Origin of the sequence: Actinoplanes sp. G11-F43 (assembly GCF_050589265.1) — a bacterium.
In the GTDB taxonomy this organism is placed as follows: Bacteria; Actinomycetota; Actinomycetes; order Mycobacteriales; family Micromonosporaceae; genus Actinoplanes.
The window spans coordinates 91,762-206,177 of the sequence record NZ_JBNZCE010000010.1; the positions used below are offsets into that span (position 1 = coordinate 91,762).

Here is a 114,416-nt window from a genome sequence, read left to right on the forward strand (position 1 = left end):
CCGCGGCACACGGTCTGACCTTGACCTAGCGGGGCAGGTCGAACTCGCCCGCTGTGACGCCAGCGAGGAAACTCGCAAAGGTGGTGCGGTCGAAAGTGAGGATCGGACCGTCGGGGTCTTTCGAGTCCCGGACCAGGATGTGGCCGGGCTGCGGGGCGACCTCGACGCATGCTCCGTTGGTGCTGCGAGAGCTTTTGCGCCACCGCGGCGCGGTCTCTCGTTCTTCCACGGTTGTTCACCACCTAACGTGACCGGCCGGGCACCGTTGCCCGGACGGAAAAATTATGCCGCGTTATGTCCGGTTTGTGAGGACTCTCCGGGAAAACCTCACGGAGCCTACCGCAAATCCCCGTCTGCAAAGTGCAGACGGGTTAAGGTTAATCAGGACGTAAAAGGGGAGGCTCGTGACCGATCCGAATCCCGGCCCGGCCATCGCCCGGGCGCTGCTCTCCAAAGACCTGCGGACCCTGCGCGACGAGAGCCCGGCCGCCGCCGTGGCCAAGGCCATGCACTGGTCGCTGTCCAAGCTGAACCGGATCGAGAACGGCAAGGTCACCATCCAGCCGGTCGAGGTGGAGGCCCTGGCCCGGCACTACGGGGTCGCCGACGACGGCGAGCTGCGCCGCCTGATCCAGCTCTCGGTGGCCTCCCGGCAGCGCATGTGGTGGCGTGACGAGCACTTCGACGAGGACTTCACCAACTACATCGCCTTCCAGCACGACGCCTCGCACCTCTACAGCTATCAGGCGACGTTCGTGCCCGCGCTGCTGCAGACCCCGGAGTACGCGTTCGCCGTCACCTCGTCGGTGCTGCGCCGGCCGGCCCGGGACCGGCAGGTGCGCAACGTCGTCGACGTGCGGCTGAAGCGCCAGGAGACCGTGCTGGAGCGGATGCGGGGCGAATTCCCGCCACAGTTGAGTTTCGCCATCGACGAGGCGGTCCTGTTGCGCCCGGTCGGCGGCGACGACGTGATGGCCGCCCAGCTCGACCACCTCGCCGAGATGGCGACCCGGGCGCATGTCCGCATCGTGGTGCTGCCGCTGCGGCTCGGTGTCCATCCGGGTCTGGGTGGGCCGTTCGAGCTGCTCACCTTCTCCGAGGACGCGGACCTGGACGTGGTGTTCATCGAGACGCCGGCCAGTGACTTCCTGCTCACCGACACGGAGGACACCGCTACCTTCCGGGACATCATGGACGAGTTGCTGGCCACCGATCCGGCCGGGGACAGTCTGCACCGGGCGCTGACCGCGGCGAAGGCCGCTCTGCGGCAGTGACGTTCGCCGTTACCGATGGGTATCGTTGACCTTTCCCCTCCTGATTGGAGTCCGGTCACCCACCACAGGACGACGCCGTAGTCGGACCTCCGGAACTGAGAGGCTCGCCATGACTGAATCCCCTGAACCGGCGATCGCCCGCGAGAGAGTCCGCGCACTGCTGCGGGAGCATCGCGAAACCCTCGGACTGTCCGCGGCCGAGCTGGAGAGACTTCCGCACGCCTGGCCCGGCGACTGGTGGGCGCGGCACGGCCTGACCGATGAGCACCACACCTATCTGCTCGGTGAGGCGCGGGCCACCGGCATCACCGTCTACCAGTCGATGCTGATCCCGGGGCTGCTGCAGACCCCACGCTACGCCCGGGCCGCGACGGCGGCGGTTCTGCGGACGGCTGAGGACGACCCGGGCGTCACGGTTCGCGTCGGGGTCAGAGCCGACCGGTTGAGTACGATCCAGGCCCGCACCGCCGCCGGGGACGCGCCGATGATCACGGCCATCGTGGACGAGGTGGTGTTGCGGCGGGCCGTCGGTGGGGCCGGGGTGCTGCGGGAGCAGCTGGATCATCTGGTCGAGGTGGCCGGCCACCCGCACGTCACGCTGGTGGTGCTGCCGACCACCCTCGGTGGGCATGCCGGGCTGGGTGGGGTGTTCGAGCTGCTGGAGTTCGGCGCCGATCCGGGGCCGGCGCTGGTGTTCATCGAGTCGGCGGCGGCCGACCACATCGTCCGGGACGCCGCGGCGGTCACCCGCTACCGCGAGATCGCCGCCGAGCTGGCGCGGGTGGGATCGTCCGGAGCGGAAGCAGTCGATTTCGTCCGGTCGGTTCGCTCCGGGCTGGAGTAGCGTGGGACCTCTCGCGGAGGTGAGGCGATGGGTTCCGTGGTGGCCCGTGACCGGCTGCGCTCCCGCCTGCTGGAGTTGCGCCGGGCCAGCGGGCTGACCCCGGGCGCGGTCACCGCCCGCACCCACTGGTCGCTGTCGAAACTGAGCCGGATCGAGGCGGGGGCGGTCACCGTGGCGCCGCTGGACGCGCAGGCGCTGGCCCGGATCTACGGGGTCGCCGATCAGCGGGAGATCCTGGAGCTGACCGAGATGGCCGTGGCGGCCCGGCGGCGGCACTGGTGGAGCGGCTTCCAGATCGAGCCCGAGCTGCGTGACCTGGTGGCCTACGAGAGTGCCGCCGACCGGATCACCGTGTTCGGGGCGCTGCTCGTGCCGGACCTGGTGCAGACCGAGGCCTACGCGACGGCGGCGCTGACCGTGGCGTGTGGCCGGAAGCCGGACGCGGTGGGCGTACCGCAATCGGTTGATCTGATTCTGCGGCGGCAGTCGGAACTCGCGGCGCGGTTGCGGGAGGCCCGGCCGCCTCGCGTTCAGGTGGTGCTCGACGGGGCGGTGCTGCAGCGGCGGATCGGTGGCGGCCGGGTGATGCGGGAGCAGCTCGGCCGGCTGGAGGAGCTGGCCGGTGACGGACGGATGCGGATCGTCGTGGTGCCGTTGCGGCACGGCGTGATGCCCGGTCCGGCCGGGGCGTTCGAGCTGCTGGAGTTCGCCGGGGTGACCGATCCGGACGTGGTCTTCGTCGACGGTCCGGGGCGTGGGCGGCTGCTGCGTGAGCGGGAGGAGACCGCCGCGTTCCACGAGATGGCCGGTCTGCTGGCCGAGTCGGGCCTGACCGGTGACGCGGCGATCCGGGAGATGCGCCGCTAGCCGTCGTCGCGGTGGTGTTCGACGGCGCGGATCAGGGCCCGCCAGACCCGGCCGAACTCGCGATGGTCGGTGGTGCTGTAGAGGACGGTCCACTGCCCGTCGATGGTCGCGTGGATCTCCATGCGGCGGGGGGTGCGCTGGAACGGGCGCCGGTAGGTGAGGCAGCGCTCCATCGGGAGCAGCCGGCCGATCGGGATGCGGATGCCGTCGACGGTGACGTGCCGGTGCGTGATGGTGATCTGGGGACTGCGGTAGAGGACGGGTTTCCGCTCGGTACTCATGTCAGCAGACATTCGTCGTGACCCTTTCGTGACCCCTGTCCTCCCATTGAACGGCCATCTGCAAGTTGCAGGTAGCTGATGGCACTTCAGCGAGCGCCATATGCGAAATCCCGTCTGCACTTTGCAGGTGGCCGGATGCGAGGTGTGAGCAGCCGCGTCCACGGGAACCGGAGTCGTCGACGTACGGGTCTCCACTTCGTGTGCCGTTTTACGGCTCGAATCGAGCCGTAAAACGGCACACGAACTGACCGGAGAGATCTGCTGCGGAACAAGTCGTTTCAAAAGTAGGCGGACCGGGCAACACCTGGGACGTACGCAACTCGAAGGAGGGCTGGCCCATGAGCATCACCGACAAGGTCAAGAACAAGGCCGAGGAGCTGGCCGGCAAGGCCAAGCAGGGGATCGGCCAGGCGACCGACAACGAGCGGCTCGTCGCCGAGGGCCGTGCCCAGGAGACCCAGGCGCACGCCAAGCAGGCCGGCGAGCACGTCAAGGACGCCGGCAAGGACGTCCGCGACGCCTTCAGCTAGACGGTCTGGCGTCGCCGGAGGATCTCAGCGGCCGTAAGGGCGGCCGAGGGCATCGGGTTCACGGCGACGACACCACGGAAGGGNNGGGGTGCCGCCCTTCCGTCGTGTCCGGGGCTGCGCTCAGGAGACCGACAGCAGCGCCTGCGCGCGCCACCACGCCTGACCGGACTCCGGCAGCGTGTCGATCGGGTCGTAGTAGGCGAACTGCTTGGCCAGCGCCTCGCTGTCGTCCGCCTCGATCGACGTGCGGTAGTTCTTGGTCCAGTAGGAGATGCCGTGCTCGCGGTCGTACCCGGCGACCATGTGCACCCAGCGCTTGCCGACGAACGGGACGTCACAGACGATCCGGGGCGTCGCGTAACCGGGGAGATAGCCCATCAGATCGTGCTGCAGCTGCTGGGCGTGCCAGACCGGAACCCGCCAGTGCTCCGCGTTCGGGATCATGTCGCACATGTAGAAGTAGTACGGCAGGATCCCGGCCTCACCCTGCAGCGCGAAACACAGGTCGAGCAGCTCGGTGACGCCGGCGTTCACCCCGCGCATCAGGACACCCTGATTGCGGACATCCCGGACACCCACCTCCAGCAACGTACGCACCGCGCGCGCCACCGTCGGCGTCAGCGAGTTCACATGGTTGACGTGGGTGTGCACGGCCAGGTTGACCCCGCGCCGCTCGGCGGTCACCGCCACCCGGTGCATGCCCTCCACCACGTCGTCCTGCAGCCAGTGCTGCGGCAGGCCCATCAGCGCCTTGGTGGCCAGCCGGATGTCACGCACCGTCGGCACCGCGAGCAGGCCCATCAGATACTGCTCCAGCTGTTTCCAGGGCACGTTCGCGACGTCACCGCCGGACACCACCACATCGCGTACGCCCGGGTGGGTCTTGAGGTAGTCGAGGTGCGCCTGATAGCGGTCCACCGGTTTCTGGGCCAGTTTCAGCTTGGCGACCGTGGCGGTGCTGTTGCCGACCAGGTCCATCCGGGTGCAGTGCCCGCAATACTGCGGGCAGGTGGAGAGCAGCTCGGCCAGCACCTTCGTCGGGTAGCGGTGGGTCAGCCCCTCGGCCACCCACATGTCGTGCTCGTGCAGGCTGTCCCGGCTGGCGTGCGGATGCGACGGCCAGTCCAGGTGACGGTCGGTGGCGACCGGCAGCATGTAGCGGCGGATCGGATCGGCGTAGAAAGCGGCCGTGTCCGGCACCTGGTCGGGGACCATGGTGTTGAGCATCTGCGGCGGCAGCAGCATCGACATGGTGGCCAGGCGCTGCTGATCGGTCTCCAGGTCGGCGTAGAACGCCTCGTCGACCAGGTCGCCGAGGACGGCGCGGAGCTGGCGGACGTTCTTCACACAGTTGACCCGCTGCCACTGGGCGGACTGCCACTGGGCCGCGGTGACGTCACGCCAGCCGGGGAACCGGGTCCAGTCCGGCTCGGTCAGCTCACGCCGCCGGTACTCGTACGGCTGGCCTGCCTCGATCTCTGCCACCGGGCCCTCCTGATGTTGGGATGCCGATCAACGTACCGGAGATTATCCGGTCTAGAAACCGGATGGACGTAGGATTTACGGTAAAGAGGCTCTTGTTCACGATAGTTTTATGCGAGCGGCAGTTCTTTGCGAGGGGGTTCGGCGATGACTGTGGGTCTGCGACGGGTGCTGGAACCGGCCGGAGTGCTGCCCCAGGCGGCCTGGCGGCTGGACGCCTCGCCGGAGATCGCACCCGACGAGACACGGATCCGGGTGCAGCGGCTCAACCTCGACGCCGCCAGTTATCGGCAGCTCGCGGAGAAACATGCGGGGGACGGGGCGGCGATCCGGGCCGAGGTGTGCGCGATCGTGGCCGACCGCGGCAAGATGCACAATCCGGTCACCGGGTCGGGCGGGATGCTGATCGGGGTGGTCGAGGAGGTCGGGCCGGAGTCGACACTGCCGGTCAAGGTGGGGGATCGGGTGGCCACGCTGGTGTCGCTCACCCTGACCCCGCTGTTGATCACCGATGGCCTCGCCCGATGGGACGGATCGTCCGAGCAGGTGCCGGCCGACGGGACGGCGATTCTGTTCGGGCGGTCGATCGTGGGGGTGCTGCCCGATGATCTGCCGCCGGAGCTGGCCCTCGCGGTGTACGACGTGTGCGGGGCGCCGGCGTTGACCGACCGTATGATCCGCACTTATCGCGATAAATCCGGACAAAAGGAGGGTCGGGGCGAGGCGGCGGCAAACGGCCAGGCGGGTGGCGATGGGCAGGCGGTCACCGTGACGGTGCTGGGTGGGGCCGGGAAGAGTGGCTCGCTGACGCTGGCTGCCGCGCGGCGTGCCGGTGCCCGTACCCAAGCCGTGGTTGTCAATGAAGCGGAGCGGGACGCGCTGCGCCGGGCCGGACTGGCGGACCACATCGCGATCGCCGACGCGCGGGACCCGGTCGCGGTGGCGAACGTGCTTCCTCACAGATCAGACATCACCGTGGTCTGTGTGGACGTGCCGGGATGTGAGCACGGCGCGATCATGGCGACCGCCGACGGCGGCACGGTGATCTTCTTCTCGATGGCGACCAGTTTCTCCGCCGCCGCACTGGGTGCCGAAGGGCTGGCCGCGGACGTGACGATGCTGGTCGGCAACGGTTTCGTGCCGGGGCACGCGGAGTTCGCGGTCGATCTGCTGCGGCAGGTTCCCGCGGTGCGCGCGTTGTTCGAGGCACGCCTGGCGGCAGACTGACCGGCATGACGAAGACTCCCTCGGTCCGCTACCTGAACGGCCGCTTCTACTCGGCCGCGGAACCCCGCGCCACCGCCATGGTGACCAGCGGCGACACCATCGCCTGGCTCGGTGACGGCGCCGACGCGCCCACCGCGGACGTCACCGTCGACCTGGCCGGCGCGCTGGTCACCCCGGCGTTCGTGGACGCGCATCTGCACGCCACCGACACCGGCCTGGCGTTCGACGGCCTGGACCTGTCGGCGACACGCTCGCCGGGGGAACTGCTGGACCGGGTGGCCGAGTTCGCGGCGACCCGCCCGGCCGACGGCGTGGTGCACGGGCACGGCTGGGACGAGTCGACGTGGGTGGATCAGACGCCGCCGTCGGCGGAGCAGCTGGACCGGGCCGCCGCCGGCCGCCGGGTGTACCTGTCGCAGGCCTCGGTGCACTCGGCGCTGGCGTCGTCGGCGCTGCTGCCGGCCGCGCGCGGGGTGCACGGCTACGACGAGTCCGGGTGGGTGCGGGAGGCGGCCCACCACGCGGTCCGCGAGATCGCGCTGGGTTCGCTGACATCGGCCCAGAGGGAGTCGGCGCAGCGGACCGCGCTGTCCCGGGCGGCGTCGCTGGGGATCGCGGCGGTGCACGAGTGCGGCGGGCCGGGCACCTCCAGCGAGGAGGACTTCACCTCGGTGCTGGCCTTGTCCGGGCAGGGACTGCCGCAGGTGTTCGGCTACTGGGGTGAACTGGGCGGCGCTGAGCGGGCCCGGGACCTGCGGGCGCACGGGGCGGCCGGCGACCTGTACGCGGACGGCGCCCTCGGTTCCCGGACGGCATCGGTCCGTTCGCCGTACCTGGACGGCGACCACGGCTGCGGTGAGGCGTTCCTGACCGCCGAGCAGGCCGCCGGCCACCTGCTGGACTGTGTGCGGGTGGGCTTCCAGGGCGGTTTCCACGCGATCGGCGACGCCGCGATCGCCACCGTGCTGGAGGGTTTCGCGCTGGCCGCCCAGCAGGTCGGCGTGGACCGGATCCGGGAGGGACACCACCGGATCGAGCACGTCGAGCTGATCGACAAGGCGATGATCGCGAAGATGGTGGAGTTCGGGGTGATCGCCTCGGTGCAGCCGGTGTTCGACGCGCTGTGGGGCGGGACCGACCGGATGTACGCGCAGCGCCTCGGCGTCGAGCGGGCCCTGGCCAGCAACCCGATCGGGGCGATGCACGCGACCGGGGTGACCCTGGCGTTCGGCTCGGACTCGCCGGTGACCGCCCTGGACCCGTGGGCGATGGTGGTGGCCGCGGCGGCCCCGCGCAACCCGAAGTTCCGGATGGGTGTGCGGTCGGCGTTCGCGGCGAGCAGCGCGGGCGGCTGGCGGGCCGCCGGGATCGGCACGGCGGGCGTGCTCAAGCCGGGCGCCTCGGCCACGTTCGCGGCCTGGGAGACCCCGTCCGGGCTGGCCCAGGGGCTGCCGGCGCTGCTGCCGGACATCGACGGCTCGGTGCCGCAGCGGCCGGTCGCGGTCCGCACCGTGCTGCACGGCGAGACGATTTTCCAGAGGTAAGAAGGAGGCGGGTTCTTGGCCGGGAAGCTGGATCTGGACGCGGCCGTGGTCGCGCGGGCCCGGGAGCTGGCCGCGCGGGCCGGGCAGCCGGTGGTCGACCTGGCACGGTCGCACACCACCGTGTCGGTGGAGCGGGCGGTGCTGCGGCTGGCCGGGGTGACCGGGGCCGACCCGGACGGCATCCCGTGGGTGAACCGCCTGGTCGACGCGGTCCGGGCGGACGTCGGGCTGGGGCACGGGGTGGCGGTGCCGGTGTTCCACGCGATGGCGACGGCCGGGATCGAGGACGTGACAGTGCTGGCCCAGAAGGCGGCGGCCGGGTCGGTGCGGTTCACCATGCCCGCCTCTCCCGGCGCGGTGAAGAGGCGTGCCAGGCGCGCGGTCGCCGCCGGTCTCAAGGTCGTCGACCGGCGGCGGGCCGAGCGGGAGCGACTGATCCGGCGGTACGGGGATCCGAAGCAGCGACCGTGGATCTACCTGATCGTCGCCACCGGTGACATCTACGAGGACATCCCGCAGGCGCAGGCGGCGGCCCGGGCCGGTGCGGACGTGATCGCGGTGATCCGGTCGACCGGGCAGTCGCTGCTGGACTACGTGCCGGAGGGGCCGACCCGGGAGGGGTTCGCCGGGACGTACGCCACGCAGGAGAACTTCCGGCTGATGCGGGCCGCGCTGGACGAGACGTCGAAGGAGGTGGGCAGGTATGTGCGGCTGACGAACTACGCGTCGGGGCTGTGCATGCCGGAGATGGCCACCCTGGCCGGGCTGGAACGCCTGGACATGATGTTGAACGACTCGATGTACGGGATCCTCTTCCGGGACATCAACCCCATCCGCACCTTCGTCGACCAGCGGTTCTCCCGGCAGATCCACGCCCGGGCCGGGATCATCATCAACACCGGTGAGGACAACTACCTCACCACCGCTGACGCCGTGGACGCCGCGCACACGGTGACCGTTTCGCAGTTGCTGAACGAGTTCTTCGCCCATGAGGCCGGGCTGGCGGACTGGCAGCTCGGGCTCGGGCACGCGTTCGAGATAAACCCGGACGTCCCGGAATCGTTCCGGCTGGAGCTCGCGCACGCGCTGCTCGCCCGGGAGATCTTCCCGGACGCGCCGCTGAAGTGGATGCCGCCGACCAAGCACATGACCGGGGACGTCTTCCGGGGCAACCTCCTGGACGGCTTCTTCAACCTGGCCGGGGCACTCACCGGCCAGGGGATCCTGCTCGTCGGGATGATGACCGAGGCGGTGGTCACCCCGTGGCTGTCGGACCGGGACATCGCGCTGCAGAACGTCCGGTACGTCCTGAACGGCGCCGGGAACCTGCACGAGGACTTCACCCCGGGCGAGTTCATCCGCGGGCGCGCCCGGCAGGTCCTCGGCGAGGCCATCGACCTGCTGGAGCGGATCGAGGACGACACCCTGATGGAGGCCATCGCGGACGGGACGTTCGGTCTGATGAAACGCCCCGCCGACCGCGGCAAGGGCCTGGACGGTGTCGCGAAGCACGAGGACGACTACTACAACCCGGCGGTGGACTCGTGATCATCCGGCCCTACGGCGACACCACCGGCGACGGCATGGTCCAGGTGTCCTTCACCCTGCCGATCCCGCACGACAAACGGGCCGAGGGCGCGGCGATCCAGCTGGCGAACAAGATGGGCATGGACCCGGCGATGCTGGTGCACGCCAAGGAGATGGGCGACGGCTACACGTTCTTCGTCGTCTACGGCAAGGTCGCGCACCTGGTCGACACCGACAAGGTGCAGGTGGTCGAACGCGACTACCCGCTGCTCAGCGCCAAAGAGGTGAACGCGGTCATCAAACGGCGGCTGCGGCGCCGGCTCAACGTGGTCGGCGCGTGCATCGGCACCGACGCGCACACCGTCGGCATCGACGCCATCCTCAACCTCAAAGGCATCGCCGGGGAGAAGGGCCTGGAGTACTACTCCGAACTGTCGGTCACCAATATGGGCGCCCAGGTGTCGGTCCCCGACCTGGTGGAGACCGCCCGCGAACGGAGGGCCGACGCGGTGCTGGTCTCCCAGGTGGTCACCCAGCGCGACGCACACCTGCAGAACACCCGGGCCATGTCGGCGGCGTTCCGGGAGGCGCTGCCGGCCGGCCGGCGCCCGCTGCTGATCGTCGGCGGGCCCCGCTTCGACGAGCTGATGGCCGCCGAGCTGGGCGTCGACCGGATCTTCAGCCGCGGCACCACCCCACGGGAGGTGGCGTCCTATCTCGTCCACGCGCTCGCCGGAGGTGCCCAGTGATCACCGTGACCCATCGACGTTACGTGCCGTACTCGCACGCCCACTACGCCGGGAACCTGGTCGACGGGGCGTACTCACTCGGGCTCTTCGGTGACGTGGCCACCGAGATCTGCATCCGCCTGGACGGCGACGAGGGGCTGTTCGCCTCCTACGACGACGTGCAGTTCCGCGCACCGGTCCGGGCCGGGGACATGCTGGAGATCTCCGGGACGGTCACCGCCGTGGGCACCCGGTCCCGGAAGATCGCCTTCGAGGTCCGGGTGGTGTGCCGGGGGACCGGGGGCTCGGCCGCCGCGGTCCTCGACGAGCCGATCGTGGCCACCACCGCCGTCGGGACCGTCGTGGTGCCACCGAAGCCGTGAGCGCGACAGCGGTCTGTGTGGACGTCGGGTCCACGTACACCAAAGCCGCCAAGATCGATCTGGACGGCGCGCGACTGGTCCGCCGGGCCGAGGTACCGACCACCTCCGCCACGGACGTCCTGGCGGGCCTGGACGCCGCCGTCGAGGCCGTCGGCGGCGGCGACCGGCTCTACGTCTGCTCGTCGGCCGGTGGCGGCCTGCGCCTCGCTGTCATCGGCTACGAGGAACTGGTCACCGCCGAAGCCGGCCACCGGGTCGGCCTGTCCGCCGGCGCCCAGGTGGTGCACGTCGCCGCCGGGCCGATGACCGGCCCCGATCTGACCCGGCTGCGTGCCGCCCGGCCGGACGTGATCCTGCTGGTCGGCGGCACCGACGGAGGCGACGGCGACACCCTGCTGCACAACGCGCGGCGGCTGGCGGCGGCCCGGTCCCGGTTGCCGGTGGTCCTGGCCGGCAACCATTCGGTACGCGGGGAAGCGCTCGACATCCTGCACAGCCGGGGCGTGCCGGTCACGCCGACTGCCAACGTGCTGCCCCGGATCGGCGTGCTCGACCCGCTGCCGGCCCGCGCCGCGATCCGGGACGTCTTCCTGCGCCACGTGATCGGCGGCAAACGCCTGTCCCGGGGCCGCCGGTTCGCCTCGCTCGTGCGGGCCGCCACCCCCGACGCGGTGCTCGCCGGAGTGGAGCTCCTCGCCGACCTGACCGGAACCGGCGTCCTCGTCGTCGACGTGGGCGGGGCCACCACCGACGTCTACTCGGCGCTGGTCCCGGACGCCGAGGCGGAGACCGGGCCGCGGCGGGACGTGGCCGGCACCCTGTGGCGCTCACGCACCGTCGAGGGCGATCTCGGGGTGGCCGCCGGCGCCGACGGCACGCGTTGCGCCGCCGCGGCGGAGAAGCTGCCGGTCGTCTCCTCCGGCGGCGACCGGGCGCTCGCGGCGGCGGCCGCGGTGGTCGCCATGCGGCGCCACGCGCGGGGCCGGCCGGGACTGCGTGACGTACGCCTCGTCGTCGGATCCGGCGGGGTGCTCCGGCACGGTGGGGGAACAGCGGTCCTCGATGCGGTCCTCGCCGACGTCGGGGGCGGCTGGGCGCCCCCCGAACACGCCCGTGCCGTGGTCGACACCGATTATGTATTGGCGGCCGCCGGTCTCCTGGCCGCCGACCACCCCACCGTCGCCGGGTGTCTGCTCCGTGACCGTCTGGGGTACGGGACATGACACGCCCGTGGATGCGACACGCCGTGACACGGGGGACCCGGTTGACAATCAGGCGGGGGATCGACGTACCGTCGTCGGGTCCTGATTTCACTTCTCGTTCTCCCACTCACTGGCCGCAGTCCTCGCAGGGGTCGCGCGTTCAGCCAGGTCCAGGGGGAGGGAATGAGCGGGACCGGTGCGGGAGGGCTGTCCGGCGGCCCCTCCGGAGATCGGATCGTGGCCAGTAGACAACGGCTCGGCGCGGGCACCCGGCACGCGGTGGGTCGGTCCGAAGGTCACGGCGAAGTCTGACGGATTGCACCGGTCGTGGACAGGGGTGGAGCACCCGAGGGGCGTGGTCGAACCGTGACCGCGCCCCTCCGTCGTCGCAGCTCGCGGGCGGGTAGCCTGCCACGCGTGGAAATGACTCTGCCCCCGCCGGCACTGGCCGAACCGGGGGCCGCCCCCGCGCAGCCGGGCCGGCCCCTGCGGCTACCGGTGGCCGTGGCGCTCGCCGTCGCCGCGGGTGCCGCACTGCTGCTCGCCCTGCCGCCGTTCGACCTGTGGTGGCTCTCCCCGGCCGGGGTGGCGCTGCTCGCCGCGGCCGTGCACCGGCGGCGCCTGCGGGCCGGGTTCGGGCTCGGTGTGCTCGCCGGGCTGACACTGTTCGTGCCGCTGCTGGAGTGGACCACCATCGGCGCCGGGTGGCTGCCGTGGATCATGCTGTCGGTGCTCCAGTCGCTGTACATCGGGCTGGCCGGGCTGGCCGGGGCATGGCTGTCGCCGCTGGTGGACCGGTGGCGGTGGCTGTGGCCGCTGGTGGCCGGGCTGATCTGGACCACCCAGGAGTTCCTGCGCGACCGCACGCCGTTCGGGGGGTTCCCGTGGGGGCGGATCGCGTTCAGTCAGGGGGACTCGCCGACGCTGCGGCTGGCGGCGTACGGCGGGGCGCCGCTGGTGACCTTTGTCGTCACGGTGGCCGGGGGTGCCCTGGTAGCCATGTGCTGGCGACGTTTCCGACTTTTGGGTTTTGGGCTTTATGCGGCTTTTGTCGGACTTTTACTGTTTGCGCCGGCATTGCTGCCACTCGGCGCCACCAGCGGGCCGTCCACCACCGTCGCCATCGTGCAGGGCAACGTGCCCCGCCTCGGCCTGGACTTCAACGCCCAGCGCCGCGCGGTCCTCGACAACCACGTGCGGGCCACCGTGCAACTCGCCGCCGACGTGGCCGCCGGCCGGCAGAAACAGCCCGGCCTGGTGGTGTGGCCGGAGAACTCCAGCGACATCGACCCGCTGCGCAACGAGGACGCCGCCGAGCAGATCCAGTACGCCGCCGACACCGTCAAGGCCCCGATCCTGGTCGGCACCCTGCAGCGCACCGACGTCCCCGGCAACAACTACAACGTCAGCATCCTGTGGAACCCCGGCACCGGCCCGGACCACTCCCAGCAGTACGCCAAACGCCACCCCGTCCCGTTCGCCGAATACATGCCGCTGCGCTCCATCGCCCGGCACGTCAGCGACAAGGTAGACCTGGTCAGCAACATGCTCGCCGGAGACCGGCCCGGAGTCATCGACACCGGCGCCGCGGTGGTCGGCAACGTGATCTGCTTCGAGGTGGCCTACGACGGCCTGGTCAAGGACGTCGTCGACGGCGGCGCGCAGATCCTCACCGTGCAGACCAACAACGCCACCTTCAACGAGGCCGAAGCCCGCCAGCAGCTGTCCATGGTCCAGCTGCGGGCGGTCGAACACGGCCGCGAGGCGCTGATGGTGTCCACCGTCGGAGTGTCCGCTTTCGTGGACGTCACTGGCACTGTGTACGGTTCGACGGGTTTCAACACCGCCGCGGTGGTGGTGCGTGACATGAATCTGGACGGACCGACTACGCTGGCGACTCGTTCGGGCAACTGGCCCGAGGTGGTGATCGTCTTTGCTACGGTCGTCGCCCTCATCGGTGTGCTGCCCCTGCGCCGCCGGAGAGACACTAGAGACGGGGATGTCGTGAAGGTTTCGGAGGAACGGTGAGCGAGGCCGAAGGGTACCCGGGCGTGGGACGGGTCCTCGTGATCATTCCCACCTACAACGAGTCGGACAACATCCGGCTCATCACCGGCCGGACACGGGAGGCCGTCCCGTCCGTGGACATCCTCGTCGCCGACGACAACTCCCCGGACGGCACCGGCGCCATCGCCGACGAGCTCGCCGAGGCCGACGACCACATCTTCGTCCTGCACCGGGCCGGCAAGGAAGGCCTCGGCGCCGCCTACAAGGCCGGCTTCCAGTGGGCCAAGGACAAGGGCTACGACGCGGTCGTCGAGATGGACGCCGACGGCTCCCACGCCCCCGAAGAGCTGCACCTGCTGCTCGACGCGCTCGCCGACAACGACGCCGTCATCGGGACCCGCTACATCCCCGGCGGCAGCGTGCACAACTGGCCGCTACGGCGCCTGCTGCTGTCCCGCGGCGGCAACCTGTACATCCGGATGGCCCTCGGCATGCCCTTCAAGGACGCCACCGCCGGCTACCGGGCCTACCGCATCGGCATCCTCGACAAGATCGACGTGGCGACCATCGCCTCCACCGGCTACTCGTTCCAGGTCGAGATGACCTGGCGCGCCCACCGGCAGGGCTTCCGCATGGTCGAGGTGCCGATCACGTTCACCGAGCGCGAAATCGGCGTCTCCAAGATGAGCGGCAACATTTTCAAGGAACAACTGCTCAGGGTCACTACCTGGGGCGTGCAGGCCCGCAAGGAGAGCCTGCTCGGCCTGCTCAACCGCAAACCGCGGCAGGGCAGTACCTGGCCGTGAGGTGTCATGCTTGATGTCAGCCCGCCGTCGTGAGGCGGGCTGGCGACACCCCTCGGAGGTACTTTCGATGCGCCGGAGCAGACTGGCCTTTCTCCCGTTCGTGTTCCCGCTGCTGGCGTTCGCGGAGTTCCTGACCTTCGTGTCGGTGGCCCATGCCATCGGCTTCGGCTGGGCCATCCTGCTCGCCGCCGTGTGCAGCCTCGCCGGCCTGGCCCTGCTCCGCCGCGAAGGCATTCGCGGCTGGCGGGCCTTCCAGGAGGCGGCCCGGGCCGGCCGCCCACCCGGTGCCGAGGTCAGCAACTCGCTGATCGGCCTGTTCGGCGCCCTGCTGCTGGCCCTGCCCGGCTTCGTCACCGGCGTCGCGGGCCTGCTCCTGCTGGTCCCGCCGGGCCGCACGCTGGCTCGCCGGGGCGCGGAGAGGCTGGCCGAGCGCCGCTTGGGCGGAGCCGCCACCAGCGACCTGTTCGGCCCCCGCAAGGTCCGGGTCCACCAGTCCGACCCGGTGACGGTCGTGGTCGTCGACGAGGAGCCGGCGGCTCCCCGCCCAGCAGCGGGTGCCATCGAGGGCGAAATCGTCCGCTGACGACCCGTCCGGCCGCCGCCCACCCGCGTGGCGAGTTCAGGCGCGTACCGCGCCATTACTCGCCACGCCTCTCGCAGCGGTCTCGCCCTGCGTTCGTGGCGTCTCGCGGCGGTCTAGCCCCGTGCGTCCGTGGGGTGTCGCGGCGGTCTCGCCCTGGCATCCGCAGAGTCTCACCGCGTCTCACCCCGCGTCCGTAGCGTCTGGCAGCGGTCTCACCATGCGTCCGTAGTGTCTGGCAGTGGTCTCGCCAGGCGTTCTACGCCCGATTTCACTGTTTTGCCGTGAATGGGAAAGTCGTCATCGGCCGTTTGCGCTCCGCCATCTGCTGTCCGCTTGCGCTTGCTGCTTGCGCTATCTGCCTGTCGATGTCGATGTCGGTTGTCTGATTTCCGCCGACGGTTAACTTGTGCTTTTGCCGGACCGATGCCCCGGGCTGCCCGTCTTACCTATTTTATTCAGAAATACGTGTTGTGCGAGTTCGGAACGCCTTCGTATTGCTCGCGCTCGCGGGTGCCCGCGAGCGGGCGGCCCCCTCCTGTCGAGCTCGGGCGGCCCTCTCCTGTCGAGCTCGGGCGGCCCTCTCCTGTCGAGATCTTGGAGGATTTTCCACCCCGAATTGAGTCTTGTTCGTGGCTGCCTGATCACTTGCGGTCAATTCCTTGTGAGGGCAACCCGTCCAGCTAAAATCTTGGCGGATTTACCACCTTATTCGGTGGAAAATCCGTCAAGATCGGCCAGGGGGGCCGGAAGGTGGACACTCGCGCGGGAATTGACCACGGACTGGCCGGCAGCCCAGAGGAAGTCTCAAAACGGTGGTGAATCTTCCAAGATCGCCTGGGGTCAGGCCAGGAAGTGGACACTCGCGCGGGGAATTTACGGCGGGCGGACCAGTCGCCAAGGATAAGGCTCAAATCGGCGGAAAGTTACCGATAATGCGGATTTGGGCCGTATTCGCGAGGTTTGCTTCTTCTGGTGCCGGAGGGGTCCGCGAAAGGCCTGAAAGGCAACAAGTTGAGGTTGGGTAAATAGGTGATTGCTGGTCGGCCTGCTCGGGGCGTGACCCCTGCCCGGGATGTGACCCCTGGTAGGACGTGACCTCAGCCTGGGCTGGACCTCTCCTTGGGCTGGGACATCTCCTTGCTGGGACATCTGCTTGGGCTGCGACGCCTGTTGGGTTGCGACGCCTGCTTGGGTTGCGACGCCTGCTTGGGCTGGGACGCCTGCTTGGGCTTGTTTGACCTCGCTGCTCGCTGGGGTTGTCGTGGTTGGCCGTGGGAGGGCTGATCTGGCTGCCAGAGGTTTTGGCTGTGGACTTTTTCGGTGGAGAGGGCGTCGGCGGGGGAGAATGTGTCAATGTTTGATGAGGTATTTCCGATTCTTGCTACGCCGGATCTTGAGCGATCGCTGGCTTTTTACCGCGACCTGCTCGGTGGTGAGGTTACGTATCGGTTCCCCGAGGAGGGTGAATCCGTCTATGTCGGCATACGTTTGGGGAGCTCTCACCTCGGCATCGGCCGACAGGACGAACCCGGCGATCTCGCCAACGATCGCGTGACTTTGTGGATCTACGCCGAGGACTGTGATGCAGGTGTTGCGCGGCTTCGTGACGGTGGGGTCGTGGTGTTGCAGGAGCCGGCCGATCAACCGTGGGGAGAGCGGATGGCCATGGTGGCGGACCCTGACGGCAACCGGGTGATCATCGCTTCGCGTGGGCCGGCCTGATCGTCGTTGATCGGTTCCCGGTCGATGTAGCACTCCGGCCCGACGATCACTGTTGTTTTCCGCCGATGGTGAGATGCCGGAAAAGGTGGGCGAGGCATCGGAAACTGAGGGCGAGGCGTCGCATCTACCGGGCGGTGAGGCAAGGATCTGCTGGGCGGTGAGGTGAGGGTCTGCCGGGCGGTGAGGCAAGGGTCTGCTGGGCGGCGAGGTGAGGGGCGATGGCCTGGGGGCGTGGTCGGGCGTCGCATCCGCTTAGGTGGGGCCTGATGCCCCGCACCGCGAAGGATGTAGCCAGTCCTTTAAACGCATCTGCTCAGGTGGGAGCCCGGTCTCTCGCCCGCGTAGCTGCGGCCAGGCCTGTTGCAGGTTGGGTGGGGACGAAAAAGGGGCGCCCTGCCCGAGATGACGAAATGGCTGTCCTGTCCGGGGCGAGCGGAGAGGCCGTCCTGCTTGGGACGACGGAATGGCCGCCCTGCCCGGGGTGAGCGAAATGGCTGTCCTGTCCGGGGCGAGCGGAGAGGCCGTCCCGCCTCGGATGACGAAAAGGCCGCCCCGGGTGGGGCGGCCTCTCTGTGATTCGGGTGTCAGCGGCCGCGGCGGGTGCGGACCTCCTGCAACCGCTCGTTGAGAATGTCCTCGAGTTCGGCGATCGAACGCCGCTCGAGCAGCATGTCCCAGTGGGTACGCGGCGGCTTCGCCTTCTTCTGCTCCGGCTCGCTCCCGTCAACCAGTCGGGCGACGCTGCCGTCGAACTTGCACTCCCAGGTGGTGGGCACCTCGGCGTCGACGGCGAACGGCACCTCGAACTGGTGACCCTTCGCGCACAGGAACTCGCGGGTCTGCCGGGGCGCCAGCTCAGTGTTACGGTCGGACTCGTAGCTGACTGCGCCAAGACGGCTGCCGCGCAGCATGCGTTCGCCCATGATCGGCTTTCCCCTCGCTCGTGGTGCTGCTCTCGTTGGTATAACGAAAGGGGCGGCCGCTGGATTCCTCCGCCGGGATCCCCGACGGCCGCCAAAGTCTGTCCGTGCCTGTTTCCGCTAAAACCGCCGTTGTCGACGGTGTTAACGCTATGAGCGTAACCGGCCACTCACCCCACCCCGCAAACCGAGATGGCGTACGAGTGGACCTTGGTCCACTTTATGGCCCTTCGCGGCTTCTGCGTGTGGTGCGATGTCGGTCACTGAGCAGATTCACTCGTAATTTACGGAACCTTGGGTCACCTGACTATCCGCGTACTGTAGTGATCGGCCGCCACCAGGCTTCCTGAAGTGTTACCAGAACATCGCGAGACGGCCGTTGAACGTGAGAATGGTCACCAGTCAACCCCCGGGGCCTCGAAAACCGCCCGCACCAGCCTGCCTCGCACCCCGGTCACCCCCGTTTCTCCCGCCACCGTCTCCGGATCACGGTGCGCCGGCGACCGCACCACCCCGTGGTAGAAGTCGCCGGAACCGACGGCCGCACCCCCATCACTACCCCGAACCTCGGCACGCACACCAGTCAATTCCGGAACATCAACCCCATGCGCCGGTACGCCTGTCACCCGCTCGGCGTCGGCCGGCCGGTCGAACCGATCGCCCCAGGGGAACAGTCCGGCGCCACCGAAGCCCATCGCGTACTCCCACTCGTCCGGGGTCGGCAGTCGCCGTCCGTGATCGGCGAGCCCGGTGACCACGTCGGCATAGGTGACATAGGAGTCGGCCCAGGCCCGGACCACCCGCCGGGAACCGGGTGCGAACCGGCCGGCCGCGTACGTCTCCCGGTCCTCGTCCGGCACCCGGCCCGGACCCCAGTGGGTGCACCGGCAACCCTGATCGGGCCGGTTGTGCTCCCGCTCGAAGGCCGCCACCGCCACGGTCACCTGTGGATCGTCGACGGCCAGCGGAGTCCGCCCGGCGACGGCGACCGGTGCGGAGACCAGAAGAGACGACACCGTTGCGGTACGGGGTGAGGTGACGCGTTCCCGCAAGTAGGCACGCAACCGATCGAGATCAGCGGGGTCAGCCCGCCACGGGCCGGGACCGGCCGCTGGGGCCCGGTGCGGCGCTGCCGGGATCCAGTCGAACAACGGTTCCTGGCCGGGCAGGACCGGCACCGGCTGATACCAGGGATCCCGCGCGGGCTCCGGGTCGTCGTCCCAGCCGGGTTCCCACAGGTCACTGGCCACACCGAGGAACGATTCCAGCTCCGCCCGGGTCGGCAGGAAACGGCTCGCGTCGTAGCCCAGGGTGGCGGTACCGCCCGGCACCAGGACGAACTCGTGCCCACCGATCATGAACCGGGCCACCCGAACCGGCTGGAACACCGCATCCGGCAGCCGGACCCGCACCGACTCGGCGCCGAGAGCCTCGGCCAGGGCCGCCACATACCGCTGCTCGTCGCGCCGGCCGAGCCCGCGCCATTGATCCAGGGTGATCATCGCCCGGAGGCTACCGCCCGGCCGGGCCACGAGACAGAACGTTCTGGCGCGGGCGCGGGCGAGGGCACGGGCGAGGGCGACGGTGACGGGCGAGGGCGACGGTGACGGGTGGCGGTGACGGCAGGGCGGCAGTGATGGCGGTGACGGCGACGGTGGCGGGGGGTAACGGGGCGACGGTGACGTATGGCGGTGACGGCGGCGATGTGTGGCGGTGACGGCGGCGATGTGTGGCGGTGACGGCGGCGATGTGTGGCGGTGACGGCGGCGACGTGTGGCGGTGACGGCGGTGACGTGTGGCGGTGACGGCGGGGGCGGCGGTGACGTGTGGCGGTGACGTGTCAGCTGTTGCCCGAGGCGGTGGGCTGAGCGGGGGCGGGCGGGGGCGCGGCCGCGGGCGCTGCCGGACGGGCCGCGCCCAGGCTGGCCAGGGCCGCCGCCAGGTCGCTGACCTGGGAGGTCAGCTGGGCGACACGGCTGTGGGCGGTGTCGGCGTCGGCGCGGGCGGACGCGAGGCGGCGTTCCAGGTCGGCGTGTTCGCGCGCGGCGCGCTCGGCGGCGCGTTCCAGATCTTCGGTGGTACGGCGGAGCCCGTCCCGTTCCGCGGCGGCCGCGGTCAGGGCCTGCTGGGCGGCCGTCGCCTGTTCGGCCAGCCGGTCCCGGTCGGCTTCGGCGGAGTCGGCACGCTGCCGATCGCGGGCGGCCTCCGCGGACAGCCGCTCCGACTCGGCGCGGGCGGCGGTCAGCTCCTCGGCGGACCGTTCGCGCTGTTCGTCGGCCGTACGGCGTAATTGTTTGAGGTCTTCCAGGGCCGTCTTCAGATCGCGGTCGGAGGCGTCACGCTGGGCGCGGACCTCGGAGAGCTCCTTGCGGGCCGCGCCCAGACTCTCACCCGCGGCGTCCCGCTCGGCCTCGGCCCGCTCCCGCAGCGCGGCGGCCGCGGTGGCGGCCCGGACCGCCTCGTCCCGTGCCGCCGCCGCCTCCTGGGCCCGCTTCCCGGACTCCTCGGCGTTGCGCTGCGCGTCCTGCGCCCGGTGCTGGGCCTCGTCGCGTTCGGCGGTGGCCGCCGACGCCAGCTGCTGTGCCGCGGCCGCCGCCTTGGCCGCCTGATCGGCGTCGCGGCGGGCGTCGTCACGTTCCGCGTGGGCGGCCGCCACCTGCCCGGACGTCTCCGCCCGGACCTCGGCGACCTGGCGTTCCACCCCGGCCGGGGACATCTCCGAATGCAGGGCCTCGCTCAGCGACCCGACCAGCTGATCGAGCCGGTCGACGGCCTCCCAGGTGCGGGCCACCTGCCCGGCCAGGCCCGGCGACGAACGATGCCGCATCCGGACGTTGCGGGAGGCGCGCTGGCATTCGCCGTCGTTGTCCCGGCAGTAGCGGAACGGGCGCCCGGCGGACGCGCGCTGCGGCACCGGGCGGCCACAGTGGGCGCACGGGCGGGTCTCGGTGTCATTGTCCGGCACAGTCATAACAACCTAAGCGTAGGCATGTCGCGGCCCGCATCCCGGCAACCACACCGGCGATGATCAGAAGACCGGGATCAGGCGTGGTGACGACGCCGGATCGAACTCCGGGATCAGATCCTCGCGCAGCGCGGCGGCCCGCCCGGCGGCGGTGGCCACCTCGCGGCGCAGACTGTCCCGGGTGGCGTCGGCCAGCTCGGCGTCGTGCCGGATCCGCTCCTCGGAGGCGGCGGCCTGGTGGTACAGGTGGTAGCGGACCGCGGCGATCGCCCGGTGCAGCACCAGTTCCTGCTCGACCGGGTGGAGCTTCGGGTTCCAGCCGCCGGCGCCGGCGGCCAGATCGGCCAGCACGGTGGCGGGCAGGTCACCGCGATCGACGGCGTCGGCCACCGCGCGGTGCAGGAATCTCTCCCGGGAGGCGTACTCGGAGGTGGTGCGGAGGGTGTCCGGGGTGCGGAAGGCGGCGGCCGCCCGGGTCCGGTTCAGCCGCTGCTCGGCGTCCTGCCAGGTGTGCCAGGCGTCGTCGGCGTGCTCGTCGGTCTGCCGCCAGTAGCTCTGCCAGCGCTGGGCGGCCTCCTCGGCGCGCTCGGCGGCCACCGCCACCTCGTCGGCCCAGCGCTGCGCCTCGACCGCCGCCCGGTGCCGCTGGAGGCGCTGCTCGTGCCGGCGGCGCAGGGCCGGGATCAGCAGCAGGGCGTGGTGGACGAGCGACGCCAGCCGGTGCCCGGCCAGCAGCAGCAGCGCGGTGAGGCGTGCCCCCACGGCGGCCGACGTCAACGGCGCGGTACTCACGATCGGTGAACCCCTCCTGGGAAGCGGAGAATCCGACCGTACCCGCGGAAAGGTGCGAACCCGCCGGCCGCGGACCGTGATGTGCGGCATCTTGCCTGGTCGGCGCCGGTGTGCCGGGCCCCGGTCGAAGTCATCGCCGCCGGTGGGCCCGCCCGGGCAGGGGCGGGCCCGGGGCGCGGCTCAGTGCCAGGGCCGGTAGTTCGGGTTGCTCTGACAGTCGCTCATGATCTCGGTCTTGGTGGTCTTGTCGACCGGGCAGACGCCGATCACGTACTCGCGGCGGATTCCTCCGGGGAACGCGACCTCGGCCTGGTCGGCGTACTTGTGGTCGGAGCCGATGGTCTTGTTGACGTCGATGCCGCCGGGCGCGTCGATGTAGTAGTTCCAGCCGGACTTGTACCAGGACTTGTAGAGGTCGTGGTCGTAGGTGGTGGAGACGTACGGCGACGGCTGGTTGACCAGGACGTATTGCTTCACGTCGTACTGCCCGCCGGTGACGTCCTTGGCGGAGAAACCCTCGGCGAAGATGACCTCGGGCTTGCGGCCGTCGCTGCGGTAGAGGGTTCCGCAGCTCTGCCGCCACACCGGCGCCGGGGTGATCCGGTCGAGCTTGACGTTCGCCCTGTCGGTGGCCGCCTGGATCTTGTCCTCGACGATCGGGCAGGACGGGGCGGCGGCCGCCGCGACGGGTGTGGAGAGGGCTGCGCCGAGGGAGAGCACGGCGGCGAGCACGTAGTTGATCATGAACTGCACGATGTCGGCCCACCCGCGCCACGCGGCGGATCATCACACGATCGTCGGCGTGTCCTAATCTTCATGAATGGATCGCACCGCACTCGTCACCGGGGCGTCGTCGGGCATCGGCCACGCGACCGCGTCCGCGCTCGCCGCCCGCGGCTACCGGGTGATCGGCACCAGCCGTGACCCGGACGCGCTGAAGCCGGAGCAGCGGCCGGCCGGAGTCGAGTTCATCGCCCTCGACCTCGCCGACGAGGCCTCCATCGAGCGCCTCGCCCCCGCGCTGGCCGGGGTGGACGTGCTGGTCAACAACGCCGGCGAGAGCCAGAACGGGCCGCTGGAGGACCTGCCCGGCGACGCGCTGCGGCGGCTGTTCCAGATCAATGTGTTCGGGCCGGTGCGGCTCACCCAGCTGGCCCTGCCGGGGATGCGGCAGCGCCGCTACGGGCGGGTGGTGATGATCGGGTCGATGCTGGCGTCGTTCCCCCTGGCGTACCGGTCGTCATATGTCGCCTCGAAAGCCGCGATCAAGGGCTTCAGCAACGGGGCCCGGCACGAGCTGAGCCCGTTCGGGGTGTGGCTGACCACCGTGGAACCGGGGTCGATCGCCACCGGCATCAGCGAGCGGCGTACCAAATACATCGCCGGCGACTCGGCCTACCGCGACGACTTCGCCACCATGCTGAACGCCCTGGACCGCAACGAGCGGGCCGGGATCGGCGCCGACCGGGTCGCCGCGACCGTCCTCACCGCGATCGGGGCGGGCCGGCCCCGGGCGCACTACGCGGTGGGCAGCAACGCGCCGCTGGTGTTCCCGCTGCGGCGGCTGCTGCCCGCCGGGCTCATGGCGAAACTGACCCACGGCCGGCACGATCTGCGCCGCTGAACCGTCGCCGCAGGGTGCCGACCGCCTGGGTGACGGCCAGCGCCCACACCACCAGCAGCGGCTGGAAGAACAACCGGACGAATCGCTTGGTGTCGGTGTCCAGCCCGAACCCGTCCTTGTGCTCCAGCCACTGCGCGACGTTCCCCGGGAAGATCACCACGAAGAACGCCGCGGTCAGCGCGCCGACCACGGCCCGTGACGGCTGCCGCCACACGGTCAGCAACGCCAGCCCCAGCCCGATCTCGACGACGCCGGACGCGACCACCACCAGATCGGCGCCGATCGGGAACCAGTCCGGCACCTGCGCCTGGAACTCCCGCCGCGCCACCGTCAGATGCGAGATGCCGGCGAAAGCCAGCGCCGCGCCGAGCAGGACCTGTCCAGCCGCCCGAAGATATCCACCCATGTCAGTCAGTGAACCAGGTGAGGTCGGCGGCGTCCGCGATGGCCCGCAGACCCGCCGGCGAGGGGTGCAGGTGATCACCCGAATCGAACTCGGCCCGGAACCGGGTCGGCGCGGCCGGATCGTGGGTGGCGGTGTCCTGATCCAGCACCGCGTCACAGCCGCTGTCCGGGGAACGCACGAAGGCGTTGATCTCGGCGCGGCCCGACTCGCCCAGCGGAGTCCAGTAGCCGGCACCCCGGTAGGGGGTCAGGGTCGAGCAGATCACGCGTACCCCGGAGGCATGGGCCCGGTCCACCAGCTGCCGCAACGTGTCGATCAGCCGGGACGCCGAAGGCGGGTCGGCCGCGCCCAGATCGTTGATCGCGTCGTCCGAGATGATCACCCAGCGCACACCCGGCTGGCGCAGCACGTCCCGGTCGAACCGGCGCACCCCACTTTCGCCCCGGTCGTCGGCGGTGAACCGGTTGCCGCTGATCCCCGCGTTGAGCACACCCACCGTCCGGCCCGCAGCGCGCAGCCGGGCGGCCAGCAGATCCGGCCAGCGCTGGTCGGCGCCGAACCGGGAGCCCAGCCCGTCGGTGATCGACGCGCCGAACGCCACCACCGCCGCCCCGTCGCTGCGGACATCCAGCCCGGACAGGAAGAACCAGCTGCTCTCGGTACGGGCCCGGGACAGTTTCGCGGCCGGCACCTGATCCCCGGCGGCCACGTAGTTGTGCCGCGCCGCGATCCCGTGCCGACTGCTCGGGCCGGTCGCCGACGGCAGATAGGCGGTCACCGCGACGTTCCCGCCGGCCGGCACCGGGAACGCGACCTCGTCACTGACCGCTATCCCGCCGACCGGGATGGTCACCGTGGGTTGCCCGCCGAACGTCACCGGGCGATCGGTGGACGGATCGATCACACCGTCCTTGACCGGGCGGGCCAGGTGCACCGCGCCGACGGTCAGCGGCCGGGTCCCGAACTCGTTGGTCAACCGGATCCGGGCCGCGTCGCCGCCGATGCTGGTGTGCACGATCTGGCGCAGGGTGTGCCGTTCGAAGGTGCGGCCGCCACTCTCCATCGCGGTCGCCCAGGTGCCGACCCAGGGGAGGGGTTCGTGTCGCTCCATCATGGGCGACTTCTCCAACACTTCGGTTTTATCGGGAATGTCGGGTGCGCCACAACCTGCTGTGAGCAGCACGGAGAGTAATGCCGCCCGCCGCATGATTCCCCTGTCTGTCGCGATTCGCAGATACTGTCATCGCCTGTGGTTGACGGCCTCACCCACAGCCGGTCGTGTGGTCAACATGACTGCGATCGTGGGCCTGACCCGGGGAAAATCCGTCTACATCGGGGGCGACAGTGCCGGAGTGTCCGGCTTGAGCCTGTCCGTCCGCGCCGACACCAAGGTATTCCGCAACAAGCGGTATCTCTTCGGATTCACCAGTTCGTTCCGGATGGGCCAATTGATCCGCTATTCACTCAGCCTGCCGAAACCGGAAGGCGACCTGGACCGGTTCATGGTCACCCGATTCATCGACGGCTTACGGGACTGCCTCAAATCCGGCGGCTACGCCCGCAAGGAGGAGGAACAGGAACTCGGCGGCACCTTCCTGGTCGGCGTCGAAGGCCGCCTCTACACCATTTACGACGACTATCAGGTGGCCCGGGCCGCCGACGGATTCGCGGCGGTCGGCTGCGGAAACGACATCGCCCTCGGCGCCCTCTACGCCACCGCCGGCCGCGGAATGCGCCCGAAAGCCCGAGTCCGGCTGGCCCTGAGCGCCGCGGAACGGTTCAGCGCCGGCGTCCGAGGACCATTCGACTGCAAAAAGATCTGATTGCGTACGGGCATGCGAAGCTCGATATCGACCCCGCGCGGAAGGCGGCCCGTCCGGACCGTGCCGCGACCGCCGGGCGTGAGCGGTCCGTCACCGAAGTGTGGTCATTTCCGGTGCGAATCGCACCGGAAATGACCACACGAATCAGTCACTGACCGCTACCCGCGTGGGGGATCGTCGCCTCCACCCGCCAGCCGGACGGGTCGGCCGGGCCGAAGACCAGGGTTCCGCCGACGGTGTGCAGGTCGGCGGCCAGACTCCGCAGACCGAACCCGGGGCCGCCGCCGGCCCGTGCGGGGGCCGATCCGCCGGGCTCGGTGCGCGCGGTCAGGGTCACCGCGCCTACCGCCATGGTCGCGGTGACCGTCAGCAGGGTGCCGGGGCCGTCGTGACGCAGCGCGTTCGTCGCCGCCTCGCCGATCAGGCGCTCGGCGACGCCCCGGGCCCGCGGCGGCAGCACGTCGCCGAGGTCCGGCACGACCAGTCGCAGCCCCGCCGCCCGCAGGTTCTCCAGCCGCTCGGCCGGCGATGGCGTCTGCTCGTGCCCGGCCGGTATGGCCCGGGGCCCGGCCGGCGACGGCGCCCGATCGTGCCTGGCCGGCGTGGCCCGGGGCACGGTCAGCGACGGCGCCCGATCGTGCCCGGTCGGCGTGGGCTTGCGTTCGTGTTCGGCGGGCGCCGGTGGGCGTTCGTGCCCGGTCTGTGGCGGCGCCTGCTCGTGCCCGGTCTGAGGCGGCGTCTGCTCGTGTTCGGTCAGTGCGGCCCGGATCTCGGTCAGGGCCCGCCGCCCGGCGTGCAGCACGTTGTCCAGGCGGCGCTCGGCGGCCGGGTCGAGAGCCGCCGTCGCCCGGACCGCCTCGGTCTGCACCAGCATCACGGTCACGGTGTGCGCCACGGTGTCGTGGACCCGGCGGGCGAGCCGCTCCCGGTCCTCGGCGACGGCCCGTTCCCGGTCGGCCACCTCGCGCTCGCGGCGCAGCCGGTCGGCCTCGGCTCGCTGGCGCAGATGGTCGCCGCGTTCCACCCCGGCCAGCCAGGCCACGGTGACCGTGACCACGGCCATCAGCGCGCCCTCCACCACACCGTGCCGCAGCGCGCTCGCCGCCGCCATCGCCGTCCCGGCCGCCGGGCACAGCACCCACCGCAGCCACGGCGACCGGTGCGCGGCCGCCGAGTAGAGCGCGATGGTGGCCGGGAAGAACCCGATCGCCCGGGCCATCCCGAGCGTGGTGTGCGCGGCCGTCGCACCGGCGACCACGATCAGCACCACGGCCGGCCAGCGCCGCCGCCACAGCAGCGGCAGCAGCTGTGTCACCGCGAGCGGCACCGACACGGCGGTCCCGGAGAACAGGAACAGCACAGCGGTCGCGCCCGCCGGCCCGAGGTCCACCAGGATCCGTCGCGCGACGGAAGCTGGCCGCGCGATGGAAGCCCGCCGCGCGATGGAACCCGGCTGCGCGTCGGAGCCCGGCCGGGCGGTGAGATCCGGATGCGTGTCGGAAGTCCGCCGCGGGCCGTGCGCCGCCCTGTCCCGGAGATGGCCGAATAGCATGCAGGCATGATCCGGCTTGTCGTGGTGGACGACCAGGCCCTGGTCCGGGAAGGGCTGGGCCTGATCCTCGGCGCGCAGCCCGACCTGGAGGTGGTGGCCGAGCTGCCGGACGGCCCGGCGCTGCTCGGTTTTCTGGCCGGGGAGCCGGGCGCGGCCGACGTGATCCTGCTCGACCTCTACCTGCCCGGTGCGGACGGGGTGGAGGTCCTGGGCCGGGTCCGGGCGCTCGGCCCGGTGAAGGTGCTGATGCTCACCACCGTCGGCCGGGCCGCGGACGTGCAGCGGGCGCTGGCCGCGGGCGCCGACGGGTTCGTGCTCAAGGATGCCGGGGGAGCCGAGCTGGCCGCCGCGGTCCGGAGTGTGCACGCCGGGGTGACCGCGTTGAGCGGGTCGGCGGCCGAGCTGCTCTGGCCCGCGCCGGTGGCCGCCGCCCCGGAACACGCCGGCGCCCGGCTGGCCACGTTGACCGGCCGGGAGCGTGAGGTGCTGGGGCTGCTCGGCCGGGGGATGACGAACCAGGGCATCGCCCGGGAGCTCGCGCTCGCCGAACGTACCGTCAAATCGCACGTCAGCAACCTGCTGGCGAAACTCGCGGTGACCAGCCGCACCCAGGCGGCCCTCCTCGCGCGGCACCTGTCCTAAGGACGCGGGCCGGCTCGGTCCAAAGACGGTTCCCGGCCCCGGCGGCGGCTGGCAGGCTGCCCTGGTGTCTCGAAGGAAACGACTGCTCAGCATCGTGATCGTTCTCGGCGTCGGGGTGGCCGGCCTGGCCGTCGCCAACAGTTCCGCCCTGTGGGGTGACGGCGCCGGTGAGCCGCGGCTGCTCGCCCACCGGGGGATCGCCCAGACCTTCCCGCTGGACGGTGTGGAGAGCGACACCTGCACGGCCACCCGGATCCACCCGCCGGACCACGCGTACCTGGAGAACACGCTGCCGTCGATGCGTGCCGGGTTCGCGGCCGGCGCCGACATGCTGGAGATCGACGTGCAGTCGACCGCGGACGGCGAGCTGGCGGTCTTCCACGACGCGACTCTCGACTGCCGCACCGACGGCACCGGCGCGGTCCGCGAGCACACCCTCGAGGCGCTGCGCCGGCTCGATCTCGGCCACGGTTACACGGCGGACGGGGGCGCGACCCACCCGCTGCGCGGGACCGGAAAGGGACTGCTGGTGACGGTTCCGGAGGTGGTCGCCGCGTTCCCGGACCGGGAACTGCTGCTGGATCTCAAGCACGACGACCCGGCGGAGGGTGAGCGGCTGGCCGCCTACCTGGCCACCCTGCCGCCGGAGCGGCTGGCGACGATCGCGGTGTACGGCGGGGACGCGCCGGTCGACGCGGTCCGGCGGGCTCTGCCCGGGGTGCGGGCCGCGTCGAAGAAGACCATGCGGGACTGTCTCGTCGAGTATCTGGCCACCGGCTGGTCCGGCCATGTCCCCCAACCGTGCCGGGACACCGAGCTGCACCTGCCCGAGCGCTACGGCAAGTGGCTGTGGGGCTGGCCGAACCTCTTCGACGACCGGATGACAGCGGCCGGCACCCGGGTGGTGCTGGTCGCCGGGGAGGGCCCGTGGTCGGCGGGTTTCGATCGGCCCGAGGACCTGGCGTCGGTGCCCGACGGCTGGTCCGGCTGGGTCTGGAGCAACCGTGCCGACGTGGTGGCGCCACTGCTGCGCCCCGGCCGGTGAGGGCCGGTCAGCCGATCGCCAGTGGGGAGACGGCCTTGGTCGAGGTGGGCAGGGCGGGGCCGGCCGAACACGGCAGGGACAGCACGAAGACCGCGCCGCGCGGCTTGTTGGCCTGGTAGCTGATGGTGGCGCCGGACGCCTCGGCCAGCCGGGCCACCAGGTAGAGGCCCAGCCCGGTGCCGGGTTTGGTGGTGGCGACCCCGGTCTCGGCGCGGGTGAAGCGTTCGAACAGGTGCGGGACGAACGCCGCCGGTACGCCCTCGCCGTGGTCGCTGATCTTCACCTGGACCCGGTCCCGGTCGTGTTTGACCGAGATCTGGATCGGCGGGGCACCGTATTTGACGGCGTTCGCCAGCAGGTTGCCCAGCAGCAGTGCCAGGTGGACCGGGTCGGCGTAGGCGATCACCTGGTCCGGGCCGGTCACCGTGGCGGCCTGTTCGGTGGAGCCCTGTGCGGCCACCGCCTGCCGGGCCGCGTGGGCCACGTCGAGCCGGACCGGCCGGGCGGTGAGCGCGCCGGCGTCCAGCTGGGCGAGCGTGAGGATCTCGCTGACCAGCTGTTCGGCGCGGTGCCCGGCGCTGGTCATCCGGCGCAGGTAGTGCCGGCGGGTCTCGTCCTCCATGTCGGTCCAGTCCTCGACGAGCATCTCGCCGGCCGACACGATGGTGGTGAGCGGCTGGCGGACGTCGTGGCTGAGCATCGCCATGAAGTCGCCCATCTGCTCGTTGGCGTGTTCCAGGCGGGCGGCGTGTTCCTCGAGTGCGGCGGCGTCCCGGCGGCGGGCGCGTTCCAGGGTGCGGGGTTCGGTGACGTCGACGATCTGGGTGGCGAAGTAGTGCGGCCGGCCGGTCTGGTCGTGCAGCAGGCTGGCGGTGACGACGACCTCGACCGGGTGGCCGTCGGCGTGTATGTACCGCTTCTCCATGTCGAACCCGTCCACCCGGCCGGACAGGCAGTCCTGGACGTGGCGCAGGCAGCCGGGCAGGTCGTCGGGGTGGGTGAGGTCGCCGAAGTTGGTGCCGACCAGTTCGCATTCGGGCCGGCCGAGCATGTCGCAGAGCGCCGGGTTGACGCGGGTGAACCGGCCGTCCAGGTCGGCCATCGCCATGCCGATCCGGGAGTTGTCGAACAGTTTGCGGAACCGCTGTTCGCTGGAGCTGAGTTCACGCCGGTTGCGGCGGGCCCGCGCGGTGGCGGCGACCACGAGCAGGCCGACCAGGGCGGCGGTGACCAGCGCGGCCCGGCCGGCGGCGCGCATCCCGGCGGTGTTGGCGTACAGCACGTTCTCGGACACCGCGGCGGACAGCCGCCACGGAGTGCCGGGGATGGCCTGCGAGGTGTAGCGCCACCACTTGCCACCGTCGCGGTAGCGGCCCTCGCCGGTCCGGGACAGCGCGGTGGACAGGGCGGGCTCGTCGTTGCCGAGGAGGGTCACTCCCGTCTGGTGGGCGTGGTTGGCCGCGACGATCGCCCCGGCGTCGTCGACCAGGTGCACCTTCACACCGTCGAGCTGGATGGCGGTGGCCAGGTAGGAGGAGAGCGGGCTCTTCTCCGAGACCGCCACCGCGCCGGAGAAGACCCGCAGGCCGTACGGGGTGCTGAACGGCACCGCGAACCCGACCACCGGCTGGCTCTCGGCGGCCGACGGCACCACCGGGGAGACCGCGGGCCGACCGTCCCGGACCGCGGTGGTCAGGTGCGGGTACCGGTCGGCGATCGGCTGCCCGTCCAGTGCCGGGTTCGCCGGGATGACCCGCAGCACCCGGCCCTCGGCGTTCAGCAGGACGGCCGCCGGGTAGCCGAATCCGCCGACCGAGCGGGTGAAGTCACGGACCGCGACGGTCCGGTCGGTGAGGAAGGCCTCGGCCTGGGTGCGCTGCCGGACGATCAGGTCGTCGACGATGGCGGCGACGAACTTGGCGGCGAGGTCGGTGCGGTCCTGATAGCGCTTGATGACGCCCTGTCTGGTGGAGTGTTCGACCCAGGCCAGGATGCCGGTCCCGGCACAGGTGAGGACGAGCCACACCGCGAGCGGCGCGGCCAGGAAACGCCATCCCGTCCGCATATTTCCGACTATCGCATGACTTGAGGCAGTACACGTCCGGACCGTCGAAGGCGAGCTGCCGTACGCTGCCAGACTGACCCCGCCGGGCAGCGGGACGAAAACCGGCCGCTGATCAGGTCCGTTACCCTTCCGCCGTGTCTTCCGTGCCCACCCCGTACGTCTCGCTCGGCCTGCTCGGCGACATCGCCGTCGGGTGGTCGCTGGCCATCCGGCACGCGCGCCGGCTGCTCGCCGTCCTGCTGCCCCTGCTCGCCGTCGCGCTGCTCGGGCTCCTCACCCTGGACCTGCTGCTCGGCCGCGACCAGCTGGTGATCCTCGACGGCGCCCTGGTCGTCGGCGACCCCGGCGAGCTGGGCTGGGCGCCGGCCGCGGTGATCGTGGGGTGCTGGGTGGTGGGCCTGACCGCCGGCACCGCGACCATCGCCGCCGCCGAGCGGGGCCGGCCGCTGGGAACGCTCGCCGCGCTGGTCGTGGGGATCACCCGGATCCCGGTGCTGGCGATCGCGGCGGCTCTGGCGTTCGGTGCGTTCACGGTGGCCGGCGGGGCGTTCCTGCTGCTCGGCGTGGCGGCCGGCGACGGCGGGGCGACACCGGGGCTGTTTTTGATCCTGGCGGTGGGTGCGGTGCTCGCGGTGGCCGGCGCCCGGCTGCTGATCGGCCTGATCGCCTCGGGCGGCAGCGCCTGGACCCCGACCCGCGGCCGGGTGGCGGCCACCGCCGGCGCCGTCCTGCTGGGTGGCGCCGGCGTGCCGCTGGTCGGTGCGTTCCTGCTGGACGCCGGCCTGTCGGCGATCCCACCGGTGGCCCGCGCCCCGATCGCCACGATCCTGCTCACCGGGGTCCTGATGTCCCAGGCCGGCATCCTGGCCCTGACCGGCCTCCTCCAGCCCGCCGTCCCCGACCCCGCCGCGCCGGCGCCCGTCGATCCCGGGGCCGTTCCCGAGCCCGCCGCGCCGGCGCCCGTCGATCCTGGAGCCGGCCTCGCGCCCACCCCGCCCGGCGACGCCGTGCTCTCGGGGGAGGACGGGATTTCGGCCGGCACCGGGGACGAGGAATCCGGCGTGGGCGACGGGCGTGGCGGGGGAGACGGATCCGGCGTGGGTCAGGGGCCGGGCGTGGTCCGAGGGCGGCGGCCGTGGCCGGCCGGGGTCGCGGCGCTGGTCGCGCTGGGTGCGCCGGCGGTGATCGCGGTCACCAATCCGCTCGGGGTGCCGACCGTGCGGTCGCACGGGGACGCGCCCGGTGACGTCGCCGCGATCGGCTGGCCGGCCGGAAAGCACCCGGTGATGGCGACCGTGTCCGGGGCCCGGTTCTGCGACAACGACCTCTGTGACCGGTATGTCAGCCACAACGGCGGGCCGACCGTCTGGGACGGTTACGGTACGGCCGCCGTCAGCCCCGACGGGGAGTCGGTGCTCAAGGCCGCGCTCACCGGCGGGCCGGAGTCCGGTGGGCCGTTCATCAACTTCGCGTTGTGCACCCGGCGGGGATGCCCCAACGAGTGGTTCCCGGTCCGGGCGTCGGCGAAGGAACCGGCTGGCTGGTCGGATCTGGCGGTCGCGGTCGCGCCGGACCAGGCGCTCTGGTTCGGCCTGGCGACGGTCGCCGAGAAGGACGAGTCCCGTTTCGACATCACCCTCATCCGCTGCGCCGACGCGGACTGCGCCGAACCGGAACGGCACCGGGCCGGCAGCGCCGGGCGTGATCCGGAGGACGCCCTGGCCGGCCGGCGGCGGAACGTGCTGTCGATCGGCGCCGACGGCCGCCCGGCCCTGGTCATCCGGGCCGGCGCCGAAGCCACCACGGTCACCTGCGACCCGGTCACCTGCGCGAACCCGGGGACCTCGGCGGCCTTCGCGGGGGACGGCGCCATCGCCTGGTCGGCGGACGGCGAGCAGCCGGGCCGGGTGCTGTCCTTCGAGCCGGGGCGGATCCGGATCGGCGAGCGGATGATGCCGGTGCAGAGCGGGGCGATCGCGTACGGGTCGGGTGCGGTGACCGCGGCCGGCCCGGTGGTCTACGCGACGGCGGCGGAGGCGGCCACCCCGCCGGGGCTGCACGTCTCGATCGGGCCGTCGGACGAGCCCACGTACTGGCGGCAGGTGCTGTGGCGGTGTGACGTGAACGGCTGTGACCGCCGGGTTCTGGACTCGATGGCGGAGGCGTACGGCCGGGAGGCGATCGTGGTGGCCGCGGACGGCCGGGTCCTGATCGTGCGGCAGAGCCGGATGCTGCTTCTCAGCGGATCAGCTGATGGCCGGGACGTGACGGCATGACGATTATGGATGCGACGCACTTCGATGCCGTGCGTACGGCGTACCGGGAAATTGATTGACGCACCTCGATTTTTGACCGTTTGGCCCATGCTGTGAACCGGCCGTGGTGTTGTCGGATGCGAGGAGACCGGTAACGACCGTCCTTTAAGGAGGTACCGTGCGCACACCATCCCGTGCGTTGGCGGGCACCACCACTGCGCTAGTCGCAGCCGTGCTCGTCCTCGCCCCCGGATCAGGTGGCAGCGCGGCGCCACGCGATTCGGCGCCAGCCGGACCCGCAGAGGTGCAGGGCGACCACGACCACGCAGACACCATCGACAACCGCAAGGGCCGGATCGCGCCCAGTTCGGCACAACGGACCCGCGCCGCCGACCGGAGCGCCTCGGCCCGGTGGAACATCTTCGGCACCCCGGCCAGCCTCACCGCGACCGCCGAGCCGCTCGCCTCCGGACTGCCGGCCGAGCCGCTGGCCGCCGCCCGGGCCTATGTCTCCGGCAACCGTGACGTGCTCGGCATCACCGCCGCCGCGGCCGACTCGCTGGAACACCTCACCACCCAGAAGACCGGCGAGGGCGCCATCGTCCTGCTCCGGCAGAAGTTCGGCGACCTGGAAGCCGGCCGGGACGGCCTGCTCTCGGTGGGCGTCCGCGACGGCAAGGTCTGGTACGTGAGCTCCTCGCTCGCCCGGGACGCCGCCGCGCCGCAGCCCGCCACCCTGAGCGCCGCCGACGCCGAGCGCATCGCCGCCGCCAACGCCCAGATCACCGCGCCGACCCTGCTCGGCACCAAACTCGTCGCCGTGCCGACCCCCGACCAGGGCGCCCGCGCGGCGTACCAGGTGGCCCTCGGCACCGGCCTGAACAGCGCCGACCCGGTGGCGTACACCACCTGGGTGGACGCCCGCGACGGTGGCGTCCTGGTCCGCGAGAACATCGTCGACCACGACTCCGACAACCCCGAATGGGACGTCTTCCCGAACTCGCCGCGCACCGACTACTCGTCCCGGGACACCCGCCGGACCTGGTGCTGGACCCCGAAACGGCTCTGTGACGAGGCCGTCTCCGGCCCGGCGTCACCGTCCGCGTGGGACGTCGACCCGGCCACCGGCGCGCCCAGCAACACCACCAAGGGCAACAACGCGTTCGCCGTGCACAACTGGTCGTCCAACGACCCGTTCACGGTCGGCACCGAGCTGGCCACGCCCAGCCCGACCCGCGACTACACCTACCCCTGGACCAATCAGTGGTACAAGGAGCAGTGCTCGCCGACGGTCTTCGAGTCGCCGGCCCGCAACGACATCGACGCGGCCCGCGCCAACCTGTTCGTGCAGCACAACCGGATGCACGACTGGTCCTATCTGCTCGGCTTCACCGAGGCCACCTGGAACATGGAGGGTGAGGACGGCGACCCGGAACAGGGCAACGCGCAGGCCGGTGGCATCACCGGCGGCCCGCCGGACTTCGCCGCCCGCAACAACGCCAACCAGATCACCCCGCCGGACGGGCAGGCACCGATCACCAACATGTACCTGTGGCAGCCGGTCGCCGCGGCCTTCTACGGCCAGTGCGTCGACGGTGACTACGACATGTCGGTCATCGGCCACGAGTACACCCACGCCATCACCAACCGGATGATCGCCGGACCGGAGGCCGGGCTCAGCTCCCCGCAGGGCATGAGCGAGAGCTGGTCCGACCTGCTCGCCGTGGAGTATCTCGCCGAGCACGGTTACGCCCCGAAGGGGCGGGCCGGGTTCACCGTCGGCGGCTACGTCACCGGCGACCAGAACGCCGGCATCCGCAACCACAACATGAGCGACAACCGGCTCAACTACAGCTCGGTCGACTACGACTTCGTCGGGCTCCAGGTGCACGCCTCCGGTGAGGTGTGGAGCGCCACCAACTACGACATCCGGTCCGCGTTCATCAAGCGGTACGGGGCCGGCACGGCCAGCCTGCAGAAGGCCTGCGCCACCGGCAAGAAGGCGGTCACCTCCTGCCCCGGCAACCGGCGCTGGATCCAGCTGGTCTTCGACTCGTTCCTGCTGATGGCCAACAGCGCCAACAGCCAGGTGGACGCCCGGGACGCGCTGCTCGGCGCCGACCTGGTCCGCTTCGGCGGCGCCAACCAGGACATCCTGTGGAACGCGTTCGCCAAGCGCGGACTCGGCGAGGGCGCGGCCAGCAACGGGGCCGCCGACGCCAACCCGACGCCCAGCTTCAGCTCGCCGCACGCCAAGGAGGCCACCGTCACCTTCCGGCCGGTCGACGAGAACGGCAAGGCGGTCACCGGAGCGAAGCTGTACGTCGGTGACTACCAGGCCCGTGCCGTCGCGGTCGCCGACACCGACCCGGCCACCACCCTGCCGGACACGGTCAGCCTGGTCCCCGGCTCGTACACGTTCGTCGCCCACGCGCCCGGCTACGGCCACGCTCGGGTGCCGGCGAAGTCCGTCAAGTCCGGCAAGTCCTCGAAACTGACCGTCAAGCTGCCGCGCAACGTGGCCTCCGGCGCCAGTGGGGCCGTCGCCACCGGTGACGGCGTCAACCAGGCCCGGCTGATCGACGACGACGAGGCCACCAACTGGGCCTCGCTCGGCAGCGCGGTCGCCGGCAAGGGAGTCACCGTCGACCTCGCCGGTGACCGGCAGAAGGTCCGCCGGGTCCAGGTCAGCGCCCTGCTCCGGCCGGCGATCACCGGCGACGCCGACCCGCTGGCACAGAACCGCTACACGGCCGTACGCCAATTCAAGGTTCTTGCCTGTACGTCTTCGGCGACCGTCACCTGCGCGGCTCCGGCCGACTTCCGGACGGTCTACACCAGCCGGCGGGACGCGTTCCCGTCGGTGGCGCCGCGGCCGAGGGCGCCCGAGCTGCTGGTGAAGTCCTTCGACATCCCGGACACCACGGCCACCCACCTGCGCATCGAGGCGGTGACCAGCCAGTGCACCGGCGGTCCCGACTTCGCCGGTGAGCAGGACCGGGACCCGCGCGCCAACACCGATTGCGCCACGGCCAGCCCGCAGGCCCTGAACGTCCGCATCGCGGAGTTCCAGGCCTTCACCCGCTGACCTCGATCACCACTGCCGGTGGGCAGGCCTTCGGGTCTGCCCACCGGTGTCTTGTCACAACGCCCAGCGGTCGACCAGGGCCTCGTGGGCTTCCAAACGCTGCTGGGTGCGCTGCGGGTCGCGGGCGGCGATCGCGTCGAGCAGGCTGATCGCCAGGACCACCACCGCGGCGTGCGAGTCGAACAGCAGGCCGGTGCCGACCGGGGCCACCAGCAGCACGTCGACGTCGGCGTGGAACGGGAGCAGGGCGGTGTCGGCGACCACCACGGTGGCCATGCCCAGCTCGCGGGCCAGCCGGATGGCGCCGACGGTGGCAGCCGGGTAGCGGGGCATGGTGAAGAAGAGTGCCGCGGTTGCCCCACGGTGGTGGAGTTGGAGGATCGAGTCGTCCACTGCGGAGGCATCGGTGCGGACATCGACGTCCGGCAGCACTCTTCTCGCGAAATATCCGAAATATTGGGCTAAGGGGGCGGAAGCCCGCAGCCCGATCACGCCCAACGGTGACGTCGCCGCCAGCAGATCCACCGCCGGCTCCATCGTGGTGTGCCGCAGACTCGCCAGATTCGCCCGCTCCAACTCCACCGCGTCCGGCTGCCGTGGCGTCGGCGGCGACGCCAGGATCGCCGTCCGCATCGCCGCCCGGAACTCCGGAAAACCCGCGAACCCCAGCGCGGTCGCCAGCCGGGTCACCGTCGGCTGGCTGACCCCGGTCCGCTCGGCGATCTCCACCGTCGACAGGAAGGCCACACCGGGGAACATGCCCAGCATCCGCTGCACGATCTGCCGCTGGGTGGGGGAGAGCCGATGCCGTTGGGCCAGGTCCAGGAGCCAGTCCTCGGCGCGGCCGTTTCCGAGCTGCGTCATCGGCGAACAGCCTATTACACCGTCTCGCCACCGGCCCCGAGGCGGGAAAAGCACTGTATCCCGTCCATCCCGCACGTTACGGTCGGCAGCCCGACACCACATGCGGAGGCAGCGCCCGTGATCGACAAGTTCAACCCGCCGACAGTGCACGAACCGTCCGGCTACAGCCATGTCACGATCTCCTCCGCCGGGCGGCTCGCCCACCTGGCCGGCCAGTGCCCGCTCGACCTGGCCGGCGAGGTCGTCGGCGCGCCCGGCGACCACCACGCGCAGACCGCCCAGGTGATCACCAACTGCCTGGCCGTGCTGGCGGCGGCCGGTGCCGAGCCGGACGACGTGGTGCGCTCGATCGTCTACGTGGTCAGCCCGGACAGCACAGTGCTGGCCGCCGTCTGGGACCAGCTGATGGAGTCACCGCTGGCCGGGGCCTTCACCAGCGCCAGCACCCTGCTCGGCGTCGCGTCCCTGGGCTACCGGGGCCAGCTGATCGAGATCGACCTGACCGCCGCGCTGTCCTGAATCCCTCGCCGGCGGCGATGAGTTCGCGAGACTGCGATGGTCTACCCCGTCGCAGACACCGATCCGAAGGGAACACCACCATGGCCAAGGTCGTCTCCACACTGTTCACCGCCGCCGACGGAGTCGCTGAGATCGACCCGTCCTGGCACTTCCCCTACTTCGACGAGAACATGGGACGCTCCGTCGCCGAGGACTACGACACCGCCGACGTGCTGCTGATCGGGCGGGAGACGTACGACAGTTTCGCGGGAGCCTGGCCGGACCGGGAAGCCGCCGGCGGCGACGACGCGCCGTTCGCCAAACAGATCGGCGACCTGCGCAAGGTCGTCGTCACCCGGCAGCGGCCGGAGTTCACCTGGCGCAACAGTGAGACCATCGACGGCGACCTGATCCCGGCGGTGACCGCACTCAAAGCCGACCCCACGATCAAGGGCATCCTGATCCCCGGCTCGGTCTCCGTCGTCCAGCAGCTGCTCGCCGCCGGCCTGATCGACGAGCTGCGCCTGCTGATCCACCCGGTCGCCGCCCGCAAGGGCACCCGGCTGTTCGACGAGGGCGACACCCCGTACCACCTGACGGTGACCGCCACCGAGGTCTTCCCGACCGGGGTGCTCCGGGTGATCTACGCCCCGGCCGCGGCCGTGCCCGCCGGCGGGTACCAGGAGGCCATGGAACACGTCAACGACGCGCTGTAGGTCACCTATCCTCGACGGGTGCGGGGGAGCGCGGCACTGGCCGCCGTGGTGACGCTGGCGGCGGGCTGCGGCACCGCGCCGACGGAACCGGTGGTCCGCGCCAGCACCGGGTGGGAGATCACCGTCTACTACACGGCGGTGGAGGCATTCCACGGTCCGGCGGACACCCCGGTCACCGGATGCCTGGTCCTGGACTGCGAGCACGGCGACGACGACCTCGGCAGCTACCCGGCGAGCTTCGTCCGGGCGGTCCACGACGAAGGCACCGGGCTGACCGTGTCGGGGCGGTACCTGAACTGGTCGTACGACGTGGGCTACTGGCTCGACACGGTGGCCCGGGCCAGCGACGGAGGCGCCCTGGAACCGTTCGTCACGGCCGCCGCCGACACGGATGTGCTGGCGCCGGGCACCGACTTCCGGATCGCCGACTGCGGCCGGCAGGAGGACGGGTCGGCACCACCACCGGCGGTCTGCGCCCGGCTGGCCGCGGCGGCCTGGCACATCGACGACGAGTTCACGCCGGGGCTCGGCGGGGCCCGGCACATCGACGCCTACATCGGGCCGGAGACCGGACCCGGGTTCACCGATTCGGAGTGGTATCTGACTCTGATCGGCGCGACGCTGGGTATCCACGGCTCATGAACAGGACGGTGGTGCTCGGGCAACTGGCCCGGGATCTGGTGCTGATGACCGGTGAACTCCCCGAACCGGGCACGTCGGCGGACGTGTCCCGGCGGATCGAGACGCTGGGCGGCAAAGGCGCCAACCAGGCGGTGGCGGTGGCCCGGCTGGGTGCCCCGGTGAGCCTGGTGGCGGTGGCCGGTGACGACGTGGTCGGTGATCAGCTGCTGGCGCAGGCCAGGGCCGACGGTGTCGACGTCACCGCGGTACGGCGCCGGCGCGGGGCGCTGACCGGGCTGATCGTGGAGATCCTGGAACCGGACGGCCGCTGGCGATATCTTCAGCATCTGCCCTCCGAGGTGCTGCTGACCCCCGCGGACGTGGCGGCGGCGGGGGCCGTGTTCGACGGTGCGGGGGCCGTACTGCTGCAGTTGCAGCAACCAGCGGAGACCGTGCGCGCGGCGGCCCGGCTGGCCGCGGCGAACCGGGCGCTGATCGTCCTCGACGGCGCGGCGGAGGAGCCGGGGGAGTTGCTGGCCCTGGCCGACGTGGTCCGGGCCGACGAGCATGAGGCGAAACTGCTGCTCGGCGGCGATGTGACCGTGGACAGGGCCCGCAAGCTGCTCGACCGGAAGCCGCGCCTGGTGGCGTTCGGGGTTCCGGACGGGAACCTGTTCGTCTGGGACGGCGGTGACCTGCTGCTGCCGCACGGGGACGGGCCGGTCGTGGACTCGACCGGCGCGGGGGACGCGTTCACCGCGGCGCTGACCGTGGCACTGCTGGACGGCGCGGGGCCTCAGGACGCGGCCCGGCGGGCGGTGAAGGCGTCCGGGAAGGCGGTCGGCCGCCCGGGTGGGCGCCCCTGACGTCGGCGAAAAGGGCCGCCCCGAGGGGCGGCCCTTCGGGACGGCTCAGCGGTCCCGGTCGGTGGAGATGTCCTCCTGGTAGGTGGCGCCTCCGTCGGACTCCTTCGTCAACGGGCGGGCGCCGCCCTCCGGAGGGCCGGCCAGGGACTGTTCGCCGGCGGCCAGGTGGGGGAACTTCAGGTCGAAGGCGGGGCGCTCGGAGCGGATCCGCGGCATCCGGTCGAAGTTGCGCAGTGGTGGCGGGCTGGTGGTGGCCCACTCCAGGGAGTTGCCGTGGCCCCACGGGTCGTCGGCGTTCGCGACCTTGCCGACCTTGTACGACTTCCACACGTTGTACAGGAACGGCAGGGTGGCGATGCCGAGGATGAACGAGCCGATGGTGGAGAACGTGTTCAGGAAGGTGAAGCCGTCGCTCGGCAGGTAGTCGACGTAGCGCCGGGGCATGCCCTTGGTGCCCAGCCAGTGCTGGACCAGGAAGGTGCCGTGGAAGCCGATCATGGTGAGCCAGAAGTGCACCTTGGCCAGTCTCTCGTCGAGCATCCGGCCGAACATCTTCGGGAACCAGAAGTAGATGCCGGAGAACACCGCGAACACGATGGTGCCGAAGAGCACGTAGTGGAAGTGCGCGATCACGAAGTACGAGTCGGAGACGTGGAAGTCGATCGGCGGGGAGGCCAGCAGCACGCCGGACAGACCACCGAAGAGGAACGTCACCATGAATCCGACAGCCCACAGCATGGGGGACTCGAAGCTGATCTGGCCGCGCCACATGGTGCCGATCCAGACGAAGAACTTCATCCCGGTCGGGACCGCGATCAGGAAGCTGAGCAGGCTGAAGAACGGCAGCAGCACCTGGCCGGTGGCGAACATGTGGTGCGCCCACACGCTCATCGACAACGCACCGATCAGCAGGGTCGCGGCGACCAGGCCCTTGTAACCGAAGACCGGCTTGCGGCTGAACACCGGGACGACCTCGGTGATGATGCCGAAGAACGGCAGCGCGATGACGTACACCTCGGGATGGCCGAAGAACCAGAACAGGTGCTGCCACAGCATCGCGCCGCCGGTCTCCACGTTGAAGACGTGCGCGCCGAGGACGCGGTCGGCGGCCAGGGCGAACAGCGCGGCCGCCAGGAACGGGAAGATCAGGATCACCAGGAGGCTGGTGACCAGCATGTTCCAGGTGAGGATCGGCATCCGGAACATGGTCATGCCGGGGGCGCGCAGGGTCAGGATGGTGGTGATCAGGTTGACCGCGCCGAGGATCGAGCCGAGACCACCGATGGCCAGGCCGACCACCCAGGCGTTGCCGCCCATGCCCGGCGAGTGCAGGCTGTTGCTGAGCGGGGTGTAGGCGAACCAGCCGAAGTCGGCGGCACCGCCGGGCATGAGGAAGCCGCTCATCGCGGTGAGGGTGCCGAACAGGTAGAGCCAGTAGGCGAACGCGTTCAGCCGGGGGAACGCCACGTCCGGCGCCCCGATCTGGATCGGGATGATGTAGTTGGCGAACGCGAACACGATCGGTGTCGCGAAGAACAGCAGCATCGCCGTGCCGTGCATGGTGAACAGCTGGTTGAACTGCTCCGGCGACAGGATCTGCATGCCGGGCCGGGCCAGTTCGGCGCGCATCAGCAGCGCCATGATGCCACCGACGATGTAGAAGACGATCGACGTGATCATGTACATGATCCCGATCTGCTTCGCATCAGTGGTCCGCAGGATCCGGGCCAGTGCCGACCCTTTCACCTGCCGGCGGACCGGGTGGGGCCGGATCGGGACCGGCCTCGGTGCGGTGGTGGTCATGCGCTCAGCACCTCTGCTTCACATATGGAGAACTCTTTCTCACTCTCCGTTATAGGCTGCTAGCGCAGTAATTCGTGTCAGATCCGCATTTATCGTGAATTTCGGGTATGGGGGAGGTATCGCATGCTCGACGAACGAGACCGCCGCGTGCTGGAGGACATCGAGCAGCGACTGACCGAGGACGACCCCGATTTCGTACGCCGGATGAGCGGCGGTCTCCGGCTCCCGATCATCCCGGTCCTGTGCATGACAGTGTTCCTGACCCTGCCGTTCGTGGCGTTGTTCCTCGGCCCGACCGCCGCCCTGATCACCGTGGACGCCACGGCCCTGCTGGTGCTGCTGATCCTGGCGATCCGCCGGGCCCGCCGGACCTGGTGACGGCGGCTGCCCGGCTGAACAGCACCGAACCGGCGCTCACCGCCCGCCGCTCGTCCGGGGACATCTCGGCGTACGCCTCCGCCAGCACCCGCTGCACCGACAGATCACCGGCGGTCAGGTTGGCCAGCCGCCGGTCCTCGTCGGCCAGCCGCACCGCCAGGTCACCGACGGTCCAGCCGGGCCGGGTGACGAGACGGTTCCCGGCGGCCCGCAGCGCGAGCGGCAGATGTTCGCAGTACCCGGCGACCCGCCGCAGATCCGGATCCCCGGCCGGCACCCCGGTGATCGCGGCGAGCAGCCGCACCGACTCGGCCGGGGGCAGCGGCCCGACCGGCACCCGGCGGACCGGGCCGAGCCCGCGGAGCGCACGGCGGCTGGTGACCACCACCGCGTGCCCGGTCCCCGGCAACAACCCCGCCACCTGGTCTTCAGCCGTCACGTCGTCGAGGACGAGCAACGCGCACCCGGCCCGGCCGGCCCGGGCCGCCACCTGATCCGCGTCCAGACCCCGGCAATCGACCAGGCCCGCCCGGCCGGTGAAGAGCCCGGCGGCGTGCACCGCGACAGCGGTCTTGCCGGTGCCGGGCGGGCCGTGCACGAGGGTGACCGCACCCGGACGGCAGGCCCCAGCCAGCAGGTCCAGCTCGTCGTGGCGGCCGGTGAAGCTCGTCGTGGCGGCCGGTGAAGTCGGGCAGATCGCGGGGGAGCACCCCGGTGCCGCCGGCCGGCTGACGGGAGGCCCGGGCGGCGGCCGCGAGCCGGTCGCGCCGGTCCGGGGCCAGGCCGAGGGCGTCGGCCAGGGCGTCGAGGGTCCGGGCCTGGGGTGCCGAGCTGAACCCGCGTTCCATGTCGCTGATCGCCCGCACGCTGACCCCCGATGTCACGGCCAGCTCCCGCTGGGTCATCCGGGCCTCGCGACGGTGGGCGTGCAGCAGATCGGCGAACTGTCCAGCGGTCACGACGGACGGCATGCAGGCGTGTCACCGCCCTCGGATCGAGTCGAACGACGGGCGTCGCGGCGCCGGAGCGCCGCTACGCACCACAACGGATTCTAGGCGTGCCGCTGCGCCCACGCGACGGCGTAGTCGGCGACCGCCTCCCAGCCCGGCTCGCCGCAGGTCCAGTGCGACCGCTCGGGGAACTCGTGGTACTCGGTGATCGTGCCCGGCGCCTTGTAGTGCGCGGCGTTGGACTTGTTCACCGACGGCGGCATGATGTGGTCCTTGCCGCCGCCGATGAACAGCAGCGGCGCCCGATCCTGATTGTGGAAGTCGACCCAGGTCTCCTGCTTGCCCGGCTTGAAGTTCGCGATCAGCCCGTACGCCCAGATCCACGAGCCCGGCGCCGGGATCGCGTACCGCTGGTACACCTCGCGGGCCTGGTCCTCGGGCAGCGTGTTGGTGAACGCGTAGTGGAACTGCTCCTCGGTGAACCCGGCCGGCGCGTGCCGGGTGGACGGCTTGCCCAGGATCGGGAACAGCGACTTCAGCTGGGACGGCGGCGTCACCCGGATGCCCTCCGGCGGCGCCGAGTCGATCACCACACCGGCCGCGCCGTGCCCCCGGTCCAGCAGCAGCTGGGTGAGGGTGCCGCCGAACGAGTGCCCGATGATGATCGGCTTCTCCGGCAGTGCGGTGATGATCTTCTCCAGGTGGGCGACCGTCTCCGGCACGGTCAGCTCGGCGATCACCGTGGGATCGGCCCGCAGCGCCTCCACCTCCACCTCGAAACCGGGGTACGCGGGGGCGATCACGGTGTGCCCCTGCGCCCTCAGGTACGGGATCCACTGCTCCCAGCTGCGCGGGGTGACCCACAGGCCGTGGACAAGGACGATCGTGCTCATGCTGTGCTCCTCAGTTGCGGCTGACGCCCAGTCGACCAGCGGCCGCGCCCGGAGACCATGCAGAACGTCAGGCAGAACCGCCGAGCAGCCCGCTCGCCTCCCGCAGCAGCGCCTGGCCGCGCTCGGTGTCGCCGGTGGCCGCGCACGCCCAGCCGAGCACCATCGCCGCCTGGCCCCGGAACCGCGCCTCGCCGAACTCCTCCGCCAGCGGCCGGGCCGCCTCCGCCGCCACCAGGGCCTCCGCCCACCGGCCGGCGTCACACAGCGCCTGGGCGAGGTAGATCGACGCGGTGAGCCGGGCGGCCCGCCGCGGGCTGGGCGACAGTGGGCGCCGCTCCACCTCGTAGAGGGTCCGGCGGTACTGCGCGACCGCCTCCGCGCTGCGGCCCCGGTTCTCCTCGATCGTCCCGAGCAGCACCATGGTGTTCACATACCCGTCGTGGTCACCGCACGCCTCGGCCAGCGCGAGCGACTGACGGCAGAGCCGGCCGGCCGTTTCGAGATCGCCGAGCAAGCGGACCGCGTTCGCCGCGTAGAAGAGGGATTCCGCCTGGGCCCGCGCATCCCCGACCTGCTTGGCCAGCCGGTGTGCCTCCAGAGCCAGATCACGGCCTTCGGCGTACCGGTTCTCGCACGACACGTACGCCCAGGAGAGGAAGTTGCAGTGGTCGGCCTCCTGCCGCCGGTCCGGCAGCCGGGCGGCGGCCGCCCGGGACAGGCCGAAGACGACGGTCCACGGCTCGGTGCTGAGCGTGCGGTCGGAGTACCAGTGCAGCGCCCCGGCCACGTCCACCACCCGCTGGTGCTCACCGGACTCGGCGGCTGTCCGCAGCGCCGCGTGCCAGCCCTCCAGTTCGCTCTGCAGCCAGTACCGGGCCTGCTCGGCGGTGTCCAGCGGCACCGGGTTGTCCCAGCCGTCCGGGGCGTGCCCGAACTCCGGCTCGAACCACCGCCCGGCCGCGATCGTGGTGTCCAGATACCACCGGTGCAGCCGCCTCCGGACCGCCGCCCGCACCTCGGCGGGCTCCTCGGCGCGCAGCCGGTCCCCGGCGAACAGGCGCAGCAGGTCGTGCAGCCGGTACCGGGCGTACCCCTCCGGCCGGGCCAGCCCGCGTTCCACCAGATCTTCCAGCACGTCCTCGGCGTCGTAGGGGTCGCACTCGGCCAGCACCGCCACGGTGGTGGCCGAGAACGATCCGGGCACCAGGTGCGCGAGCCGGCGGAACAGCAGCCGGGCCGGCTCCGGCAGCCGCCGGTAGGAGACCGTGAAGGCGGTCTCCACACCCAGCGTGCTCAGCCTGCGATCGGCGTCGGCGAGCCGGGTGGCCAGGCTCGCCATCGAGCCGCCCGGCCGCCCGGCGATGCGCAGGGCCAACGGCAGATGACCGCAGAGGTACGCCACCCGGGCCACGTCCTCGTCGGAGCCCGCGCCCGGACCGGCCACCTCCCGCAGCAGCTCCGCCGACTCGGCCGGGGAGAACGGCTCCAGCGCCACCCGCAGCACCGCCTCCAGACCGCCGAGCGACTGCCGGCTGGTGATCAGGGCCAGGCTCGGCCCGGCGGCCGGCAGCAGTGGCCGTACCTGCGCCTCGCCGGCCGCGTCGTCCAGGATGATCAGGCAGCGGCGCTGCCGCAGCACGTCGCGCAGCTGCCCGGTCCGCTCCTCCGGGTCCGCGGAGATCTGCCGCGGGCTGATCGACAGCGCCCGCAGCAGGACGCCCTGCAGATCGGCCGGCTCCGCGTCGCCGCCGCGCAGGTCCAGGTGGAACCGGCCGTCCGGGAACAGCCCGGCGTGCCTGTCGGCGAGCCGCAACGCGAGGGCGCTCTTGCCGACCCCGGGCGGCCCGTGCACGACCGCGACCGGGGTGCTGCTCGCGGCGTGGTCGGCGATCCGGGCGATCGGCTCGTCACGGCCGATGAACAGGCCGTCGGCGCGAGGCAGGCCGGCCGGTCGCCGTCGCGGCGCGGGTGACGCGTCGCGGCCCTGGCGGGCCAGGGCGGTCAGCGATCCGGCGTCCGGGTGGGCGAGGGCCGAGACCAGCGCATTGACGGTACGCGGCCAGGGTGCTCGGCTCAGCCCGCGCTCCATGTCACTGATCGCCCGGGCACTGACCCCCGACGACTCGGCCAGGCCCTCCAAGGTGAGTCCCGACGCGAGGCGCAGTTCCCGAAGCCGTTGCCCGAACACCGGCATACGGTAACGGGGCCGTGACCATGATGGTCACGACCCCGGGTGCATTGTGGATCACATGCGGTGGATCAGGCGTTCGCGCGGTGCAGCAGGTGGATCTCCTCCGGCTCCTCCGGCACGTCGGTGACCCCGGCCGCGACCGCCTGCTCGTGCCGTTTGTGCGCGGACGGCAGGGCCAGCGCGGCCAGCACCGCCAGCACGGCCACCCCGGCGCACACCCAGAAGCCGTAGGTGAAGGCGTCGTCGGTGGGCAGGCCCTGCGGTGTGGTGTTGGAGGTGATCACCGCGGCCACCACGGCCGTGCCGATGCTGCTGCCGATGGTCCGGGCGATCGCGTTGACGCTCGTCGCCTCACCGGTCTGGGCCGGCGGGACGGCCTCGATGATGGCGTTGGACATCGCGGCGAACGCGAAGCCGATGCCCGCGCCGGTCAGCACGCCGGACGCCAGGACCTGCCACATCGCGCCGTGCCCGATGGCCGGCAGGGCGAACGCGGCCACCACCAGGACGGCGCCGAGGAACATCGGCAGCTTCGGGCCGAACCTGCGGTTCAGCATGCCGGAGAGCGGGCCGAACAGCACCATCATGACCACGGTGGGCAGCAGGAACAGGCCGGCCTGGGAGACCGTCTTGCCGAACCCGTACCCGGTCGCCTCGGGAAGTTGAAGCAGTGTCGGGACCAGCAGGAACGTGCCGAACATGGCGAAGCCGAGAATCAGCGCCACCAGATCGGTGGCCCACACGCCGCGGATCCGCATCAGCCGCATGTCGATCAGCGGCTCCTTGACCCGCAGCTCGACCAGGACGAACACGACCAGTCCGACGACTCCGAGGGCGATCAGGCCGATCGTCTCCGGAGCGGTCCAGCCCCAGGCCTGGCCCTTGCTGATCGCCATCAGCAGGGCGACCAGGGAGACCGACAGGATCGTCGCGCCGACCACGTCCAGCTTGCCGGGGGTGCGGACCGGCGACTCCTTCATCCCGAAGATCGCGCCGAACAGGGCGATCACCACCAGCATCAGCGGCAGCCAGAACAGCCAGTGCCAGGACAGGTTCTCCACGATCGGGCCGGCCGCCACGATGCCGATGCCGGCGCCGATGCCGAAGATCGCCGAGACCAGGCCGACCGTGGTGGCCACCCGCTCGCGGGGCAGCTCGTCGCGGATCATGCCGATCGACAGCGGCATCATCGCACCGCCGGCGCCCTGCAGGATCCGGCCGATGATCAGCACGGTCAGGTTGGTGGCCAGCGCGGAGACGATCGCGCCGGCGGCCAGGATGCTGAGCACGATGATCAGCATCCGGCGCTTGCCGACCATGTCGCCGAGCCGGCCGAGGATCGGTGTCATCACCGAGGCGGACAGCAGGTACGCGGTGACGATCCAGCTGACGTCGCTCGTCGACACGTTCAGCTCGTGGCCGATGGTGGCCAGCGCGGGGGAGACCAGGGACTGCAGCACCGCGAACGCCAGGCCGCCCAGTGCCAGGTAGAGCACGAGCAGGCCGCCGCCCCGGGGCTTGTCAGTGGTTGTCGCGGTCATGTCGTCCTCGGGTCGAAGTAAACGCTTGCTGACTTATTATGGTCGCCCGCCCCGGCAAGTAAACGGTTGTTTACGTCACACCGGATCGGGTGACGGCTCATGCGGTACGGGAGGATGCTGACGTGACAACGCCCAAGCGGCGCCGGGACGCCGCGCAGACCCGGCAGGATCTGATCGACGTGGCCCGGCAGCGGTTCGCCCACGACGGCTACGCGGCCACCACCGTGCGCGACATCGCCGACCAGGCCGGCGTCAACGTCGCCCTGATCAGCCGCTACTTCAACTCCAAGGAAGGCCTCTTCGAGGCCTGCCTGAACGGGGCGTTCACCGACGTACGCCAGGGCGCCGAGGTGCGGACCGACGAGGACTTCGCGACCCGGCTGGCCCGGCGGCTCGGCGCCCCGGCCGCCGACGACCGGATGCGCACCGGGCTGCTGCTGCTCATCCGCAGCTCCGGCGACGAGCGCATCGACGAGATGCGCGGCTCGTTCCTGCGGACGATGAGCGAGAAGATGGCGGTCAGCGCCGGGCGGGCGGTCACCGGCGAGGACGATCTGCTGCGCGCCCAGATGCTGCTGGCCGCCATCGTCGGCATCGTCATGATGCGCGACATCACCGGGCTGGAACCGCTGGCCACGGCCGGTGCCGACGACCTGATGGGGCCGGTCGCCGACCTGGTCGCCGCGCTTATGACCTAAGTGGTATGACCCTCCGGGGACCGGGTGGCCCACACTGAAACCTGTCTATACAGGCAGGCGAACGGAGCCACCCATGCCCGGTCCCACCCGACGTCATCGGCGCGCCGTCGCGCTGACCATCCCCGCGCTCGCCGGCCTGCTCGCCGGACTCGTCGCCGTCCTCACCACCCCCACCGCGGCCTCCGCCGCCGCCCTCACGGTGGCCCAGGCGATCAGCAGCCAGAACGGGGCGAGCGGCCAGGTCACCGGCTACATCGTCGGCGAGCCGACCGCGGCGGGCACCGTCAGATTCAGCGGATTCACCGGCGACACCGCCCTCGCCATTGCCGACAGCGCGGCCACCACCAGCACCGGCAGCATGCTGTACGTGCAGATCACCAGCGCCTACCGGTCGTCGTTCGGGCTGCTCGGCAACCCGTCCCTGATCGGCCGGCAGCTGACCGTGACCGGGACGCTCACCCCGTACTTCACGCCGCACGCCGGGCTCAAGTCACCGACCGCGATGACCCTCGGCACCGCGTCGACGGGCTCACCCACCCCGACCGTCACCACCGGCTCCTACTACGCCAACGCCGCCGGCAAGACCGGCGCCAGCCTGAAATCGGCGCTGCACACGATCACCTCCACCGGCGTGACCCGGCTGTCGTACGACGCGGTCTGGAACGCCCTGAAGGTCACCGACCAGGACCCCTCCAACGCCTCCAACGTACGGCTGTTCTACTCCAACATCAGCCGCTCCAAGACCCTCAACGGCGGTGACAGCGGCAACTGGAACCGCGAGCACGTGTGGGCGCAGTCGCACGGCGGCTTCGGCACCGGCGCCGGCCCCGGCACCGACCTGCACCACCTGCGCCCCGAGGACGTCGCGGTCAACGCCCTGCGCGGCAACCTCGACTTCGACAACGGCGGCAGCGCGGCGTCCGGCGCCTCCGGCAACTACTACGACTCCGACTCGTGGGAACCGCGCGCCGCGATCAAGGGCGACGTCGCCCGGATGCTGTTCTACATGGCCGTCCGCTACTCCGGCGACGACGGATTCGCCGACCTGGAACTCAACAACGTGACAGGCAACGGCAGCGTCCCGTACATGGGCAGACTCTCCACCCTGAAGGCCTGGCACAACGCCGACCCGCCGGACGCCACCGAGAAGGCCCGCAACCAGACCATCTACGCCAGTTACCAGCGCAACCGCAACCCGTTCATCGACCACCCCGAGTGGGTCGCCTCGATCTGGGGCTGACCGGGATCTCCGCGGCCACCGCCCCTCCCCCCGGGGCGGTGGCCGCGGCGTGCCGCCAGGAGGTGAGAGAGTGACCGGATGTGACGGATTTCGCTATCGCTGCATGTCGTAGATCCGGCTGGGTAGCTTGGCTGGGGTGACTGACGGCCAGGCCTCCTCCGAAAAACCTCGGACCACCACCCTGCGGGGCGCTTCGGTGCTGCTCATGTGTGGTCTCTTCGCCGCTCTGACGGTTGCCGCCGCCGCGTTTCCCGCGGTGGCGATCGCCGGGCTGGCCGCCAAGGCCGGTGCCGAGGAGCTGGGCGAGATGCCGTCCGAGCTGACCGCGCAGTCGTCGCCACAGGTGTCCCGGATCTTCGCGTCCGACGGCAAGACCCAGATCGCCATCATGTACGACGAGTTCCGCAGTGACGTGCCACTGGCGAAGATCTCGCAGAACATGCAGGACGCGATCGTGGCCGCCGAGGACCACAAGTTCTTCGAGCACAACGGCGTCGACCTGAAAGGTGTCGCCCGCGCGTTCGTCAACAACAACCAGGGCGGCGGCAAGCAGGGCGCGTCCACCCTGACCATGCAGTACGTGCGGATGGCCCTCGCCTACAACGCGACCGATCCGCAGGAGGTGGTGGACGCCACCAAGGACACCGTGGAGCGCAAGGTGTCCGAGATGAAGTATGCGGTGCAGGTCGAGAAGGACCTGACCAAGCAGCAGATCCTGGAGCGCTACCTGAACATGGCGCCGTTCGGCAACGGCGCCTACGGCATCAACGCGGCCAGCCAGGTCTATTTCGGCAAGCGCCCGGCCGATCTGACCGTGGCCGAGTCGGCGCTGCTGGCCGGCATGGTCAAGGCGCCGACCGCGTTCGACCCGACCACCGAGAGCGGCTACCCGCAGGCGCTGGACCGGCGCGACTACATCATCGGCAACATGCGGGACCTCGGCATGATCACCGAGGACGAGGCGGCGACCGCGGAGAAGACCAAGGTCAAGCGGACCACCGAGCGCCCGACCAGCGGCTGCGCCTCGGTGTCGAAGAACCACTGGGGTTTCTTCTGCGACTACTTCTACCGGTGGTGGCTGAGCCAGGACGACTTCGGAGCGACGTCGTACGACCGGGAGAGGCTCCTCAAGGAGGGTGGCTATCGGATCGTCACCACTCTGGACGTCAAGGCCCAGTCGGACGCCCGCAAGGAGGTCACCTCGCGGCAGAGCGACAGCAACCCGAACGCGCTGATGCTGGCCGCCGTCGAGCCGAACACCGGGGCGGTCCGGGCGCTCGCCACGAACCGCAAGTTCAAGATCGATAACGCCGACGATCCGCAGAACAAGCTGTCCTCCAACCCGGCGCAGGCCGCCGAGGGCATCCGCGGCACCTTCCCGAACACCACGAACCCGATCATCACCGGCAGCACCGGCGTCCCCGGGTACCAAGCGGGCTCGGTGTTCAAGATGTTCACCATGGTCGCCGCGCTGGAAGCCGGCATGGGCCTGGACACCACGATCAACTCGCCCAACAAGTACAAATCCCAGTACCTCGACTCGTCCTCGGAGTCGTGCGACGGCTACTACTGCCCGAGCAACGCCTCGGCCAGCGAGGCCGGCAGCTTCAACATGTGGACCGGGTTCGGGCGTTCGGTCAACACGTACTTCATCCCGCTGCAGGAACGCGTCGGCGCCGAGAAGGTGGTCGACGTGGCCAAGCGGTTCGGCATCCACTTCCGCTCGTCCGAGGACGCCCGCCGGGCGAACGACAAGGACTCCGCGCACGAGTGGGGCGCCTTCTCGCTCGGGGTCTCGGCGTCCACGCCGCTCGACATCGCCAGCGCGTACGCGACGCTGGCCGCCGACGGCAAGTACTGCGCGCCCACCCCGATCCAGCAGATCACCACCGCGGACGGCACCAAGATCGATACCGGCAAGTCTGACTGCGTGCAGGCCACCAGCAAGGACGTGGCGCGCAAGGCCCTCGACGCGGCCCGCTGCCCGGTCGGTGACCGCGCCCAGCTCGGCTCCTGCGGCGGATCGACCGCGCCGCAGGTGCGCGACGTGGTCGGGCATCCGGTCTTCGGCAAGACCGGCACCACCGACAACGACAAGACCGCCGCGCTGGTGGCCGGCACCCGGTCGCTGGTGGTGGCCGGCTACCTGGCCAACCCGGACTGGGCCGGCCACACCGACCGGATGTCGCACGGCATCGTGAACCCGGCGGTCTACGAAACCCTCGCCGACTACATGGAGGGCAAGGACGTCGAGGAGTTCCCCACCCCGTGACGCGTGCCGCACAACGGCGCGATCCACACCGCAACGCGGCACACATCAGGGGCACCCGTGCCCCGCGTGCCGCGTTGCGGCGCGTTCCAGGCCGTTATGCGACACGCTGAGATCGTCGGTTTCCCGTGTGCCGCGCTGTGGCGCGAATCGGGCCGTTGTGCGGCACGTTGGGGTCGTCGGTTTTCCATGTGCCGCGTTGTGGCGTGTTTCGGCCCGTTGTGCGGCACGTTGGGGTTGTCGGTTTCCTGTGTGCCGCAGTGCGGTGCGGATCGCGCCGCGACGCGGCACACGGGGTCAGTGTGGGACGGGGGCCGGCTTGCGCGGGACCACGACGGCGATCACGAACGCCGTGGCCAGCAGGGCGGCCGACGCGGTGAAGGCCAGGCGGTAGCCGCCGGTCAGGGCTACCTCGACGGGCTCGCCGAGCGCCAGCAGACCGTCGGCGCGGGTGGCGGCCAGGGTGGCCAGCACCGCGACGCCGATCGCCATGCCCACCTGCTGGGTGGTGTTGAACAGGCCGGAGGCCAGGCCGGCGTCCCGGTCTGAGGCGCCGGACATGCCCAGGTTCGCCAAAGCGGGCAGCACCAGTCCGGCCCCGGAGATCAGCAGCATCGACGGCAGTAGATCGGTGAGGTAGTCGGCCCGTACCGGGATCCGGGCCAGCCACACCATCGCGGCGGCCAGCATCGCCAGCCCGGCCGGCAGGATCAGCCGGGCGCCGAACCGTTCGGTGAGCGGCGCCGACAGCAACAGCGAGACGACGCCGATGCCGACCGCGGCCGGGAGCATCGCCAGGCCGGTCTCCAGGGCGCCGTACCCGAGCACCCGCTGCATGTACAGCGCCACCATCACCTGGAAGCCGAACATCCCGGCGACGGTCAGCATCTGGGCCAGGTTGGCGCCGGAGACGTTGCGCGACCGCAGGATCCGCGGCGGCATCAGCGGTGCGGTGGCGGTCGCCTGGCGGACGGCGAAGAGCGCCAGCAGCAGCACCGACACGCCGCCGAGCAGGGGGCCGCCGGACTCGGTGACGATCGTGTAGATGCCCAGCATCAGACCCGCGGTGACCAGCAGGGCGCCGAGCACGTCGGCGCCGGCGGACAGTCCGGCGCCCCGGTCGCGGGGGAGTGCCACCAGCGCGAGCGCCACCGTGGCGGCGCCGATCGGCACGTTGATGAAGAAGATCCACGGCCAGCTCAGGGTGTCGGTGAGCACCCCGCCGAGGACCTGGCCGAGGGACGCGCCGGCGGCGCCGGTGAAGCTGAAGATCCCGATGGCCCGGGCCCGTTCGCCCGGTTCGGTGTAGATCGTGACGAGGATGCCGAGGACGACCGCCGAGGCCAGCGCGCTGCCGACGCCTTGGAGGAAGCGGGCGGCGATCAGGGTGGCCGGGCTGCCGGCCAGTCCGGCGAGCAGTGAGGCGGCGGTGAAGACGGCGTTCCCGGTGAGGAACAGGGCGCGTCTGCCGACCAGGTCGCCGAGCCTCCCGGCGAGCAGGAGAAGACCGCCGAAGGGGATCAGGTACGCGTTCACCGTCCAGCTCAGTTCGGCCGCGGTGAAGCCCAGATCGTGCTGGATCGCGGGCATCGCCACGGTGACGATGCTGCCGTCGAGGATGGTCATCAGCCCGGCGGTGGACAGCACCGCGAGGGCGAGCAGGCGTGGCATGGTTCCTCCCTGGGTCGCAGGAAGGAACGTAGCAGATAGTTTTGTTGTAGACGATCCTTGTCGGAACTACTTGGCGCGCTCCCGGGCCCGGCGGGCCGGCCGGTCACCCTCCACCGGCGCGGCCAGGTGGCCGGTGGCCAGGGCGTTCAGCGCCTGCACGAGCACCGCACCCTGCTCCGCCGAAAGCGAACCCAGCGCCTCCCGGTGCACCCGGTCGACGATCTCCTGACTGCGCCGGGCGATCTCCGCCCCCGACTCGGTCACCGCGATGATCCGGGCGCGCCGATCGGTGCTGGACGGACGGCGTACCGCAAAAGCGGCCTTCTCCAAGGCGTCCACGGTGACCACCATGGTCGTCTTGTCCATGTCGCCCAGCTCGGCCAGCTGAATCTGGGTCCGCTCCTCCGCCAGCGCGTGCACCAGCACGCAGTGCATCCGCGCGGTCAGCCCGATCTCGGCCAGCGCCGCCGCGATCCGGGTCCGCAGCACATGGCTGGTGTGGTCCAGCAGGAACGACAGGTCGGTCTCGGTGCGGGTGGGCGCCATCGCGGTCATGCCGTCCAGGGTAGTTTCCCGCCGGATCATCCGCGAAGGAACCAAAACCGGTGCCAGCGGGCGTCGATACGCTGAGCCGGTGACCCCCGGCCTCGTCCTGCTGTCCCGGGTGGCCTGCCGGGGGCGCGACATTCCCGGCGCACGGCTCCAGGGCCTGATCGCGCCGCTCGCCGCCGATCCACACGCCGGATGCGGCACCGGGCGGCTCATCGACGGGATCTGAACCGGCGCCGCCCAGCCGGAGAACCCGCGCAAAGCCCTGCGGATCCTGGTCACCCGGGCGCGAGCGGTGCTCGGCCGAGCAGGGCGATCCGGTCGGCCTCCTCCAGGTACCGGGTGGTCAGGAGGACGGTGACCCGGTCGGCGGCCAGGTCGCGGACCAGCTGCCACATGTCGCGGCGGCCGCCCGGGTCGAGGCCGGTGGTCGGCTCGTCCAGGAAGATCACCCGCGGGTCGCCGATCAGGCTCATCGCCAGGTCGAGGCGGCTGCGCATCCCGACACCGTCCAGGAGGTGGGGGAGCGGATGTCCAGAACGGCTCATCGCCAGGTCGAGGCGGCGGCGCATCCCGATCAGCTTGCGGACCCGGTCGGGTTCGGCTGCCACGTCGTGGCCGCCGACGCCGATCTCGCCGGAGTCCGCGTCGATCACTGTGGACAGGATCCGGACCATGGTGGTCTTGCCGGCGGCGTTCGGGCCGAGCAGGGCGGACACGGTGCCTTCGGCGACCCGCAGATCGATGCCGTCGAGCACCGTCTGTTCGCCGTACGACCGGCGCAGCCCGGTCCCCGTGACGGAGTCGGTTGTCATGCCGGAGACGGTGCCCGGCGCCGGGATCACCGTGGTTTCATGACGGCTTCAGCCGACGTGCACGTGCGGGCGCCGGCGCCGGTCGGGTTCGGCCTGGCGGATCATCTCGCGGGTCACCGGGGCCACCTCACCCTGCCCGAAGATCAGGTAGCGGGCGAAGTTGGCGACCGGGCTGCCCTCGGTCCACTCGAAGTAGATGTGCGGCCGCCGGTGGGTGGTGTCCCGGATCCACAGGGTCAGGGCGGCGAGGGCGCTCGGCACCGACGAACTCTCCAGCGTCAGGACGCGGTACCGGTGGTGGAGCAGCTCCCCGCGTACCAGCAGGTCGGTTTCGAAGTCGGAGGCGTCGCGGACGGTGACCTCGACGAACAACACGTCGCGTTGATCGGTCATGTCGTTGTCCGCGATGATCTGGGCGAGCTTGTCGGAGTACTCCCGGGTGTCGCGGGCCTCCGGCTCGTTGGCGATCAGCCGGATCTGCCGGTTGCCGATCTCCTCCAGCCAGCCGCGGGCCACCGGGTCGGCGTCGATCCGGGCGACCCGCAACTCGAACGCCCGGAAGATCCGGGACAGCAGCGACACCACGATGATCGCGGCGATGAAACAGGCGGCGATCTTCACCCCGTCCGGGCGTTCCACGATGTTGACGATCGTGGTGTAGACGAAGACCGCGGTGATCGCGCCGAAACCCCAGGTGCGGGCACGTTGCCCGGTGCGGTGGGCGGAGAGGGTCACCGCCACCGCGGCCGAGGTGATCAAGACCAGGACCCCGGTCGCGTACGCCCCACCCTGCGCGTCCACATCCGCGTCGAAGATCCAGGTGATCAGGAAGGCGGTGCCGGTGAAGACCAGGACCAGCGGCCGTACGGCTCGGGCCCAGGCGGGTGCCATGCCGAACTTCGGGAGATAGCGGGGCACCAGGTTGAGCAGCCCGGCCATCGCGGACGCCCCGGCGAACCAGAGGATGGCGATGGTGGCGATGTCGTAGACGCTGCCGAACACGGTGCCGAGATTCCGGTGCGCCAGGTAGGCCAGCGCCCGCCCGTTGGCCTCGCCGCCGGGCTGGAACTCCTCGGCCGGGATCAGCACGGTGGTGGCGACACTGCTGGTCAGCAGGAACACGCTCATGATCACCGCGGCGGTGGTGAGCAGCCGCTTCCCGCCCCGGACGCGTTCTCGCAGGTCGCCCTTGATGTGCGGCATCACCGCCACCCCGGTCTCGAAGCCGGACAGGCCGAGCGCCAGTTTCGGGAAGACCAGCAGGGCGATGCCGACCATGGCGAGTGGGCTGCCGTGCGAGGTGGTCAGCGCGGTGGTCCAGTCGGTGACCACGGTCGGATGGGTGAACACCTGCCACAGCGCGTCGCCGAGCACGATCACGTTCAGTCCGAGGTAGACACCGACCAGAACCACCGCGATGCCGATGGCCTCGGTGAAACCCTTCAGGAAGACCGCGCCGAGCGCCGCGATCAACAGCAGCGTGACAAGCACCTCCTGCCCGTGCCAGGTGTCCGGCCAGTACGGGTTCTCGTCGATGTGCGCGGTCGCGTCGGCCGCCGACAGGGTGATCGTGATGACGAAGTCGGTGGCCGCGAACCCGAGCAGGACCAGGACGAACAGCTTGCCCTTCCAGAACGACAGCAACTTCACCAGCATCGCGATCGAGCCCTCGCCGTTCGGGCTGTCCGCGGCCACCCGGCGGTACACCGGCAGCGCCCCGAGCAGGGTGACCAGGATGAGGACCAGGGTGGCCAGCGGGGACAGCACCCCGGCGGCGAGCGCGGCGATACCGGGCTGGTAGCCGAGTGTGGAGAAGTAGTCGACACCGGTCAGGCACATGACCTTCCACCAGCTGTGCGGTTTCTCGCCGGACTGTTCCTGTCCGCGCAGCATCCAGTCGCTCATGGTGGTCACCCCGGAAGCCTGGCACCGGACACCCGGCGACCGCCCGTGCCCGGGCGTCAAAAGAGCGTTAATGGGCGTCAATAACGCGTTAACGGCTGCGGATCGGGGCTTGACCCTGACGCTGCGTCAGGGCTCCATGATGGCCGGCATGAGTACCTCAGTGCGGGCCGAGCAGGCGATACGTGTGGTAGGCGTACATAAATCGTTCAAGGATCTCGAAGTTCTCCGTGGGGTTGATCTCGCGGTGGAGCGGGGCAGCATCGTCGCCCTGCTCGGGTCCAACGGGGCCGGCAAGACCACCCTGGTCCGGATCATGTCGACGCTGCTGCGGGCCGACGCCGGCGAGGTGACGGTCAACGGGTTCGACGTGCTGCGGGAAGCCGCCGGGGTACGCCGTTCGATCAGCCTGACCGGGCAGTTCGCGGCGGTCGACGAGATACTCACCGGCCGGGAGAACCTGATCATGGTGGCCCGGCTCCGGCGTCTCCCGCGGCCCGGCGAGATCGCCGACGAACTGCTGCGGCGGCTCTCGCTGACCGAGGCGGGCGGACGGCGGGCCGGCACCTACTCGGGCGGCATGCGGCGGCGGCTGGACATCGCGATGAGCCTGGCCGGGAACCCGCCGGTGATCTTCCTCGACGAGCCGACCACCGGGCTGGACCCGGAGGGCCGGATCGAGGTGTGGGACGCCGTCCAGGAACTCGCCCGGGGCGGCACCACCGTGCTGCTGACCACCCAGTACCTCAACGAGGCGGAACACCTCGCCGACCGGATCGCGATCCTGCACGAGGGCCGGATCATCGTCGACGGAACCCTCGCCGAACTGACCAGGCTGCTGCCCGCGGCCACCGTCGAATACGTGGAGAAACAGCCCACCCTCGAGGAGATCTTCCTCGCCGTCGTCCGGGGGACGAAGTGACCGACACCATCATCCTGCTGGGCCGCTCGCTGAAGCACATCGCGCGCAGCCCCGACACCATCATCACCACCGCCGTCATGCCGATCGCGATGATGCTGCTGTTCGTCTTCGTGTTCGGCGGGGCGATCGAGACCGGGGCCGGCACCGGCGACTACGTCGACTACCTGCTGCCCGGAATCCTGCTGATCACGATCGCGTCGGGGATCACGTACACCGCGTACCGGCTCTTCCAGGATCTTCAAGGTGGCATCTTCGAGCGTTTCCAGTCGATGCCGATCGCCCGGTCCGCGGTGCTCTGGGCACACGTGCTGACCTCGGTGGTGGCCAACCTGATCTCGCTGGTGGTGGTGATCCTGGTGGCGCTGCTGCTCGGGTTCCGCACCGGGGCCGGGGTGCCCGAGTGGCTGGCGGTGGCCGGCATCCTGATCCTGTTCACCCTGGCGCTGACCTGGGTCGCGGTGGTCCCCGGGCTGACCGCCAAGACGGTCGACGGGGCGAGCGCGTTCGCCTACCCGATCATCTTCCTGCCGTTCGTCAGCTCGGCGTTCGTGCCGACCGCGACGATGCCCGGCCCGGTCCGGGCGTTCGCCGAGAACCAGCCGGCGACCGCGATCGTCGACACCGTGCGCGACCTGTTCGCCGGGCGCCCGGCCGGCGACGGCATCTGGCCGGCACTGGGCTGGTGCGCGGTCATCATGGTGGTCGCCTACGTCTTCGCCACCGTGACGTACCGGCGCAGAATCCAGTAATGCTGACGATCGGGCAACTGGCCTCCTACACCGGCGTCACGGTGCGGACGGTGCGGCACTACCATCAGGTCGGCCTGCTGCCGGAGCCGGAGCGGGACGCCTCCGGCTACCGGCGGTACGGCGCCACCGCCGTCGTCGCCCTCCTCAAGATCCGTACGCTGGCCGACGCCGGGGTGCCACTGTCCGAGATCGACGGTCTGCTGCACGCCGGCCCGGACGCCTTCGCCACGGCGATCCAGCGCATCGACGACCGGCTGGCCGACGAGATCGCCCGGCGGCAGACCAGCCGCGAGCAGATCGCGCGGCTGGCCGCCGGGGACGTGGCGGCGCTCCCGCCGGAGGTGGTCGCCTATCTCCACCGGTTGCGGGAGATAGGCGCCTCCGAGCGGATCCTGGAAGGCGAGCGGGACGGCTGGATCATCATGGCGGCCCGCTGGCCGGACCAGGTCGCCGGCTGGATCCCGTCGAAGCTCCAGCAGCTGGAGGACCCCCGGCTGGTCCGCCTCTACCGTCTGCTGTCCGAGATGCTCGACATCGACGACGTCGGCGACGAGCGGATCGAGGAGGCCGCCGACATCATGGCCGCACTGGCCGAGGAGGCGTCCGCCGCCGGATACACCACCGAGGACGACGACACCTCGCTCGACCTGCTGGACGCCCTCGCCGACGAGAGCGATCCGCGCGCCGAACGGATGCGGGAACTGCTGCGCGAACGCGGCTGGGACGGCTGGATCAGGCACCGGCGGGTGCCCCCACGCCGGCGACCGGGTGCGGCATGATCATCGGATGCGCCCCCACCCCCGCGCCGACCTCGCCGTCGTCGGTGCAGCGGTCCTCGTCTTCCTGCTGACCCTCTTCACCATCCCGGACCTTCGCTGCTCGACCGCGGCACCCTGCGACGCCGAACCCGTCACGTCGCTCGGCATCGGCCTGCTGGCGGCGGTAGCCGTGACCACCTTCCTGCACCGGTGGGCGGCGGCCGCCCTGGCGGTGGCGTGCCTGGGACTGTGGGCGGCCGCCGACCGGGCCGACGACGCCGGACTGGAATGGCGGGCCGCCCTGCCGGTCCTGCTGGTGGTGACCACCGTCGTGGTGGCCCGGCTGCGGCACCGGATCGAACCCGACGACGCGCCCCGGCGCCGGCCGCCGCGCCCGCTGCGGATACCGGTCCGCACCGGTGCCCTGGTCGGCGGGCTCCTGCTGCTGGCCGTCTCGCTCGCCGGGATCACCGCCACCCTGCGCCAGCAGCAGCGGGTCACCGCCCAGGAAGCGGGCGCCCGGTCGGTCACCGCCGTCGTCCACGGCTACCGCGACGAGGACACCGTCCTGACCGTCCAGACCCCGGACGGCCGGCTCGACATCGACGTGCTGGCCGCCACCGACTACCCGATCGGCACCCCGGTCGAACTGCTCGTCGACGACGACGGGTTACGCCAGCTGCGCAGCGAGCCCTACGACATCACCTGGCTGCTGCTGCCGCTCACCGTCGGAGCCGGCGCCGGGCTGGCCCTCATCGCCCGCGCCGGCACCCGGCACCGCGCCCTGCGGCGGCTCTTCGACCACGACCGTCCCTTTCGTCCGGTCCGGGCCATGGAGACCGACCAGGACGACGTGTTCGTGCTGATCCCCGGCCCGGACGGGCGCGCCCGCCAGTTCTGCGTCGACTACTTCGACGGACCGGAGAACGGCCCTCTCGACGACCACCCCGGCGACACCCGGATCAGCACCCGGCCGGCCACCCTCTACGGCAGCCCCCAGACCGGATCGTGGTGCGTGGTCGAACTCGACGGCCACGTCTACGTGCCCCGGCTGCCCGTCGACGAGGTGGAGGAGGTGGCGTACGACGGGGCCAGGGGTCTGCCCACCGGGATCGACGACGACGGTGAGCCGGCCGCCGGCCAGGAGGATCTTCGCCCGGTGGACCGGGACCTGACCATCGTCCACGAGTTCTCCCCGGTCTCCGCCGGCGCCTGGGGCAAGGTGCTGCTCACCGGGCTGGCCGGCGTCTTCACCGTCCCGGCCGCGGTCCACTGGATCGCCCCCGGCCTCCCGGACCCGGTGATGATCGCGTCCATTGTGGTGAGCGCGCTCGGCGGCCTCGAAATCGGCTGGCGGCACCGCATCCGGCCGCGGCTGCGCTGGAACCTCGGCGGGGTGACCGCGGTGACCCCGTGGACCATCCACCGGCTGGCCTGGACACCGCAGTCCGGTGTCTCGGCCGGCGGCACCGATGCGGTCGTCGTGCGCGGCGACCGCATCGAGGTCGAGATCGAGGTGCCCGGCGGCGCCAGCCACGACGTGGACCGGCTGGTGGCGGCTCTGCGCTACGCCCGGCGGGCCGCGCTGGACTCCGGCGCCACGGTGCAGCCACCCGCCCCGCCGGTGCCGAGCCGGCTGAAATGGGCGTACCAAAGTCGTTAACAACGCTTGTCAGGTGATCACCGCGGCGGTCCACTGAGGGGATGAACAGCCCTCTCCCCGGCCGGGTCGTGGTAGGGGCGTCCACATCGCTGCCCGGCCTGGCCGCCCTGCGCTACGCCGTCGCCGAGGGCCGTCGCCGAGGCCTCACCGCGATCACCGTGGTCCGCACCTGGCCGGACGCCGACCACGGCCGCAAACCGGCGCCACCCTGGGCGGCCGAACTCGCCCGGGCCAGCGGCCGGCTCATCGAGGAGGCGGTGGACGCCGCGTTCGGCCGGGCGCCGGCCCGGATCGCCCTCGTGCACTGCACACCCGGCGGCCGGCCCGGCCCGGCACTCGTCGACCAGGTCGACGACGATGACGACCTGATCGTGCTGGGCAGCCGGCGGCGACGCTGGCTGGGCGCCGGCGTCGCCCGGCATTGCATCCGGCTGGCCCCCTGCCCGGTGATCGTGGTCCCCCCACCATCCCTGGCTGACCTGCGCTGGAGCAGCAGCCTCGACACCGAACTACGCCGCCTGACCGGCCGGTGAGGCGGCGGCATCCCGTCGCCGGATCCGGACGTCCGGATCACCGGCCAGGAGCCCCGGTCCGGGGCCGTCGCCGCCGTCGAGCGGGCGACGGGTCTGGCCGTCCCACCGCGTGATCCGACCGGGTGATCGGGTGCAATCCAGGTGCAACCCGTCCGGGAGCCGCTGACCTGCGGTACGAAGAATCGTGATCCCGTCCACCGTCTTCGAACAGCTGTTGGACGCGGCACCCGACGCCATGGTCGGCTCGGACGCGTCCGGGCGGATCGTCTTCGTCAACGCGCAGGCCGAACGGCTCTTCGGGTACGACCGCGAGGAACTGATCGGCAGGCTGATCGAGTGTCTGGTGCCGGACGACATCCGCGGCGGGCACCGGGCGCTGCGCAACCGGTACACCGGCGACCCGGTGCACCGGGCGATGGGCAGCGGCCAGCCGCTGCGGGCCCGCCGCAAGGACGGCACGGTCTTCCCGGCCGAGATCAGCCTCAGCGGCCTGCAGACTGACACCGGCCTGTTCGTGTCCGCCGCCGTCCGCGACATCAGCGACCGCTTGGAGGCCGAGGCCGAGCGGGCCCGGCTGCGGCAGGAGGCGGACCGGGCCCGGCTGCAGGACCAGTTGCAGCGCACCCAGCGGATCGAGAGTCTCGGGCAGCTGGCCGGCGGGGTCGCCCATGACTTCAACAACCTGCTCGCGGTGATCAGCAACTACGCGGCGTTCATCGCCGAGAACGCCGGCGACCGGACGGCGAGCCCGTGCGACTGCGGTGAGGCGTGGGCCGAGGTGCACCGCGACACCGAGCAGATCCTGCGGGCCTCCCGCCGGGGCAGCGACCTCACCCGGCAGATGCTGGCGTTCGCCCGCAAGGAGGTGACCCGTCCGCAGGTGGTGCACCTGGGCACGGTGGTGCAGAACGTGGAGGAGATGCTGCGGCGGCTGATCGGCGAGCACATCACGCTGCGGGTGGTGCACGACGGCGGTTGCGGGCCGGTTCAGGCCGACCCCAGCCACCTGGAACAGGTGCTGGTCAACCTGGCGGTCAACGGGCGGGACGCGATGCCCGGCGGCGGAACCCTCACCATCGAGACCGGCGGTGTGGTGGTCGGAGACGACTTCGAGGTGCAGGGGCCGCCGATCCCGCCCGGTGAGTACGTGCGGCTGCGGGTCACCGACACCGGCACCGGCATGCCCCCGGACATCATCGACCGGATCTTCGAGCCGTTCTTCACCACCAAACCCACCGGCAAAGGTACGGGTCTCGGCCTGGCCATGGTGTACGGCATCATCACCGGCGCCGGCGGCGGGGTCCGGATCGACTCCGAGGAGGGCTCCGGCACCACCGTGTCGGTGCTGCTGCCGGTCACCGACCGCCGGCCCACCGAGGTCGGCGCCCGGTCCGCGCCGGTTGAGGCGTTCAACGGCGCCGGGGAGACGGTGCTGCTCGTCGAGGACGAGCCGTCGCTGCGCCTGGTGTGCGAGCGGATGCTGGTCAGCAGCGGTTACCAGGTGCTGGCGCCGGCCGACGTGACCGCCGCCGTCCGGATCGCCGAGGACCATCCCGGGCAGATCCACCTGCTGCTCACCGATGTGGTGATGCCGACCATGCTGGGTACCGCGCTGGCCGAGAAGGTGGTGCGGTACCGGCCGCTGACCCGGGTGCTCTACATGTCCGGGTACGCGGCCGGTGTCCTGTCCAGCACCCACGGCGTTCTCGACCCGGACATCGCCCTGATCGAGAAGCCGTTCACCCGTGCCGAACTGCTGAACGCGGTCCGGTCCGCCCTCACCACGCGCTTCTGAGGAGGGCCGGCCTCACCGCGCGCTTCTGAGCGGGGCCGCCCTCACCGCGCGCTTCTGAGCGAGGCCGTTCTCATCGCACGCTTTTGAGCAGGGTCGCGAACGCCGCCGGGTCGCGCAGGTGCGGGAAACAGTCGCCCAGATCCACCTGCCCGGGTGTCGTCGTCTGCCGGGGCAGCCGCTGCCGGTACGCCCCGGCCAGCTCCGGATCCGGCCGGGCCACCGCGAACTGCCGGTACGCCTCCGGCACCTCGTCCAGCCGGGCGCCGGCCACCGCGATCACCGCGTGGGTGGCGTACTTCTCGGCGAACCGCTCCGCCACCCGGGCCGCCTCGCCGTGCCCGACCAGGATCGGCGCCCGCCGCAGGTCGAGCCGGCTGATCAGCATCGCCAGGTCGTGGGTGAGCCGGTCGGTGCAGTAGTCGTCGCGGGGCGCCGAGTCCCCGTGACCGGGCAGGTCCACGGCGATGGCGGTGCACGCGTCGGCCAGGTCGGCGGCGACCGGCCACCACATGGTCCGGTCGTACTGCAGGCCGTGCAGCAGCACCACCGGGCGTCCGGCGGTGCCCCACCGGTCGTACACCAGCAGGTATTTGGGGGATCCGTAGGCGTGGGTGGTCCGGCGATTCGGTTGTGGGTGCACGTGTCTCGTCTCTCTGGTCCGCGGGGAGGTGGGGGAGGCGGAGCCGCGCTCCTATACCCGCAACACGCCCAGAAGACTCAGATCGACGGAGGTGCCGGTGTGCCGTGCCGTGATGATCGCCGCGATGACGACGGTGGTGGCGGTGACGGCCGTGGTGTCCGGGCCGGGGAGACGCCCGCGCGCGGCGACCGGGGAGTCGTCGCGCTGCTCGTGGGCGGGGAACGTGTCGTGCTCCGCGCACACCGACAGTGCGGCCGGCACGTCGTGGTGCTGGTGGGGAACCATCACCACGACGGCCGCGAGCATCAGGACCAGGAGCAGGAGGGACCGTCGCATCCGGTACGGGTACGCAGTCACGCCTCCACTTTATCCAGCCGGTGACGCCGGTGATGGGACAGCTCGCCGTGACACGAATCGCCGGGGTGGCCGGCCGGGTCGACGTGCACGATCGCACCGGACAGCCGGGGCACCCCGTGGCCGAGCCGATGCTCGGCGTCGGCGGCGATCTCGTGCGCGGCCACCAGGCTCAGCCCGGAGTCGACGACGATCCCGGCTTCGGCGTGCAGCCGGTGCCCGATCCAGCGCAGCCGCAGCACCGGCACGTCCCGCACACCGGGCACCGCCCGCAACGCCGCCTCGGCCCGGTCGACCAGCTCCGGATCGACCCGGTCCATCAGCCGGTGGTAGACCTCGCGGGCCGCGTCCTTCAGCACGAAGGCGATCGCCACCGTGATCGCCAGCCCGACCACCGGGTCGGCCCAGCCCCAGCCCAGCCAGGCCCCACCGGCGGCCAGCACCACGGCCAGCGAGGTGAATCCGTCGGTCCGGGCGTGCAGCCCGTCGGCGACCAGCGCCGCCGACCCGATCCGCCGGCCCACCGTGATCCGGTAGCGGGCCACCAGTTCGTTGCCGGCGAACCCGACCAGCCCGGCGGCGAACACCCACGGCAGATGGGTCATGGTCCGGGGGTCCAGCAGCCGGTCCACCGCGAACCAGCCGGCCGCCACCGCCGACCCGGCGATCACCAGCACGATGAACACCCCGGCGAGATCCTCGGCCCGGCCGAACCCGTAGGTGTACGCCCGGGTCGCGGCCCGCCGCCCGATCCAGAACGCGATGCCCAGCGGCACGGCGGTGAGCGCGTCGGCCACGTTGTGCAGGGTGTCGCCGAGCAGCGCCACCGAGCCGGAGAAGGCGACGATCGCCGCCTGCGCGGCAGCCGTCACCCCGAGCACGGCGAGCGAGATCCAGAGCGCCCGCATCCCCTCCCGGGACGCTTCGAGCGCGTCGTCGACCTTGTCGGCGCTGTCGTGTGAATGTGGGGTGAGCGCATGCCGCAGTCCGTGCCCGTGGTTGCCCATGGTGTCCCTCCGGTAGGCCCTCGATGACTAGGTTCTGTGTGGTGGATCGCGCCTCGCTCCCACACGGTCCGCCACACAGAACCTAGCCCCGGCAGTAGTCGTGCGACAATGCTGCAAGCGCCATTGAGCTGCAGGAACAAAGGTTGTGCTTTCGTGAGGACGGGACCTTCGGCCGTGTCCGTGCCGGTGCGCGGTGTGTCAGATTTCCTGGCGGTCGCCGGAACTTCCCGGCGCCCCGGGGCGACCAACCGGCGACATCGTGATCAGGGAGAAGCCGAGGCGTCGTGATCCGTTCCTGCCGGGCGTCCGGCCTGCTCGACACCGGAGCCACCCAGCGCCGGTACGCCATCCGCCACCGAGGCGCGGCGGTGACGCTCCACTACGACGGGGCCAGACTCGCGGGCCGCCCCCGGCTGGCCCGTCACCCCGATCGTCTCGTGCTGATCGCCGGCACTCCCGGCCCCCGGGGACCGCGCCGCCGCCTGGCCGTGGCCGCGTCATCGACGCTGGCTGCGGTGATCAGCGTGGTCCTGGTGCTGGCCGGAGGCGCGATCGCCCCGGTCGAGGCGGTAGCGGCCTGCCCGGACAGTGGGGCCCAGGCCCGGTCCGCCGACGGCTACACGATCCGCATCCACCCGGAACGCAACCCGTCCGGCCACCTGCTCCTGCACCTGTGCACCGACCCGGCCGCCGAGGCGATCCGCCGCTGGCGCCTGACCGCCCCGGTGGCCGGCAACCCGTCCCGGGAACTCCCGGTGATCGCCACCGGGTCCCGGGCGGCGCTCTCCGCCGAGACGAACGGCACCCCCCTGAACCTGTCGATCACAGTCGTCACCGAATCCGGCCGCGAACGCCACCTGACCACCGTCGGCGCCCTCGGCTGAACCCGGCGTGGCGCGGCCCTCGCGGGGTCACGCCGGGGCCGCCGCGCAGGCCTAGGACGGCCCGGGGCGCCATGCGGAGTCGCGGAGCAGGCGGAGGCCGTTCAGGGCGACCAGGATGGTGGAGCCCTCGTGGCCGGCCACGCCCAGGGGGAGCGGCAGGTGGCCGACGACGTCCCAGGTGACCAGGACGACGATGAAGGTTCCGGCGATCGCCAGGTTGGCCAGGACCAGGCGGCGGGCCCGGCGGGACAGCGCGATCACGGCGGGGACGGTGGTCAGGTCGTCGCGGACGATCACCGCGTCGGCGGTGGCGATGGTGAGATCGGCTCCGGCGCGGCCCATCGCGATGCCGGTGTGCGCGGCGGCCAGGGCGGGGGCGTCGTTCACCCCGTCGCCGATCACCAGCAGGCGCCGGCCGGCGGCGGTCTCCCGGCGTACCTCGGCGACCTTGTCCCGCGGCAGCAGGCCGGCCCGGACCTCGCGGATGCCCGCGGCCTCCGCGGCCCGCGCGGCGGCTCGGGGGTTGTCGCCGGTCAGCAGCAGCGGCTCGGTCCCGGTCAGCGCGCGCAGGGCGGTGACGGTGCCGGCGGCGGCCGGGCGTGGGCGGTCGGTGAGACCCAGGATCCCGGCGGGCCGGGAGTCGATCGTCACCTGTACGGCCGTCTCGCCCCGATCCTCCTCCGGGGTTCCGCCGGCCGTTCCGACCTCGACGAGCCGCCCGCCGACGATCGCCGACACCCCTTTGCCGGGGATCGACGTGAACGACGCGGCCGGCTCGACGGTGAGGCCACGGTCCCGGGCCGCGGCGACGACGGCCCGGCCCAGCGGATGTTCGGACCCGGCCTCGGCAGCCGCCGCGACCGACAACAGTTCGTCCTCGGTGACGGGATGGCACGGGCGGATCGTGGTGACGTACGGGAATCCGGTGGTGATGGTCCCGGTCTTGTCGAAGGCGACACGGGTGGTCCGGCCGAGGCGTTCCATCACGACCGCCGATTTGACCAGGACGCCGTGCCGGCCGGCGGTGGCGATCGCGGACAGCAGCGGCGGCATGGTGGCCAGCACCACCGCGCACGGGGACGCCACGATCATGAAGGTCATCGCGCGCAGCAGGGTCGGCTCGAACGCGGCCCCGAACAGCAGCGGCACGGTGAACAGGGCGAGCGTCGCGGCGACCATGCCGATCGAGTAGCGCTGTTCGATCCGCTCGATGAACAGCTGGGTGCGCGCCTTGGTGGCACTGGCCTGCTCGACCATGGCGCCGATCCGGGCGACCACACTGTCGGCGGCGGCCCGTTCGACCCGGATCCGCAGCAGGCCGGTGCCGTTGACGGTTCCGGCCCAGACCTCGTCGCCGGGTCCCCGGCCGGCCGGTAGTGGTTCGCCGGTGATGGACGCCTGGTCCACCTCGCTGTGCCCGGCGGTGACCCGGCCGTCGGCGCCGATCCGCTCACCCGGGCGGACCAGGATCAGATCGCCGGCGGCCAGATCCGCGGTGTCGACCACCCTCTCGGTGTCGCCGGTGAGCATGGTGGCCTTCTCCGGGGCGAGATCGAGCAGGCTCCGGACCGAGTCCTCGGTGCGCCGGGTGGCGATCGCCTCCAGGGCTCCGGAGGTGGCGAAGATGACGATCAGCAGGGCGCCGTCCAGCACCTGGCCGATCGAGGCGGCGCCGATGGCGGCGGCGACCATCAGCAGGTCGACGTCGAGCCGCCGCTCGCGCAGCGCCCGTAGTCCGGCCCGGCCCGGCTCCCAGCCGCCGGTGACGTAACAGGCCAGGTAGAGCGCCCACCACAGGCCGTCCGGCGCGCCGCCGAGCTGGGCCGCGAGGCCCGCCGCGAACAGGGCGGTGGCGGCGACGGCCCACCGGGCCTCGGAGACGGACCACACGATCTTCATGTGCGGCAGCATATATGCGCAAGCACGAAGATACGCAACTACGCAATCAGCGAAGGGGCACTATGCTGCGGAGATGCACGATTCGCTGCCCGATTTCGACATGCCCAGCGATGCGCAGGTGGATCTGGCCGCCGAGACGTTCCGGCTGCTCTCCGACCCGACCCGGATCAAGGTGCTCTGGGCGCTGCTCCAGGGCGAGACGTCGGTCGCCTGCCTGGCCGAGCTGGCCGGCACCACGCCGACCGCGGCCAGTCAGCATCTGGCCAAGCTGCGGATGTCCCGGCTGGTCACGGCCCGGCGGCAGGGCACGTTCATCTACTACTCGGTGGCCGATGATCATGTGCGCGCGCTGCTCGCCCAGGCGCTGGGACAGGTGGACCGCACTGACGGATAGCCAAACTGACCGATGTGTGGTTAGCCTGACCTAACTAGACGGACGTCAAGGGAACGGACTATCCATAATGCGTGCGTGGCGTGCGGTTCTGACCGTCGCGGTCCTCAGTGTCGCGATGGCGGGCTGTGGGGGCGGGGAGACGCCCGAGTCCGGGGCGAGTGCGGCGCCGGCCGGGCCGTGGTCGTTCACCGACGGGTCGGGCAAGGAGGTCAAGGCGGACACCACGCCGACCCGGATCATCGCGCACGCCGGTGAGGCGGCGGCGCTGATCTCGTTCGGGATCAGGCCGGTCGGGATCTACGCCGACGAGCCGGTCAAGACCGACCCGAACCTGAGGAACCTCGACCTCACCGGCATCGAGATCCTCGGCGAGGAATGGGGCAAGATCGACGTCGAGAAGGCGGCCTCGCTGCGGCCGGACCTGATCGTCGCCGACTGGTGGCCCGCCGAGAAGGCCAACAGCGGCCTCGAGGAGGGTGTCGACGAGAAGAGCAAGAAGATCGCCGAGCTGGCCCCGATCGTCGGGATCAGCCAGGGCAAGTCCATCGTGCAGCTGGCCGAGGGCTACGAGGCGCTCGCCAGGAGCCTGGGCGCCGAGGTGGACGATCCGTCGATCGCGGCGAACAAGCAGCGCTTCGAGGACGCGGTCACCAGGTTCAAGGCGGCGGTGGCGGCCAAGCCGAACCTGACCGCGATCGCGATGTCGCCCGCCGACGACAAGATCTACGTCGCCAACCCGGAGTACGCCCCCGAACTGCTCGACTTCCAGAGCTTCGGCCTCAAGGTGATCAACCCGGACAGCCCGGACAAGGGCTTTCCGTACTGGGAGAACCTGAGCTGGGAGAACGCCGACAAATACCAGCCCGACCTGATCCTGTGGGACAGCCGCGGCTACACCGACAAGGCCAACGCCGAGTGGGGTGGCAAGCAGCCGACCTGGTTCAAGATCAAGGCTGCGCAGGCGGGCGCCACGGTGTCCTGGCCGGCGTTCTGGATGCACACCTACGGTGACTTCGCCGCCGAGCTGGACAAGCTGACCACCGCGGTGGGCGCCGCGGACGAGAACATCGGCAGTTGACCGCCGCGGGAAGAAGCCTGGGACTGATCGTCCTGGGCGGTGTCCTCGCCGTCGTCGCGTTCCTCAGCATCACCCTCGGGTCCCGGGACATCGGGCTCGGGGAGGTGCTGGCGGCGCTCGGCGGCATGGGCGCGGACGGATCCATCACCAGCACCGTCACGCTGGAGTTACGCGTACCCCGTACGTTGATCGGGATCCTGGCGGGCGCGGCACTCGGCGTAGCCGGTGCCGTGTTGCAGGGCGTCACCCGCAACCCGCTCGCCGACGCCGGCATCATGGGCATCAACTCCGGCGCGGCGGTCTGCGTCGTCTTCGCCGTCACCGTCCTCGGCGTGCGCGGCGCCGGCGTCTACGTGTGGTTCGCGTTCGCCGGGGCGATCGGCGCGCTGCTGCTGGTCTACACGGTCGCCTCACTCGGCCGGGAGGGCGCCACCCCGATCAAGCTGGCGCTGGCCGGCGCGGCGGTCACCGCCGGGCTCGGCTCGATCACCACCGGCATCGTGATGACCAACGTGACAGCCCTCAACGAGCTGCGGTTCTGGCAGGTCGGCTCACTCGCCGGCCGCTATCTCCCGGTGCTCACCGGGGTCGCCCCGTTCCTGATCGTCGGCCTGATCGCCGCGCTCGGCCTCGGCCGCGCCCTCAACGGCCTGGCCCTCGGCGAGGACGTCGCCCGCGGTCTCGGCCAGCGGGTCACCGCCACCCGGGCGGCCGCGTTCGCCGTGGTCGCGGTGCTCGCCGGGGCGGCCACCGCGGCGTGCGGCCCGATCGTCTTCGTCGGGCTGGTCGTCCCGCACGTGGCCCGGTTCGTGTGCGGGCCCGACTACCGGTGGATCCTGCCGTACTCGATGCTGCTCGCCCCGATCGTGCTGCTCCTCGCCGACGTGCTCGGCCGGATCGTGGTGGCCCCCGACGAGCTCCAGGTCGGTGTGGTGCTCGGCGTGCTCGGCGCCCCGGCGTTCATCGGGATCGTCCGCTACGGCCGGATGTCGGAGGCCTAGATGACCACGACCGCGATCACCCTGCGCAACACCCGCCGCCGGCGCCTGCTCCGCGGCGTCACCGTCACCGTCGTGCTGGCCGCCGTGGTGACGGCACTGTTCGTGTTCACCATGATGGCCGGCAGCATGCGGCTCACCGCCGCCGAAGTGATCACCTCGGTGCTGCGCCTGCGCGACGACCCCAGCGTCGACTTCGTCGTGCTCGGCCTGCGCCTGCCGACCGCCCTCACCGGCCTCGCCGTCGGGCTCGCACTCGGCGCCTCCGGCACCATCTTCCAGCAGCTGCTGCGCAACCCGCTCGCCTCACCCGACTTCGTCGGCATCACCTCCGGCGCCGGCCTCGCCGCCGTCACCGGCATCGTGCTGCTCCAGCTCAGCGGACTCGCGGTCAGCGGGCTCGCCCTGCTCGGCGCCATCGCCGCGGCCGCCCTGATGTATGTGCTGGCCTGGCGCGACGGGGTCAGCGGCTACCGGTTCATCCTGGTCGGCATCGGCATCGCGGTGTTCCTCGACGGGCTGATCGGCTACCTGCTCACCCGCGCCCAGCTCTTCGAGGCCCGGCAGGCCATGCACTGGCTCACCGGATCCGTCGGCCAGGCCGAGGACGCCGAACTCGACCTCCTGCTGGCCGCAATCGTCGTACTCCTCCCGCTGGCGGTGTTCCTGCGACGCCACCTGCGGGCCCTCGAACTCGGCGACGACACGGCACGGGCCTTGGGCGCGCGCACCGAACTCAGCCGCGCCCTCCTCCTCGCCGTCGCGGTCATCCTGGTCGCCCTCGCGGTCTCCGCGGCCGGCCCGATCATCTTCGTCGCCCTCATCGCCGGCCCGGTCGCCGACCGCCTCCTCGGCCCGGCCGCCGGCGGCATCCCACCGGCCGCCCTCACCGGCGCGGCCCTGCTGCTCACCGCCGACCTGGTAGCCGTCCACCTGACGCCCACCCCGCTGCCCACCGGTGTGGTCACCGGCGCGGTCGGCGCCCCCTACCTGCTGTGGCTGCTCGCCACCACGAACCGACGAGGAGCCGGCGGATGAGCCGACTGCGCGCCCAGGGCCTCACCCTCGGATACGACCAGCGGCCCGTCGTCACCGAACTCGACGTCGCCGTCCTCGACGGCCGGGTCACCGCCATCGTCGGCGCCAACGCCTGCGGCAAATCCACCCTGCTGCGCGGCCTGGCCCGGCTGCTGCCGCCCCGCGCCGGCACCGTCTACCTCGACGGCCAGCCGGTCACCGGCCTGAGCACCCTGGACGTCGCCAAAGTCCTCGGCCTGCTCCCACAGAGCCCGATCGCACCCGACGGCATCACCGTCGCCGACCTGGTGTCCCGCGGCCGGTACCCGCATCAGGGCTGGTTCCGGCGCTGGACCGACACCGACCACGACGCCGTCGCCCGCGCCCTCGACGCCACCGGAACCGCCGACCTGATCGACCGGCCCATCCGGCAGCTCTCCGGCGGCCAACGCCAGCGGGTGTGGGTGGCGATGGCCCTCGCCCAGGACACCGACCTGCTGCTCCTCGACGAACCGACCACCTTCCTGGACATCGCCCACCAGGTCGAACTACTCCGCCTGCTGCGCCGCCTCAACGCCGAAGCCGGGAAGACCATCGTGGTGGTGCTGCACGACCTGAACCTGGCCAGCCGCTTCTGCGACCACATGATCGCGATGGCCGGCGGCCGGATCGTCGCCGAGGGTCCACCCGGTGAGGTGGTCACCGCCGAACTGGTCGCCAAGGTCTTCGGCCTGAACTGTGTGGTGGTCCCCGATCCGGTCGCCGGAACCCCGATGGTGGTCCCGGCCCTCGACTAGATCCGGTTACTTATCGGCCGCCGGACCAGCCACGGAGGACGGTGGTGGCCCGGCCGTGGTCGTCGGCGGCGAGCTGGGCGATCACGCGCTGGTTCTCCCGCCCGTGCGCAGCGGGAGGGAGAGCCGGGGGCTCACTGACCAGTTCGGCACGCAACGGGGGCAACGGAATCGTCGGCATCGGCGGCGGAGGTGACCGGCGGCGCCGGGACCGCAGAGCCACCACCAGAGCTACCAGGAACAGAGCCGACAGTGCCACGCCCATCAGCACCAAGTGCGGATCTGTCTCGGGCGCGGCCTGCGTCGCGGGGGTCACGACCGCCGGGAACGGCATCGCCGATACGGCGAGCACATCCCCACGGGCGGTGTCAATGCCGGCCGCCGCGCCCACCAGCTTCTTCAGCCGCGGCAGGTCGGCGGCAGCGGCCGAGTCGACGACCACCGCGACACTCAGCCGTTTGACACCACCCGGAGCGGTCCGCCGGACCTCTCGCAGGGAATTCAGCGCGCCAGTACGGGCGCTGCTGGAACTTTCCGACCGGGTCACGCCGTCAGCGGACGTGTACGACCGGCTGCTCAGGTTCTCGGCGAGCGCCCCCACCGCCGGATCCTGGGTGTAGGTGGTCTGCACCGACTCGACCTGCTCCAGATCCAGCTCGACGGCGGTGGTGACGGTCGCCCGGCCGGGCCCGACCACCGTGTCCAGCATCTGCTGTACAGCACTGTTCAGCCGGTCCTGATAGTCCCCGGCCGGTGTCGCGTATCCGGGCCGGGCTCCCAGGACAACGGCCGCGGTGACGAGGACGATCACGGCCCAGCCCTGGAACGTCCCAGCCCTCATCAACCCGCCTCCTCGATCCACCGGGTGCTGATCGGCGGCACCACCCCCGACCCCACCTTTCCCAGGGGTGCGATCCGGTTGCGATGCCTCACAGCTCGAAGACGGTCTCCGGATCGTCCATCGCCTGCCGCAGATTGTTGAGGTTGCCGATGTCCGCGAGGGGTGACGTTCGCGCCACCTCGACGATTCCCCCGACGACGGCCTGGATCGCGGTGACATCCCCGGATGCCAGCGCCTGATCGAGGCTGGCGAACAACTTTCTGTGAATCTCCCGCCGTTCCTCGAAGATCCGGTCGAAGTAGTCCCGTAGTGCGGTCTCCGACGCCTTGATCCGAGCGACCTCGGTTTCCCGGTAGGTCCGGAGCCGCTCGCGTTTGGTGCTCTCCGTCTGCGTCACCTGGACCGACTCGCGGACCACACCGACGATCAGGTTGAGCGCGTTGAACGCATCCATGGCATCGATATGCTTCGGCATCGGGGTGCCTTCGTAGACGTCGTTCCGGTCAGACATCCGCTGTCTCCTTGCGCGCGGCCCGGTAGTGAAAGATGAGTTTCTCGGTGTCCGGGTTCAATCCGCTGTCCTCGTCGGCGACGGGTGCGGTGGCCACCTCCTGGACCGCCTTGACCAGGATCAGGGCCTTCTGAAGGCGTACGCCGTGGACAGCCATGTCGAAATGTTCGGACTCCAGCAGGTCGAAGGCCTCTGTCGCCTCGGCGGCCAGCCGGCTGAGGACGTCGTGCTTCTCCTGCGCGCGCAGGCGTACCCCGCGGAAGAGTTCGTCGCGATGCGCGAACTTCTGGACCGCGATGTCGACAGCGGTCCGGACCTCGTCAGCCTCGGTTTGTTTCCTGCTGCCCTGCATCCATGTCGTCAGTCCCGCGGCAAGAAGCACCAGTCCGCCGATGGCGATTCGCTGTACCAATGTTCCGAGGGCCATCCCACCACCGCCGGACGCGATGCTGCCTCCGCCGAGATAGGCCCGTCCGGCACGTTCCGCGGCGGCGCCCCGCAGTTTGTTGATGGGTGTTCCGGTGCTGGCGCGCGCGAACTGTTTCACGCTGTGCCAGAGTGCCATCCACGCGGCGGGCCCGATGGCGGCGGTACGGAGAATGCCACGGGCCCAGTCCTCGATGTCCCCATCGAATCTCGGCAGCGCCGATACCTGGAGAACATGTGAGGAGTCGATGCCATCGAGGATCCGGTGTTCACGCATCAGGACCTGTTTGTTCTGGCGTACCAGGAAGTCCCGCATCCGGAAGACGACCTGGCGGTGTGCCTGCTCATGCAGTCGGCCGAAATCCTGGAGTGCAACGTTCGTCTTCTCGTGCTCGGTCAGGTGTGCAGTGTGACGATCGTTGTATCGGGTCGCGTCCTCCCGTTTCCGTGCCGCGGCCCGCTTGATCCGAATACCGCCGATGGCACCGGCTGTCGCGCCGCCACCTCCGGCGAGGACGCCGACCGCCATGAGGGCGAGCGGGACCGGCTGCCGGACGGCCATATTCAGTTCCTCCGCGGTGTTGCGTAAAGCTCGCGATCGTCTCGTCAGCGAACGTTATCGCCCACTTTTCGGGGTGGCCTCCGCCGGTCGGGCGGGCAATTCAGTCATCCCGTGGATTCCATTCCGCGTGTGGAACAGTTAGCGGCTCAGTGAACCGCTGCTGGTGCCGAACGGGGGAGGGTGAGTGTGGTGCGGGCCCGGGTACCCCGGCGGCGTCTGACCGCGCTGCTGTTGACCCTTCTGGTGCTGTCGGCCGGCACCGCTGTCTCGTTCGGCGCCTATCTGGCGGTCGAGACCGGGGAGGACCGGTACGCGGGGCAGCTGATGGACCGGTATGCCGCCGAGATCACCGACGCGGTCACCGACCGGGTGGCCCGCTACGGGGACACGCTCGCCGACCTGGGGTATGCGATCGGTGCCCAGACCGATCTGACCCGGGACGACTTTCAGCGGATCACCGCGGGGATCGTCGCCAACCGGCTGCCGGGGACCAGTGGTATCGGGTTCATCGTGCCGGCTACGACCGCGGAGGTTCCGGCCGTGCAGCGGTTCTGGCGTGGGCAGGGGGTCACCGGTCTGGTCCTGATGCCGAATCCGGCGGTCGCCGAGCACGAGTTCGTGATCTTCGAGAAGGGCTTCGACGGCCGTAAGGAGATGCACGGCACCGACATGACCGCCAGCCCGCAGGCCAGCGCCATGCTCACGGTGGCCCGGGACAGCGGCCGGCTGGCCATCAGCGCGGCCTATCACCTGCTGCGCGACGACGTGGTGGCGGCGGGCCTGCGGCAGTCGTCGGTGGCGCTGGCCACCCCGGTCTACACCGGGCTGGGCACGGCCGCCCCGGACCGGTTCATCGGCTGGTCGACGATGGGGTTGCGCGTTCAGGACTTCCTGTCGCAGACGCTGCTGGACCGGGGGCAGGGTGTGGTGCAGGCGCAGCTCGTCGACCCGGCGGGGACGGCGACAGTGCTGGCCGACGTCGCGCCGGGCAACCGGGTGGACGACCGCGATCTGGAACGCCACACCAGCATCACCGCCGGGCAGCGGCTGTGGCAGATCAGCATGTTCCCGACCAGCCGGTTGCTGTCGGTCACCGACCGGGGGCTGAGCCGGCTCACCCTGGCGTCCGGCACCGGGTTGACGATCATGCTGGCGGCGATGACCGCGGTGATGGCCGGCAGCCGGAACCGGGCGCTGGAGCAGGTCGACCGGGCCACCGCCGAGCTGCGCCGGGACATCTCCCGCCGGGAGCAGGTGGAGTCCCAGCTGCGCGAGCGTGAGGATCAGCTGCGCTATCTGGCGTTCCACGACCAGCTGACCGGTCTGGCGAACCGGCTGCTCTTCTACGACCGGCTGAAACACGCCCTGACCACGCATGCCCGGGGTGGGCGGCACTTCGCGGTGCTCTTCATCGACCTGGACGGCTTCAAGCAGATCAACGACGAGCACGGGCACGACGCCGGGGACACGGTGCTGCGGGCCATCGCCGGGCGGTTGCGGACCGGGCTGCGGGCCTCGGACACGGTGGCCCGGTTCGGAGGTGACGAGTTCGCGATCATCCTGGAGGGGCTGACCAGTGCCGCCGACGCCCGGCCGACCGCCGAGCGGATCATCGCGGACGCCCAGGAACCGATCATGATCGGGGCGTTCGCGGCGCGGGTGTCGGCCAGTGTCGGCATCGCGATCAACCAGCCGGGGTTCGGCGCCGACGACATCATCCGGGAGGCCGACACCGCCATGTACGCGGCGAAGACCAGTGGCAAGAATCGGTACGCGGAGGCCGGCGCGCCCTGATCAGTCCCCGTACGGCAGCCGGATCACGAAGGTGGTGCCGGGCCCGGCCCGGTCGGCGACCGCGATCGTGCCGTGGTGGCGTTCCACGATGGTCCGGGCGATCGCCAGGCCCAGCCCGGTGCCGGGGATCCGCGCGTCGACGGCCGTGGACGCCCGGTAGAACCGGCGGAACAGCCGGGGACGTTCCTCGGCCGGGATGCCGATGCCGCTGTCGGTGACGGTCCAGCTCACCCAGTCCGGTTCGACGCTGTCCGGGCCGGCGCTGACGGTCACGGTGCCACCGGCCGGGGTGTACTTGACCGCGTTGGAGAGCAGATTGTCGGCCACCTGGCGGAGCCGGTCCGGGTCACCGCGTACCGGCAGGTAGGGCGGCAGTTCGACGCGCAGCGTCAAGTCCTTGGCGTCGGCGGCGCCGGCACTGGTCGCGATGCTCTCGGCCAGCAGCCCGGTCAGGTCCAGCGACTCCATCTCCATTCTCAGGCTGCCGGATTCCAGCCGGGCCAGGTCGAGCAGGTCGCTGGTGAGCAGGCTGAGCCGTTCCGCGCTGCTGCCGATCACCCGCAGGTACCGCCGCCGCTCATCGGCCTCGATCCCGTCGTCGGCGAGCATCGCCACCGTGCCGAGGATGACCGCGAGCGGATTCTGCAGCTCGTGGGTGACCAGGGTGAGGAATTCGTCCTTGGTCCGGGCCAGGTCGATGGCGAGTTCCTCGGCCCGGCGACGCTCCAGGTACTGGCCGACGTGCGCGGCCAGCCCGGACAGCAGGCTGGTCAGGGTGGCGTCGGGTTTCTCGGCCCGGTCGCCGTAGACGCAGAGCGCCCCCAGCACCCGGGAGCCGCTGCGGATCGGCACCCCGACCGCGGCGTGCAGGCCGATCCGGGCGGCGATGCCGGGCGCCCAGCGGACCCGGCCGGTACGGTGCACGATGCCCGGCAGCCCCGATCCGGGCGCCAGTTCGTCGACGGCGAAACCGGCCAGGTCCCGGCCGGCCCGATTGTGCCGGGCGGTGCAGACCAGCATCTGCCGGTTCTCGTCGAACAGCCAGAGCTCGGAGACCGGCCAGCCCATCCGTACGCCCAGGGCCTCCACCACCCGGGCGGCGGCCACGGCACTGTTCGGGGCCTCGGCCAGACCCCGGGAGACGGCCGCCTCCACCACGGTGAACCGGCTGCCGCGCAGGCTCGCCGACACGTCGTGGGCGAGGGCGTGCACCACCTGGCCGGTGCCGCTGCCGGTGACCGTGAGCATGGTCGACACCGGCATCTCGTGACCGTCCCGGTGGGCCATGGTGAGCTGGATCCGCCGCTGCAGCAGCCGGCCCGGATCGCCCGCGGCCAGCCGCTTGAGCCCGGCCGCGTAGGTGGCCCGGTGCCGGGCCGGCACGATCAGCCCGGTGAAGTCGCTGTCGCACGCCTCCCGCCGGGACCAGCCGAAGGTCGCCTCGGCCGCCGGGTTCCACTCCACGATCCGGCCGCCGACGGTGACCGCCACGTACGCCTCGGACATCACCGCGAGCACCGCGTCCGAGTCGAGGAGTGTGGGACTTCGCATTCAACCCATCTTGCCCGGATATCAGGCCTCGGTGGGCCGGTTGGCGGCGCATGGTTGGATGGGCGCGTGACGATCACGGTGGCCGACGTGCCGGACAAGGGGCGTTTCGAGGCGCGGGACGATTCCGGCGCGCTCGCCGGTGTGGTCACCTATCAGGTGACCGGCCCGATCGTGGTCTACACGCACACCGAGGTCGATCCCGGCTTCGAGGGGCAGGGGGTGGGTTCGCTGCTGGCCCGCGCGGTGATGGACGACGCCCGCGAGCGGGGGCGGACCGTGGTGCCGATGTGCCCGTTCCTGGGTGAGTGGCTGGACAAGCATCACGAGTACGACAAGCTGGTGGCCCGCCAGACCCGAAGGATCAAGTGAACGGCTGACCGGCGCCGGAGTGGCGCCGGTCAGCACGGGTCACGTCACTTGCTGGAGTCGGCCAGCTGGGTGATCGCGACCGCGGCCCGGATCTGTGGGCTGCGGCCCAGGTCGCCGATGGTCCTGATGCCGAACGCCTTGTCCAGGGCGTCGGCGTCGGCCTTGCTCACCCCGGCGAGCGCGTCGACCGGAGCGTCCGGGAGGGCCTGCAGGTCGTGGTCCTCGAACTTCTTGTCGAGCAGCTTGTCGAGGTTGGCGTTGACCGTCATGTTCGTCCTTCCGTGCGGGAACACATCGCCGACACCGGGCACCGGCGCGCACAGCGCACAGCGCACCAGAGAATGGGGCACCGGATGATCGGGCACGAACCGGACAGTAGCACGTGTGACTGTACGGTTACTGAGGGTTCACTCCATCGTGGCGGGTGAATCGATCAGGGCGGCGATCCGGGCCGCGTCACCCCAGGACAGGGTGAAACCTGCGCCACCGTGGCCGTAACACGCGAACACCGGCCGCTCGAACCCCGGCACCACGCCCACCCGCACCCCGCTCCGGCCCGGCCGCAACCCCACCGCCCGGGACAGCACCGGCTGCCCCGACAACTCCGGGACCAGGGCACACACCCGGCGCAGGATGCCCGCCTCGATCTCCGGGTCGATCCGCTCGTCCCACGATCCGACCTCGCCGGTCCCACCACAGACCACGTCGGAGCGCCTGGGTACGACGTACGTCAAGCCCTCCGGATTCTGATCGTCGGTGATCCACTCGGTGAGCCCGGGGTTGGCCAGGCGCACCACCTGCCCCCGGATCGGGAAGCACGACCCGTCGCCGAGCAACGGCCCGGACCGCAGCCCGGCCGCCACCACCAGGGCGTCCGGGTGGTGCGCCCGCGACAGCTCGGCCACCGACGTCACCGCGGCCGTCTCGAACCGCACCCCCAGCGCCCGCACCCGCCCCCGCAGCCAGCTCAGATAGGTGCTCGTCTCGGCCAGCGGAACGGTGCAGCGCAGCCCGGTCGCGCCGTCCGGCCGGGACGGCGCCGGGGTGGTGTGCGGCACCGAACGGGTCCACGAGGTGTCCGGCTCGGCCTCCCGGGACAACACCGTGCCCGGCCGCATGTGCACCCCGGTCGCCGGATCGGCGGCGAGCACCTCCAGGCGGCGGTAGGTGGCCGCGGCCGAGTCCAGCACCTCGGCGGTGTGCTCCACGTCGTGCGGGAACCAGACGGCGGCGGCCACCGCGGACACACTGGCCCCGGCGTCACGATCGGCCACGATCCGGACATCGTGCCCGGCCGTCGCCAGCTCGTGCGCCACACTCAGCCCGATCACCCCGGCCCCGACCACTGTCACAGCGCTCACTTCTCCAACCTATCCGCCGATCCGACTAGCAGACCGGTGGCGACCTGGTTGCGGAAGTCACCGGACCGCTGCATCGCGGCCGGTGGCTGCCGATGATGGCGACAGCGACGTGAGAAGGGGGAGGCGGCGTACGTGACGCAGGCTCTGTTGAACCGTACCGACCCGGGTGAGCCGGTGGACGTGGCGGTCATCCGTGCCGGCGACCCGGGATCGGACCTCGACGCCGAACCCGACGCCGCCCGGCAGACGAAGGTGCTGTGGATCTGGCGGATCTGGCTGGGGCTGGGTGTTCTGTACTGTCTCGTCCAGGCGTTCGCCACCTCGACGAGCCCCATCGGCGGGCTGATGACGACCCTGCTACCGGTGATCTTCTCCGGTGGCATCGCGGCCGGCGTGTGGCTGAACCGCCCCACGCCGAAGTGGCCCTGGCTGTTCCTGGCCGGCGCCGGCCTGATCACCATCGTCGGCTACGGCTTCTACTTCGCCGGCGCCGCCCACATCGCCATGCCGATCTTCATGACCATCTACCCGGTCGAGGCGGCGGCTCTGCTGTTCATCGTGCGCAGCGCCTCCTGGCGGCAGGATCGGGCGGGCATGCTCGACGCCCTGATGATCAGTGTCGGGCTGGGGCTGGCCTGCTGGCTTCTGGTGATCACCCCGCTGATGCGGATGCACAGCCAGATGCTGGGCGACGTCTACGCGGCGCTGTTCCCGTTCGGCGACGTGCTGCTGCTGGGCGTCCTGATCCGCTTCTTCACCTCGATGGGGCAGCGCAACGCCGCGTTCTGGCAGATCAGCGCGTCGTTGGTGCTCCAGGCCAGCACCCACATCTTCGGCCTGGTGATGCTGGTTCTCGCCGTCGACGGCCCGGACGCGAGCGCACTGTCGTCCTTCGCGCCCTTCCTGATGGCCGGCGCGGCCATGCACCCGTCGATGCGGATCCTCACCGGCCGCCCGCTGCGCCCGGTCTCCGACATGTCCCCGCGGCGCGTCATGCTGGTCAACCTCGCCTGCCTGGCCGCCCCGGCGCTGCTGCTCGCCCAAGGGGTGCTGCAGGGCGGCCGGGTCGACTGGGTCGCCGCCGGGATCGGCTCCATCCTGCTGTTCGTCCTGCTCACGCTGCGCATGGTCGACCTGGTCGGGCAGGTGCAGGACAAGGCCCGCCAGCTGGACGCGGTCGCCCACATCGACGCGCTGACCACCCTGCCGAACCGGCGCGCCTGGGATCTGGAGCTGGAACGCCGGATCGCGGCCGCCCGCCGGCACGGCACTCCGGTGGTGGTGGCGATCATCGACCTGGACTACTTCAAGCGGTACAACGACGAGTTCGGCCACCAGGGCGGCGATGAGCTGCTCACCAGTGCCGCCGCGGCGTGGAAGGGGCAGCTGCGTCCGGAGGACCTGCTGGCCCGCTACGGCGGGGAGGAGTTCGGTGCGATCTTCGACCACGCCAAGCTGGGCGACGCGGACCGGATCATCGAGAGGTTGCAGTCGGTGACGCCGCTGGGGCAGACGTTCTCGGCCGGTGCCGCCCAGTGGAACGGCACCGAGACCGCCGAGGAGCTGCTGGCCCGGGCCGACACGGCGCTGTACGCGGCGAAGCGCGCCGGCCGCGACCGCGTCTTCGTCTCCGCGACCCGCTGACCGGCACGGTCACCGCGCGTGCCACCCTGCGGTGCGGATCGTGCCGGAAGGTGGCACGCGGGGTTACCTCGTGTGCCGCGCTGCGGTGCGGATCGCGCCGGAGGGTGGCACGCACGGTTACCTCGTGTGCCGCGTTGTGGTGCGGATCGTGCCGCAGCGTGGCACGCCGGGTGGGGTCAGAGCAGGCCCTGGTGCCGGGCCAGGTGGCGGTCGAGGATGCGGGAGTAACCGGCGAAGTCGTGCTCGCGCAGACGGTCGCCGAGCTCCAGATGCTCGGCGAAGGACTCGGCCGGCTCCAGGTCGGCGACGGTCAGCACCAGGCGGGCGAGCCGCAGCTGATGGTCGCGCAACGGGGCGAAGAGGCGCTCGGCGACCGGGTTGCCGGACAGCCCGACCACGGCGAGGTGGAAGTCGGCGCCGGCCGCCATGAACGTCGCCATGTCCCCGGCGGCCATCGCGGCGGCCTGCCGGTCGAGGGGGTCCCGCAGCTCGGCGGCGATCACCGCGGGGTCCCGGCGCAGCGCGGTGACCCGGGCCGCCGCGGTCCGTTCCAGGGCCTCACGCACCTCGAGGACGTCGGTGACCTCGTCGACCTGCAGGAGCCGTTCGGTCATCGCTGCATCGTCGCATGCGCCCGCCTCACCGATTGAAGACGGTCACCTCGATGGCGTAGTGGTCGGCCCGGTACAGGTGGTCGGAGTATTCGACGGCCGCGCCGGTGCTGTCGAACGACGTGCGCTGCATGCTGATCAGCGGGGTGTGCGGGCCGATGTCGAGCAGCCGGGCCTGGGCGGGGGTGGCGGCTTTCGCGGTGATCCGCTGTTTGGCGACGGCCGGCCGGCCGTTCCATTCGCCCATCAGCCGGTAGAGGCTGCGGGTGGCCAGCGCGTCGCCGTTGAGGCCGGCGAACCGGGGTGGCAGCCAGTTGCGCAGCAGGGCCAGGGGCATGCCGTCGGCGAGCCGCAGCCGTTCGCAGTGCACGAGTCTCTCGTCGGCGGCCAGGCCGAGCATCCGGGCGGCGTGCCGGTCGGCGCAGTCGGTCTCGTAGGCGAGCACCCGGGTCTGCGGCTGCCGGCCGGCCGCGGCCAGGTCGTCGAAGAGGCTGGTCAGGGCGACCCGGCGGCGGACCTGGACGTCGGTGACCCGGGTGCCGACGCCGCGTTTGCGGGTGAGCAGCCCCTTGTCGACGAGTTCCTCGATGGCCCGGCGGATGGTGGGCCGGGAGATGTCCAGGCTGTCGGCCAGTTCGATCTCGGTGGGGATGCGTTCGCCGGGGACCAGCTCGCCCCGGTCGATGGCCTCTTCCAGGCGACGGCCGATCTGAAAGTAGATGGGGACGGGGCTGGTGCGGTCAATCTCAAGGGGCGGCATCGGCATCGGTGGGCACCTCGCTCGCGGCGAACCTTTGTCAATCGTGTGCGGTGCCCGGCGGGGACGCGCCGACCTGGCCACATAGACGGAGGCTCATTGACAGTTGCGGAAGTTTGTCAGTGCGTTGAGAACAATGTCAAGACAAAGTCTTGACGTGATCGACATCTCGGCAGAGGCTGCTCACACGTGCCGCGGAAACCGTCGCGACACGCTGCTGTAACGCGCCCTTTGGAGGTGAGATGCGGGATTTCGAGGTCGTGACGATGGGTCGTGTCGGCGTCGACATCTATCCCTTGCAGACCGGAGTCGGCCTGGCGGATGTCACCTCGTTCGGCAAGTTCCTCGGCGGCAGCGCCACCAACGTCGCGGTCGCCGCCGCCCGGCACGGCCGCCGGACCGCGGTGATCACCCGGGTGGGCGCGGACCCGTTCGGCACGTACGTCCACCGCACCCTCGGCGAGCTGGGCGTCGACGACCGGTTCGTGTCGGCGGTGCCCGGCCTGCCGACCCCCGTCACGTTCTGCGAGATCTTCCCGCCGGACGACTTCCCGCTCTACTTCTACCGGCAGCCCACCGCCCCCGACCTGATGATCGACCCGGCCGAGCTGGACCTGGACGCGATCACCGGGGCCGGGATCTTCTGGGCCACCGTCACCGGCCTGTCCCAGGACCCGAGCCGCTCCGCGCACCAGGCCGCCTGGCAGGCCCGGGGCCGCCGCCCGCTGACCGTGCTGGACCTGGACTACCGGCCGATGTTCTGGGCCGACGAGAAGACCGCGCACCAGGCCGTCCAGGAGGCGCTGCCGCATGTGACGGTGGCCGTCGGCAACCTGACCGAGTGCCGGGTCGCGGTCGGCGAGGACGACCCGGACCGGGCCGCCGCCGCGCTGCTGGACGCCGGCGCCGAACTCGCGGTGGTCAAGCTGGGCCCGGACGGCGTCCTGGCGAGGACCAGAGACGATGTGGTACGCGTACCGCCCACCCCGGTCGACGTGGTCAACGGCCTGGGCGCCGGGGACGGCTTCGGCGGGGCGCTGTGCCACGGCCTGCTGGCCGGGTGGCCCCTGGACCGGCTGATCCGTTTCGCCAACGCGGCCGGCGCGATCGTCGCCGGCAAGCTCGAATGCTCGACCGCGATGCCCACCACCGCCGAGGTCGAGCGGGTCCTGGAGGCCGGACGTGTCTGACGACGACTTCGCCGCACTGCGCGGCCTGCGCGCCACCCGTCCGGAGGCGGTGGCCGAGGCCGCCGCCCGCCGGGTGCGCCGCCCGCTGCTGGCCGACCCCGGTGACCGGCTGATGCTGGTCGCCGCCGACCACCCGGCGCGGGGCGCGCTCGGTGTCCGCGGCGACGTCGGCGCGATGGCCGACCGGTACGAGCTGCTGCGCCGGCTGCGGACCGCGCTGCGCCGGCCCGGCGTCGACGGGGTGCTCGGCACCGCCGACGTGCTGGAGGACCTGCTGCTGCTCGGCGAGCTGGACGGCAAGATCGCGATCGGCTCGATGAACCGGGGCGGCCTGCAGGGCACCGTGTTCGAGCTGGACGACCGGTTCACCGGGTACGACGCGGCGGCCATCGAGCGGATGCGGTTCGACGGCGGCAAGATGCTGGTCCGGATCGACCCGGACGACCCGGGCAGTGTCCGCACCCTGGAGGCCGGGGCGCGGGCCGTCGACGACCTGGCCGCCCGTGGGCTGCTCGCCATGGTGGAGCCGTTCCTGTCCCGGCGGGGCGCCACCGGCTCGGTGGTCAACGACCTGAGCGCGGCCGCGGTGGCCCGGTCGGTGGCGATCGCCGCCGGACTCGGCGGGACCAGCGCGTACACCTGGCTGAAGCTGCCGGTGGTGGAGGACATGGAGGCCGTGATGGCGGCCACCACGATGCCGGCGCTGCTGCTCGGCGGGGACCCGTCGGGGAGCCCGGAGGAGACGTACGCCGCCTGGGGTAAGGCCCTCGCCGCTCCGGGCGTGCGCGGTCTGATGGTCGGCCGGGCCCTGCTCTACCCGCCGGACGGGGACGTGGCCGCGGCGGTCGACGCCGCGGTGAAGCTGGTGCGGGCGGGAGTGGCGGCATGATCGTGACACCGGAGTCGGCGGGCTGGGGTTACAGCGGCCTGCGGGTGGTGACCATCGAACCCGGCGGCCGGCACACCCATCCGGCCGGCGCCGACGAGATCGTGGTCGTGCCGCTGGCCGGGGCCGCGGTGGTGGAGACGGACGGCGGCGACCGGGCCGTGCTGTCCGGCCGGGAAAGCGTTTTCCACGGGCCGACGGACGTCGTCTATGTGCCGGTGGGCGCGGAGACGACCCTGCACAGCGCCGGCGGGGGACGGTTCGCGCTGGCCACCGCGCGGGCCACGGTGCGCAAGCCGTTCCGGCACGTGCCGGTCGCCGAGCAGCGGATCGAGATGCGCGGCGCCGGGGTCTGCTCCCGGCAGGTGAACAACTTCGCCTCCACCGACGTGCTGGACGCCGACCGGATCATCGCCTGCGAGGTGCTCACCCCGGGCGGCAACTGGTCGTCGTACCCGCCGCACAAGCACGACACCCTGGAGGAGATCTACTACTTCGAGGTGGCCGGCGACGGGCCCGGATATCAGCGCGCTGACGGTGTGCGGGAGGTCCGGACCGGTGACGTGGTGCTGATCCCGGACGGCTGGCACGGCCCGTCGATGGCCACCCCGGGGTACGACCTCTACTACCTGAACGTGATGGCCGGGCCCGGCGAGCGGGCCTGGGTGATCGAGGACGAACCCGAGCACGCGTGGGTGCGCGACACCTGGACCGGCCAGGAGATCGACCCGCGGCTGCCGTTCGGGAAGGGACAGAGCTGATGAGACTCACCGTGGGCCAGGCCGTCGTGCGGTTCCTGGCCGCCCAGCGCACCGAACGCGACGGGGCCGAACACCGGCTGATCGAGGGCTGGTTCGGCATCTTCGGGCACGGCAACGTGGCCGGGCTGGGGCAGGCGCTGCTGGAGGCGGAGCTGACCGACCCGGACGCGGTCCCGTTCCGGCAGGCCCGTAACGAGCAGGGCATGGTGCACGCGGCCACCGGGTTCGCCCGGCAGCGCAACCGGATGTCCACACTGGCCTGCACCAGTTCGATCGGGCCGGGCGCCACCAACATGGTCACCGGGGCCGCGCTGGCCACCGTGAACCGGTTGCCGGTGCTGCTGCTGCCCGGCGACGTGTTCGCCACCCGGGTCGCCAACCCGGTGCTGCAGGAGCTGGAGGACCCGCGCGGATTCGACGTCAGCGTCAACGACACGCTGCGCCCGGTGTCGCGCTTCTACGACCGGGTGTGGCGCCCGCAGCAGCTGCCGTCGGCGCTGCTCGGCGCGATGCGGGTGCTCACCGATCCGGCCGAGACCGGCGCGGTCACCCTGGCCCTGCCGCAGGACGTGCAGGCCGAGGCGTACGACTTCCCGGACGAGCTGTTCCGGCCACGGACCTGGCACGTGCCGCGGACCCTGCCGGAGCCCGGTGCGCTGGCCCGCGCGATCGCGGTGATCCGGTCGGCCGAGCGCCCGCTGATCGTGGCCGGCGGGGGAGTGATCTACTCCGAGGCGACCGCGGCGCTGCTGGCGTTCGCCGAGGCCACCGGCATTCCGGTGGCCGAGACCCAGGCGGGCAAGGGCGCCATGCGGTACGACCACCCGCTCGCTCTCGGCGCGGTCGGTGCGACCGGCACCACGGCGGCCAACGAGTTCGCCCGGGACGCCGACGTGGTGATCGGCATCGGCACCCGGTACAGCGACTTCACCACCGCTTCGCGCAGCGCGTTCGCCGCGCCCGGGGTCCGGTTCGTCAACATCAACATCGCCGCGTTCGACGCCGCCAAGCACGCCGGCGAAGCGGTGGTGGCTGATGCGCGGGCAGCGTTGGAGGCACTCCAGGCGCAGCTCACCTATCAAACAAAAGCGGCATATCGCGAAAAATCGGCTGAAAAAGTAAAGGCCTGGGACGCCGTCGTCGAACACGCCTACCACCTGGGGCACACCCCACTCCCCGCCCAGACCGAGGTCATCGGCGCGGTCAACGACGCCGCCGAACCCCGTGACGTGGTCGTCTGCGCGGCCGGCTCGATGCCCGGCGACCTGCACAAACTGTGGCGCACCCGGGACCCCAAGGGCTACCACGTGGAATACGGCTTCTCCTGCATGGGCTACGAGATCGCCGGCGGTCTGGGCGTGAAGCTGGCCGCCCCCGATCGTGAGGTCTTCGTGCTGGTCGGCGACGGCTCCTACCTGATGATGGCGCAGGAGCTGGTCACGGCCGTACAGGAGAAGGTGAAGTTGATCGTGGTCCTGGTCCAGAACCACGGTTACGCCTCCATCGGACGGCTCTCCGCGTCGGTCGGCGCCCAGCGCTTCGGCACCGCCTACCGCTACCGCGACGAAGCAGGCCGTCTCGGCGGCGGCACCCTCCCGGTCGACCTGGCCGCCAACGCGGCGAGCCTGGGCGCGACGGTGCTCCGGGCCACCACCGTGGACGAGCTGCGCGACGCGCTCGCCGAGGCCCGCGCGGCCGACGGGGTGACCGTGGTGCACGTGGACGCCGACCCGATGGTGGACGCCCCGTCCAGTGGGTCCTGGTGGGACGTGCCGGTGGCGGAGGTCTCGTCGCTGGAGTCGGTCCGGACCGCATACCAGAAGTACGTCGACGACAAGCGCGCCCAGCGCGACCACCTCTAAGAAGGAGGAGACAGCCATGACCGGCTTCACGGAACGCATCGGCGGCGCCCCGATCTCCTGGGGTGTCTGCGAGGCGCCCGGCTGGGGGCACGAGCTGCCCGCCGACCGGGTCCTCGCCGAGATGGGCGGGCTGGGCCTGCGCGCCACCGAGCTGGGCCCGACCGGCTACCTGGGGCAGACCCCGGCGGACGTCCGGGTCACCCTGGACCGGGCCGGGATGGGGCTGATCGGCGGCTTCCTGCCGGTGCCGATGCACGTCTGCACCGCAGACGATCTCACCGAGGCCGCCGCGGCGATGGACGTGCTGGCCGCCGCCGGTTCCGAGGTGGTGGTGCTGGCGGCCCGGTCCGCGGACGGCAGCTACGACCACAAGGTGCACCTGACCGAGGCCGAGTGGCACACCCTGTTCGCCACCCTGGAGACACTGCAGCGGATGGCCGGCGAGCGCGGCCTGCGGTCCAGTCTGCACCCGCACGTCGGCACCGCTGTGGAGAGCCGGGAGGCGGTGCTGCGGGTCCTGGACGGCAGTGACGTGCCGATCTGCCTGGACACCGGGCACCTGCTGATCGGCGGCATGCAGCCGGCCGAGCTCCTCGAACTGGCCGCGGCCCGGATCACCCACGTGCACCTGAAGGACGTGAACCTGGCGGTGGCGGCGACCGTGCAGGACGGCAGCCGGGCGTACATCGACGGGGTCCGGGCCGGTCTGTACACCCCGCTGGGCGCCGGTGACGTGGACATCACCGGGATCGTCAGCGCTCTGGAAGCCGCCGGGTACACCGGCTGGTACGTCCTCGAACAGGACTGTGCCCTGGCCGGCCCGCCCGCCGACGGCACCGGGCCGGTCGACGACGTCCGCAGCAGCCTCGCGTTCCTCAAGGAGATCCGATGACCACCATGCTCGAACCCGACCAGGCCGGGATCGGCGGAACCACGGTGAAGCGGATCGGGATCATCGGCACCGGCATCATGGGCGCCGACCACGCCCGGCTGCTCACCGGGGCGGTCTCCGGCGCGTGTGTCGCCGGGGTCTTCGACCTGGACGCCGAACGGGCCGGTGGGGTCGCGGCGAACAGTGGTGGCGCGCGGGTGTTCACCGACCCGTACATGTTGATCAATGATGACGGCATCGACGCGGTGCTGATCGCCTCGTCGGACGCCACCCACGAGCAGTTCGTGCTGGCGTGTTTCGCGGCCGGCAAGGCGGTGCTCTGCGAGAAGCCGCTGTCCCCGACCGTCGAGGGCTGCACCCGGATCCTGGAGGCCGAGGTCGCCGCCGGCCGCCGGCTGGTCACGGTCGGGTTCATGCGCCGCTTCGACCCCGGCTACACCGACCTGAAAGCCCTGCTCAAAGAGGGTGCGGTCGGCACGCCGCTGATGCTGCACAACGTGCACCGCAACCCGGCCGCGGTGCCCGGCCTGCCCAGCTCGGCGCTGATCACCAACTCGGCGGTGCACGAGCTGGACATCACCCGGTGGCTCTTCGACGAGGAGATCACCGAGGTCACCGTGCACACCCCGCGCGCCACCGCGGAGGGTGGCGGTACGCAGGACCCGCAGCTGCTGATCCTGCGTACCGAGTCCGGGGTGCTGTCCGACGTGGAGATCTTCGTCAACGCCCGGTACGGCTACGAGGTGCGCTGCGAGCTGGTCGCCGAGGCGGGCACCGTCACCCTGGACGCGCCGCCGCCGACCTCGCTGCGCGCGCGTGGTCTGCACGCCCGGGAACTGCCGGCCGACTGGCGGCCCCGATTCGCCGAGGCGTACCGCCGGGAATTGCAGGACTGGATCGACGGCACGGACCGCGGGGCGACCGCCTGGGACGGTTTCGCGGCCACTTTCGTGGCGGCTGCCTGCGTGGCCGCCCTGGAAAGCGGCGAGCGGCATTCCGTCAACCTTCCGGAAGTTCCCGCGCTGTATCGCCGCTGACCTTTCCGGGCCGTCTGCAGAAAGCGCTTTCCGATTTTCTCACGTCATTAGGTTCATTAGGAAAGAGGACGACGTGACCGATCCTGATCCCGTCTTCACCGCCCGGGTCCGCGCCGCTCTGGACCGGGAGGTCGCCGGGATCCTCGCCGAGGACGCCGGCCGGTGGCGGTCGATGCAGCACCGCCGGCTGGCCGAGCGGGTGCGGTCGCTGACCGCCGCCTGGCGGCACACCGGCGACGAGACGCTGCTCGAACCCGCGCGGGAGCTGACCGGGCTGCTGCGCGGGCTGCAGAACCCGAGCGGCCTGTTCCGCGGCGGCGACAACGTCGACTCGCCGCCGGACTCCGCGTTCAGTGTCAACGACCTGGCCGACGCGGCTCTCCTGCTGCGCGGTCACGCCCTCGCCGACGATCTCGGCGGGCTGCTCGACTCGATGACTCCGGCCCTGCTCAAGGGCGGTGTGCACACCCCGAACCACCGGTGGGAACTGTCCGCCGCGCTGGCCCGGCTGCACCGCCTGGACCCCCGGCCGGCCCTGCGGCACCGGGTGGAGCAGTGGCTGGCCGAGGGTGTCGACATCGAGGACGGTCTCTGGTCCGAGCGCAGTGCCAACTATGCCGCGTACGTCTCCAACCCTTCGCTGCTGACCATCGCCGACGTCTTCGACCGCCCCGATCTGGCCGACGCGGTGGCCGCCAACCTGACCGTGACCCTGGACCTGCTGCTGCCGGACGGCACCGTGGAGACCGTGCTGTCCCGGCGCCAGGACCAGAAGTGGCCGGTGCCGTTACGCGCCTTCCTGCTGCCGCTGCGGCTGCTCGCCGTCCAGCGCGGCCGGGGTGATCTGGCCTGGGCCGCCGGGCTGGCGCTGGAGCAGGGCATCGACTCGCCGGGCGGTGCGGCCGCGGCGCTGCTGCTGCATCCGGCGATCGGGCGGGTCCTGCCGCCGGCGAGCCCGCCCGATCCGGTCCGGCGACGACATCTCACCGCCGCCGGTACGGTCGCCGCCCACCGCCCGGGCCGTGCCGCGGTGGTGTTCGGCGGTTCCGATCACGCCCGTCACCAGCGGATCCGTTCCGGGCTGGCGAACTCGCCGACCTTCCTGCGGCTGTATTCCGGCGCCGCCGTCCTGGACAGCGCCCGGTTGTCCCGCACGTTCTTCGGGCTGGGCCCGTTCCGCTCCGACGGCCTGATCCTCGACGGGGACACCGCGCATCTGCGGGAGGCGGTGTCCGCCGCGTACTACCAGCCACTGGACGTCACTGACCGTGATGAACAGGGGCGATATACCGTCGGTGACGACGGCCGGTTCAGTGCCGCGATGGACTTCGCCCGCCGCGCCCGCGACCAGGTCACGCTGACCACCGACGTCCGGGTGACGCTCACCGAGACCGGCGCGGACCTGCAGGTGGAGGTCGCCGGGGCGGTGGTGGACTGGTCCTTGGAGCTGGCCTTCCGGCCGGGTGGCGAGCTGTCCGGCGCCACCGCGCTGGGTGACGGCCGATGGCATCTGGAGTCCGGGCCGGCCACCTACCGGGTCGGCGACGACGCACTGACCGTGACCGTCCTGGAAGCCCCGGAGACGCCGTCCGAGGGTGGCCCGGGGTACCACCCGGGCGAGGAGTACGAGTTTCTCGGCGGGACCGACGCGGCGGGCGGAGTGCGCCTCTACGTGACCGGAAAAGCCCCCTCGCGCCTGAGCCTGCGCATCAATTAGGAAACGTTACCGATGAGTGCCTGCCGAGAATAGGCACAAGTCGATAACCAGTGCACAACCGAATGAACAAGTCGTTGACGAGGTAAGCGCTTTCCTCTAACGTCCCTCGCCACGAGAAGACATTTCATCGAGGAGATAGTCATGGGCATTTCGGCCTTCGCCCGGAAGGGGCGCCTGAGCACACTCGCGGTGGGCGTCGTCGCCACTCTCGCACTCAGCGCCTGCGGATCCGGCTCCGATGGTGGAGACGGTGACGTCAAGAGCATCACCTTCTGGTACTCGACAAACGCCCAGGACAAGGGCTACACCGACCTGGCCGCCGAGTTCGAGGCCAAGGAGGGCGTCAAGGTCGAGATCGTCAACATCCCGAACGACGGCTACAAGGAGAAGCTGAAGCAGGCCGCGCAGGCGAACGCCCTGCCGGACACCGCCAGCGTCCCGGCCCTCGACCCGCTCTGGGTGAACCAGGTGCAGGATCTCTCGTCGATCGCGAACAACGAAGCCAACAAGATCAACAAGGACTTCGTCACCATCCAGGACAACAAGGTCCTGGCCATCCCCTCGGACGTCACCGCCGCCGGGCTCTACATCAACAAGAGCCTGTTCGACAAGGCCGGCGTCGAGTACCCCACCGACCCGGCCAGCACCTGGACCTGGGACGACTTCCTGGCCGCCACCGCCAAGGTGAAGTCGGCGACCAACGCGAAGTACGAGCTGGTCTACGACAACTCGCCGGCCCGCATCCGCTCCTGGATCTACACCCGCGGCGGCAAGGGCTTCCAGCTCGGTCCGGACAACAAGTACGTCCAGCCGGACGCCGCCACCGTGCAGGCCATCGCCGACTTCGCCAAGATCAATGACGACAAGGTGATGCCGAAGTCGGTCTGGACCTCCGGCGCAGACCCGAGCGCCCTGTTCAAGAGCGGCCAGGTCGTCGCGTACTACTCCGGGGTCTGGCAGGTCGCCGACTTCGCCGACGGCATCACCGAGTTCGAGTGGGCCTCCGCCCCCACCCCGGCCCAGCCGGTGCACGCCACCGACATCAACCTCGGTGGTCTGGTCACCGCGTTCAACGGTGACGGCGCCGAGGCCGCCAAGAAGTGGGTGGACTTCCTCTTCCAGCCGGCCAACTACACCAAGCTCGCCCAGTCCAACGGCTACCTGCCGATCGAGCAGGGCCTGGACCTGAAGTACCCGTTCGAGAAGCAGCAGGCACTCGACGCCTTCGCGCTGTACAACAAGGAGATCGCGGCCGCCGACCCGATCTCGGCCTCCGGCCAGGCCAGCCAGACCACGCTGCTGCTGGCCGGCAAGCCCGCCGCCGAGGACCCCACCAAGGTCGAGATGGCCAAGCTCATCAACGGTGAGCAGGACGTCAACACCACCGTCACCAACATCGTCAACGGCTGGAACGAGCAGCTCGGCTGACCGACCATGGCTTGTGGCCCACCCCGTGGGGTGGGCCACATCCGCTGAAAAGAGAGTGACCCATGGTCGACACCGCGGTAGCCCAGCCCCGGAAACGGCGGAAGCTGAACAGCTACGTCGGGGCGCCCCTGCTCTTCATCGTGACCAACCTGGTTCTGTTCTGCTTGTTCTTCGTGTGGCCGGCGGCGATCGGCCTGGGGTACTCCTTCACCAGTTACACCGGCATCGGCACCGCCCCCTTCGTCGGCGCCGACAACTACACCCGCCTGATGGACGACCCGGCGTTCTGGGCGGCGCTGTGGCGGACCCTGATCTACACCGGCAGTGTCGTCCCACTGAGCCTGGTCGCGGCGCTCGGCACGGCATATCTGCTGGTCAGCCCGTACACCAAGGGCAAGGGTTTTGCTCGGATCGTGTTCTTCCTGCCCTGGCTGATCTCACCGATCATCGCCGGCGTGATCTGGCGCTGGCTGTTCGGCGAGAACTTCGGCCTGGTCAACTTCATCCTCACCGAGATGGGTTTCGACGCCGTCCCGTGGCAGTCGAACGCCGACCTGTCGCTGATCGTGGTGATCATCGCGGCGACCTGGGGCGGCACCGCGTTCAACATGCTGCTGTTCGTCGCCGCCCTGAAGAACGTGCCGGTCGCGTATTACGAGGCCGCTGAACTGGACGGCGCCGGCGCCTGGCAGAAGTTCCGGCGGATCACCCTGCCGGCCATCGCGCCCACCACGTTCATCGTGATCCTGCTCAGCACGCTGCACGCGATGAAGGAGTACAGCCTCATCGTCGCGGTCAACGCCGGTGGGCCGGGCACCGCCAACAACCTGATCGTCCAGTACATCTACACCACCGGATTCAAGAAGGCGCAGATCGGCTACGCCAGCGCGGCGTCGTTCGTCCTCCTGCTGATCCTGATGGTCATCGCCCTGATCCAGCTGATGGCCAACCGCCGGAAGGAGAGCTGACATGGCTGCCGAAACCATGCCCCCGGCTTTGCGCACCCCGAAACAGAACAAGAAACCCGGCAGCCGTACGGGTGACCTGGCTCGGAAGATCAGCTCCAGCGCGGTGATGTGGCTGCTGGTGGTGGTGTACGGCTTCCCGACGCTCTGGTTCGTGATGAGCTCGTTCAAGCCGGCCGGTGAACTGTTCTCGTACCCGCTGACGTTCTTCCCCAGCCGGTTCACCCTGGACGGCTTCACCGAGGCCTGGACCAAGTTCGACTTCGCCGGCTACTTCGTCAACACCCTGATCGTGGCGGTCGGGGCCACCGTGCTCACCGTGGTGGCCAGCGCCGCCGCCGGATACGCCCTGGCCAAATACCAGAGCTGGTGGCTGAAGATCTTCGCGGTCTGCATCCTGGCCACCACCATGCTGCCCGGCGAGACCATCCTCGCCCCGCTCTTCGTGGTGGTCCGCGACCTCGGCCTCTACAACAACCTGGCCGGCGTCATCGTGCCCGCGGTCATCACCGCCACCGGCACCTTCATGTTCCGCCAGTTCTTCGTCACCGTCCCCAACGACCTGCTCGAAGCCGCCCGGATCGACGGCTCCGGTGAGATCTCCACCTTCCTGCGGATCATGCTGCCGCTGGCCAAGCCGATCATCATGACCCTGGCGATCTTCTCCTTCCAGTGGCGCTGGAACGACTACCTCTGGCCGCTGATCATCCTCAACGACCCCAACCAGTTCACCCTCCAGATCGGCGTCGCCAGCATCATCGGCGCGCAGAACATCAACTGGTCCGTCCTGCTCGGCGCCTCCGTGATGTCCATGGTCCCGCTCGTCGCCATCTACCTGATCTTCCAGAAGTACGTGATGAGCGCTGACATGAACGCCGGCCTGAAAGACTGAGGTTCCCCCTGATGCTGATGAGCCGCCGCACCCTGCTCGCCGCCACCGCCGCCGGTGTCGCCGCCCCCCTGCTCAGCCAGCCCGCCCTGGCCACCCGGATCAAAGCCTTCGTCGACGATTACCAGACCAACCTGACCACCAACCTCACCCCGGAGACCAACGCCGCCGTACGCGTCCTGTCCGGGCTCGGGGCCTACTGGCGCACCGGCACCGCCTGGAACAACGGCACCGTCCTGGACCGGTCTACGTTGCGCGCCAACATGCGGTTCTGTGAGACCCGCACCGCCTCGCGCACCGCCGCCGAGGGCGCCCGCGCCTTCGTGGTCGACCGCCAGCACCAGAGCCACGCCGTCATCGCCGGGCTCGGGCCCTGGTCCGACGCCTACAAGAGCGCCGCCCTGGCCGTCACCGGGATCACCGAGGCGCCCGCCACCACCCCGGCCACCACGGTCAGCGACTTCGTCCCCGCCGGGGCACCGGCCGGCGCCACCCTCGGCGCCGGCTCGCCCACCTCGTCACTCGGGCAGATCGTCACCCTGGTCAACACGGTCCGCGGCAACTGGTCGTCGTCCAACCCCTCGAAGTTCGCCTTCCAGTACCCCCGGCCCTGGCGGATGACCACCGACAGCACGGTGATCGACACCGGGGCCGTCGACGAGTTCGGATTCCCGGTCTACCGGTCCAAGGTCGTGGTCGTCCCGCAGCTGCTGCGCCAGCGCGGGACCACCCCCGCCGACGACGGTGGATTCCCCAGCGGGCACACCAACGCGCTGTTCCTGGCCGCGCTCTCCTTCGCGTACGCCTTCCCGGAGCAATACCAGGAACTGCTCACCGCGGCCTTCGACCTGGCCGACACCCGGATCACGGCCGGCATGCACTCGCCGCTGGACGTCGTCAGCGGACGGATCCTGGCCACCGCGCTGGCCGCCGCGATCCTCAACGATCCGGCGAACACGGCCCTGAAGACGGCCGCCCGGGCACAGGCCGTGGACTTCCTGGCCACTGCTTCCCAGAGTGCTCCGGGCCCGTACGGCGATCGGGTCGCCAACCGGAGGTCCATCGTGCCGCGCCTCACCTACATCCTGCCCCGCACCGGCCGCGACCGGCCGTTGACCGTGCCGAAGGGCGCCGAGGTGCTGCTGGAGACCCGGCAGCCGTATCTGACCGCCGCCCAGCGGCGCGCGGTCCTGCGGAGCACCGCCCTGCCCGGCGGGTACGCGCTGCTCGACGGCCCGGAGCAGTGGGGCCGCCTCGACCTGTTCACGGCGGCCGACGGGTACGGCGCGTTCGCGTCCGACGTCGACGTCACCCTCGACGGCCAGGCCGACACCTGGCGCAACGACATCTCCGGGCCCGGTGGGCAGACGCTGCGTGGCAGCGGTGTGCTCACACTGAGTGGCGCCAACCGGTTCCGGGGTGGGGTGCGGATCCTCGGTGGCACCCTCATCGCAGCCTCCTCCCGCGCTCTCGGGGACGGTGACCTGGAGATCCGCGGCGGCACCCTGCGGGCCCGAGAGGTGGACGCCCGGAACGTCGTGATCGGCGCGGGCAGCACCCTGGAGGTCACCGCCGACAAGCCCGGCCTGCTCACCGTGATCGACGCCAAGCGGGTCAGGGGCCGGTTCGCCCAGGTCAGCGCGCCCGGGTTCCGGGCTGAGGCGGTCTACACCCGCTCCGCCGTCCAGGTGCGGGTCCGCCGGGCATGATCGTTCCTCAGGTGGCGCCGGGTGCGGAGTCTGGGCGGACAGAACGTTCGTTCTCGCGCCGCGAACCCGCGGCCCGGCGCGGGGCCCGGGCGGACAGAACGTTCGTTCCCGGATCCGTCCCCCGGGGTGGTCCGGCTGGCGTGCCCGTTTTCGGGTCCGTCCCCCGGGGTGGTCCGGCTGGCGTGCCCGTTTTCGGGTCCGTCCCCCGGAGTGGTCCGGCCGGCGCGCACGGTTCCGGGCCCGTCCCCCGGGTCGTGCTGGCCGGCGCCCACGGGCACGGGCGCGGCCACCTGGAGAACCTCGCCCGGCTGCACGCCGCCGGGCGGGTTCGGTTCACCGGTGTCGCCGACCCGCGCCCGCTCTGCGCCGAGGAGCGGGCGCTGGCCGGCGACGTCGCCTGGGCGCCGGACCTGCACACCCTGCTCGCCGCGGAGAATCCGGACGTGGTGGTGATCTGTACTCCGGTACACACCCACACCGACCTGGCCGAGGCGGCGATGCGGGCCGGCGCCGACGTGCTCCTGGAAAAACCCGTCGCACCGACGCTGGCCGAATTCGATCATCTGCTGTCAGTGCAGCGGGAGACCGGGCGGATCGTTCAGGTCGGCTTCCAGGCCAACGCCTCCGGTGCGGTCACCGCCCTGCGCGACCGGATCGCCGCGGGCGAACTCGGCGAGATCCGCGCCATCGGGGCCGCCGGACTGTGGTGGCGCGGCGAGGCCTACTGGCACCGGGCCGCCTGGGCCGGGCGCCGCCGCCTGGCCGGGCGGGAGGTCAACGACGGGGCGCTGACCAATCCGTTCGCGCACGCCATCGCCGCCGCCCTGCTGCTGGACGGCTCCGGCGCCGAACCGGTCCGCCGGGTCGAACTGGACGCCTACCGGACCCGGGCGGCCGAGTCGCACGACACCGCGAGCGTGCGGATCCGGACCGCCCGGGGCACGTTGGTGACGGTGGCCGCGACGCTGTGCGCGGAGCCGGAGACCGAACCGGTCGTGACCGTTTACGGCAGCCGTGACAGCGTGGCGTTGCACTACACCCGGGACCTGCTGGTCAGCGGCGGGCCCGGCCCCCTCGCGGATTCTGCCCGGTTCTCTCGCACCGATCTGCTGGAGAACCTTCTCGACCACCTGGCCGGGACCGCTGAGCTGCTGGTTCCGCTGGCCGGGTGCCTGGCGTTCACCCAGGTCGTCGAGGCCGTCCGGCTCAGCCCCGACCCGCTGCCGGTGCCCCAGGACGACCTGACCGATCTGATCGACCTCACCCGGCGGGCCGCCGCCGGTGGAAACCTGTACAGCGAACTGGGCGCGGACTGGGCTCGGGCGACACCGTTCACATGGAGTTCTTGATGCGGATCACCGCGATCGAAGGCACCGATCTGTTCCTCGGGCCGGAGGCGGCACCCCGGCAGGTGGTCCGGGTCACCGTCGCCGCCGACTCGGCGACCACCCCCTCGCGGGTACGGGTGGAGGGACCCTCCGTGCGTACCCCCGAACCGGTGTTGATCCCTGCTTTGACCGCTGGTGATCAGCTGACGGTGGAGGTGGGGGTGGTCGTGGCGGCCCCGTTCACCACCGGCTCGCCGCACCGGGTCACCGCCGTCGCCGGATCCGCGTCGAGGGACGGGACGATCCGGGCCGCGGACACCGGCTGGACCATGTGGATGGTGTCGCACTTCCATTACGACCCGGTGTGGTGGAACACCCAGCGCGGGTTCACCGAGGTGTGGCAGCAGTTGCCGGACGTGCCGAAGGCCGACAAACTGCGACCCGCTTTCGTCCGCACCGCCTTCGATCTGGTCCGGGCCCACATCGACGCCGCCCGGCTCGACGACGACTACCGTTTCGTGCTCGCCGAGATCGATTATCTGAAGCCGTACTGGGACGTCTATCCGGAGGACCGCGCCGACCTGCGCCGGATGCTCCGGGAGGGCCGGGTGGAGCTGGTCGGCGGCATGTACAACGAGCCGAACACCAATCTCACCCACCCCGAGTCGACCATTCGCAACACCGCGCTCGGCGTGGAATACCAGCGTGACGTGCTCGGCGGGGATCCGGCGTCGGCGTGGATGCTGGACGTGTTCGGGCACGACCCGGCGTTCCCCGGGCTGATGGCCGACGCCGGGCTGACCTCGGGTTCCTGGGCGCGCGGGCCGTTCCATCACATCGGGCCGCGGCGGCACACCGGGGACATCGAACGGATGCAGTTCCCCAGCGAATTCGAGTGGATCTCCCCGAGCGGGCGGGGGCTGCTCACCTCGTACATGGCCAATCACTACGTGGCCGGATGGGACGTGGAACGGAAGCAGACCCTGGAGGAGGCCCTCGTCGAGGCCTATCACCAGTATCGGGAACTGCGGAAGGTGGCGGCCACCCGCAACGTGATGCTGCCGGTCGGGCACGACCACAACATCCCGTCGAAGTGGTGCACCGAGATCCACCGGGAATGGGCGAAACGGTATGTGTGGCCGCGTTTCCGGATGGGTCTGCCGCGTGATTTCTTCGACGCGGTGCGCGCCGGCGCGCCGTCCGGGTTCTCCCCGCAGACACGGGACATGAATCCGGTCTACACCGGCAAGGACGTCTCCTACATCGACACCAAGCAGGCGCAGCGGGCGATCGAGACGATCGTGCTGGACGCGGAACGGCTCGGCACCCTGGCGGCCCTGCTCGGCACCGGCTATCCGGCTCTCCAACTGGACAAGGCGTGGAGGCTGCTGGCCTACGGCGCCCACCACGACGCGGTCACCGGGACCGAATCCGATCAGGTCTACCTGGACCTGCTGGCCGGATGGCGGGAGGCCTACGAGCTGGGCGCCGCGGCCCGTCGCGCCGCGCTCACCGGGCTGGCCGCCGCCGCTGACACCCGCGGCCCCGGCCGGCCGATCCTGGTCGCCAACACGCTGTCCTGGTCCCGGGGCGGTGTGGTCCGCGTCGACCTGGACTTCCCCGCTCCCGGACCGGCCGCTGTCGGTCTCGGCGTGCCCGCCGTCGTCGAAGCGGCGTCCCATCACCCGGACGGAACCCTCGCGTCGGTCAGCCTCTCCGCGCTCGCCGAACCGGTGCCGTCCCTCGGCTACCAGGTGTGGCATGCCGTGGACGCCGGTGACAGGGGAGCCACCGGATGGATTTCGGCTGCCGAGGAGCCGGTGATCCGCAACGAGCACTTCGAGGTTCGGGCCGATCCCGCCCGGGGCGGAGCGCTGACCAGCATCGTCGATCGGCACAGCGGCCGGGAACTGCTGCGCGACGGCGGGCTCGGCGGGCAGATGGTGCTCCAGGAGGAGTACGCCGACCATCCCTACTGGGGTGAGGGCCCCTGGCACCTGCTCCCCAAGGGCCCGGGAGCCGGCATCGACACCGCCACCGTCCACGTCGAGCACAGCGCGGTCGGCAGCAGGCTGATCAGCGTCGCTCGTCTCGACGAGTTGACGATCACCCGTGAAGTCGTGTTGTTCCACGGTTCGGCACGGGTTGACTTCCGGACGCATGTGGACGGCTCGATCGGCCGGGACCGGCTGCTGCGGGTGCGGTTCGACCTCGATCTGCCCGGTGCGCTGCCGGTGTCCGAGGTGGGGTTCGCGGCCATCGGGCGGTCCTTCGGCTACCCGGAACTGGACACCGCCGAGAACCTGTGGACCCTCGACAATCCGGCGCACACCTGGGCCGGTCTGTCGGCCACCGCGCGGATCCGGTTCGACGGGGGAGCGCAGGTGGCGATCGGGGTGGCCGAGGTGATCGGCGCCGGCGACCTGCGGGACGTGGTGGTGGCGCTGGTCCGGCAGGGCGTGACGTCGACGGCGACGAGGCCGGACGGGCCCCGGTACGGTTCCCTGGACGCCGACTCCAATCTGCCGGACGTACGCATCGTGATCGGTTCGAATCCGGTCACCGACGCGATCCTGGCCGGCGCGGACCCGTCCTACGCCGAAACCCTGGCCACCACCTGCCGCGTCTTCCTCCCCGCGTCGCCGTCTCCCGCCACCGCCGGCCCGGTCGACCTGCGGGGACTCCGGGATCTGCCGGTGCTGATCGTCGCGGATCCGCTCGCTCTCATCGACGACCTGGCGGACGCGGTCATCGAGGTCCAGCAGCGTCACGAGTCGGATTTCTCCGACTATTCGGTCGCGCTGGTCAACCAGGGCACCCCCGGGTTCGTGATCAGCCAGGACGGTTCGCTCTACCTGAACCTGATGCGTGCCTGCACCGGATGGCCCAGCGGCGTCTGGATCGACGGCCCACGGCGTACGGTCCCGGACGGCTCCGGATTCGCGTTGCAGCACTGGTCACACACGTTCCGGTACAGCCTGGTGGCCGGCGAGGGCGACTGGCGCCGCGCCGGTTTCGTCCAGGCCGGCCAGGAGGCGAACCACCCACTGCTGGCCATCCCGGTCCAGCCCACTCCCGGCGACCTGCCGTCCCGGGCGTCCCTGGGCGAGGTGTCCCCACCGTCCGCGGTCCTGACCGCACTGAAACCCGGCAACGACAAGATCATCACCCGGGTGTACGAGTCCAACGGCACCCCCACCCGGGCCCGGATCCGTCTGCACGGCGGCCTGGGCGCCCCGGCCCGGACCACGGTCCTCGGCGAACCGCACCCCGACGCCACCGGCCGGATCCCCTCCACCGCGGTTCCGGATCCCGAAGCCGCCGGCCAGGTCCCACGAACCGCCGTTCCGGACCGGGGGCCCGCCGCCGATCCGGCCGGGTCCGCCGGTGAGACGGATCCGGCCTCCTCCGCCGGCGACGTCGTCGTGGACCTCGCACCGGCCGACGTCGTGACGATCGCCGCTGACCCGGGCGTGGCCCTGCCCGTCGCCACCGCGGTCGAGCCGGTGCAGCCGGTCTTCACCCGCTACTGGATGCACAACAAGGGACCGGCGCCGCTGGGTGGCCTGCCGGTGACCGTGCACCTCGACGCGTCCGGCCCCGCGGCCCGCCTGACGGTGAGCACCAGCACGGTGGCGGGGGCCGGCGAGGTGATCCTGGACGTACCGCCGGGCCTGTCGGTTTCACCCGCCGGCCCGTACTCCTACGACCTGGAACCCGGCGCCTACCAGCAGTTCGACCTGGAACTGTCCGGAACCGCACCCGGCGGCCGGCATCTGACGGCCCGGATCGTGAGCCCCGACGGGCAGACCCTGGAGGACGCGCTGACGCTGTCCCCGGTGGAGATCCGCGCCGAACTGTCCCCGCCCGAGGTGACGGTGCGCCCCGGCGAGACCGTCACCGTGCGGCTCCACCTGACCAACCCGGGCGAGGGCACACTGCGAGGCGAGGCCCAGCTGCTCTCCCCGTTCGGCACCTGGGGCGACACCGGTGACGAGGTGGACGTCCAGCCCTGGATCCGCTCCTACGACCTGCCCGCCGGCACCTCCACCACCGTCGACTTCACCGTCCGCGCCACTCCCACCGCCCGGGCGGGAGGCGCCTGGTGGGCCCTGGCCAGGGTCACCGCCCTGGGCGAGGTCGTCTACACCGCGTCGATCCCCCTGACCGTCCGCCCCGATGCGGCCCGCTGACGGCCCGCTGCCGGTCCGCTCATCGGGCGGGCCGGGCCGGCCTCGGCAGGTGCGTGACTCGCGGCGGGCCTGGTGTACGTGGTGGCGACGGCCGCCCGCATGCGACGGTGACGTGCTCGTTGGTCCGATCGTCTGATCAGGTGGTGAGGCCGGCCTCGTAGGCCAGGATCGCCGCCTGGACCCGGTTGGTCAGGGACAGGCGGAGCAGGATGGCGCTGACGTGGGCCTTGACCGTGCCCTCGGCCAGGTTCAGTTCGCGGGCGATCTCCTGGTTGGACAGGCCCCGGCCGACCAGGCCCAGCACGTCCCGTTCGCGGGGGGTCAGTGTCGCCAGGCGGGAGCGGGCGCTGCGGGAGCGGATCATGCCGTCGCCCAGTCTGGTGATCACCCGCTGGGCGATGCGCGGCGACAGGTAGGCGGCGCCGTCGGCGACCGAGCGGACGCCCAGGATCAGCTCGCGCGGGTCGGCGGCCTTGAGCAGGAAGCCACTGGCGCCCAGGGCGAGGGCCCCGGCGACATACTCGTCCTCGTCGAACGTGGTCAGGATGATCACCGCGACGTCCGGGGCGACCGTGGCCAGTTCGGCTGCCGTGGCCAGGCCGTCCAGGTGGGGCATCCGGATGTCCAGCATCGCGATGTCCGGCTGGTGCCGCCGGACCAGCTCGATCGCCTCCCGGCCGTCGGCGGCCTGGGCGACCACCTCGATCTCCGGATCGGTGGTCAGGATGGTCGCCACCCCGACCCGGATCGCCGGCTCGTCGTCGGCGAGGATCACCCGGATCATGACGCCCGCACCCACGCCGTCACGGTGAACGTGCCCTCCCGGGACGACGTGCTGATGGTCTCCACATGCTCCCGCAGCCCGGCGATCCCGCTGCCGGTGCCGGCCGTCCCAGCGCCCGTGCCGGTCGTCCCGCTGCCCGGCCCGGTCGTTCCGTTACCCGTGTCGCCGGCCCCGCTGCCCAGCCCGGCCGTTTCGGTACCCGTGTCGGCGGTCCCGCTGCCCGGCCCCGCGATTTCGCCGGCCGGCCCGGAACCCGGGGGTGCCTCGGCGAGCGGATTGCTGACCGTCACGACGATCATCTCCCCGGTGCGTTCGAGCCGGATGTCCACGGCGGTGCCGGGCGCGTGCCGGGCCGCGTTGGTCAGCGCCTCCTGCACCACCCGGTGCACGGCCGGATCGTCGGCGCCGGGCCCCGGCTGGAGACGCACCGTCATGCCCGCCTCCCGGGCCCGGTCCACCAGCTCGTCCAGGGACTGGCCGGTGCGCAGACCGGTCACCGTGTGCCGCAGCCGGTCGGCGGCGGCCACCGCCGAGGCCCGCAGGTCGGCGGCGGCCGACCGGTTGCCGTCGGTCATGTCGGAGGCCAGTTCGAGCGCGCCGGCCCGCAGCGCGATCAGCGCCAGCTCGTGTCCGAGCGCGTCGTGCATGTCGGCGGCGATCCGGGCCCGCTCCAGCAGGCGGGCCCGCTCGGCGACGAACCGGCGCTCGCGCTCCAGATGCTCCACCCGCTCGGTGGCGGCCCGGACCAGCTCGGCCTGCTGCCGGCGGAACCGGCCGGCGATCCACGGCAGCGTCACGAAGGCGCCGAGGGACAGCAGGGCGTCGACGGCGTCCGCGATCCCGGCGAGCCCGGCCGCGACCGCGGACAGGGCGACGACACCGAGCAGCCGCCACTCATGGGTCACCGGAAGATGCCTGCCGAGCTGGTAGGCGGCCAGGAACATGGCCACGAACAACGCCTGCCGCCAGGCCGGCACGAACTCCAGTGACCACCCGTTGACCACCGCCGAACCGGCGAGCAGAACCAGCAGCGCGCCGTTTCTCATCCGCCCGACCTTACCGCTCGCAGCCGGATCAGCCGGGCGGCAGCGGTCGCCAGCCCGGCCGCCGCCGCGACCCCGAGCGTGATCGTCAACGGGGCGGGGAAATAGGTGACCTGCGCCCACGTCACCGTCCGGCCGTTGGAGAGGAACGAGACCCATTGCGGGTACGTGGCCAGCACCACCACCGGCAGCAGCACCCCGCCCATCCGCCACCAGCGGGCCCGCTGCGCCCACCGGCCGGCCCGCACCACCCCGAGCACCCCGAGCCCGATCGCGATCAGTGCCCCGGCGGCCAGTCCCAGATCGATCAGCTGCCGGGTCCCGCCCGGTGCGGCCGGCTGCCTCCCGTCGGCGATCGCGAGCAGGCCGACCAGCACGTCATAGTTGTCCTCATACAGCGAGGCGCTGTTGAGCAGCACCGCCAAGCCCAGGCCGGAGTGCGGGTCGAAGGCCTGGATCGCGGTGTACGTGAAGAGGTTGCCGGTGTGCACCAGCAGCCGGCGCCCGTCCACCTCGTGTCGGCTCCAGCCCATCGCGTAGTCGCCGTCGGTCCACGACCGGTGCAGGGTGGTGAGGGCGGCCGGGGTCAGGAACCGTGGCCCCTGCCCGGTCTGGCCGATCAGCCAGCGGCCCATGTCGGTGGCGGTGCTGACGACGGATCCGCTGCCCCCGAACCGGAATCCGGGCAGCTCGGCCCGCGACACCCAAGCGCCGTAGATCGAGTTGAATCCCGCCGCCGGCCGGACCTGACGGTCACCCACACCGCTGGTGGTCATGCCGAGCGGCTCGAAGATCCGCGCCCGGACGGCGTCGGCGAAGTCGCGCCCGTCGACCACCTCGACCAGCCGGGCGGCCACGTCGAAGTTGACGTTGCAGTACTCGTAGTGGGTGCCGGGGTCGGCCGCGAGCCGCCCGTCGCGCAGGACCGCCAGATAGCCGGACAGGTCGGCCGCACGCTGGGTCGCGGTGACGTCGAGAGTCCGGTCGGACAGGCCGGACGTCTGGTCCAGCAGGTGCCGCACGGTGATCCGGTCACTGCGAGGATCGGCCGTGCGGAACTCCGGCAGATAGCCGACGACCGGCTGATCCAGCGCCACCCGGCCCTCGCCGACCAGGCTGAGCACGGTGGCCGCGGTGAACGACTTGCTCACCGAGGCCACCCGCATCGGGGTGTCCGCGGTGACCGGCCGACCGTCCGCGTCGTGACCCAGCCCGGCCGCGTGCAGCACCTGGTCGCCGCGGGTCACCACCACGGACATCCCGGGCAGGCCGGTCGCCTCCAGGGCCTCCCGGAGATAGGCGTCGTAGCCGCCGGAGCGGGCCTGCGCCGGGGCCGGCGACAGGGCGATGAGCAGGGACAGGACCAGTGTGGAGAGGAGAGTTCTGCGCACCTCCCGAACCTAGGTTCCGGGACGCTGCCGTCTCCTCTGGCGATCGTCTCGAACCACCCCCGACGAAAGTCATACCGATAGAGTCCCGTACATGAATCGGCGTCTGGAGCGGGTAACGCCGTGCGCAATCGGCGGTGTTCTGCTCTGGCAGTTGTGGCGCCTCCTCTGGAGCCCGGCGATCGGCAGCGGCCCGTGGCAGATCGGCACCGTGCTGGGGCTGGCGTTCGGGATCCCGGCCGCGGTCGCGTGGATCGGGCACCGCGCCCGGCCCGGGATGGGCAGCCGGTGGGAGGCGTGGCAGATCTTCACCGCGGTGCTGCTGGTGGCTTGCTCAAGTTGGTTCTGGCGTCCCGCACCGGGGACTCGGTGTGCGGATCGGCCGACAGCAAGAATCTGTCCGTCAACATCGCCATCGATGATCAGGCCCGGAGGCCGGACAGCACGATCTCCAGGTAGGTGCGGGTCAGGGCGGACCGCTCGCCGGGGTGGGCGTGCACACTGGCGGCGAACACCACCCCGCACATCAGCCGGACCACGTCCTCGTGGGTGAGGCCGGCCCGTACGGCGCCCGCGGTCTGTGCCCGCTCCAGCAGCAGGCCGGTGGTGGTGTGCAGGCGGGTGACCAGGTCGGTGGTCTCCGGGAGGGCGTGGTCCCCGGCGGCGATCACCGGCTGCACCGACGGGTCGGCGACCTGGGTGTCGATGCCGGTGCCGAGGAAGCCGGCGAAGGCCTGCCACGGATCGTCGGCGGAGAGGGTGAGGGCCCGGTCGGCGGCTGACGCCAGCTCGGCGAGTGCGGGCCGGGCGATGGTCTCCAGCAGCGCCTCGGGGACGGGGAAGTGCCGGTAGACGGTGGCCACCCCGATGGATGCCGCCCGGGCCACGTCGTTGAGGCGCAGTGGCACGCCGTCGTCGACGAAGCGCCGCCCGGTGTCGACGATGTGCTGCCAGTTGCGGGCGGCGTCTTTGCGGAGGGTGGGAGAGGGCACGTGATCAGCATAACCGGATAGTCGATCCGGATCGTGTTAGGTTGAAGTGGATAGCTCATCCACTTTCTCAGGAGTGCTCATGGAGACCATCGACGTCGCCGGCCGTGCCCGCACCTTCACGCTCGTCACCCCGCCCGGCGGCGACTTCGAGCGGCTCCTGCTCGTCTTCCACGGCTCGACCCAGCGTGGTGAGGTGTTCCGCGAGTTCACCGGCAACGCCTTCGACGCCATCCCCGGGACCGCCGTCGCCTACCTGGACGGATTCCGCGGCAACTGGAACGACGCCCGCCGCGGCAGCCGCTTCCCGGCCCGGGTCCAGGGTGTCGACGACGTGGCGTTCGCCGAGGCGGTGGCGGAGCGGGCCGGGGGCGGGCGGCCGGTCTACGCGGCCGGCTACTCCAACGGCGGCGGCATGGTGATCCGGCTGCTGCACGAGCGGCCCGGCCTGATCGAGGGTGGCGCGATCATCGCCGCGCAGCAGCCGGAGCCGGGCAACTTCCTGGTTCCGGGGCTGCCGGTGGTGCCGAAGCCGGTGGTGATCTTCCACGGGACGAAGGACCGGATCGTGCCGTACGCGGGTGGCGAGATGGCGGCCTGGGCCCGGATCGCGTTCCGGGTCGGCGGCGGGATGCTGTCCGCGCCGGCGACGGCGGCCTACTTCGCCGAGCGGAACGGGATCACCACGGCCCCGGTCGACACCGAGGTCCCGCGGGTGAGCGGCGTCCCGGTCACCCGCACCGATTTCCGGCAGGACGGGCGCGCTCCGGTCACGCTCTACACCGTCCACGGTGGTGGGCACACGGTGCCGGGGCCCAAGGCGTCACCCGTATTGATGGGCCGGACTGCCACGGACGTGTACACCGTACCGGCGATGACGGATTTCTTTGCTTTTCCGGTGTTGTCATAAGGCTATAGTCATGTGTATGGCTGGCAAAGCTGTCTACTACTTCATGGGTGCGCACGAGATCCGGGTCCGGCTCGGCGGCATCAGCCGTCAGCGCGTCCACCAGCTCACCACGCGCGCCGACTTCCCCGCACCGGTCGCCGATCTGATGCAGGGCAAGGTGTGGCACGCCAACGACGTGGAGGAATGGATCAAGACACGGCCGTCCCGGCGGCACGATGTGGCCGCCGAGGAGACGCCGTGAGTCAGGGCGCCGTGGTGGTCACGATCACCGCGGCGCCCGGCCCGACCGCGGTGACCTGAGCGCCCGCGACGTCGCCGCCCGGCGCCCAGATCGCGAAGACCTCACCGTCGTGGTCGCCGGTCACCGTCTCACCCGAGGCCAGCCGGGCCTCGATCCCGGTCGCGCCGGCCGGCACGTGCCCGAGCAGCAGGTCCTGTTCGAGCATCGAGCCCTTCGAGCTGAACAGCCGCAGTTGGTCGTCCGGGCCGTCGCTCATGCGGGTGCCGGAGACGCCGTCCACCCCCGTCGGCCCGCTGCGGCAGACGCTGATCCACTCGTCCGCCGCGGAGACCGACACCCGCAGCAGCTGGTCGCCCTTGCGCACCTCGAAACGCTGTGCGGGCAGGGTGCGGAAGGTCGGGTTCAGTTCGCCGTAGAGGCGCCGGCACTCGGCGACGACAGCCTCCGCGGTCGGTGGCGCGGGATCCGGGTCCGGCCGGTTGAGCGCCATCGCGGAGAGCAGCAGCAGCACGGCGCCCCCGGCGACGGTGGTCGTGCGCGTGCGCGGGTCAGTGCCGAACACGGCGGTTCCGGGCGGGGAGGTGCGAAGGGGCCACGGCCGTACCGTACCCGCCGGTGATCGTGATCTGCCATCAGGTCTTCCGGTGGAGACGCCGGGCGGTCCGCTCCGGGTCGTCGTCGTCAACCCCGGGGGAGTACGCCCGTCGGCCCCACGGAGATCGGGTCGCTCGGTTCCGGTCCCCGCGAGGTCCGCGTCGCCCCGGACCGCCCGGCGGCCGCCGGGCGGATGCGGTGGCCGCCGGCGGAGGGCGCCGCTCAGTGGTGGGTGACGTGCTCGTGCCCGGCGTGCGCGGCCGGTTCCAGCTGAAACGTCGAGTGCTCCACGTCGAAGTGCCCGGCCAGGCATTCCTGCAGGGTGTCCAGCAACTGGGGCGCGTGACCGTCATGGAAGCAGGAGTCGTCCACCACCACATGGGCGGTCAGCACCGGCAGGCCCGAGGTCACCGTGTGCACGTGCAGGTCATGTACCGCCACCACATGGTCCAGCTCGGTGATGTGGGTGCGGATGGCGTCCAGGTCGACGTCCGCCGGGGCCGCCTCCAGCAGCACCTCGACCGCCTCGCGCAGCAGTGTGACCGCGCGCGGGGCGATGATCAGCCCGATCAGGATGGAGACGATCGCGTCGGCGCGGGTGAAGCCGGTGAACGCGATCACCGCGGCGGCGACGAGGACGCCGACCGAGGTGACGGTGTCGGTGGCGACCTCCAGGAAGGCGCCGCGCATGTTCAGGCTGTCCGTGCGGGCCCGGTAGAGCAGGGCGACGGCGACCAGGTTGCCGGCCAGGCCGATGACGCCGAAGATCGCCATGCCGCCGGGTTCGACGGCGGACGGCTCGAACAGGCGGCGGGTGCCTTCGACGAAGACGTAGACGCCCATGCCGGCCAGGATCAGGCCGTTGACGGCGGCGGCCAGGATCTCGGCGCGCGCCCAGCCGAAGGTGCGCTGCCCGGAGGCGGGCCGGGCGGCCAGCAGGGTGGCGCCGAGGGCCAGGGCGACACCGCCGGCGTCGGCGAGCACGTGCCCGGCGTCGGCGAGCAGTGCCAGGCTCCCGGTGATCACGGCGCCGGCGACCTCGATCACGAAGATGGTGAGCGAGATGCCCAGGGTGGCGGCGAGGATGCCACGATGCCGCCCGGTGGCGGTCACCGGTCCGTGGTCGTGCGAGTGCCCGTGCCCCATGTCTCCACCTTCCGTCGGCCGCCGCCACCAACCCATGCTCATATGCGTACAACACCATATGTCATGTCCGGCGTCATCCGTATACGTGCCCGGTGTCACAGGACGTTCCGGGCGGTCCGGCGGGACCTCCGGCCCTGGCGGCGCGCCGAGGCGGATTCGGATGATCCGCGGAGAGACCAGGAGGACAGACATGGACAGGATCCCGGAGATCATTCAGGGCGGGATGGGCGTCGGCGTCTCCAGCTGGCGGCTGGCCAACGCGGTGGCCCGGACCGGGCAGCTCGGCGTGGTGTCCGGCGTGGCACTGGACGTGATGCTGGCCCGCCGCCTGCAGCAGGGCGACCCGGGCGGGCACGTCCGGCGGGCGCTGGCCGCGTTCCCGGTGCCCGCGGTGGCCCGGGAGATCCAGGACCGCTACCTGGTCGTGGACGGGGTGCCGGAGGGGCGGGCGTACCGGCCGGTGCCCCGGATGGGCCTGCTGCCGCGCAAGCCCGGCCAGCAGCTCATCGTGGTCGCCAACTTCGTCGAGGTGTTCCTGGCCAAGGAGGGGCACGACGGCCCGGTCGGGGTGAACTACCTGGAGAAGATCCAGCTGGCCACCCCGGCGGCGGTCTACGGCGCGATGCTCGCCGGAGTCGACTACGTGCTGATGGGCGCGGGTCTTCCGACCGAGATCCCGGCCCTGCTGGACAGTCTCGCCGGGCACCGCCCGGCCCGGCTGTCGGTGGCCGTGCACGGCGCCCAGCCGGGGGAGGACCACCACGTCGCGATCGATCCGCCGGCCCTGCTCGGTGCCGTCGGCGGCCCGCTGCGGCGGCCGAAACTGCTGGCCATCGTCTCGTCGGCGACCCTCGCCACCTATCTGGCCCGGGATGAGACCACCCGGCCGGACGGCTTCGTGCTGGAGACGTCGATCGCTGGTGGGCACAGCGCCCGGCCGCGCGGCAAGCTGGTCCTGGACGACGAGGGCGAGCCGGTGTACGGGCCCCGCGACGCCATCGACGTGGCCCGGGTGGCCGCGCTGGGCCTGCCGTTCTGGCTCGCCGGCGGGCAGTCCGGCCCGGAGCGGGTGGCCGAGGCGCGCGCCGCCGGTGCGGCCGGGGTGCAGGTGGGCAGCGTGTTCGCGCTGTGCCGGGAGTCCGGCGTCGAGGACGGGCTGCGGCAGCGGCTGCTGGCCGGGGCGGCCGCCGGTGACCTGGTGGTGCACAACGACGTCCGGGCCTCGCCGACCGGGTTCCCGTTCAAGGTGGCCGCGCTGACCGGCACCGCCGCCGAGGACGAGGTCTACGCCGCCCGGCCGCGGATGTGCGACCTGAGCTACCTGCGTACCCCGTACCGGCGCCCGGACGGCGGGGTCGGTTACCGCTGCCCGGCCGAGCCGGTCGACGAGTACGTGCGCAAGGGCGGCGAGGTGGCGGACACCGTCGGTAGCCGTTGCCTGTGCAACGGGCTGGTCGCCACGATCGGTCTGGGCCAGCGGCGCGATGGCGGCTACACCGAACCGCCACTGGTCACCCTCGGTCAGGACGTTTCGTTCCTGAATCGGCTTCCCGCCGGTTACAGTGCCGCGGACGTGGTCGGATTCCTGCTGGACGGGAAGTGATTCCGATCGTCCTTTGTGGTCTTTGAAAAGGCCCGTCCGTGCCATTGTTCGGCAGAACGTCCGATTCCTGCCCGAACGTGCCGGGCCAGGCCTGATGGCCCACCTGGAATTGACCGAACGGTGCCTTCGGGAACGATCTTAAGATCATGTTCTGAGTCTTAGGTTCCAGTTGGTCCGCGATGGCAACTTTCCTGTGTCAGTGTTGGCGCTTCTAGGCAGCCGAAATGCGGCTGCCGTCGACCTGCGCAGAAAACGTGGAGGATTTCGTGGCGAACATCGAAACCGCTCTCAAAGAGGCGATGGCCCTCGATGGCGCCGTCGGCGTCGCGCTAGTCGACTACACCAGCGGTCTCACCCTGGGCTACATGGGTGGCGACGGCATCATGGACATGACCATGGCCGCGGCCGGCAACACCGACGTGGTCCGGGCCAAGATGCGCACCCTCGAACTGCTCGGCCTGCAGGACGGCATCGAGGACATCCTGATCACCCTGGACACCCAGTACCACCTGATCCGTCTGCTCCGTGGGCGGCGCAGCGGCGACGCGCTCTTCCTCTACCTCGCACTGCACAAGAACCGCGCGAACCTGGGTCTGGCCCGCCACCAGCTGCGCAAGATCGAATCCGAGCTCGACGTCTGAGACGGGTTCCGTGACACACCTCCGGAAGGATCTCCATGACGATGCCTGACGGTGTTCAGCCGCCCCGGTTGACGCCTCGGCACGCCGCCCCGGTCACCGCACGGGTGGCCCAGTCCGACCCGGTTCTGGATCCGCAGCGCCCGCTCCGCCAGGAGCTGGCCGGTCTGCGGCATCAGGTCGCCGGTGTCACCTCCTGCATCATCGCGGGCGTCGACGGCCTGCTCGTGCTGTTCGACTCACGGTCGAACCACGAGCCGCACGACGTGGCCGCGATGGCCGCCGCCGCGCACGGCATCAGCCGTACCTGCGGCAGCGCGCTGAACCAGGGTCTCTTCCAAGAGGTCACGATCCGCAACCAGAACGGCTGTCTGGCGGTCTACGGAGTCGGTGAGCTGTCACTGCTCGCCGTGGTCGGTGACGGTTCGGTCAACGTGGCCCGGCTGCACCTCGAGGCGCGGCCGGTGATCGGCCGCCTGGCCGCGCTCCTGGAGAACAACTACAACCACCTGCGCTAGCCCGCGTGGTGACTTCCGGGGCGTTGCGCACCCGAACTCACCACGCGAACCGGCCCGGTTGTACGCGATGCCCCGCCGGCCATCCGGTGAGGCGGGGCCGGCGCGACAGCCCGTGGTTCGTGAAGCGCCCGCCTCGTGCGGCGCGGGAACATATCGGATTATTTACCTGAGTAAAAGCTGTACGCGCGCGGTATGACCACGAAGATATAGACGCTCTTCGCTCCATTCCCTCAATAATCGGATCCACACGTCGTCAGACGTGCATATCTGGTTCGGGGAGGAACCGAGTGAAGAAACCCCTCGCGCTGGCCGGCATCACCGTGCTGGTCGGCAGCACCCTCGTGGCCACCGCCGCGAGCAGCTCCGCGGCACCCACGCCGCCGGTCGCGCCGCCGTCCGAGGCCCAGGCCGTGAGCCGGGCCGACGGGCACCTGCGGGCCCGCCCCGCCGACTTCGAGGCCGCGGCCGGCGAGTCGTACTCCGTCTACCGCACCAAGGTCGACGCCGACGGCGGCGCCCACGTCCGGTACACCCGCGAGTACCAGGGCCTGCGGGTCTACGGCGGCGACTTCGTGGTGCACACCGCCCCGGGCGGCGGCTACGACGGCGCCTCGGTCGGGCTGGACGCCCCGCTCAGCCTCAGCGTCACCCCGAAGGTCACCTCCGCGAAGGCCGCCGAGGCCGCGAAACAGGTCTTCGAGGGCGAGATCACCGGTTCCGAGGCGCCCGAGCTGTTCGTCGACGCCAGCAGCGGCAACGGCGTGCTCGCCTGGGAGACCGTGGTCAAGGGCTGGGCCCCGGACAAGCAGACCCCGTCGGTGCTGCACGTGATCAGCGACGCGCGGACCGGCGAGTACATCGGCGAGTTCGACGACATCGAGACCGTCGCCGGCACCGGCGCCAGTGTCTACTCCGGCAGTGTCGCCGTCGACACCACGCTGTCCGGGTCCACCTACAGCATGATCGACCCGTCGCACGGAAACGGCCGCACCTGCGACATGAACAACAGCACCAGCGGCACCTGCACCACCTTCACCGACGCCGACAACGCCTGGGGCACCGGCGCCACCTCGAACCGCCAGTCGGCCGCCGTCGACGCCCACTTCGGCGCGGCCAAGACCTTCGACTACTTCAAGAACGTGCACGGCCGTAACGGCATCTTCGGCACCGGTGCGGGCGTCCCGTCCCGCGTCCACTACGGAAACGCGTACGTCAACGCGTTCTGGGACGGCGCCCAGATGACCTACGGTGACGGTTCCGGCAACTCCCGCCCGCTGGTCTCCCTGGACGTGGCCGGCCACGAGATGGCTCACGGCGTCACCGAGAACATCGTCTCCGGCGGCCTCACCTACTCCGGCGAGTCCGGTGGCCTCAACGAGGCGACCAGCGACATCTTCGGCTCGATGGTCGAGTTCTACGCCAACACCTCCGCCGACCCCGGTGACTACCAGGTCGGCGAGAAGATCAACATCAACGGCAACGGCACCCCGCTGCGCTACATGTACAACCCGACCCTCGACGGCTCCTCGCACGGCTGCTGGGCCACCAACACCAACAGCGTCGACGTGCACTACTCGTCCGGTCCGGGCAACCACTTCTTCTTCAACCTGGCCGAGGGCACCGGCGCCACCGCGTACGGCACCTCCCCGGTCTGTGGTTCCGCCCCCGCCGTGACCGGCATCGGCCGGGACAAGGCCGCCGCCATCTGGTACCGGGCCCTGGACGTGTACTTCACCTCCAACACCCGCTACTACCTGGCCTCCAACCTGGCCAACACGGCCCGCGCCTACACCCTGCGCGCCGCCACCGACCTGTACGGTTCCTGCTCCACCGAGTACAAGACCGTCCAGGCGGCCTGGACCGCCGTCAACGTGGCCGGCAGCGACACCGCCTGCTCCACCGGCAATGCCTTCTCGCTGACCAGCAACCCCACCAGCGCCGCGGTCAACCCCGGCTCGTCGGCCACCGCCACCGTCAGCACCGCCGTCACCAGCGGCAGCGCCCAGACGGTCGCGCTGACCGCGTCCGGCCTGCCGTCCGGTGTCACCGCGAGCTTCAGCCCGTCGTCGGTCACCGCCGGCGGCAGCTCCACGCTGACCCTGGCCACCACCACGGCAGCCGCCCCCGGCACCTACAGCATCACGATCACCGGCACCGGCACCTCGGCCACCAGAACCGCCACGTTCTCACTGACCGTGAACGGCGCGGGCGGCACCTGCTCCGGCACCAACGCCACCGACGTCACCATCCCCGACAACACCACCGTCAACTCGCCGATCACGATCAGCGGTTGCGCCCGCGGCGCCTCGTCCACCAGCAAGGTCGAGATCCACATCGTCCACACGTACATCGGTGACCTGGTCGTCTCGCTCGTCGCCCCGGACGGCAGCGTCTACCAGCTGCGCAGCCGCACCGGCGGCAGCACCGACAACATCGACACCACCTACACGGTGAACCTGTCGCCGGAGGCCGCCAACGGCACCTGGAACCTGCGCGTCCAGGACGCCGCCTCCGCCGACACCGGCTACCTCAACAGCTGGACCCTGACCCTCTGACGCGTCGTACCGGATGGGGTGGCCTGTTTCCAGGTCACCCCAACCTTTTGCCGGTACGGGTGAGTCGTCCCCGCCGCGCGACGGGGCCCGGTGTCCTCCCCGCGAGGAGGGCGTCCCGCCCGGACCGCCCGGCGGCCGCCGGGCGAATGCGTCCGTCACCGGCCCGCGACCGCGTTCTCATCGCGAGCTCTCGACCACGGCCGTGCCATACCGTGTGCCGGTGAATGACGAGAATCGGACGATCTTCCTGGCCGCCGCCTCGGCCGGCCTGACCTACAACGCTCCCCTGAGCGAACAGCGGGTGGCGGAGCTGACCCGGCGACTGGCCCCGGCCGCACCGGGCCGGCGGGCTCTGGATCTGGGCTGCGGCAACGGTGAGCTGCTGATGCGCCTGTGCGAGACGTTCGGCGCCGACGGTGACGGGGTCGAACGCGACGTCACCAACGTCGAGCGGGCCCGCCGTCGCGCCGCGGACCGCGGACTGTCCGGACGGGTCACCTTCCACACCGGGGACGCGGCCGGCTGGAGCCGCCCCGCCGACCTGGTCGTCAACGTGGGCGCCGGGCACATCTGGGGCGACACCGGCCGG

General features: G+C 71.1%; 104 protein-coding genes and 1 pseudogene (1 of these 105 running past the window's edge). 64 read left to right on the forward strand and 41 right to left on the reverse strand.

The genetic code is table 11. The features are described 5' to 3' along the window. Positions 1-25: 25 nt before the first annotated feature. Positions 26-229: a DUF397 domain-containing protein gene (locus tag ACQ0O7_RS11745; protein WP_430782008.1), complete on the reverse strand. Its 204-nt coding sequence runs from the start codon at positions 227-229 to the stop codon at positions 26-28. Positions 230-404: 175 nt separating this feature from the next. On the opposite strand from ACQ0O7_RS11745, the gene ACQ0O7_RS11750 reads away from it, so the two are divergent. The 3 genes from ACQ0O7_RS11750 (at position 405) to ACQ0O7_RS11760 (ending at position 2,985) form a co-directional block, all read left to right on the forward strand. Further along, entirely contained in the window at positions 405-1,274 is an 870-nt protein-coding gene (locus ACQ0O7_RS11750) for a helix-turn-helix domain-containing protein (protein ID WP_430782009.1), read from the forward strand. A 109-nt stretch (positions 1,275-1,383) separates the two neighbouring features. After that, entirely contained in the window at positions 1,384-2,118 is a 735-nt protein-coding gene (locus tag ACQ0O7_RS11755) for a DUF5753 domain-containing protein (RefSeq protein ID WP_430782010.1), read from the forward strand. A gap of 27 nt (positions 2,119-2,145) precedes the next feature. Further along, positions 2,146-2,985, forward strand: coding sequence for a helix-turn-helix domain-containing protein (locus ACQ0O7_RS11760; RefSeq protein WP_430782012.1), 840 nt, complete (start codon positions 2,146-2,148; stop codon positions 2,983-2,985). Here ACQ0O7_RS11760 and ACQ0O7_RS11765 read toward each other — a convergent pair. After that, complete coding sequence (locus ACQ0O7_RS11765; protein WP_430782013.1) at positions 2,982-3,266, reverse strand: DUF6232 family protein; 285 nt, start codon at positions 3,264-3,266, stop codon at positions 2,982-2,984. The genes ACQ0O7_RS11760 and ACQ0O7_RS11765 overlap by 4 nt on opposite strands. A gap of 338 nt (positions 3,267-3,604) precedes the next feature. On the opposite strand from ACQ0O7_RS11765, the gene ACQ0O7_RS11770 reads away from it, so the two are divergent. After that, a complete protein-coding gene (locus ACQ0O7_RS11770) occupies positions 3,605-3,796 on the forward strand; it encodes a CsbD family protein (RefSeq protein WP_430782014.1) in 192 nt (63 codons plus the stop codon). A gap of 120 nt (positions 3,797-3,916) precedes the next feature. Here the strand turns inward: ACQ0O7_RS11770 and ACQ0O7_RS11775 are convergent, their stop codons facing one another. Continuing rightward, positions 3,917-5,281 (reverse strand): KamA family radical SAM protein, encoded by a 1,365-nt coding sequence (locus tag ACQ0O7_RS11775; RefSeq protein WP_430782015.1) that lies wholly within the window; start codon positions 5,279-5,281, stop codon positions 3,917-3,919. A 150-nt stretch (positions 5,282-5,431) separates the two neighbouring features. On the opposite strand from ACQ0O7_RS11775, the gene ACQ0O7_RS11780 reads away from it, so the two are divergent. The 10 genes from ACQ0O7_RS11780 (at position 5,432) to ACQ0O7_RS11825 (ending at position 17,007) form a co-directional block, all read left to right on the forward strand. Continuing rightward, positions 5,432-6,505: an L-erythro-3,5-diaminohexanoate dehydrogenase gene (locus tag ACQ0O7_RS11780; protein ID WP_430782137.1), complete on the forward strand. Its 1,074-nt coding sequence runs from the start codon at positions 5,432-5,434 to the stop codon at positions 6,503-6,505. 5 nt (positions 6,506-6,510) lie between these two features. Beyond that, entirely contained in the window at positions 6,511-8,049 is a 1,539-nt protein-coding gene (locus tag ACQ0O7_RS11785; RefSeq protein ID WP_430782016.1) for an amidohydrolase, read from the forward strand. 15 nt (positions 8,050-8,064) lie between these two features. After that, positions 8,065-9,597, forward strand: a complete 1,533-nt coding sequence (locus tag ACQ0O7_RS11790) for a lysine 5,6-aminomutase subunit alpha (RefSeq protein ID WP_430782018.1) — start codon at positions 8,065-8,067, stop codon at positions 9,595-9,597. Continuing rightward, positions 9,594-10,325 (forward strand): OAM dimerization domain-containing protein, encoded by a 732-nt coding sequence (locus tag ACQ0O7_RS11795; protein WP_430782020.1) that lies wholly within the window; start codon positions 9,594-9,596, stop codon positions 10,323-10,325. Before ACQ0O7_RS11790 ends, ACQ0O7_RS11795 begins: the two co-directional genes overlap by 4 nt. Further along, positions 10,322-10,687: a hotdog domain-containing protein gene (locus ACQ0O7_RS11800; RefSeq protein ID WP_430782021.1), complete on the forward strand. Its 366-nt coding sequence runs from the start codon at positions 10,322-10,324 to the stop codon at positions 10,685-10,687. The genes ACQ0O7_RS11795 and ACQ0O7_RS11800 overlap by 4 nt, the downstream gene beginning before the upstream one ends. Further along, positions 10,684-11,910, forward strand: coding sequence for a glutamate mutase L (locus ACQ0O7_RS11805; RefSeq protein ID WP_430782023.1), 1,227 nt, complete (start codon positions 10,684-10,686; stop codon positions 11,908-11,910). The genes ACQ0O7_RS11800 and ACQ0O7_RS11805 overlap by 4 nt, the downstream gene beginning before the upstream one ends. A 402-nt stretch (positions 11,911-12,312) precedes the next feature. Further along, positions 12,313-13,917: an apolipoprotein N-acyltransferase gene (gene lnt / locus ACQ0O7_RS11810; protein WP_430782024.1), complete on the forward strand. Its 1,605-nt coding sequence runs from the start codon at positions 12,313-12,315 to the stop codon at positions 13,915-13,917. After that, entirely contained in the window at positions 13,914-14,702 is a 789-nt protein-coding gene (locus ACQ0O7_RS11815) for a polyprenol monophosphomannose synthase (RefSeq protein ID WP_430782026.1), read from the forward strand. The genes lnt and ACQ0O7_RS11815 overlap by 4 nt, the downstream gene beginning before the upstream one ends. A 67-nt stretch (positions 14,703-14,769) precedes the next feature. Then, entirely contained in the window at positions 14,770-15,285 is a 516-nt protein-coding gene (locus ACQ0O7_RS11820; RefSeq protein ID WP_430782027.1) for an FxsA family protein, read from the forward strand. Between the two features lie 1,353 nt (positions 15,286-16,638). Beyond that, positions 16,639-17,007, forward strand: a complete 369-nt coding sequence (locus ACQ0O7_RS11825) for a VOC family protein (RefSeq protein ID WP_430782028.1) — start codon at positions 16,639-16,641, stop codon at positions 17,005-17,007. 584 nt (positions 17,008-17,591) lie between these two features. Here ACQ0O7_RS11825 and ACQ0O7_RS11830 read toward each other — a convergent pair. The 5 genes from ACQ0O7_RS11830 to ACQ0O7_RS11850 form a co-directional block, all read right to left on the reverse strand. Continuing rightward, on the reverse strand, positions 17,592-17,930 hold the full coding sequence (locus ACQ0O7_RS11830) for an RNA polymerase-binding protein RbpA (protein WP_045741810.1): 339 nt from the start codon (positions 17,928-17,930) through the stop codon (positions 17,592-17,594). A gap of 392 nt (positions 17,931-18,322) precedes the next feature. Next, entirely contained in the window at positions 18,323-19,429 is a 1,107-nt protein-coding gene (locus ACQ0O7_RS11835) for a hypothetical protein (RefSeq protein ID WP_430782029.1), read from the reverse strand. A 338-nt stretch (positions 19,430-19,767) separates the two neighbouring features. After that, entirely contained in the window at positions 19,768-20,898 is a 1,131-nt protein-coding gene (locus tag ACQ0O7_RS11840) for a serine/threonine protein kinase (RefSeq protein WP_430782030.1), read from the reverse strand. Between the two features lie 57 nt (positions 20,899-20,955). Further along, complete coding sequence (locus ACQ0O7_RS11845; protein WP_430782032.1) at positions 20,956-21,684, reverse strand: hypothetical protein; 729 nt, start codon at positions 21,682-21,684, stop codon at positions 20,956-20,958. Between the two features lie 180 nt (positions 21,685-21,864). Next, positions 21,865-22,428, reverse strand: coding sequence for an ADP-ribosyltransferase (locus ACQ0O7_RS11850; protein ID WP_430782033.1), 564 nt, complete (start codon positions 22,426-22,428; stop codon positions 21,865-21,867). A gap of 76 nt (positions 22,429-22,504) precedes the next feature. Here ACQ0O7_RS11850 and ACQ0O7_RS11855 point away from each other — a divergent pair, with 76 nt between their 5' ends. Then, the gene (locus ACQ0O7_RS11855; protein WP_430782035.1) at positions 22,505-23,308 is read left to right on the forward strand and encodes an SDR family oxidoreductase; all 804 of its coding nucleotides are present in this window, start codon (positions 22,505-22,507) and stop codon (positions 23,306-23,308) included. Here the strand turns inward: ACQ0O7_RS11855 and ACQ0O7_RS11860 are convergent. Both ACQ0O7_RS11860 and ACQ0O7_RS11865 read right to left on the reverse strand, forming a co-directional pair. Next, complete coding sequence (locus ACQ0O7_RS11860; RefSeq protein ID WP_430782036.1) at positions 23,265-23,714, reverse strand: DoxX family protein; 450 nt, start codon at positions 23,712-23,714, stop codon at positions 23,265-23,267. The genes ACQ0O7_RS11855 and ACQ0O7_RS11860 overlap by 44 nt on opposite strands. Before the next feature lies 1 nt (position 23,715). Next, positions 23,716-24,828, reverse strand: coding sequence for an SGNH/GDSL hydrolase family protein (locus ACQ0O7_RS11865; RefSeq protein WP_430782037.1), 1,113 nt, complete (start codon positions 24,826-24,828; stop codon positions 23,716-23,718). Positions 24,829-25,003: 175 nt separating this feature from the next. Here ACQ0O7_RS11865 and ACQ0O7_RS11870 point away from each other — a divergent pair, with 175 nt between their 5' ends. Then, positions 25,004-25,537, forward strand: coding sequence for a hypothetical protein (locus ACQ0O7_RS11870; protein ID WP_430782038.1), 534 nt, complete (start codon positions 25,004-25,006; stop codon positions 25,535-25,537). A gap of 148 nt (positions 25,538-25,685) precedes the next feature. On the opposite strand, the gene ACQ0O7_RS11875 is transcribed toward ACQ0O7_RS11870, so the two are convergent. Continuing rightward, positions 25,686-26,927, reverse strand: coding sequence for a sensor histidine kinase (locus tag ACQ0O7_RS11875; RefSeq protein ID WP_430782039.1), 1,242 nt, complete (start codon positions 26,925-26,927; stop codon positions 25,686-25,688). 168 nt (positions 26,928-27,095) lie between these two features. Here ACQ0O7_RS11875 and ACQ0O7_RS11880 point away from each other — a divergent pair, with 168 nt between their 5' ends. Then, on the forward strand, positions 27,096-27,731 hold the full coding sequence (locus tag ACQ0O7_RS11880) for a response regulator (RefSeq protein ID WP_430782040.1): 636 nt from the start codon (positions 27,096-27,098) through the stop codon (positions 27,729-27,731). A 64-nt stretch (positions 27,732-27,795) separates the two neighbouring features. Further along, complete coding sequence (locus ACQ0O7_RS11885) at positions 27,796-28,776, forward strand: glycerophosphodiester phosphodiesterase family protein (protein WP_430782041.1); 981 nt, start codon at positions 27,796-27,798, stop codon at positions 28,774-28,776. A 7-nt stretch (positions 28,777-28,783) separates the two neighbouring features. Here ACQ0O7_RS11885 and ACQ0O7_RS11890 read toward each other — a convergent pair whose 3' ends face one another. After that, on the reverse strand, positions 28,784-30,841 hold the full coding sequence (locus tag ACQ0O7_RS11890; RefSeq protein WP_430782042.1) for a PAS domain S-box protein: 2,058 nt from the start codon (positions 30,839-30,841) through the stop codon (positions 28,784-28,786). A 134-nt stretch (positions 30,842-30,975) separates the two neighbouring features. Here ACQ0O7_RS11890 and ACQ0O7_RS11895 point away from each other — a divergent pair, with 134 nt between their 5' ends. Together ACQ0O7_RS11895 and ACQ0O7_RS11900 are read left to right on the forward strand one after the other, a co-directional pair. Next, the gene (locus ACQ0O7_RS11895) at positions 30,976-33,117 is read left to right on the forward strand and encodes a hypothetical protein (RefSeq protein WP_430782043.1); all 2,142 of its coding nucleotides are present in this window, start codon (positions 30,976-30,978) and stop codon (positions 33,115-33,117) included. Between the two features lie 157 nt (positions 33,118-33,274). Next, a complete protein-coding gene (locus ACQ0O7_RS11900; RefSeq protein ID WP_430782044.1) occupies positions 33,275-36,184 on the forward strand; it encodes a M36 family metallopeptidase in 2,910 nt (969 codons plus the stop codon). 54 nt (positions 36,185-36,238) lie between these two features. Here ACQ0O7_RS11900 and ACQ0O7_RS11905 read toward each other — a convergent pair whose 3' ends face one another. Then, entirely contained in the window at positions 36,239-37,048 is an 810-nt protein-coding gene (locus tag ACQ0O7_RS11905) for a MurR/RpiR family transcriptional regulator (RefSeq protein WP_430782045.1), read from the reverse strand. A gap of 117 nt (positions 37,049-37,165) precedes the next feature. Between ACQ0O7_RS11905 and ACQ0O7_RS11910 the strand changes: the two genes are divergently transcribed. The 4 genes from ACQ0O7_RS11910 (at position 37,166) to ACQ0O7_RS11925 (ending at position 39,749) form a co-directional block, all read left to right on the forward strand. Beyond that, the gene (locus ACQ0O7_RS11910; RefSeq protein ID WP_430782047.1) at positions 37,166-37,567 is read left to right on the forward strand and encodes a RidA family protein; all 402 of its coding nucleotides are present in this window, start codon (positions 37,166-37,168) and stop codon (positions 37,565-37,567) included. Positions 37,568-37,647: 80 nt separating this feature from the next. Next, the gene (locus tag ACQ0O7_RS11915; RefSeq protein ID WP_430782049.1) at positions 37,648-38,262 is read left to right on the forward strand and encodes a dihydrofolate reductase family protein; all 615 of its coding nucleotides are present in this window, start codon (positions 37,648-37,650) and stop codon (positions 38,260-38,262) included. A gap of 18 nt (positions 38,263-38,280) precedes the next feature. Continuing rightward, positions 38,281-38,904: a hypothetical protein gene (locus tag ACQ0O7_RS11920; RefSeq protein ID WP_430782051.1), complete on the forward strand. Its 624-nt coding sequence runs from the start codon at positions 38,281-38,283 to the stop codon at positions 38,902-38,904. Further along, on the forward strand, positions 38,901-39,749 hold the full coding sequence (locus tag ACQ0O7_RS11925) for a PfkB family carbohydrate kinase (RefSeq protein WP_430782053.1): 849 nt from the start codon (positions 38,901-38,903) through the stop codon (positions 39,747-39,749). The genes ACQ0O7_RS11920 and ACQ0O7_RS11925 overlap by 4 nt, the downstream gene beginning before the upstream one ends. A 45-nt stretch (positions 39,750-39,794) precedes the next feature. Here the strand turns inward: ACQ0O7_RS11925 and ctaD are convergent, their stop codons facing one another. Next, a complete protein-coding gene (gene ctaD, locus ACQ0O7_RS11930; RefSeq protein ID WP_430782054.1) occupies positions 39,795-41,552 on the reverse strand; it encodes an aa3-type cytochrome oxidase subunit I in 1,758 nt (585 codons plus the stop codon). 123 nt (positions 41,553-41,675) lie between these two features. On the opposite strand from ctaD, the gene ACQ0O7_RS11935 reads away from it, so the two are divergent. After that, positions 41,676-41,930, forward strand: coding sequence for a DUF3040 domain-containing protein (locus tag ACQ0O7_RS11935; protein ID WP_430782056.1), 255 nt, complete (start codon positions 41,676-41,678; stop codon positions 41,928-41,930). On the opposite strand, the gene ACQ0O7_RS11940 is transcribed toward ACQ0O7_RS11935, so the two are convergent. From ACQ0O7_RS11940 to ACQ0O7_RS11960, 5 genes and pseudogenes are all read right to left on the reverse strand, one after another. Continuing rightward, positions 41,860-42,528 carry a hypothetical protein gene (locus ACQ0O7_RS11940; RefSeq protein ID WP_430782142.1) on the reverse strand — a complete coding sequence of 223 codons (669 nt, stop codon included), beginning with the start codon at positions 42,526-42,528 and terminating at the stop codon, positions 41,860-41,862. The two genes, ACQ0O7_RS11935 and ACQ0O7_RS11940, sit on opposite strands and share 71 nt — an antisense overlap. Before the next feature lie 169 nt (positions 42,529-42,697). After that, positions 42,698-42,901: pseudogene (locus tag ACQ0O7_RS11945) on the reverse strand (helix-turn-helix domain-containing protein); the annotation flags it as partial. Between the two features lie 80 nt (positions 42,902-42,981). Next, a complete protein-coding gene (locus tag ACQ0O7_RS11950) occupies positions 42,982-43,773 on the reverse strand; it encodes an alpha/beta hydrolase (RefSeq protein WP_430782057.1) in 792 nt (263 codons plus the stop codon). A 67-nt stretch (positions 43,774-43,840) separates the two neighbouring features. Next, entirely contained in the window at positions 43,841-45,967 is a 2,127-nt protein-coding gene (locus tag ACQ0O7_RS11955; RefSeq protein WP_430782059.1) for an ATP-binding protein, read from the reverse strand. Between the two features lie 65 nt (positions 45,968-46,032). Further along, on the reverse strand, positions 46,033-47,505 hold the full coding sequence (locus tag ACQ0O7_RS11960; protein ID WP_430782061.1) for an MFS transporter: 1,473 nt from the start codon (positions 47,503-47,505) through the stop codon (positions 46,033-46,035). A 122-nt stretch (positions 47,506-47,627) separates the two neighbouring features. Between ACQ0O7_RS11960 and ACQ0O7_RS11965 the strand changes: the two genes are divergently transcribed. The 3 genes from ACQ0O7_RS11965 (at position 47,628) to ACQ0O7_RS11975 (ending at position 51,715) form a co-directional block, all read left to right on the forward strand. After that, entirely contained in the window at positions 47,628-48,203 is a 576-nt protein-coding gene (locus ACQ0O7_RS11965; RefSeq protein WP_430782062.1) for a TetR family transcriptional regulator, read from the forward strand. Positions 48,204-48,276: 73 nt separating this feature from the next. After that, a complete protein-coding gene (locus ACQ0O7_RS11970) occupies positions 48,277-49,443 on the forward strand; it encodes an endonuclease (protein ID WP_430782064.1) in 1,167 nt (388 codons plus the stop codon). 205 nt (positions 49,444-49,648) lie between these two features. Further along, on the forward strand, positions 49,649-51,715 hold the full coding sequence (locus ACQ0O7_RS11975; RefSeq protein ID WP_430782138.1) for a transglycosylase domain-containing protein: 2,067 nt from the start codon (positions 49,649-49,651) through the stop codon (positions 51,713-51,715). A gap of 294 nt (positions 51,716-52,009) precedes the next feature. Here the strand turns inward: ACQ0O7_RS11975 and ACQ0O7_RS11980 are convergent, their stop codons facing one another. Continuing rightward, entirely contained in the window at positions 52,010-53,383 is a 1,374-nt protein-coding gene (locus tag ACQ0O7_RS11980) for an MFS transporter (RefSeq protein ID WP_430782065.1), read from the reverse strand. Between the two features lie 66 nt (positions 53,384-53,449). Next, positions 53,450-53,938: a MarR family winged helix-turn-helix transcriptional regulator gene (locus tag ACQ0O7_RS11985; protein ID WP_430782066.1), complete on the reverse strand. Its 489-nt coding sequence runs from the start codon at positions 53,936-53,938 to the stop codon at positions 53,450-53,452. 79 nt (positions 53,939-54,017) lie between these two features. Here ACQ0O7_RS11985 and ACQ0O7_RS11990 point away from each other — a divergent pair, with 79 nt between their 5' ends. Then, positions 54,018-54,161 (forward strand): hypothetical protein, encoded by a 144-nt coding sequence (locus tag ACQ0O7_RS11990; protein WP_430782068.1) that lies wholly within the window; start codon positions 54,018-54,020, stop codon positions 54,159-54,161. A gap of 49 nt (positions 54,162-54,210) precedes the next feature. Here the strand turns inward: ACQ0O7_RS11990 and ACQ0O7_RS11995 are convergent, their stop codons facing one another. Both ACQ0O7_RS11995 and ACQ0O7_RS12000 read right to left on the reverse strand, forming a co-directional pair. Continuing rightward, a complete protein-coding gene (locus ACQ0O7_RS11995; RefSeq protein WP_430782069.1) occupies positions 54,211-54,747 on the reverse strand; it encodes an ATP-binding cassette domain-containing protein in 537 nt (178 codons plus the stop codon). Between the two features lie 48 nt (positions 54,748-54,795). Then, positions 54,796-56,652, reverse strand: coding sequence for an amino acid transporter (locus ACQ0O7_RS12000; RefSeq protein ID WP_430782071.1), 1,857 nt, complete (start codon positions 56,650-56,652; stop codon positions 54,796-54,798). Positions 56,653-56,800: 148 nt separating this feature from the next. Between ACQ0O7_RS12000 and ACQ0O7_RS12005 the strand changes: the two genes are divergently transcribed. The 6 genes from ACQ0O7_RS12005 to ACQ0O7_RS12030 all read left to right on the forward strand — a co-directional run bounded on the left by ACQ0O7_RS12005 (position 56,801) and on the right by ACQ0O7_RS12030 (position 63,069). Then, complete coding sequence (locus tag ACQ0O7_RS12005) at positions 56,801-57,571, forward strand: ABC transporter ATP-binding protein (protein ID WP_430782072.1); 771 nt, start codon at positions 56,801-56,803, stop codon at positions 57,569-57,571. Then, positions 57,568-58,320, forward strand: coding sequence for an ABC transporter permease (locus ACQ0O7_RS12010; protein WP_430782073.1), 753 nt, complete (start codon positions 57,568-57,570; stop codon positions 58,318-58,320). The genes ACQ0O7_RS12005 and ACQ0O7_RS12010 overlap by 4 nt, the downstream gene beginning before the upstream one ends. After that, positions 58,320-59,099 carry a MerR family transcriptional regulator gene (locus ACQ0O7_RS12015; RefSeq protein ID WP_430782074.1) on the forward strand — a complete coding sequence of 260 codons (780 nt, stop codon included), beginning with the start codon at positions 58,320-58,322 and terminating at the stop codon, positions 59,097-59,099. The genes ACQ0O7_RS12010 and ACQ0O7_RS12015 overlap by 1 nt, the downstream gene beginning before the upstream one ends. A gap of 7 nt (positions 59,100-59,106) precedes the next feature. Beyond that, a complete protein-coding gene (locus tag ACQ0O7_RS12020; RefSeq protein WP_430782075.1) occupies positions 59,107-60,741 on the forward strand; it encodes a hypothetical protein in 1,635 nt (544 codons plus the stop codon). Positions 60,742-60,782: 41 nt separating this feature from the next. Next, entirely contained in the window at positions 60,783-61,274 is a 492-nt protein-coding gene (locus tag ACQ0O7_RS12025) for a universal stress protein (RefSeq protein WP_430782076.1), read from the forward strand. 184 nt (positions 61,275-61,458) lie between these two features. Next, positions 61,459-63,069 (forward strand): ATP-binding protein, encoded by a 1,611-nt coding sequence (locus tag ACQ0O7_RS12030; RefSeq protein WP_430782078.1) that lies wholly within the window; start codon positions 61,459-61,461, stop codon positions 63,067-63,069. 70 nt (positions 63,070-63,139) lie between these two features. On the opposite strand, the gene ACQ0O7_RS12035 is transcribed toward ACQ0O7_RS12030, so the two are convergent. Genes ACQ0O7_RS12035 through ACQ0O7_RS12045 form a run of 3 tightly spaced genes read right to left on the reverse strand, consistent with a single transcriptional unit; the run spans position 63,140 to position 65,070 of the window. Then, positions 63,140-63,709: an alpha/beta fold hydrolase gene (locus ACQ0O7_RS12035; protein WP_430782080.1), complete on the reverse strand. Its 570-nt coding sequence runs from the start codon at positions 63,707-63,709 to the stop codon at positions 63,140-63,142. Between the two features lie 51 nt (positions 63,710-63,760). After that, the gene (locus ACQ0O7_RS12040) at positions 63,761-64,066 is read right to left on the reverse strand and encodes a hypothetical protein (RefSeq protein WP_430782081.1); all 306 of its coding nucleotides are present in this window, start codon (positions 64,064-64,066) and stop codon (positions 63,761-63,763) included. After that, positions 64,063-65,070 (reverse strand): cation diffusion facilitator family transporter, encoded by a 1,008-nt coding sequence (locus ACQ0O7_RS12045; RefSeq protein ID WP_430782082.1) that lies wholly within the window; start codon positions 65,068-65,070, stop codon positions 64,063-64,065. Before ACQ0O7_RS12045 ends, ACQ0O7_RS12040 begins: the two co-directional genes overlap by 4 nt. Positions 65,071-65,354: 284 nt before the next feature. Between ACQ0O7_RS12045 and ACQ0O7_RS12050 the strand changes: the two genes are divergently transcribed. Further along, positions 65,355-65,954: a hypothetical protein gene (locus ACQ0O7_RS12050; protein ID WP_430782083.1), complete on the forward strand. Its 600-nt coding sequence runs from the start codon at positions 65,355-65,357 to the stop codon at positions 65,952-65,954. Positions 65,955-66,005: 51 nt separating this feature from the next. Here the strand turns inward: ACQ0O7_RS12050 and ACQ0O7_RS12055 are convergent, their stop codons facing one another. Further along, a complete protein-coding gene (locus ACQ0O7_RS12055; RefSeq protein WP_430782084.1) occupies positions 66,006-67,853 on the reverse strand; it encodes a heavy metal translocating P-type ATPase in 1,848 nt (615 codons plus the stop codon). Positions 67,854-67,926: 73 nt separating this feature from the next. Here ACQ0O7_RS12055 and ACQ0O7_RS12060 point away from each other — a divergent pair, with 73 nt between their 5' ends. The 5 genes from ACQ0O7_RS12060 (at position 67,927) to ACQ0O7_RS12080 (ending at position 72,137) form a co-directional block, all read left to right on the forward strand. After that, positions 67,927-68,247, forward strand: coding sequence for an ArsR/SmtB family transcription factor (locus ACQ0O7_RS12060; RefSeq protein ID WP_430782085.1), 321 nt, complete (start codon positions 67,927-67,929; stop codon positions 68,245-68,247). Between the two features lie 67 nt (positions 68,248-68,314). Further along, positions 68,315-69,325, forward strand: a complete 1,011-nt coding sequence (locus tag ACQ0O7_RS12065; protein ID WP_430782087.1) for an ABC transporter substrate-binding protein — start codon at positions 68,315-68,317, stop codon at positions 69,323-69,325. Next, positions 69,322-70,326, forward strand: a complete 1,005-nt coding sequence (locus ACQ0O7_RS12070) for a FecCD family ABC transporter permease (RefSeq protein WP_430782089.1) — start codon at positions 69,322-69,324, stop codon at positions 70,324-70,326. The genes ACQ0O7_RS12065 and ACQ0O7_RS12070 overlap by 4 nt, the downstream gene beginning before the upstream one ends. Then, entirely contained in the window at positions 70,327-71,361 is a 1,035-nt protein-coding gene (locus ACQ0O7_RS12075) for a FecCD family ABC transporter permease (RefSeq protein WP_430782091.1), read from the forward strand. Beyond that, on the forward strand, positions 71,358-72,137 hold the full coding sequence (locus ACQ0O7_RS12080) for an ABC transporter ATP-binding protein (RefSeq protein WP_430782093.1): 780 nt from the start codon (positions 71,358-71,360) through the stop codon (positions 72,135-72,137). The genes ACQ0O7_RS12075 and ACQ0O7_RS12080 overlap by 4 nt, the downstream gene beginning before the upstream one ends. Positions 72,138-72,147: 10 nt before the next feature. On the opposite strand, the gene ACQ0O7_RS12085 is transcribed toward ACQ0O7_RS12080, so the two are convergent. From ACQ0O7_RS12085 to ACQ0O7_RS12095, 3 genes are all read right to left on the reverse strand, one after another. Beyond that, positions 72,148-72,975 (reverse strand): flagellar M-ring protein FliF C-terminal domain-containing protein, encoded by an 828-nt coding sequence (locus ACQ0O7_RS12085; RefSeq protein ID WP_430782094.1) that lies wholly within the window; start codon positions 72,973-72,975, stop codon positions 72,148-72,150. 88 nt (positions 72,976-73,063) lie between these two features. Then, a complete protein-coding gene (locus ACQ0O7_RS12090) occupies positions 73,064-73,486 on the reverse strand; it encodes a hypothetical protein (protein ID WP_430782095.1) in 423 nt (140 codons plus the stop codon). Then, entirely contained in the window at positions 73,479-74,474 is a 996-nt protein-coding gene (locus ACQ0O7_RS12095) for a hypothetical protein (protein ID WP_430782097.1), read from the reverse strand. The genes ACQ0O7_RS12090 and ACQ0O7_RS12095 overlap by 8 nt, the downstream gene beginning before the upstream one ends. A 189-nt stretch (positions 74,475-74,663) precedes the next feature. Between ACQ0O7_RS12095 and ACQ0O7_RS12100 the strand changes: the two genes are divergently transcribed. Beyond that, entirely contained in the window at positions 74,664-76,268 is a 1,605-nt protein-coding gene (locus tag ACQ0O7_RS12100; protein WP_430782098.1) for a diguanylate cyclase domain-containing protein, read from the forward strand. Here the strand turns inward: ACQ0O7_RS12100 and ACQ0O7_RS12105 are convergent, their stop codons facing one another. Further along, complete coding sequence (locus ACQ0O7_RS12105) at positions 76,269-77,819, reverse strand: ATP-binding protein (protein ID WP_430782099.1); 1,551 nt, start codon at positions 77,817-77,819, stop codon at positions 76,269-76,271. 66 nt (positions 77,820-77,885) lie between these two features. Between ACQ0O7_RS12105 and ACQ0O7_RS12110 the strand changes: the two genes are divergently transcribed. After that, a complete protein-coding gene (locus tag ACQ0O7_RS12110) occupies positions 77,886-78,188 on the forward strand; it encodes a GNAT family N-acetyltransferase (RefSeq protein WP_430782100.1) in 303 nt (100 codons plus the stop codon). 44 nt (positions 78,189-78,232) lie between these two features. On the opposite strand, the gene ACQ0O7_RS12115 is transcribed toward ACQ0O7_RS12110, so the two are convergent. Both ACQ0O7_RS12115 and ACQ0O7_RS12120 read right to left on the reverse strand, forming a co-directional pair. Further along, positions 78,233-78,553 (reverse strand): hypothetical protein, encoded by a 321-nt coding sequence (locus tag ACQ0O7_RS12115; protein ID WP_430782101.1) that lies wholly within the window; start codon positions 78,551-78,553, stop codon positions 78,233-78,235. Between the two features lie 42 nt (positions 78,554-78,595). After that, positions 78,596-79,549, reverse strand: a complete 954-nt coding sequence (locus ACQ0O7_RS12120) for an FAD-dependent oxidoreductase (protein ID WP_430782102.1) — start codon at positions 79,547-79,549, stop codon at positions 78,596-78,598. Positions 79,550-79,681: 132 nt separating this feature from the next. Between ACQ0O7_RS12120 and ACQ0O7_RS12125 the strand changes: the two genes are divergently transcribed. Further along, positions 79,682-81,193, forward strand: a complete 1,512-nt coding sequence (locus ACQ0O7_RS12125; RefSeq protein WP_430782103.1) for a diguanylate cyclase domain-containing protein — start codon at positions 79,682-79,684, stop codon at positions 81,191-81,193. 176 nt (positions 81,194-81,369) lie between these two features. Here the strand turns inward: ACQ0O7_RS12125 and ACQ0O7_RS12130 are convergent, their stop codons facing one another. Further along, positions 81,370-81,807, reverse strand: coding sequence for an FCD domain-containing protein (locus tag ACQ0O7_RS12130; protein WP_430782104.1), 438 nt, complete (start codon positions 81,805-81,807; stop codon positions 81,370-81,372). 25 nt (positions 81,808-81,832) lie between these two features. After that, positions 81,833-82,570, reverse strand: coding sequence for a GntR family transcriptional regulator (locus tag ACQ0O7_RS12135; protein WP_430782105.1), 738 nt, complete (start codon positions 82,568-82,570; stop codon positions 81,833-81,835). 233 nt (positions 82,571-82,803) lie between these two features. On the opposite strand from ACQ0O7_RS12135, the gene iolC reads away from it, so the two are divergent. The 13 genes from iolC (at position 82,804) to ACQ0O7_RS12200 (ending at position 101,418) form a co-directional block, all read left to right on the forward strand. Beyond that, positions 82,804-83,751, forward strand: coding sequence for a 5-dehydro-2-deoxygluconokinase (gene iolC, locus ACQ0O7_RS12140; RefSeq protein WP_430782106.1), 948 nt, complete (start codon positions 82,804-82,806; stop codon positions 83,749-83,751). Further along, on the forward strand, positions 83,744-84,640 hold the full coding sequence (locus tag ACQ0O7_RS12145; RefSeq protein ID WP_430782107.1) for a Cgl0159 family (beta/alpha)8-fold protein: 897 nt from the start codon (positions 83,744-83,746) through the stop codon (positions 84,638-84,640). The genes iolC and ACQ0O7_RS12145 overlap by 8 nt, the downstream gene beginning before the upstream one ends. After that, on the forward strand, positions 84,637-85,398 hold the full coding sequence (gene iolB, locus ACQ0O7_RS12150; protein WP_430782108.1) for a 5-deoxy-glucuronate isomerase: 762 nt from the start codon (positions 84,637-84,639) through the stop codon (positions 85,396-85,398). The genes ACQ0O7_RS12145 and iolB overlap by 4 nt, the downstream gene beginning before the upstream one ends. Further along, positions 85,398-87,260: a 3D-(3,5/4)-trihydroxycyclohexane-1,2-dione acylhydrolase (decyclizing) gene (gene iolD, locus ACQ0O7_RS12155; protein WP_430782109.1), complete on the forward strand. Its 1,863-nt coding sequence runs from the start codon at positions 85,398-85,400 to the stop codon at positions 87,258-87,260. Before iolB ends, iolD begins: the two co-directional genes overlap by 1 nt. A 16-nt stretch (positions 87,261-87,276) precedes the next feature. After that, positions 87,277-88,152: a TIM barrel protein gene (locus ACQ0O7_RS12160; RefSeq protein ID WP_430782110.1), complete on the forward strand. Its 876-nt coding sequence runs from the start codon at positions 87,277-87,279 to the stop codon at positions 88,150-88,152. After that, positions 88,149-89,189 (forward strand): Gfo/Idh/MocA family protein, encoded by a 1,041-nt coding sequence (locus ACQ0O7_RS12165; RefSeq protein WP_430782111.1) that lies wholly within the window; start codon positions 88,149-88,151, stop codon positions 89,187-89,189. Before ACQ0O7_RS12160 ends, ACQ0O7_RS12165 begins: the two co-directional genes overlap by 4 nt. A gap of 73 nt (positions 89,190-89,262) precedes the next feature. Continuing rightward, a complete protein-coding gene (locus ACQ0O7_RS12170) occupies positions 89,263-90,906 on the forward strand; it encodes a hypothetical protein (RefSeq protein WP_430782112.1) in 1,644 nt (547 codons plus the stop codon). A 141-nt stretch (positions 90,907-91,047) separates the two neighbouring features. Continuing rightward, complete coding sequence (locus ACQ0O7_RS12175) at positions 91,048-92,334, forward strand: ABC transporter substrate-binding protein (protein WP_430782113.1); 1,287 nt, start codon at positions 91,048-91,050, stop codon at positions 92,332-92,334. Between the two features lie 62 nt (positions 92,335-92,396). Then, positions 92,397-93,302 carry a carbohydrate ABC transporter permease gene (locus tag ACQ0O7_RS12180; protein WP_430782114.1) on the forward strand — a complete coding sequence of 302 codons (906 nt, stop codon included), beginning with the start codon at positions 92,397-92,399 and terminating at the stop codon, positions 93,300-93,302. Between the two features lies 1 nt (position 93,303). Further along, complete coding sequence (locus tag ACQ0O7_RS12185; RefSeq protein ID WP_430782115.1) at positions 93,304-94,191, forward strand: carbohydrate ABC transporter permease; 888 nt, start codon at positions 93,304-93,306, stop codon at positions 94,189-94,191. 11 nt (positions 94,192-94,202) lie between these two features. Next, positions 94,203-95,897 carry a phosphatase PAP2 family protein gene (locus ACQ0O7_RS12190; RefSeq protein ID WP_430782116.1) on the forward strand — a complete coding sequence of 565 codons (1,695 nt, stop codon included), beginning with the start codon at positions 94,203-94,205 and terminating at the stop codon, positions 95,895-95,897. Positions 95,898-96,079: 182 nt separating this feature from the next. Continuing rightward, on the forward strand, positions 96,080-97,246 hold the full coding sequence (locus ACQ0O7_RS12195; RefSeq protein WP_430782117.1) for a Gfo/Idh/MocA family protein: 1,167 nt from the start codon (positions 96,080-96,082) through the stop codon (positions 97,244-97,246). Next, positions 97,246-101,418 (forward strand): glycoside hydrolase family 38 C-terminal domain-containing protein, encoded by a 4,173-nt coding sequence (locus ACQ0O7_RS12200; RefSeq protein WP_430782118.1) that lies wholly within the window; start codon positions 97,246-97,248, stop codon positions 101,416-101,418. The genes ACQ0O7_RS12195 and ACQ0O7_RS12200 overlap by 1 nt, the downstream gene beginning before the upstream one ends. Positions 101,419-101,554: 136 nt before the next feature. Here the strand turns inward: ACQ0O7_RS12200 and ACQ0O7_RS12205 are convergent, their stop codons facing one another. From ACQ0O7_RS12205 to ACQ0O7_RS12220, 4 genes are all read right to left on the reverse strand, one after another. Then, a complete protein-coding gene (locus ACQ0O7_RS12205; protein ID WP_430782139.1) occupies positions 101,555-102,202 on the reverse strand; it encodes a response regulator in 648 nt (215 codons plus the stop codon). Next, the gene (locus tag ACQ0O7_RS12210; RefSeq protein ID WP_430782119.1) at positions 102,199-103,248 is read right to left on the reverse strand and encodes a sensor histidine kinase; all 1,050 of its coding nucleotides are present in this window, start codon (positions 103,246-103,248) and stop codon (positions 102,199-102,201) included. Before ACQ0O7_RS12210 ends, ACQ0O7_RS12205 begins: the two co-directional genes overlap by 4 nt. Further along, positions 103,245-104,636 (reverse strand): serine hydrolase domain-containing protein, encoded by a 1,392-nt coding sequence (locus ACQ0O7_RS12215; protein WP_430782120.1) that lies wholly within the window; start codon positions 104,634-104,636, stop codon positions 103,245-103,247. The genes ACQ0O7_RS12210 and ACQ0O7_RS12215 overlap by 4 nt, the downstream gene beginning before the upstream one ends. A gap of 419 nt (positions 104,637-105,055) precedes the next feature. Continuing rightward, positions 105,056-105,625: a TetR/AcrR family transcriptional regulator gene (locus tag ACQ0O7_RS12220; RefSeq protein ID WP_430782121.1), complete on the reverse strand. Its 570-nt coding sequence runs from the start codon at positions 105,623-105,625 to the stop codon at positions 105,056-105,058. Positions 105,626-105,704: 79 nt separating this feature from the next. On the opposite strand from ACQ0O7_RS12220, the gene ACQ0O7_RS12225 reads away from it, so the two are divergent. Next, a complete protein-coding gene (locus ACQ0O7_RS12225) occupies positions 105,705-106,532 on the forward strand; it encodes an alpha/beta hydrolase family esterase (RefSeq protein WP_430782122.1) in 828 nt (275 codons plus the stop codon). Positions 106,533-106,548: 16 nt separating this feature from the next. Next, a complete protein-coding gene (locus ACQ0O7_RS12230) occupies positions 106,549-106,773 on the forward strand; it encodes a helix-turn-helix transcriptional regulator (RefSeq protein ID WP_430782123.1) in 225 nt (74 codons plus the stop codon). Between the two features lies 1 nt (position 106,774). Here the strand turns inward: ACQ0O7_RS12230 and ACQ0O7_RS12235 are convergent, their stop codons facing one another. Both ACQ0O7_RS12235 and ACQ0O7_RS12240 read right to left on the reverse strand, forming a co-directional pair. Then, positions 106,775-107,335 (reverse strand): hypothetical protein, encoded by a 561-nt coding sequence (locus ACQ0O7_RS12235; RefSeq protein ID WP_430782124.1) that lies wholly within the window; start codon positions 107,333-107,335, stop codon positions 106,775-106,777. A 254-nt stretch (positions 107,336-107,589) separates the two neighbouring features. After that, positions 107,590-108,513, reverse strand: coding sequence for a cation diffusion facilitator family transporter (locus ACQ0O7_RS12240; RefSeq protein ID WP_430782125.1), 924 nt, complete (start codon positions 108,511-108,513; stop codon positions 107,590-107,592). Between the two features lie 190 nt (positions 108,514-108,703). Between ACQ0O7_RS12240 and ACQ0O7_RS12245 the strand changes: the two genes are divergently transcribed. The 5 genes from ACQ0O7_RS12245 to ACQ0O7_RS12265 form a co-directional block, all read left to right on the forward strand. After that, positions 108,704-110,116 carry a nitronate monooxygenase gene (locus ACQ0O7_RS12245; protein ID WP_430782126.1) on the forward strand — a complete coding sequence of 471 codons (1,413 nt, stop codon included), beginning with the start codon at positions 108,704-108,706 and terminating at the stop codon, positions 110,114-110,116. A 266-nt stretch (positions 110,117-110,382) separates the two neighbouring features. Then, entirely contained in the window at positions 110,383-110,757 is a 375-nt protein-coding gene (locus tag ACQ0O7_RS12250; protein ID WP_430782127.1) for a hypothetical protein, read from the forward strand. Positions 110,758-110,792: 35 nt separating this feature from the next. Next, positions 110,793-111,272, forward strand: coding sequence for a roadblock/LC7 domain-containing protein (locus ACQ0O7_RS12255; RefSeq protein ID WP_430782128.1), 480 nt, complete (start codon positions 110,793-110,795; stop codon positions 111,270-111,272). Positions 111,273-111,559: 287 nt separating this feature from the next. Further along, positions 111,560-113,827, forward strand: a complete 2,268-nt coding sequence (locus tag ACQ0O7_RS12260) for a M4 family metallopeptidase (protein WP_430782129.1) — start codon at positions 111,560-111,562, stop codon at positions 113,825-113,827. A gap of 220 nt (positions 113,828-114,047) precedes the next feature. After that, on the forward strand, positions 114,048-114,416 hold the 5' portion of the coding sequence (locus ACQ0O7_RS12265) for an SAM-dependent methyltransferase (RefSeq protein WP_430782130.1). 342 nt of this gene lie beyond the right edge of the window; 369 of the gene's 711 nt are visible here — the first part of the coding sequence; it begins with the start codon at positions 114,048-114,050; the stop codon falls past the right edge of the window.

Bases quoted from the DNA above. Each gene is read 5' to 3' on its own strand.
- ACQ0O7_RS12200 (WP_430782118.1), top strand. From the start codon at position 97,246: ATGCGGATCACCGCGATCGAAGGCACCGATCTGTTCCTCGGGCCGGAG.
- ACQ0O7_RS11860 (WP_430782036.1), bottom strand. From the start codon at position 23,714: ATGGGTGGATATCTTCGGGCGGCTGGACAGGTCCTGCTCGGCGCGGCG.
- ACQ0O7_RS11765 (WP_430782013.1), bottom strand. From the start codon at position 3,266: ATGAGTACCGAGCGGAAACCCGTCCTCTACCGCAGTCCCCAGATCACC.
- ACQ0O7_RS12095 (WP_430782097.1), bottom strand. From the start codon at position 74,474: ATGGCCGTCCGGCAGCCGGTCCCGCTCGCCCTCATGGCGGTCGGCGTC.
- ACQ0O7_RS12045 (WP_430782082.1), bottom strand. From the start codon at position 65,070: ATGGGCAACCACGGGCACGGACTGCGGCATGCGCTCACCCCACATTCA.
- ACQ0O7_RS11865 (WP_430782037.1), bottom strand. From the start codon at position 24,828: ATGATGGAGCGACACGAACCCCTCCCCTGGGTCGGCACCTGGGCGACC.
- ACQ0O7_RS11770 (WP_430782014.1), top strand. From the start codon at position 3,605: ATGAGCATCACCGACAAGGTCAAGAACAAGGCCGAGGAGCTGGCCGGC.
- ACQ0O7_RS12180 (WP_430782114.1), top strand. From the start codon at position 92,397: ATGGTCGACACCGCGGTAGCCCAGCCCCGGAAACGGCGGAAGCTGAAC.
- ACQ0O7_RS12055 (WP_430782084.1), bottom strand. From the start codon at position 67,853: ATGAAGATCGTGTGGTCCGTCTCCGAGGCCCGGTGGGCCGTCGCCGCC.
- ACQ0O7_RS11830 (WP_045741810.1), bottom strand. From the start codon at position 17,930: ATGGGCGAACGCATGCTGCGCGGCAGCCGTCTTGGCGCAGTCAGCTAC.
- ACQ0O7_RS11855 (WP_430782035.1), top strand. From the start codon at position 22,505: ATGGATCGCACCGCACTCGTCACCGGGGCGTCGTCGGGCATCGGCCAC.
- ACQ0O7_RS12090 (WP_430782095.1), bottom strand. From the start codon at position 73,486: ATGTCTGACCGGAACGACGTCTACGAAGGCACCCCGATGCCGAAGCAT.
- ctaD (WP_430782054.1), bottom strand. From the start codon at position 41,552: ATGACCACCACCGCACCGAGGCCGGTCCCGATCCGGCCCCACCCGGTC.
- ACQ0O7_RS11890 (WP_430782042.1), bottom strand. From the start codon at position 30,841: ATGCGGACGGGATGGCGTTTCCTGGCCGCGCCGCTCGCGGTGTGGCTC.
- ACQ0O7_RS11980 (WP_430782065.1), bottom strand. From the start codon at position 53,383: ATGCCACGCCTGCTCGCCCTCGCGGTGCTGTCCACCGCCGGGCTGATG.
- ACQ0O7_RS11905 (WP_430782045.1), bottom strand. From the start codon at position 37,048: ATGACGCAGCTCGGAAACGGCCGCGCCGAGGACTGGCTCCTGGACCTG.
- ACQ0O7_RS12105 (WP_430782099.1), bottom strand. From the start codon at position 77,819: ATGCGAAGTCCCACACTCCTCGACTCGGACGCGGTGCTCGCGGTGATG.
- ACQ0O7_RS12135 (WP_430782105.1), bottom strand. From the start codon at position 82,570: ATGCCGATGCCGCCCCTTGAGATTGACCGCACCAGCCCCGTCCCCATC.
- iolC (WP_430782106.1), top strand. From the start codon at position 82,804: ATGCGGGATTTCGAGGTCGTGACGATGGGTCGTGTCGGCGTCGACATC.
- lnt (WP_430782024.1), top strand. From the start codon at position 12,313: ATGACTCTGCCCCCGCCGGCACTGGCCGAACCGGGGGCCGCCCCCGCG.
- ACQ0O7_RS11950 (WP_430782057.1), bottom strand. From the start codon at position 43,773: ATGAGCACGATCGTCCTTGTCCACGGCCTGTGGGTCACCCCGCGCAGC.
- iolB (WP_430782108.1), top strand. From the start codon at position 84,637: ATGATCGTGACACCGGAGTCGGCGGGCTGGGGTTACAGCGGCCTGCGG.
- ACQ0O7_RS12085 (WP_430782094.1), bottom strand. From the start codon at position 72,975: ATGAGGGCTGGGACGTTCCAGGGCTGGGCCGTGATCGTCCTCGTCACC.
- ACQ0O7_RS12190 (WP_430782116.1), top strand. From the start codon at position 94,203: ATGCTGATGAGCCGCCGCACCCTGCTCGCCGCCACCGCCGCCGGTGTC.
- ACQ0O7_RS12005 (WP_430782072.1), top strand. From the start codon at position 56,801: ATGAGTACCTCAGTGCGGGCCGAGCAGGCGATACGTGTGGTAGGCGTA.
- ACQ0O7_RS12205 (WP_430782139.1), bottom strand. From the start codon at position 102,202: ATGATCCGGGTGATCCTCGCCGACGACGAGCCGGCGATCCGGGTCGGG.
- ACQ0O7_RS12240 (WP_430782125.1), bottom strand. From the start codon at position 108,513: ATGGGGCACGGGCACTCGCACGACCACGGACCGGTGACCGCCACCGGG.
- ACQ0O7_RS12060 (WP_430782085.1), top strand. From the start codon at position 67,927: ATGCACGATTCGCTGCCCGATTTCGACATGCCCAGCGATGCGCAGGTG.
- ACQ0O7_RS11835 (WP_430782029.1), bottom strand. From the start codon at position 19,429: ATGATCACCCTGGATCAATGGCGCGGGCTCGGCCGGCGCGACGAGCAG.
- ACQ0O7_RS11870 (WP_430782038.1), top strand. From the start codon at position 25,004: ATGACTGCGATCGTGGGCCTGACCCGGGGAAAATCCGTCTACATCGGG.
- ACQ0O7_RS12025 (WP_430782076.1), top strand. From the start codon at position 60,783: ATGAACAGCCCTCTCCCCGGCCGGGTCGTGGTAGGGGCGTCCACATCG.
- ACQ0O7_RS11820 (WP_430782027.1), top strand. From the start codon at position 14,770: ATGCGCCGGAGCAGACTGGCCTTTCTCCCGTTCGTGTTCCCGCTGCTG.
- ACQ0O7_RS12015 (WP_430782074.1), top strand. From the start codon at position 58,320: ATGCTGACGATCGGGCAACTGGCCTCCTACACCGGCGTCACGGTGCGG.
- ACQ0O7_RS12000 (WP_430782071.1), bottom strand. From the start codon at position 56,652: ATGAGCGACTGGATGCTGCGCGGACAGGAACAGTCCGGCGAGAAACCG.
- ACQ0O7_RS11970 (WP_430782064.1), top strand. From the start codon at position 48,277: ATGCCCGGTCCCACCCGACGTCATCGGCGCGCCGTCGCGCTGACCATC.
- ACQ0O7_RS11755 (WP_430782010.1), top strand. From the start codon at position 1,384: ATGACTGAATCCCCTGAACCGGCGATCGCCCGCGAGAGAGTCCGCGCA.
- ACQ0O7_RS12065 (WP_430782087.1), top strand. From the start codon at position 68,315: ATGCGTGCGTGGCGTGCGGTTCTGACCGTCGCGGTCCTCAGTGTCGCG.
- ACQ0O7_RS12165 (WP_430782111.1), top strand. From the start codon at position 88,149: ATGACCACCATGCTCGAACCCGACCAGGCCGGGATCGGCGGAACCACG.
- iolD (WP_430782109.1), top strand. From the start codon at position 85,398: ATGAGACTCACCGTGGGCCAGGCCGTCGTGCGGTTCCTGGCCGCCCAG.
- ACQ0O7_RS11840 (WP_430782030.1), bottom strand. From the start codon at position 20,898: ATGACTGTGCCGGACAATGACACCGAGACCCGCCCGTGCGCCCACTGT.
- ACQ0O7_RS11975 (WP_430782138.1), top strand. From the start codon at position 49,649: ATGTGTGGTCTCTTCGCCGCTCTGACGGTTGCCGCCGCCGCGTTTCCC.
- ACQ0O7_RS12245 (WP_430782126.1), top strand. From the start codon at position 108,704: ATGGACAGGATCCCGGAGATCATTCAGGGCGGGATGGGCGTCGGCGTC.
- ACQ0O7_RS12185 (WP_430782115.1), top strand. From the start codon at position 93,304: ATGGCTGCCGAAACCATGCCCCCGGCTTTGCGCACCCCGAAACAGAAC.
- ACQ0O7_RS12080 (WP_430782093.1), top strand. From the start codon at position 71,358: ATGAGCCGACTGCGCGCCCAGGGCCTCACCCTCGGATACGACCAGCGG.
- ACQ0O7_RS11760 (WP_430782012.1), top strand. From the start codon at position 2,146: ATGGGTTCCGTGGTGGCCCGTGACCGGCTGCGCTCCCGCCTGCTGGAG.
- ACQ0O7_RS12255 (WP_430782128.1), top strand. From the start codon at position 110,793: ATGACGATGCCTGACGGTGTTCAGCCGCCCCGGTTGACGCCTCGGCAC.
- ACQ0O7_RS12020 (WP_430782075.1), top strand. From the start codon at position 59,107: ATGCGCCCCCACCCCCGCGCCGACCTCGCCGTCGTCGGTGCAGCGGTC.
- ACQ0O7_RS12130 (WP_430782104.1), bottom strand. From the start codon at position 81,807: ATGACCGAACGGCTCCTGCAGGTCGACGAGGTCACCGACGTCCTCGAG.
- ACQ0O7_RS11925 (WP_430782053.1), top strand. From the start codon at position 38,901: ATGAACAGGACGGTGGTGCTCGGGCAACTGGCCCGGGATCTGGTGCTG.
- ACQ0O7_RS12225 (WP_430782122.1), top strand. From the start codon at position 105,705: ATGGAGACCATCGACGTCGCCGGCCGTGCCCGCACCTTCACGCTCGTC.
- ACQ0O7_RS11785 (WP_430782016.1), top strand. From the start codon at position 6,511: ATGACGAAGACTCCCTCGGTCCGCTACCTGAACGGCCGCTTCTACTCG.
- ACQ0O7_RS11935 (WP_430782056.1), top strand. From the start codon at position 41,676: ATGCTCGACGAACGAGACCGCCGCGTGCTGGAGGACATCGAGCAGCGA.
- ACQ0O7_RS11985 (WP_430782066.1), bottom strand. From the start codon at position 53,938: ATGACCGCGATGGCGCCCACCCGCACCGAGACCGACCTGTCGTTCCTG.
- ACQ0O7_RS12160 (WP_430782110.1), top strand. From the start codon at position 87,277: ATGACCGGCTTCACGGAACGCATCGGCGGCGCCCCGATCTCCTGGGGT.
- ACQ0O7_RS11955 (WP_430782059.1), bottom strand. From the start codon at position 45,967: ATGCCGGTGTTCGGGCAACGGCTTCGGGAACTGCGCCTCGCGTCGGGA.
- ACQ0O7_RS12210 (WP_430782119.1), bottom strand. From the start codon at position 103,248: ATGAGAAACGGCGCGCTGCTGGTTCTGCTCGCCGGTTCGGCGGTGGTC.
- ACQ0O7_RS11880 (WP_430782040.1), top strand. From the start codon at position 27,096: ATGATCCGGCTTGTCGTGGTGGACGACCAGGCCCTGGTCCGGGAAGGG.
- ACQ0O7_RS12230 (WP_430782123.1), top strand. From the start codon at position 106,549: ATGGCTGGCAAAGCTGTCTACTACTTCATGGGTGCGCACGAGATCCGG.
- ACQ0O7_RS11850 (WP_430782033.1), bottom strand. From the start codon at position 22,428: ATGATCAACTACGTGCTCGCCGCCGTGCTCTCCCTCGGCGCAGCCCTC.
- ACQ0O7_RS11915 (WP_430782049.1), top strand. From the start codon at position 37,648: ATGGCCAAGGTCGTCTCCACACTGTTCACCGCCGCCGACGGAGTCGCT.
- ACQ0O7_RS11960 (WP_430782061.1), bottom strand. From the start codon at position 47,505: ATGACCGCGACAACCACTGACAAGCCCCGGGGCGGCGGCCTGCTCGTG.
- ACQ0O7_RS12175 (WP_430782113.1), top strand. From the start codon at position 91,048: ATGGGCATTTCGGCCTTCGCCCGGAAGGGGCGCCTGAGCACACTCGCG.
- ACQ0O7_RS12075 (WP_430782091.1), top strand. From the start codon at position 70,327: ATGACCACGACCGCGATCACCCTGCGCAACACCCGCCGCCGGCGCCTG.
- ACQ0O7_RS11825 (WP_430782028.1), top strand. From the start codon at position 16,639: ATGTTTGATGAGGTATTTCCGATTCTTGCTACGCCGGATCTTGAGCGA.
- ACQ0O7_RS11995 (WP_430782069.1), bottom strand. From the start codon at position 54,747: ATGACAACCGACTCCGTCACGGGGACCGGGCTGCGCCGGTCGTACGGC.